The organism is Gulbenkiania mobilis (assembly GCA_004346645.1).
Lineage (GTDB): Bacteria > Pseudomonadota > Gammaproteobacteria > Burkholderiales > Chromobacteriaceae > Gulbenkiania > Gulbenkiania mobilis.
This window is the reverse complement of record SMDA01000003.1, coordinates 279,585-393,766: the sequence shown is the minus strand read 5'-3', so window position 1 is coordinate 393,766 and position 114,182 is coordinate 279,585. Positions and strand designations below refer to the sequence as shown.

The following is a 114,182-nucleotide window of genomic DNA, read 5'->3' as shown; positions in this document are numbered from 1 at the left end:
CGCTTCCACCCGCGTGACCACCTCGGCGGTGGACAACGAGGTCCAGCCCTTGCCTTCCTTGGCCGAAAGGCAGTCGGGGCGTGGAGCGGAAAGATGCTGCTGGAACAGGAAATCGAAAGCGCGAACGGGCTTCATTCGTACGGTCGTTTGAATGCGAAGGCCCGCACCATATCGGCAATGCCCGGCGCTGTAAAGTGGGTTTTTTTCCGTTTGTTGCCTGAAATCAAGCGTGCTAGCTGTGCCCATGCCACCAGGCGGACGCAGCCGGCAGCCCCGATGAAACCGACATGTCCGCGCGCGGCGCGGGCGTCAGGAGAGTATCGCAATGAAGTTTGCAACCCGCGCCATCCATGGTGGTTACGATCCCCATGATCACAACCGTTCGGTGATGCCACCGCTTTATCAGACTTCGGTGTTCGCCCACGATCATGTGGGGGAGGCTTTGCCCTATTCGTATGCCCGCACTGGTACACCGACCCGGGCGGCATTGGAGGCGTGCCTGGCCGGAATCGAGAACGCTCGGTACGGGCTGGCGTTCTCGAGCGGCATGGCGGCGATCGACGCTGTGATGCGTGCCACCCTCAAGCCCGGAGACGAGGTGATCGCGGTGGCGGATCTGTATGGCGGCGCCTACCGGCTGCTGACGCGGGTGCTGGCGCCGGCAGGCATCACAGTGCGGTTTGCCGATCTCTCGGACCCCGGCGCGCTGCCGGGCCTCCTTGGGGCGCAGACCCGGCTGCTCTGGCTGGAGTCGCCCACCAACCCGCTTCTGGGCATCGTGGACATTGCGGCACTGTCTGCTGCAGCCCGGGCCCGAGGCATCCCGGTGGCAGTGGATAACACCTTCGCCACGCCATATCTGCAGAACCCGATCGACTTGGGGGCCGACATTGTCGTGCATTCGGCCACCAAATATCTGGGCGGACATTCGGATGTGCTGCTGGGGCTGGTGGCCGTCAGCAACGAAGCCCTGTATCGCGAGATCCGCTTCATCCAGAACGCCAGCGGCGCCGTACCCGGCCCGCAGGACTGCGCCTTGGTGCTGCGCGGCATCAAGACGCTTCACCTGCGCATGGAGCGGCATTGCGACAACGCCGAGCGCGTGGCGGCCTTCCTCTGCGGCCACCCGGCCGTGGCCCAGGTATTCTTCCCGGGGCTACCCCAGCACCCGGGCCATGCACTGGCCGCCCGCCAGATGCGTCGCTTCGGCGGCATCGTCTCAATCTATCTGGCGGACGACAGCCGCGCCGCTGCCAGCCGGGTGGCCGAGCGGTTGCAGCTCTTTGCCTTGGCCGAATCGCTGGGGGGGGTGGAATCGCTCGTCAACCATTCGGCCACCATGTCGCACGGCTCACTGCCTGCGGAGGAAAAGCTCCGGCTCGGTATCCGCGAGGGCTTGCTGCGGCTTTCCATCGGGGTAGAAGACATCGACGACATTCTTGCCGACCTGGCGCAGGCGCTGCAGCCGTAGACGGCCTAGCGGGCGCTGCGTTTGCCTGTAGCGTAAAAAATGCTGGTAAGGCGCTGCATGCCGAACCTGTTAGCGTAGGGTTTAAGATTGCTGGGTATTGCTGCTGGGTTTGCTTGATGTCTTTAAAGTTAAGCCTGTCAACTGTTTTCATGTTTCGAGGGTAATGGGCACGGGGGTTGCTGAGTACAGGGTGTGCTGCCGTGAGGCTCGACAGTCAGGAAATCCCTGACCTTTCCTCCCCGGCAGCCAGGGCAACCGGCAGGGTTCCTGCCGCAACCGATACCGAAAGGAAACAGCGATGAACCGTACTGACAACAACCGCAACAACGACCAGAAGAGCAACCGTGGTTTTGCTTCGATGGATGAAGACAAGCAACGCGAGATTGCCAGCCAGGGCGGCCGCGCTGCCCACGAGAAAGGCACTGCTCACGAGTTCACCTCGGAAGAAGCACGCGAAGCCGGCCGCAAGGGCGGTGAAGCTGTAAGCCGTGACCGCGAGCACATGGCCGAAATCGGTCGCAAGGGTGGCCAAAACAGCCATGGCGGCCAGAGCGCCAGCGGCAACAACAATGACGACGACAACATGCGTGGCGGCAGCCGCGAGCAGCATGCTGAAGCCGGCCGTCAGAGCCACAAGAACCAGCACTAAGTCTGGTCAGGTCGTTCTTTGAAATACGGGGAGCCTTGGAGCTCCCCGTTTTCATGCCTGTCGTCCACCGGCCTGAGAGCGCCCTGTGCGATGATCAGGTTTTCGGACTGCCGGAGGCGTCATGTCTTCCTGTACGCATTCAAACCGCTGGAGCCGCATCCTCGACAGCCTGCGCCTGCCACTGGTACAAGCCCCGATGGCCGGGGGGGCCACGCCCCCGGCGCTGGTGGCTGCCGTGAGCGAAGCAGGAGGCTTGGGCAGCCTGGCCGGTGCACTGCTGTCCCCGGATCGGCTGGAGGCGGACGTGGCCGCCATCCGTAGCCGTACCCCTGCGCCGTTTGCCGTCAACCTGTTCATCCTGCCGTCCGTCTCCGAGGTAGACGATCAGGCGGTAGAGGTGGCCCTACGTCACTTGGCACCGTTGCATGTGGCGTTGGGCTTGCCCCCGCCCGCCGTGCCGTCCCGCTGGTGTGAGGATTTCGCTGCCCAGTTTGAGACCGTGCTGCGTCTGGCGCCGCCGGTGGCGAGCTTCACCTTCGGGGTGCTGACCCCAGCACAGGTGCACCTTTTGCACGAGGCAGATTGCTGCGTGGTGGGTACGGCCACGTCCTTGGAAGAGGGGGAGGCATGGGTAGCCGCGGGCGCCGATGCGGTCTGTGCGCAGGGCGTAGAGGCAGGGGGGCACCGTGGCGGGTTTCTCGGGGAAGATGCAAATCTGGGTACCTTGGCTCTGGCCCGCTTGCTTGTGCAGCGTCTGCCGGTGCCAGTGATTGCCTCCGGCGGCATCATGGACGGAGCGGGCATGGCAGCGGCCCTGGCGCTGAATGCGTCCGCCTGCCAGCTCGGTACCGCATTCCTGCGTTGCCCGGAGTGTGGCATCGCGCCTGCCTGGAAGGCCGCGCTGGCCACGGCCGATGCCAGCAGCACCCGCCTGACACGGGCCTTCTCCGGCCGCTGGGCACGTGGGCTGGAGAACGATTACATGCGACGCATGGCCCCGGTGCAGGCCGACCTACCGGCCTATCCGGTGATGAATGCGCTGACCGGCGCGCTGCGGGCCGAGGCTACCCGTCAAGGCAACACGGCCTGCATGTCCCTGTGGGCCGGGCAAGGCGTGGCCCTCGGGCGTGCCCTGCCGGTAGCCGAACTGGTGGCTACGTTGGCCGAAGAACTGGCGACGGCCGGCCAGGCGCTCGCCGGGGGCGGCAAGGGTAGGCTGAATCGGGTATTATCCGACTAAATTAGTCGGATAAATGCAAGGAGAGGGCATGGCCACCCCCGAGGACAAGTACACCACCGAAACCATTACTCATCTGCGCCGCTGGACAGAAACGCTGATCAGCTTTCGGCTTACGCGTCCGGCGGGCTTCCGTTTCACAGCCGGCCAGTTCGCGCGCCTGGGGCTGCAGACCGAGACCGGAGAGGCGGTGTGGCGTGCCTATTCGATGGTGTCGGCGGTGTGGGAAGAGTACTTGGAATTCTTCTCCATCGTGGTGCCGAATGGCGCTTTTACCTCCCGCCTGTGCCGCAAGACGGAGGGCGATACGCTGTGGCTGGACAAGACGGCCACCGGCTTCTTCACGCTCAACCGTTTCCCGGACGGGCGCGACCTGTGGCTGCTGGCCACCGGGACCGGGCTGGCCCCATATCTTTCCATCCTGCAGGATCCGGATGTCTGGAGCCGCTTCGAGCACATCGTGCTGGTGCACAGCGTGCGCCATACGGCCGAGCTGGCCTATCGGGAGGAGATTGCGGCTCTGCCGCAGCATCCGCTCTGGGCGGAGCAGGGCCACAAGTTCCGCTATTTGCCGGTGGTAACGCGCGAACCCGCTGCTGGGCGGCTGTCGGCGCGCATCCCCCAGCTTCTGGCCAGCCATGCTCTGGAGGAGGCTGCCGGGCTGGCACTCTCGCCGGCGCATTCGCGCCTTATGCTCTGCGGCAACCCGCAGATGGTAGAGGACACCCATCGCCAGCTCAAGGAGATGGGGTATCGCCTGTCACGGCTGTCCGCCCCGGCGCAGCTGGCGGTGGAGAATGGCTGGTAAGACGGGTGCCCGCCTTCAGGGTTGGCCGAAGCCGGCCATGAAAAAGGCCTCCCGTAAGAGGCCTTTTGCTTACAGCCCGGGCGGTCACGCCCTGACGCAGTCGACGCAGTACACCTTCTTGCCGTCGATGTCCTGTCCCACCAGACCATGTACATCGGTCTCGAAACCCGGCAGCTGTCGGTTAAAGTCCTGCGCAAAGCGCAGATAGTCGACAATGGTCCGGTTGAACACCTCGCCCGGGATCAGCAGCGGGATGCCCGGCGGATACGGCGTGAGCAGCACTGCGGTGACGCGACCTTCCAGCTGGTCCACCGGCACCCGCTCGATCTCGCGGTGCGCCATCTTGGCGAAGGCATCGGCCGGACGCATGGCCGGTTCCATCTCCGAGAGGTAGATCTCGGTGGTGAGGCGGGCGATGTCATGCTCGCGGTAGAGGTTGTGGATCTTCTGGCACAGGTCTTTCAGGCCGACACGCTCGTACACCGGATAGCGCGCCACGAACTCCGGCATCACGCGCCACAGCGGCTGGTTCTTGTCGTAGTCGTCCTTGAACTGCTGCAGGGCGGTGAGGAGGGTGTTCCAGCGGCCCTTGGTGATGCCAATGGTGAACATGATGAAAAAGCTGTAGAGGCCGGTCTTCTCCACCACCACGCCATGCTCGGCCAGATATTTGGTCACCATCGCCGCAGGGATGCCCATGTCCTCGAAGGTGCCGTCCACGTTCAGCCCAGGGGTGAGGACGGTGGACTTGATCGGGTCCAGCAGGTTGAAGCCTTCCTCAATGCCCTGAAAGCCATGCCAGGTGGCGTCCGGCTTCAGCTCCCAGTCGGCTGCATCGCACAGGCCGTCGTCCGACAGCTCGTCTGGACCCCAGACGCGGAACCACCAGTCCTCACCATATTCCTCATCCACCTTGCGCATTGAGCGGCGGAAGTCCAGCGCTTCGGCCAACGATTCTTCCACCAGAGCCGTGCCACCCGGCGGTTCCATCATCGCGGCAGCCACATCGCAACTGGCGATGATGGCGTACTGCGGGCTGGTGGAAGTGTGCATCAGGTAGGCTTCGTTGAAGCCATGGGTGTCCAGACGACGGCTTTCCGGGTCCTGCACCAGGATCTGCGAGGCTTGGCTCAGGCCGGCCAGCAGCTTGTGGGTGGACTGGGTGGAGAAAATCATCGATTCCTTGCACCGAGGGCGGCCTTCGCCGATGGCGTGGAAATCGCCATAGAAGTCGTGGAAAGCCGCGTGCGGCAGCCATGCCTCGTCAAAGTGCAGTGTGTCCACCTGACCGTCCAGCAACCCCTTGATCTCCTCAACGTTGTAAAGGATGCCATCGTAGGTGCTCTGCGTGATGGTGAGAATGCGCGGCTTGAGGTCCGGGTTCTTCTGCAGGGCCTCGCGGGCGAACGGGTTGGCCAGAATCTTCTGGCGGATGGTCTCCGGCTGGAATTCGGACTTGGGGATCGGGCCGATGATGCCGTAGTGGTTGCGCGTCGGGGTCAGGAACACCGGGATGGCCCCGGTCATCATGATCGCGTGCAGGTTGGACTTGTGGCAGTTGCGGTCCACCAGCACGATGTCGCCGGCCGCCACGGTGCTGTGCCACACGATCTTGTTGGAGGTGGAGGTGCCGTTGGTCACGAAGAACAGGTGATCGGCATGGAAGATGCGCGCGGCATTGCGCTCGCTGGCCGCCACCGGGCCGGTGTGGTCCAGCAGCTGGCCCAACTCGTCTACCGCGTTGCACACGTCCGCGCGCAGCAGGTTTTCCCCGAAGAACTGGTGGAACATCTGGCCGACCGGGCTTTTGAGAAACGCCACCCCGCCCGAATGCCCCGGGCAATGCCAGGAGTAGGAGCCGTCGTGCGCATAGTGCACCAGCGCGCGGAAGAACGGCGGCGCCAAGCCATCCAGATAGCTCTTGGATTCGCGGATGATGTGGCGGGCGACGAAGTCTGGCGTGTCCTCGTGCATATGGATGAAGCCGTGCAGTTCGCGCAGGATGTCATTGGGAATGTGGCGCGCGGTGCGGGTCTCGCCGTAGAGGTAAACCGGAATGTCCGGGTTGCGCCGGCGGATCTCGGCCACGAAGGCGTACAGGTCGCCCAGCGCTGCTGCCGTCGTGTCCTCGCTCTGGAACTCCTCGTCGTCGATCGACAGAATGAAGCCGGCAGCGCGGCTCTGCTGCTGGGCAAAGGAGGTCAGATCCCCATAACTGGTGTAGCCCACCACCTCCATGCCGTGGCTTTCGATGGCGGCGGCCAGCTCACGGATGCCGGAGCCGCTGGTGTTCTCGGAACGGAAGTCTTCGTCGATCACGACGAGGGGAAATTGAAAACGCATACCTGAGTCCTTGGTCTGAAAACTCGGACTTTCGGCAGGGCACGGCGGGGCGGCGGGCAGGGCGGGCACCTGTAACGCAGCTTCGGCCGGGGCAATGCCAAAGAGTCACTCGGTGCGCGTTGGGGCAGCAAACTGCCTTGAGGCGCGGTGGTTAACCTGCCCGGCAGACGGCGTGCCTGTCTGTGTGGCGGGCAGGGGGCGGGGGCGCTTTGCGCCGCGGTGCGCATCGGACGAAATACCCTCGTCCTGACGTCTGCCGGCCTGGAACTACCCGTCAAGAGCGCGCATTGTAGCGCGACTTTTTTGTGCTGGGCATGCACGATGCCGCATTGCGGTAAAAGCCGGTCGCCTGTGGCCGCGCCCGCAGCCGGGCAGGGTTGGCCGAAGCCCCTCAAGTGGCTGTTTTCATTCCGGATCGCCGGACACAGGCGGCCCGGGGGGAGCAGGAGGCGGGTGTTGCGTTTTTTTCCGCTCCAGATAGAGCCCCAGGGCCCGGAGCACCACTGCGCCGCCCGACAGCCCCAGGAAGAAGGCCAGGGGTATCGCAACCAGATACGGCACCAGCACTACTGCCACGGCCACTGCCAGTAACACCAGTCCGATCGCCAGGAAGGCCGAAGCCTCGCTCGCCTCCACGCCGCGGGTGCCCCGCACCACCGCTCCCAGCACGTCGCCAATGCGCACCGCCTGTCGCGCTGCGGCCGAGGCGCTGCGCACGGCCTGGCCCGGCCCTGGCGGGCGCAGGCTGAAATGATGCGTGCGCGGCCGGGTCAGCACCGGGCGTCGCCGCGCGCCTGTCAGCACCACTTCGGTGGCGTTTTCCAGGTCGCGCAGGAACTGCGCCTCCAGCGCTTCGGCCAACGGCCCGTCCTCCAGCACGATGTCCAGCTCGCGGTTGGCCAGCCAGCTGGAGAGGTTGAGGTTGGTTGAACCGATACGGGCCCAGCGCCCGTCCGCCACTGCCGATTTCGCATGGATCATCGGGCCGTTCCACTCAAACACCCGCACCCCGGCTTCCAGCAGCGGCCGGTACAGCGTGCGTGAGACCGTTGCGATCCAGCCGATGTCGCTCGAGCGCGGCACCAGAAGCCGCACGTCCACCCCATCGCGCGCCGCTTGCTTGAGCGCGGTCAGGTACATGCTGGTGCCCATGAAGTAGGCGTCGGTTAGCCAGAGTGTCTGCCGGGCGAAGCTGGCGATCAGCAGGTCCAGCCGCATCACGTGTGCCGTGGAGGGCGTGGTGGCAATCAGTCGTGCCGATACCTCGCCCGCGTCGCCCGCCGCTGCCGTCCCTTGGTCAAAGTCCGCCAGGCCGCCCGAGGCCATCCAGCTGTCGCCGAAGGCTGCCACCGCGTCGCGCACCAGCGGCCCGGAGAGCTGTACTCCGGTGTCGCGCCAGGGTGCAATGCCGTGAGCGGCATCGCCCTCCCAGCGGCTGCTGATGCAAAGGCCGGAGACGAAGGCTTCCCGCCGATCCACCACGATCAGCTTGCGATGGTTGCGGCCGAACAGACTGACGCCGCCGGTCAGGGTGGGGGGATTGAAGGCCTGCACCGACGCGCCCGCCTGCACCAGCGGGCGGAAGAATCCGCCCAGATGTTCCTTCCAGCAGCCCAGCCAGTCGTAAAGCAGGTACACCCGCACCCCGGCCCGGGCGCGCTCGGCCAGCAGGTCCCGGATGCGTCTGCCATAGGCATCGTTGCCGAACATGTACATCTCGATGAGTACGCTCTCCTGCGCCGAGGCGATCGCTGCTTCCCAGGCAGGGAAGTTTTCCTCGCTGTCGAACAGCAGGTGCACCCGGTTGCCGGCCACCAACGGCGCGCCAGCGGTGCGTGAAAAGGCCTGATCGGCCAGCTGGCGAATCAGGCCGGCAGGAGGGGAGGAATCCGGACGGTGTTGCTGCATTCGTATGTTGTCTAACAATATATTTTCTTAAACCAGGCAAAGTCCAAAAAAACCCAGCTGAAGAGGTCGTTTTTACGAATTTGCATGTCTCATAAACTGAAAAAAAATGCTTTTCCCGGGATATAAAAAACACGCTTTTTTTTTCATAAAAAAACATAAGTTTTTGTTTTTATTATACTAATGCACTGCACAAAAAGCGGTTGCAGGGTCAGCAATCTTGACCTTAGAATCAAAACATCCGTTACACATTATAAGCAGGCAAAGAGCATGGACAGACAGCAGTGGTTGGAGGGTACTCTGTACCGTCCGGATTTCGAGCAGGACAGCTGTGGCTTCGGTCTGATCGCGCAGTTGGACGACAGGCCCAGCCACTGGATCGCGCAGACCGCCATCTCCTCGCTGGCCCGGCTGACCCATCGTGGAGCGATGGCGGCAGACGGTAAGTCGGGCGATGGCTGTGGCCTGCTGTTCAAGAAGCCCGACGGCTTTTTGCGCGAGGTGGCCGCAGAGGCCGGCATCACCCTCAAGGGCACCTATGCGGCGGGTCTGGTGTTCCACCATCCGGACGAAGCCATCGGACAGCGCAGCTTGCGACGTCTGAAAGAATACCTCGAAACCCAGGAGCTCGAGGTCGCAGGCTTCCGGACCGTGCCCACCGATCCGTCCGCCTGTGGCGAAGCAGCGCTGGCCAGCCTGCCTGCCATCGTCCAGGTGTTCGTCAACTGTCCGTTCGGCATGGACGAGATGGCCTTCCAGCGCCGGCTGTACATGGGCCGCCGTCAGGCCGAAAAGGCCAACCGCGGTGACGACCCACACTTCTACCTGCCCACGCTTTCGCCGCATACCCTGTCGTACAAGGGGCTGGTAACGCCGGAAAACCTGCCGCGCTTCTTCCTCGATCTCAAAGACCCCCGCTTCGAGACCAGCCTGGCCGTCTTCCACCAGCGCTTCTCCACCAACACCTGGCCCCAGTGGAAGCTGGCCCAGCCGTTCCGTTTTCTCGCGCACAACGGCGAGATCAACACCGTCCAGGGCAACCGCAACTGGGCCCGTGCGCGCGAGCAGATCATGGAGTCCCCCCATCTGGACATGGATGCGGTACGGCCGATCGTGCAGACCGATGGGTCGGACTCGATGTCGCTCGACAACATGCTCGAAGGCCTGCTGATGGGCGGCATTCCGCTCTTTAGGGCTCTGCGTCTTCTGGTGCCGCCCGCCTGGCAGAACGTGGACAGTACCGACAAGGACCTGCGCGCCTTCTACGAATTCAACTCAATGCACATGGAGCCTTGGGATGGCCCCGCCGGCATCGTGCTGACCGATGGCCGCTACGCAGCCTGCATGCTTGATCGCAACGGACTTCGTCCGGCACGCTGGGTGCTCACCCGCGACAACGTGCTGACCATTGCTTCCGAGGTGGGGGTATGGGAATACCGGCCCGAGGACGTGATCCGGAAGGGGCGTGTCAAGCCCGGTCAGCTGTTTGCCGCCGATCTGGGGACCGGCGAGCTCATGATGCCGGAAGACATCGATGCGCAGCTCAAGTCAGCCAAGCCCTATCGCCAGTGGATCAAGGACAGCGCCAAGTACCTGGAGCTTTCGATCGAGGACGACAGTACCCTCGAGCCGATGCCGAAGGAGGCCCTGCTGCGTGCCCAGAAGCTGTTCAATGTCAGCTTCGAGGAGCGCGACCAGATCCTGCGGGTGTTGGCCGAAGATGGCCAGGAAGCCGTGGGCTCGATGGGCGATGACACGCCGATGGCCGTGCTCAGCCAGAAGATCCGTTCGCCGTTCGATTATCTGCGCCAGCAGTTCGCCCAAGTGACCAATCCGCCGATCGACCCCATCCGCGAAGCGGTGGTGATGTCGCTCAACAGCGTGTTCGGCCCCGAGCGCAACATGTTCGAGGAAAGCGCCGAGCACGCCAAGCGGTTGGAAGTGCGCAGCCCGGTGCTCAGCCACGAGAAGTTCGTCAAGATCATTACCCGGCCGGAGCCTTACCTGAAGGCCACCACTTTCGACCTGTGCTACGACCCCTCCGAATCCTCGCTCGAAGCCGCCCTCCGTCGCCTGGCCGAGCACGTGGTCGAGGCCGTGCGCGAGGGCACCGTGATCGTGGTGCTGTCGGACCGCAACCTGTGCCCGGACCGGCTGCCGATCCATGCCCTGTTCGCGACCGGTGCCGTGCACCACGCATTGATCGACGCCGGCCTGCGCTGCAAGTCCAACATCCTTGTCGAGACCGGCACGGTGCGCGATCCGCATCACATGGCCTGCCTGATCGGCTATGGCGCCACGGCGGTCTATCCCTACCTCGCCTATCAGACCATCTTGGATCTGGTGCAGTCCGGCGAAGTGCCGCTCCGCCACAACGAGGCACTGCAGAACTACCGCAAGGGCATCAACAAGGGGCTTCTGAAGGTGCTGTCCAAAATGGGCATCTCCACCATCGCCTCGTATCGCGGTGCCCAGCTTTTCGAAGCCATCGGTATTCACGACGAGGTGGTGGAACTGTGTCTGCGCGGCACGGTTTCCCGCATTGGCGGTGCCGGCTTCGAGGATTTCGAGACAGACCAGAAGAAACTGGCCCGGCTTGCCTACAATCCGATGCGTCCGCTGACGCAGGGGGGGCTGCTCAAGTACGTGCATGGTGAGGAATACCATGCCTACAACCCGGATGTGGTGATGACGCTGCAGAAGGCGGTGCAGACCGGTGACTACGCCACCTACCTGCAGTACGCCGAGCTGGTCAACCAGCGCCCGGTGGCCATGTTCCGCGACCTGATGCAACCGAGGCTGGCCACCAGCCCCGTTCCCCTTGAGGAAGTTGAACCGGTCGAATCCATCCTCAAGCGTTTCGATTCCGCTGGCATGTCGCTGGGCGCGCTCTCTCCAGAGGCCCATGAGGCGCTCGCCATCGCCATGAACAGGCTGGGCGGCCGTTCCAACTCGGGTGAAGGCGGTGAGGACCCGAGCCGTTACGGCACCGAGCGGATGTCCAAGATCAAGCAGGTGGCTTCCGGCCGGTTTGGCGTCACGCCGCACTACCTCGTCAATGCGGAGGTACTGCAGATCAAGATTGCCCAGGGCGCCAAGCCGGGCGAGGGCGGACAGCTGCCAGGCGACAAGGTCAGCCCGCTGATCGCCAAGCTACGCTGCTCTAAGCCGGGCATCAGCCTGATCTCGCCGCCGCCGCATCACGACATTTATTCCATTGAGGATCTGGCACAGCTGATCTTCGACCTGAAGCAGGTCAACCCTCAAGCGCTGGTCTCGGTCAAGCTGGTGGCCGAGCCGGGTGTGGGCACCATTGCCGCGGGCGTGGCCAAAGCCTATGCCGATCTGATCACCATCTCGGGTTACGACGGCGGTACGGGTGCCTCGCCGCTCACCTCGGTCAAGTACGCCGGTAGCCCGTGGGAGCTGGGCTTGTCCGAGGCCCAGCAGGTGCTGCGGGCCAACGGCCTGCGTGGCCGGGTGCGTGTGCAGACCGACGGCGGGCTGAAAACCGGCCTGGACGTGGTGAAGGCCGCCATGCTGGGGGCCGAATCCTTCGGCTTTGGTACCGGACCGATGGTGGCACTCGGATGCAAGTATTTGCGCATCTGCCACCTCAACAACTGTGCCACCGGGGTGGCGACGCAGGAAATCAAGTTGCGCTCCAAATACTTCACCGGCCTGCCGGAAATGGTGATGAACTACTTCCTGTTCGTGGCTCAGGAAACGCGTGAATGGATGGCGCGGCTGGGGGTGCGCACCATGGACGAGCTGATCGGCCGCATGGACCTTCTGGAACTGGGTGCTGCCCAGTCGGAGCGCCAAGAGAAGCTGAATCTGGCACCGCTGCTCAATCTAGGGAAGGTACCCGACAGCGAGCCGCGCTTCTGCGTGACCGAGGCCAATCCTTCGTTTGACAAGGGCGAGCTGGCCGAAGCGGTGCTGCAGGCGGCGCTGCCGGCCATCCAAAACCGGCAGATGCTACGGCTGGAGTATCCGATCGCCAACGTCAACCGTTCGATCGGCGCCCGCCTGTCGGGGGAGATTGCCCGCGTACATGGGGCTGCTGGCCTGCCGGACGGCTGCCTGACGGTCAAGTTCAATGGGGCGGCCGGGCAGAGCTTTGGTGTTTGGAATGCCCCCGGCCTGCACCTGGAGCTGGAAGGCGACGCCAACGACTATGTAGGCAAGGGCATGGCCGGTGGCCGCATCACCATCTATCCCCCCAAGTCGGCGGCCTACAAGTCCTCAGAGTCGATTATCGTCGGCAATACCTGCCTCTACGGGGCCACCGGTGGCCAGCTGTTCGCGGCCGGGATCGCCGGCGAGCGCTTCGGCGTGCGCAACTCCGGCGCGCTGGCCGTGATCGAAGGCGCCGGCGACCACTGCTGCGAATACATGACTGGCGGGTGTGTCATCGTCCTGGGTGAGACCGGCTATAACTTCGGTGCCGGCATGACCGGAGGTTTTGCCTTCGTCTACGACCCGAACGAGCGCTTTGCCTACCGCTATAACAACGAGCTGATCGACATCCACCTGATCAACGGTGAAGCCATGGGCATGTACCGCGCCTTCCTTCTGGAGAAGATCGCCAAGCATGCCGAACTGACTGGCTCCGAAACCGCCCAGGCGATGCTGCAGAACTTCGAGGACTATGTCGACTACTTCTGGCTGGTCAAGCCCAAGGCCGCCCGCCTGGACAGCCTGCTGAAGGACTGATGCCTCCGGTGGCCGCAATGCTTTCGGCCAACCTTCGTTAACTGACGCGCCGCCCGGATGGCGGCGCGTGGCAAGGAACACAGATCATGGGTGACGTATTCCAGTTCATGAAGCTCTCGCGCAACCCCGGGGATAAGGTGGAAGCCCAGGTGCGCAAGGTGGAGTTCAAGGAAATCTACCGACCGCTGCACAGCGTGGACGCGGCCGACCAGTCGGCACGCTGCCTCTCGTGTGGCAACCCCTACTGCGAGTGGGAGTGCCCGGTACACAACTACATCCCGAACTGGCTGAAGCTGGTGCGGGAAGGCCGGCTCTTCGAGGCGGCCGAACTGTCCCACAAGACCAACAGCCTGCCCGAGATCTGCGGACGGGTCTGTCCTCAAGACCGTCTGTGTGAGGGCGCCTGCACGCTGAACCAGGGCGGCTTTGGCGCCGTCACCATTGGCAGCATCGAGAAGTACATTACCGATGAAGCCTTCAAGGCGGGCTGGCGTCCGGACATGAGCAAGGTGGTGTGGAGCGACAGGAAGGTTGCTATCATCGGTGCTGGCCCCGCCGGGCTCGCCTGTGCCGATGTGCTGGTGCGTAATGGCGTACGGCCGGTGGTGTTCGACCGCTACGAGGAAATCGGCGGCCTGCTAACCTTCGGCATCCCCGAATTCAAGCTGGAAAAGGACGTTATCCGCCGTCGGCGCGAAATCATGGAAGGCATGGGTGTCGAGTTCCGCCTCAATACCGAGATCGGTCGGGATGTGCAGATCGAGGCCTTGCTGGAAGAGTACGACGCCGTCTTCATGGGGATGGGCGCCTACCGGTACATGAAGGGCGGCTTCGACGGCGAGGCCCTGCCCGGCGTACTGGAAGCCTTGCCCTTCCTTATCAACAATATCCGCCAGCGCATGGGCACCCTCCCGGCAGATGAGGCCCCCCTGTCCATGGCGGGCAAGCGTGTCGTGGTGCTGGGTGGTGGTGATACCGCGATGGACTGCAACCGCACTTCCATCCGCCAAGGTGCTCGTCGGGTGATCTGCGCTTATCGGCGCGACGAAGCCAACATGCCGGGCTCGAAGCGGGAAGTGACCAATGCACGGGAAGAGGGCGTGGAGTTCCTCTGGAACCGCCAGCCGGTCGGCATCGTTCAGCTCGACAATGGCAGTCTGGGGGTAAGGTTGGCCGAAACCCGGCTGGGCGAGCCCGATGCTCGGGGCCGGCGCAATGCCGAAGTGGTGCCGGGTAGCGAAGAAACCATCGAATGTGACCACGTCATCATCGCGTTCGGCTTCCAAGCCGAGCCTGCTACTTGGTTTGATCGCCAAGGCATTGCCACGGCCGGCAATGGCCGTACCACGGCTTCAGCCAACACGCCCTACAAGTATCAGACCAGCAACCCCAAGGTCTTTGCCGGCGGCGACCAGGTGCGGGGTGCGGATCTCGTGGTGCGCGCAGTGTTCGAAGGACGCCAGGCAGCGGAGGGAATGCTCAGTTATCTGCAGGTGTGGTAAGTGATGTGTTTGGCTAGACTAACTAGGTAGTACACAGATTTAGATGCGACCGAACCCGCCTGATGGCGGGTTTTTTCTAAAAAATGGAGCTGTGTTCATGATCCGGACATAAAAATGAGGAACGCCAATTAAGAAGCGGTATTCAGTTTCCTGACGGAGGGTAAGGATTCATTTTCGAGGCAGGTGACGTAGGCATCGCTGGTTCATCTGCTTCCTCTCGGCATCAAAGAACCAGCCCCATTTGAAAAAATATGAGCAGGCTGAACGAACGTGTATCAAAAGCAGTTTGACGCTTTTATAAGAAGCCTTTTGGAAATGGTGTGTAACTGTCGTGCTGGGAAGGTACAGGGCACTGCCATAGGTTGCTAGTCGTCGAGACAGGTCGGTATCTTCTAAGTATAGGAAAAACCGCTCGTCGAAACCACCCACGGCCTTCAGGGCCGTCGAGCGAACCAGCATGAAACATCCGGACAAATAAGGGGCGAAGAACTTGCGCGAGTAGTCCGCGTCGTGCAATTCATAGGTGGTATTTGTGGATTTTGAAATGCTGGGAAGAAAGCGACGGAAAAAAAGATCGAAAGGAGTGGGGAGTAGCTTACAGAGATGCTGCCTTTCCCCATTTGGGTACCGGATGTCTGGCATAAATAATGCGGCGTCTTCTTTTTCTGCGGCTAGGCAAAAAGCGTCTAGGTCCTCTGCGGAGACTTCAATGTCTGGGTTGACGATTAAGAAAAAGTCACTGTGTTCGGCAAAGCGGGAGATGGCAATATTGTGCCCTGCTCCAAAGCCAATATTATTTTTGGGTTTTATGTAAACTATCTTTTCGTTGTTCATGTTGGAAGCCCAGTTGCATCCGCCATTGTCAACAAGAATAAGTTTTTCTAACAGTGATGACGAAGTTATTTGTTCTATGAGTGGTTCAGTTTTGTTTTTAAAATTCTTAAAAAGAACAATTGATGCAATCAATCTCATGGCGTCATTTTTTTACAATAGAATTGGGTATGGCCCCGGTTTTTCCAATTAAACCATGATAAAGGGCTTGAGTAAGGGTTTTCAAGGTATTTAGTTTATGGTTACTTTTCCAAGTATAGAAAACTATGTATTTAGGAATTCTTAAGATGCTGATGCTTCTCCAGTTCCAGTCCAAATGGTTTTTTCTCAAAAGGAAGGCCAAATTTCTAACAATATAGTAATTTCTTGTTGTGCTGTGTAAGCTTATTTTCTTACCCAAGAAAAAAACTACTTCATCACCTATGCTGTGCTTCATGATGGTAGAAGGGGTTATGAAGCACGAATATCCCTTGCTCTTTGCCCTTAACCCCCATTCAACATCGACCCAATCTATAAAAAGTTCCTCCATCATCAGTCCTATTTCTGTGAGGGAGTCGACACTTATTAAGGAGCCTGAAGCGATTATATGATCAGTTTCCACGGCCTCCTTCATGTCTTTGAGTATGGGTATTTTTTCTACGTGTAGAAACTTGTGCCGTATTGCTGTGGCTGAGCTGCTGCCTTTTTGCTCAATAAATAGCGGTCCGACTGCTGCCACTTTTCTGCCTAGATTTTTTAATCGGGTCTCTTCCTGAATGAGTTTAAATACCATGTTTCTGGCAGGGCAGCTGTCCTGATCCAAAAGCAACACGTGAGTACAACCTTTTTTTATGGCTAGAGATATACCTTCATTTTGAGCCTTTGCTATTCCTTTGTTGTTTCCTAAACTCTTATAAATGCAAATTGGGCTGTAATTTTTGAAATAAGATTCGTTATATTGAATTTGCCCGAAAGGGGTATTGTCAATGAGGTAGATTGCCGCAACTTGATTTTTAAGGCTATCAAGCAGTGCTTTGAGGTTGGGCTCATCAGGATGGTAAAGGACAATAATGGCACCAACCACTTTATAATTTCCTTAGAGTTTTTAGTAGGTGGAGCACTTCGCTTTGGAATAAATTTTTTTCTTTTTTTATTGATTCTCGATAACTGTCGAATTTCTGGTGTTCGCAGGAGAAGTTTCTAAAGCATTTTTCTATTAGCAAAGTAATGATGTCAAAACTGCTTCGAGGGGAAGAGAATTTATATTCTTCAGGTATGGGAACATCTTCTTTGAAGGCTGCAGACCCTGCTCTATTTGTGATTATACAGCATCCACACATGGCAGCCTCTCGAGGAATTCTATCTTTTCCAGGGTGGGTTCCAAAATCGATATAAACTTTTGCCTTTAGAAGGGTCTTTTTTACCTCTATTGGGGTCATGTTCTCAAGAGCAACGAACTCTAGATTTGAGCCTGCCTTCTTAATGAATTCATCCGTAATTTCTTTGCCTTTTTTTGGGTTATAAGCGATGATATCTTTTTTGGTGCTCAAGTCTATTGAAGGCGCTTCTAGAAAATCGTCTCCTAGATAATCCGATAGATAGCTTAATTTTGCAATGCCTTTTTTTCTTAAAAAGTTAGCGGCATATTCTGATTGTGCGAGGTGGTAAAAATCTTCTTTGAAATCAAAAACTCGGTATCCTAGATAATACTTGAGGGTTTTTTTGAAGTGTGAAACTGATGTGTAGTAATTATCAACGCTCAGCCACCAGATAATTTTTTTGCATGGAACCGGAGTCCGCCAGTTATACAAAAACTGGGTCATCACTTCTGGAACTATCAAGAGGTCGTCTTGGCGTAAATTTTTTATTTCAAAAGTGTAGGGGGCTTTGTATTTTTTGAATCTCTCGGCTACAGGGTCTTTTCTGTGTGAGCTTCCGACGTAAAATATCTTAGCTTCTAAACCTAGACCGATAATAGTTGAGGCAAGTTGGTGTAGTAATTCTGTTCCGCCTGTCGCGGTGTGAGCAATGCAGCCAATATAAATCACTGTAATCCATCCTTGTGCTTTATCGGTAAATCTACTGAGTGCTGCCCATTTTGAAATGCATGGTAGGATCAAAAAATTGCATCTTTATGTTTTTCATGTGCTATTCAATGTGTGAAACCAATTGCGGTGCAAGTTTATGATGTTGATGCGGTGTGAATGGCAGTGGCCCATTAGAAGTAATGGTAAAGCATGTAAGGGTTATTTGATCTTAATTGAGTGACTTTAAGTGCTCTGTGTTGCTTTTCACTTGCGATTAAGGTGTTGGGAAGAAAGGTGTAATATGGGAATCTTTCTTTTATAAATTGCCCATCCCATACTACAGGTGACTAAACATTCTGTAAATAACACGGATATCGCCGCTCCTTTTGCCCCTAGGTGAGCGCTAAGAGGGAGTACGAAAATTATGCTGCATATACTTGATATAATCAGGATGCGACTAAAAAGATCACTCATCCCTAACGGGAGCATCGTTTGTATGCCGAAAACATTGCTAAGTCCGGTCAGTAAAGGCAGGGGGGCCAGTAGTTGCAGAACTAAAGTAGTTTCTTGATGGTTAGCCCCATAAGTCGTTTCAACAATTAAAGGCGCGTAAATAAATAAAAGAGTAGATAGTATAGCTGTGGCAATTCCTTGGCGCAGTAGCAATTTGCGGATTAATTTAAAAGCGGCAGTAAGATCTTGCTCTACAAGAGCATTTATTCTTGGGTAAAGGGCTTGGGAAATCGGGCTAATCAAACCTTGTACTGCCTGCCGGATCTTGTCTGCCGCCACAAAATGTCCTACTGCTGAACTATTGGTTAAAAAGCCTAGTATCACTGTAGTGCAGGTGGTGTACAAGCTGGTTGCTGCAGTAGAGAGAAAGACGTGCCATCCCTCGGTCAGTTGAGTTTTTATTTCCTTGAGGCTTGGGTATGCCCACTTTATCATTTTTTTGTGATAAATAAAGCCAATGGCAAATAATCCCGAGGATAAGGTTGTTATTCCTTGGAGAGCTGCTGCCAACTCTACATCTTCGGGTTTCTGAACGAAAAAAAATATAGTAGGAAGAATAAGAATTTTGGCTGCCAAAGAGCAGGCTGCGAACTTGTCTATTTTTTCCAAGCCTTGAAAAAACCAGATAGGGAGTAGGATGGTTCCCACGACTTGTATATACGCGAACTGTAGAATTCCTTGGTTTGATTTTAGTGTTGGGACTGTGTCAATAAGAGCTAGTAAAATGAGCGCTCCCAATAATCCAAGTATCGTCTTGCAGGCCATAATATTCCAGAAGGTGCTGCTTAGTTTTTCCTGATTTTGTTTTTGGCTCGCAAGAACGCGTGTTGCGCTTAAGTTAAAACCGTAATCAACTAATAGAACAAAATACTGGATAAAGGCCGAGCAAAAACCCAATCGACCAAAATTTTCCGTCCCTAACGTTCTTACCAAGTAGGGGAGGGTGAAAAGAGGAAGTAGGTAGTTGACGCCTTGTAAGAGAAATAACGACAGAATGTTGCGTACCAAAGAGCGGTTCACTGCTTTCTCATTCAAAAAATTCAGTGTCATCTAATGTGACCGCTAGACTGTCTTTTTCCGAGCACCGGATACGGCAGTCTAGCGCGGGCCAAGTGATTGCTAGGCCTGGATCGTTCCACAGTATCGACCGCTCATGCTGAGGAGCCCAGTAAGTAGTTGTCTTATAGAGCACGTCGGCCTCTTCAGAAAGGGTCAGGAACCCATGGGCAAAGCCTTCCGGAATCCAAAGTTGCCTTTTGTTGGTTGCCGTGAGATGGACGCCAACCCACTGCTTGAAGGTAGGGGAATGTCTGCGGATATCTACAGCAACATCGAAGATTTCGCCGGCTGCGCAGCGTACTAATTTCCCTTGAGCTTCTGGTGCCGTTTGGTAATGTAAACCGCGTAAAACTCCCTTGAAAGAGCGAGAATGATTGTCCTGCACAAAAAAAACGGAGCGACCAATAGCTTTCTCGAAAACAGCTTGGTTGAAGCTTTCAAAGAAAAAGCCGCGTTCATCATTAAAGATAACAGGGTCGATGATTTTTACATCTGGAATGTGAGTGCTTGTAATTTTCATTAGATTTTAGCCCGTCATTTCAGCAATCGAAGCAAGTACTTGCCGTAATTGTTTTTTCGGTAATTCCGGGCTAGCCGCGCCAGCTGTTCCGCATCAATCCATTTCTGAATGTAGGCGATTTCTTCCAGGCAAGCCACTTTCAAGCCTTGGCGGTTTTCGATCGTAGCGATGAACTGGCTGGCTTCCAACATGGATTCGTGGGTGCCAGTATCTAGCCAGGCGTAGCCGCGACCCATAGTTTCCACCTCCAGCTGCTCTTGCTGCAGGTAGACATTGTTGATGTCGGTGATTTCCAACTCTCCGCGTGCGGAAGGCTTGATGCTCTTGGCGATGTGCACTACTTGTGCATCGTAGAAGTACAGTCCGGTCACCGCGTAATTGGATTTGGGCTGTGCAGGCTTTTCTTCGATGGATAGTGCTTTGCCTTTGTCGTCGAAGGTCACCACGCCATAGCGCTCCGGATCGTTGACGTGATAGGCGAAAACGCTGGCGCCTTCAGTTTTTTGGTTGGCCGAACGTAGCAGGCGCGGGAAATCGTGGCCATAGAAGATGTTGTCGCCTAATACTAGTGCGCTGGGTGCGCTGGCCAAGAAGTGTTCGCCGATGAGGAATGCCTGTGCCAGGCCGTCCGGACTGGGCTGTACAGCATAGTGCAGGCTGACTCCCCATTGGCTGCCATCGCCCAGTAGCTGCGCGAAACGTGGTGTGTCCAGCGGAGTGGAAATGATCAGGATATCGCGAATGCCCGCCAGCATGAGGGTGCTGAGCGGGTAATAGATCATTGGTTTGTCATAAATCGGTAGCAGCTGCTTGCTGACCGCGAGCGTGGCGGGATAAAGACGGGTACCGCTGCCTCCGGCCAGAATAATACCCTTACGGTTCATAGACGACGTCTCGCTCGCTTATCAATACTGGCACAGCTGGGCGAATACCTGATGCACACCGTCCTGCCAGTCTCGTAAATGAATGTCAAACGTTGAGCGTAGTTTACTGCAATCCAACTGAGAGTTCAGAGGGCGTTTTGCCCGTGCCGGATAGGCATCGGAAGAGATCGGGTGAATATCGGCATGTGTCAGCTTCAGTGGTAGGCCCTGCTCTTCGGCCAACCTTATGACTAACCGGGCATACTCGTACCAACTTGTTTTCCCTGCGCTGGTAGTGTGGTAGAGCCCGCTCGGAAACATGCGAGGGGACTGACGATAGTGCTGGACGACCTTTGCTGTGACATCGGCCAGCAGAGCTGCCGGAGTAGGGGCGCCTATCTGGTCTGCGACAACATTGAGAGATTCTTTCTCATGGCCTAAGCGCAGTATGGTTTTCAGAAAGTTGCTACCGTGCACCCCGAACACCCAACTGGTGCGAAGGATGGCATGGCTGACGCCAGAGATGGTGATGGCTTGCTCGCCCGCAAGCTTGCTGGTGCCGTATACCGACTGTGGGTTGACAGGATCGGTTTCCACGTAAGGTCCATTTTTCTCGCCATCGAACACGTAGTCGGTAGAGTAGTGAATCAGTAATGCATCCCGCTTTAAGGCCCAGGTCGCCAGCGCGGCTGGGGCTTCAGCATTAACCTTATAAGCCGTATCGACATCGCCCTCTGCCTTGTCCACCGCTGTGTAGGCAGCGGCATTCACAATGATATCCGGCTGAAGATTCTGCAGCTGTGTGGCCAGGTTTTCGGTGTACCGCAGATCGAGCTGTGCCCTGTCACAGCACAGCAGCGTTCCCAAGGGGGCGAGGGTGCGTTTCAGTTCACGACCGACCTGTCCGTTTGCGCCAGTAATCAGGATGCGGGGCATGACGGTTCACCTTCACCATAGTGCTGTGTCACCCAATGGCGATAGGACCCGGAGGTTACGTCGTCCACCCATGCTTGATGCGCCAGATACCAGTTGACCGTCTTGCAAAGCCCACTTTCAAACGTTTCGGCCGGTTTCCATCCGAGCTCGCTTTCCAGTCGACTGGCATCGATAGCATAGCGTCGGTCATGTCCGGGCCGGTCCTTCACAAAGGTGATCTGTGCTGCATACGAGCCTCCTTCCGCGCGAGGACACAGCGTATCCAGCAGGGTGCACAAGGTCGTGGCCACTTGCAGATTGGTTCGCTCGCTACAGCCTCCAATATTGTAGGTTTCTCCAGGTGACCCCGCTTCAAGCACCCGACGCAGGGCTGCGCAGTGATCTTTCACGTACAGCCAGTCTCTGACCTGCTGGCCATCTCCATAGAGGGGCAGAGCCTTGCCGGACAGGGCATTTAAGATCATCAGCGGGATCAGCTTCTCGGGAAACTGATAGGGGCCGTAATTGTTGCTGCAGTGGGTGGTGAGTACCGGCAGACCATACGTATGATGCCAAGCGCGCACTAGATGGTCCGAGGCAGCCTTGGAAGCAGAGTAGGGGCTGTTGGGGCGATAGGGATGGACTTCAGTGAAGGCCGGTTCCGTCGGGTAGAGGGAGCCGAACACCTCATCAGTCGATACATGCAGGAAACGGAACGCCTGCTGTTCCTGGCGGGATAGTTCGCTCCAGTAGTCCCTCACCGACTCCAAGAGCTGAAAGGTACCGGTTACATTGGTGTCCACGAAGGCCTGAGGTCCATGAATGGAGCGATCTACGTGGCTTTCTGCAGCGAAGTTCAGGACCGCTCGTGGCCGGTGGCGGGAAAGAAGCTGGCGAACCAGCGAACGGTCGGCAATATCTCCTTTTACAAAGACGTGACGGGTGTCCCCCTGCAAGGCGGCCAGAGAGGAAAGATTGCCAGCATAGGTGAGCTTGTCCAGATTCAGGACGGGTTCATCGTACTGCGCCAGCCAGTCTTTTACAAAATTGGCACCGATGAAGCCGGCGCCTCCCGTGATCATCAGCATGTTGGTATACCGCTTATTGGTTTGGGTGAATTGTAAGAGGTACTCTGTCAGAATGCTTGCGTTCTTTATTCCGGACGGCATAACCAGGAGAGTACCGTGCTGCTAGCCATCCTGATCATCACCTTCGTGATCGCGTTGGTGGTGTGCATGTTCTGCATCCGGCTCGTCCGGCACGCTGGTCTTGATCCCGTCCAAAGGGGGCCCCAGAAATTCCATGTCCGTCCTACCGGACGCATTGGCGGAGTGGGCATCCTAAGCGGCCTGCTGGGCGCCGTCGGGTTGCTACATGTGGTTGAGGCTCCCATTGATGCAGCCCTTCTGTCACTTCTCATGCTGGCTGCGGTCCCGGTATTCCTTGCGGGCTTGGTGGAAGACCTCAGCCGCAAGGTCTCTCCCCGCTTCAGGCTGGCTGGAGCTTTTGCTTCAGCCTTGCTGGCCTCTTTGCTGATGGGGGCGGTGGTGCCTTCTTTCGGTCTGCCCGGGCTGGACCGGTTGTTGGCGGGCAGTCCCCTCCTAGCCTTAACGTGCACCATGTTCGCAGTGGGCGGGGTCTGTCATGCCTTCAACATCATTGATGGATATAACGGCGTCCTGGGCGGGAGTGCGCTGTTCGTGGCTGCAGCGCTGGCCTACGTAGCTTACAAGACCGGACAGCAGGGGGTGTTGGTGGCAAGTGTTGCCCTGATGGGCAGCCTGCTGGGGTTTCTGGTGTGGAATTTCCCCGCCGGTCTGCTGTTTGCCGGTGACGGAGGGGCCTACTTGGTGGGCTTTTTGCTGGCCGAAATGTCGGTGCTGCTGGTGGAGGGCGGTCGCGGGGCAGTATCGCCTTGGTTTCCGATGCTGTTGATGATCTACCCGGTGTTCGAAACCCTGTTTTCCATTTACCGCAAGAAGCATTTACGCAAGATGTCGCCCGGCGTTCCCGATGGCTTGCACTTTCACATGCTGGTCTACAAGCGGTTGGTTAGATGGATGGTCGGCTCCGACGATGTAGCCGCCAAGATCCGGCGCAACAGCCTGACTGCTCCCTACCTGTGGGCGGTGACTCTCTCCGCCGTACTGCCGGCCTTGTTGTTCTGGCAGAGCGAGCGGTTGCTTCAGGGGGCTTGCCTGGCCTTCGTCCTTTTCTATCTGTGGACCTACACGCGCATCGTGCGCTTCCGGGTGCCCCGGTGGTGGGTACTACGTAAACGCGGATAATAATCTATGGTTTGGCTTGGGTTGGTTTAAAAAATCAATCGAGCTGTGCCGCTTGAAATCCCTGCCACGTGTCCCTACCATTAGCACTCGCTAGGTCCGAGTGCTAATGCATCCGGCCTAAACCCTGAGTTGACTGTATTCACCTCTCAACAGCCAAATTGCTTACTAGGAGAGATCAATGGCAATCCGTCCTCTGCATGACCGTGTGGTAATCAAGCGCCTCGAAGCCGAAGAAAAAACTGCTTCCGGCATCGTTCTGCCGGGCGCTGCCGCCGAGAAGCCGGACATGGGCGAAGTGCTGGCCGTGGGCAACGGCAAACTGCTGGAAAACGGCGAGCGCCGTCCCCTCGAACTGAAGGTGGGTGACAAGGTGATCTTCGGCAAATACTCCGGCCAGACCGTCAAGGTAGACGGCAATGAAGTGCTGGTGATGCGCGAAGAAGACGTGATGGGTATCGTCGAGTAACTCCGGCCCACACATCCCGAAACCGATTTTGGAGAGAATGAACAATGGCAGCTAAAGACGTTAAATTCGGTGATTCCGCCCGCGCCAAGATGGTCGCTGGTGTCAATATCCTGGCTGACGCAGTCAAGGTGACCCTGGGCCCGAAAGGCCGCAACGTAGTGCTGGACCGCTCCTTCGGCGCGCCCACCATCACCAAGGATGGCGTTTCCGTCGCCAAGGAAATCGAGCTGAAGGACAAGTTCGAGAACATGGGCGCCCAGATGGTGAAGGAAGTTGCTTCCAAGACTTCCGACGTGGCCGGTGACGGCACCACCACCGCGACCGTGCTGGCCCAGGCCATCGTCCAGGAAGGCATGAAGTTCGTCGCTGCTGGCATGAACCCGATGGATCTGAAGCGTGGCATCGACAAGGCGGTGGCTGCGCTGGTGAGCGAAGTGGCCAAGATTGCCAAGCCGTGCGCCACCTCCAAGGAAATCGCTCAGGTGGGCTCGATTTCGGCCAACTCCGACACCGACATCGGTGAGATCATTGCCAGCGCCATGGAAAAAGTGGGCAAGGAAGGCGTGATCACCGTCGAGGACGGCAAGTCGCTCAACAACGAGCTGGATGTCGTGGAAGGCATGCAGTTTGATCGCGGCTACCTGTCCCCGTACTTCATCAATAACCCGGACAAGCAGATTGCCGCCCTGGACAATCCGTACGTCCTGCTCTTCGACAAGAAGATTTCCAACATCCGCGAGCTGCTGCCGGTACTGGAGCAAGTGGCCAAGTCGGGCCGCCCGCTGCTGATCATTGCCGAGGACGTTGAAGGCGAAGCTCTGGCCACCCTGGTGGTCAACACCATCCGTGGCATCCTGAAGGTCGTGGCCGTCAAGGCGCCGGGCTTCGGCGACCGTCGCAAGGCCATGCTGCAGGACATCGCCACCCTGACCGGTGGTACCGTGATTGCCGAGGAAGTGGGCCTGACGCTGGAGAAAGTCACCCTTGACATGCTGGGCCAGGCCAAGCGTGTGGAAGTGGGCAAGGAAAACACCACCATCATCGACGGCGCTGGCGAAGCCGCTGCGATCCAGGCCCGTGTTGCCGAGATCCGTCAGCAGATCGAGACCGCCACCTCCGATTACGACCGCGAGAAGCTGCAGGAGCGCGTAGCCAAGCTGGCCGGCGGCGTGGCCGTGATCAAGGTGGGTGCAGCCACCGAAGTGGAAATGAAAGAGAAGAAGGCGCGCGTGGAAGATGCGCTGCATGCGACCCGCGCTGCCGTGGAAGAAGGCGTGGTTCCGGGCGGTGGCGTGGCCCTGCTGCGTGCCCGTGCGACCCTGGATACCCTGAAGGCCGACAACGCCGATCAGGAAGCCGGCATCAAGATCGTGCTGAAGGCCATCGAAGCGCCGCTGCGCCAGATCGTCAAGAACGCCGGTGAGGAGCCGTCGGTCGTGGTGAACAAGGTACTGGAAGGCCAGGGCAACTTCGGCTACAACGCTGCCAGCGGCGAGTATGGCGACATGCTGGAAATGGGCGTTCTGGACCCGGCCAAGGTGACCCGCTCGGCCCTGCAGCATGCGGCTTCCGTTGCCAGCTTGCTCCTGACCACCGACTGCATGATCGCCGAGTTGCCGGAAGAGAAGCCGGCTGCTCCGATGGGCGGCATGGGCGGCATGGGCATGGACGGCATGATGTAAGCCGCTTCGGCCAACGTTGTCATTGCAAAACCCCGCTTCGGCGGGGTTTTGTTTTGGCCCTCTGGTGAGCGGAGCATTTCTGGCAGAATCGGTCGCAACGGATCAAAAAGGAGGATGCATGCAACTTGCCGAACTCGTGAAGGTGCTTGATACCTATCTGGAACCGTGGCGTTTCAAGGATTACGGGCCCAACGGCTTGCAGGTCGAGGGGCGCTCGGAAGTGCGCAGCGTCGTGGCCGGCGTCACGGCCTCGCAGGGGCTCATCGATGTAGCCATCGAACGTGGAGCCGATGCCATCCTCGTTCACCACGGCTACTTCTGGAAAAACGAGAACCCCTGCATCACCGGCATGAAGAAGGCGCGCTTGTCCCGTCTGCTCGCCCACGATATCAGCCTGATTGCCTATCACCTGCCGCTCGATGCACATCCGGTCGTCGGCAACAATGCCCGCCTTGCGGCAGTGCTGGGTCTTGCAGTGGACGGGCAGGCCGGAGACCAGGGTCTGCTGTGGCATGGCCATCTCGAAGCCCCCTTGCCGGCCCGAGGGTTGGCCGAAAGCGTGGCCACCGCATTGGGGCGGCCGCCGCTGCTGCTCGGGCCCGCTGACCGACTGGTGCGGCGTGTGGCTTGGTGCACCGGCGGTGCCCAAGGCTTCTTTGAAGAGGCGATTGCGCTGGGGGTGGATGCCTACATCACTGGTGAGGTGTCCGAGCAGCATCATCATATCGCCGAGGAGCTGGGCGTTGCCTTCCTGGCCGCTGGGCACCACGCCACCGAGCGCTACGGCGTGGCCGCGCTGGCGGGCTGGCTGACCCGGGAGCATGGGTTGGAGACCTGTTTTGTGGACCTGCCCAACCCTGTATGAGGTTGTCCTGAAGGGTGTTTGCACAATTTCTCCGGATAAGGCTTCAAGTCCCTACCGGGAATCGGGTAAAATCATGCAGTTTAAGTTTATAAGCTCGGTTTCCACGTTTGAGGATGACTGTAATGAGTGAACAACACGTCGATACGGGGCGCCGTCGGTTTCTGACGGTTGCAACCAGCGCGGTTGGGGGTGTTGCGGCAGCCGGGGTGGCCACGCCGTTTCTGATGAGCTTCTTCCCGTCCGAAAGGGCCAAGGCGGCTGGCGCACCGGTAGAGGTGGATATCAGCAAGCTGGAGCCGGGTCAGAAGATCAACGTCGAATGGCGCGGCAAGCCGGTGTGGGTACTCTCGCGCACGCCGGAGCAGCTGAAGAACCTGCCCAAGCTGGACGACAAGCTCGTCGATCCGAAGTCCGAAGTCGAACAGCAGCCGAAGTACTGCCAGAACACCAACCGCTCCATCAAGCCGGAGATCCTGGTGGCCGTCGGCATCTGTACCCACCTGGGCTGTTCGCCGACCCACCGCCCCGACATCGCCCCGGCCGACCTCGGCCCGGAGTGGCTGGGCGGCTTCTACTGTCCGTGCCACGGCTCCAAGTTCGACCTGGCCGCCCGCGTGTACAAGGGGGTGCCGGCACCGAAGAACATGGAGATTCCGCCGCACAAGTACCTCTCCGACACCCGCCTGTTGATCGGCGATGACAAGTAACCGAGGGCGTAAGATGAGCAAGGGACAATCCTTTATGAATTGGGTCGACGCACGCTTCCCGCTGTCGTCGATGATGAAAGAGCACGTAACCGAGTACTACGCGCCGAAGAACTTCAACTTCTGGTACTTCTTCGGTTCGCTCGCCCTGCTGGTGCTGGTCATCCAGATCGTGACCGGCATCTTCCTGACCATGAACTACAAGCCCGACGCCAACCTCGCGTTCCTGTCGGTCGAGTACATCATGCGCGACGTGCCCGGTGGCTGGATCATCCGCTACATGCACTCCACCGGGGCCTCGATGTTCTTCGTGGTGGTGTACCTGCACATGTTCCGCGGCCTGATCTATGGCTCGTACAAGCAACCGCGCGAGCTGGTATGGGTTTTCGGCACGCTGATCTTCCTGGTGCTGATGGCCGAAGCCTTCATGGGCTACCTGCTGCCGTGGGGTCAGATGTCGTTCTGGGGCGCACAGGTGATCGTGAACCTGTTCGGTTCCATTCCGGTGATCGGCCCGGACCTGTCCGTATGGATCCGGGGGGACTATGTGGTATCCGATGCCACCCTTAACCGTTTCTTTGCCCTCCACGTGATCGCAGTGCCGCTGGTGCTGCTGGCGCTGGTGGTTGCCCACCTGATCGCCCTGCATGAAGTAGGCTCCAACAACCCGGATGGCGTGGAAATCAAGCAGAACAAGGACCCCAACACCGGTCTGCCGGTGGATGGCATCCCCTTCCACCCGTATTACACGGTCAAGGACGTGCTCGGTGTCGCGGTGTTCCTGATCGTGTTCACCACCATCGTGTTCTTCCTGCCGGAGATGGGCGGTTACTTCCTCGAGCACCCGAACTTTGATCCGGCCGACCCGCTGAAAACCCCGCCGCATATTGCGCCGGTATGGTACTTCACGCCGTTCTACGCCATTCTGCGTGCCATTCCGTCTTTTGCCGGCACCCAGGTATGGGGGGTGATTGGCATGGGCGCGGCGGTGGTTCTGATCGCCTTCCTGCCGTGGCTGGACCGCTCGCCGGTGAAGTCGATCCGCTATCGTGGTCCCAAGTTCAAGATCGCGCTGACGCTGTTCGTGATTGCGTTCATCGGCCTGGGCATCCTCGGTGCCATGCCGTCGACCAACACCCGCACCATCATCGCGCAGATCCTGTCGTTCATCTATTTCGCCTTCTTCCTGGCCATGCCGTTCTACACCAAGAATGACGTGGGCAGCGAGCCGGTGCCGCAACGGCTGACCGAAAGCACGTTCAAGCGCAAGCTGCAGTTCCTGCTGCTGACTGCGCTGACCATCGTGCTGGCCACCGTCTTCGCGATGAACGTGTAACAGGAAGGAAGGCCAGAAAAATGAAAAAGACTCTCCGTCAACTGATCGCTGCGGCCGCGCTCTTCCTGCCTCTGGTGGGCGCCCACGCGTCCGAAGGCGAGATCAAGCTGGAAAAGGCGCCGATCGACATCCAGGACACCGAGTCGCTACAGCGCGGTGCCCAGCTGTTCGTCAACTACTGCCTGTCGTGTCATTCGGCCAACGCCATGCGCTTCAACCGTCTGATGGACATCGGCCTGAGCGAACAGCAGATCAAGGACTTCATCCTGCCGCCGGGTGCCAAGGTGGGTGACCCGATGCGTATCTCGATGCAGACGCCGGATGCCAAGGTCTGGCTGGGCAACACCCCGCCGGACCTGTCTGTGATCGCGCGCTCCCGTGGTGCCGATTACCTGTATGCCTACATGCGCAGCTTCTACCGCGACGACACCCGTCCGACTGGCTGGAACAACCTTGTCTTCGACAAGGTTGCGATGCCGCATGTATTCTGGGAGTGGCAGGGCGAGCAGGTGCTGAAGGTGCACAAGGGTGCCAACGGACACGAGGAAAAGTCGCTGGAACTGGTCAAGGCCGGCTCCATGACCAAGCTCGAGAACGGCAAGGCGATCACGCTGGATTACGACCGCCGCATGGCCGACCTGGTGAACTATATGGTGTACATGGCCGAGCCGGCCCAAGTGCGCCGCCATCAGATCGGCTATCTGGTACTGATGTTCCTCGGTCTGGTACTCCTGCCGCTGTCCTACTTCCTGAAAAAGGAATACTGGAAAGACGTGCACTGAGCCTGACGACAGGCCATCGCAGGGAAAAGGCGGGAAACCGCCTTTTCCCTTTTTCGTTCATGTACTTACGGGCTTTTTCTGGAAATGCGTCTTCCGACGATGCTAAACTAGCCCGGACCTTGACCAACCTTTGACAGGATGATCGTTACTGCCATGATGACCCTTTACTCCGGAATCACCTGCCCGTTCAGCCACCGCTGCCGCATCGTGCTGTACGAAAAGGGGATGGATTTCGAGATCATCGATGTGGACATCCACAACAAGCCCGAAGACCTGGCGGTGATGAACCCGTACAACGAAGTGCCCGTGCTGGTGGAGCGTGATCTCATCCTGCACGAGTCCAACATCATCAACGAGTATATCGACGAGCGCTTTCCCCATCCGCAGCTGATGCCGGCTGACCCGGTGATGCGTGCCCGCGCGCGGTTGTTCCTGTTCCGCTTCGAGCAAGAGCTTTTTGCCCATGTAAAGGCGCTTGAAGCCGGTGCTACCGGGAAAGAAGCAACCAAGGCCCGCGAGGCGATTCGCGAAGGCCTGACGATGATTGCCCCGATCTTTGCCAAGCAGAAGTTCATCCTTGGCGACGAGTTCTCGATGATCGATGTGGCCCTTGCCCCCCTGATGTGGCGCCTGGAACACTACGGCATCGATCTGGGCAAGAGCGCTGCGCCCATCCTGAAGTACGCCGAGCGTATCTTCCAGCGCCAGTCGTTCATCGATTCGCTGACGCCGTCCGAAAAGGCCATGCGCAAGTAAACGGAGTCTTCGCCATGAGCGCCACGAGTACCAAGCCTTACCTCCTGCGGGCCCTGCACGAATGGTGCACCGACAATGGACACACCCCCTACATGGTGGTGTGGGTGGACGAAAATACCGACGTGCCCCGCGAGTACGTGCAGAACAATGAGATCGTGCTCAACGTGGGCTATGGCGCTACCAAGGACTTCCGGATCGAAAACGACTGGGTTTCCTTCTCAGCCCGTTTCGGGGGGCAATCCCGTGAAATCTGGGTACCCGTGGGCAACGTGGTGTCGATCTTTGCCCGGGAAACCGGCGAGGGCATGGGCTTCGAGGTGGAAAAACAGCCCGTGGCCGCCCGTCCGGCACCCGTACCGGACGCGCCCCCGCCGACAGAGCCTGAGGATGAGCCCCCCCGTCCCGGTGGGCGCCCCCATCTGCGCGTGGTGAAGTAAGCGCTGCCTTAGCCGCCGTAGAAAGCAGCAAGGTTGGCCGAAGCGTAGTCTTCGGCCAACCTTTTTTGTGCTGGGGAGGTGCGAGGAAAAAAGCGGGCGCCGAAGCGCCCGTAAGTCCCTTACCACAACAAGAAAACCGTTTTATTCGACGCGCTCGCCGTGCAGCACCACGTCCAGCCCTTCGCGCTCTTCTTCCTCGCTGACCCGCAGACCCATCACCAGATCGATCAGCTTTAGCAGCACGAAGGTGACCACGCCGCAGTAGACCACTGTAGCGCCCACGCCAATGGCCTGGGTAAGCAGACTGCCATCAACGCCGCCGATGTCCTTGACCGCGAACACACCCGTCAGGAGCGCGCCGACGATGCCGCCTACGCCGTGGACCCCGAAGGCATCCAGCGAGTCGTCGTAACCCAGGGCATGTTTCAGTCCGGTCGCGCCCCAGTAGCACACCACGCCCGCCACAAGCCCGATCGCCAGTGCACCCTTTGCGTCTACGAAGCCGGCTGCGGGAGTGATGGCCACCAGCCCGGCAACCGCTCCCGAGGCAATCCCCAGCACCGAGGGCTTGCCCTTGGCGAGCCACTCCGCTGCCATCCAGGCGAGCGCCGCCATGCCGGTTGCGATCTGCGTCACCATCATCGCCATCCCGGCACGGCCGTCTGCGGCCACGGCGGAGCCGGCATTGAAGCCGAACCAACCCACCCACAGCATCGACGCACCGATCAGCGTCAGGATCAGGTTATGCGGCGGCATCGCTTCCCGGCCGAAGCCTACGCGCTTGCCCAGCACCAGGGCTGCCACCAGCCCGGCGATCCCGGCATTGATGTGCACAACCGTACCACCAGCGAAATCCAGCACGCCCTTGTCCGCCATCCAGCCGCCTGGTGCCCAGACCCAGTGCGCCACCGGGACATAGACCAGGAAAGACCACAGCGCCATGAACACCATCATCGACGAGAACTTCATGCGCTCGGCAAAAGCCCCGGTGATCAAGGCCGGTGTGATGATGGCGAAAGTCATCTGGAACATCATGAAGACCGACTCGGGAATCGTGCCCGCAAGCGGATGCACGGTCAGCTTGGCCGTATCCTTGAGGTAGGCGAGGCCTTCGAGCAGCAGACGATCGGTGCCGCCGATCCAGGCATTGCCCGGTGTGAACGCCAGGCTGTAGCCGGCCACCGTCCACAGCACCGTCATCAGCGCGCAGATGGCGAAGCTCTGCATCAACGTGGCCAGTACGTTCTTCTTTCGCACCATGCCCCCATAGAAGAGCGCCAGGCCGGGAATGGTCATGAATAGGACCAGTGCGGTGGAGGTGAGCATCCAGGCGGTGTCACCTGCACTGACGGCGGAGGCATCCACCAGCGTGGGTCCGGTCGGGCCGGCCGCTACAGCCGGCAGGGCCATCGATAGCGCCGCAGGCGCCAGGTAAGCCAGTTTCTTCATCTCTGTGTTCCCCTGATATCGTTCTTGTATCCGCTCAGACAGCGGCTGCGCCGGTTTCCCCGGTCCGAATGCGTACCACCTGCTCCAGGTCGTAGACAAAGATCTTGCCGTCCCCGATCTTGCCGGTGCGTGCCGAACGTTCAATGGCTTCTACTACCTGGTCGAGCAAGCTATCGTCGATGGCGATCTCCAGCTTTACCTTGGGCAGGAAGTCGACCACATACTCCGCCCCCCGGTAGAGTTCGGTGTGCCCCTTCTGGCGGCCGAAACCCTTGACCTCGGTGACGGTGACGCCCTGAACGCCTATTGCGGAGAGGGCCTCTCGGACTTCGTCAAGCTTGAAAGGCTTGATAATTGCGCTGACCAGTTTCATACCTGCTCCTTGTATGGCTGTGCCTGGGTTGATGGTTTCTGCTGTCGCGGCGGCCTTTTGCAGAAACCGTGCCAGCTTTAAAAGCCGGTTCATGCCCCCCGCAGGCTGCATTAGGGGGCAGGACAGGGGCGGCGGGCACCAAGGCGGTCCATACCGCGCCGGCCAGTGCACCAAGCTGGTGCGGCACGCCCGCGCTGCAGCGCACCAGCCGTTTTGCTACACTCATCGCATCGCGCGACCCAACTCCAGGAGGAACACCATGCTTAGCCAGAAACTGTTCGAGGAAATCAGCGCCAAGATCAGCGATACCATCGCAGCCAGCCCCGCCCGCGACATCGAAAAGAATGTGAAGGCCATGATGGCGTCCACCTTCTCCCGGCTGGATCTGGTCACCCGCGAGGAATTCGACGTCCAACAGGAGGTGCTGGCCCGTACGCGAGAACAGCTGATGCTGCTGGAAGTCCGTCTTGCCAAGCTGGAGGCCGAGCTCTCTCCGGCGCGCGCCGAAGAGCTGGTGGAAGCCCAGGCTAGCCAAGGCCATTCCTGATCCGGTCCTGTCATGGCGCTGGCGCGTATCCTGAGCCGTGGGTTGGCCGGAATGGCTGCCCCGGCGGTTACCGTGGAAGTCCATCTGGCCAACGGTCTACCCGCCTTCAATATCGTCGGCCTGGCCGATACCGAAGTGAAGGAAAGCCGCGATCGGGTACGCGCGGCCATCTCCACCTCGGGCTTCGAGTTTCCTGCCCGTAAGATCACGGTGAATCTGGCGCCGGCCGACCTACCCAAGGACTCTGGCCGTTTCGATCTGCCCATCGCCCTGGGCATCCTCGTAGCCAGCGGTCAGGTGCGTGGCGAGGGTCTGTCTGCCTACGAAATGGCCGGCGAGCTCGCTCTGGACGGCACGTTGCGTCCGGTGCGGGGCGCGCTGGCCATGGTATGGCAGGCTGCGCGGGACGGTCGTGCCTTTATCCTTCCTCCGACAAGTGCCGGAGAGGCCGCCCGCATGGCATCCGCCACCGTGTACGAGGCCACGGACCTGTGCGCCGTGGCGGCCCATCTGAACGGATTGCACGCCTTGGAGTATGCTGCCCCGCTCAAGGCGGACATGATTCAGTCCATGCCCGATCTGGCCGACGTGCGGGGCCAGCCTGGCGCACGCTTCGCTCTGGAAGTCGCGGCGGCTGGCGGACACAGCCTGTTGCTGATGGGGCCGCCTGGAACCGGCAAGTCGATGCTCGCCAGCCGACTGCCTGGCCTGCTGCCTCCCATGACCGAGGAGGAGGCGCTGGAGAGCGCTGCCTTGCGCTCGTTGGCCGGCCAGCCGGCAGAGCCCAGCCCTTGGGGCGTGCGTGCCTTCCGCTCGCCGCACCACACTGCTTCGGCCGTGGCCCTGGTCGGGGGTGGCAGTCCACCCCGTCCGGGCGAAATCAGCCTTGCGCATCATGGTGTCCTCTTCCTGGATGAACTGCCTGAATTCGACCGCAAGGTGCTGGAGGTGCTGCGCGAGCCGATCGAAAGCGGGGTGATCCATATCTCGCGTGCCACCCATCAGGCCAGCTTCCCAGCCCGGTTCCAGCTGGTGGCCGCAATGAACCCGTGCCCGTGTGGCTATCTTGGCCACCCTTCCGGCCGTTGCTGCTGTACGCCCGAGCAGGTTCAGCGATATCGCGGTAAAATCTCGGGCCCGCTTCTGGACCGTATCGACCTGCATGTCGAAGTCCCGTCGCTGACGGCCGCCGAACTGAAGGACAGCCGGCCGGGAGAGGGCAGCGAACAGGTGCGTGCCCGGGTCGCCCAAGCGCGGCAACGGCAGCTGGACCGTCAGGGAAAGCCGAACGCAGCCCTAAGCGGCGCAGAGGTAGAACATCATGGGTTGGCCGAAGAGGCCGCACTGTTCACGCTGGCGCAGGTGGTAGAACGGCTCAGCTTGTCTGCCCGCAGCTATCATCGTATCTTGCGGGTGGCCCGCACCCTGGCAGACCTTGCCGGGGCGACCACCATAGACCGGACCACCATTTTGCAGGCCGTCCAGTTGCGACGCGCCGGCCTGCCGGACAAATAGAACCCTGCTTACGGGGTCGTTAACCATCACACAGCATTCAGCGGTATTCACATATGGCAACACGAGATGTAAAAGGCAGCGCCCGTCCGGCCGCTGCCCGCAGCCGGACCGCCGGCAAGCCCAAGAGCAGGAGCGGGGGCAACCTGATGACCGGGCTGATGATCGGCCTCATCATCGGTGTGGCGGTGGCCGTAGGCATCGCCATGTACCTCAACCGCTCTGGCACCCCCTTCACCAACCTGCAGAAGCTGGAGCGTCGCGGGGCGGCCTCCGAGGCCCCACCGGAGGTGCTGCAGCCGGGGCCGCGCATCGAAGATGCCCCACCGGTCGCGGCCTTGCCGCCTTCTTCTGCCGCTTCGGCCAACCTGGATACGCCCGCTCCCCCTCCCGCCACCCCGGCGACCAAGCCTGTGACGCCCGCGCCCCAGAAAGAAGCCAGCGGGGCCGACGGGCAGCGCTTCGATTTCTACAAGATTCTGCCCGGCCAGATCGACGCCTCGCCGGAGCCTGCCAAGAAGGAACCTTCCCCCGCGCCGGCTGCCCAACGCTGGCTGCTGCAGCTGGGCGCGTTCCAGCATGAGGACGAGGCCGACAACCTGAAGGCCAAGCTGGCGCTGCTGGGGGTCGAGGCCCGCATCCAGTCGGTGGAACTGCCCGAGAAGGGGCTGATCCACAGGGTCCGCGTGGGCCCCTTCGGCTCCCAGGAAGACATGGAGCGCGTGCGCGCCCAGCTCAAGCAAAACGGCATCAGTGCCACTGTCGTCAAATAAGAAGCCGGGAGAGTCGATGAACTGGAATTTCAAGAAAGCCGCACTGGCGGCAGTGATGGTTGCAACGGCAGGCCTTGCGCAGGCCGCCATTGTGCTGAACAAGGATTACACCGTGCTGGCCAATCCCCAGCCCTCGGCCGCTAAAGGCAAGGTGGAGGTGATCGAGTTCTTCTCCTACACCTGCATTCATTGCTATCACCTGGAGCCCTTCCTCGCCTCCTGGGAAAAACGCCTCCCTGCCGACGTGAGCTTCCGCCGCGAGCAAATCGTGTGGGAGAAGCCGATGGAAGGCTTTGCCCGCCTGTTTGCCACCCTTAACACCACTGGCGCGCAGGCCACTCTGCATCGCCCGGTCTTCGATGCGGTCATGCAGCAGAAGATCAACCTCGGGGATGAAAAGGTGCTGACCGGCTGGCTGAAAGGCCGGCAGGGCATCGATGTGGCGCGCTTTATGCAGGTGTACCAGTCCTTTGGTACCAATGCGCAGGTGACGCGTGCCACCAAGATGACCCGTGATTACGGCATCGAGGGTACGCCGACCATCGTTGTGGCTGGCAAATACGCCACCATGGCTGCTGCGCCCGAGCGGCTGCTGCAGGTAGTTGACGAGCTGATCGTCAAAGCCCGTAAGGAGGGCTTGGCCAAGTAAGCGCCCGGATACGGGCATATACCGCAAAGGCAGCCCGGGCTGCCTTTGTTTTTGACATCAAAAAGAAAAAGGATGGGTTGTGGACGTATTGCTGCTGGCCAAGGCATTGTTGCTGGGGATCGTCGAAGGATTAACCGAGTTTTTTCCCATTTCCAGTACCGGGCATCTGATCGTCGTGGGGGACCTGATCGGGTTCAACAGTGATAGTGGAAAGGTGTTCGAGGTGGTGATCCAGCTCGGGGCTATCCTGGCTGTGCTGTGGGAGTACCGCGCGCGCTTTCTGTCAGCGGCCGCCGGCATCGGCCGCGATCCTCAGGCCAACCGGTTCGTGTTCAACCTGTTCGTGGCCTTTCTCCCTGCCGCCCTGTGCGGTTTCCTGTTCATCAAGGCGATCAAGGCCCATCTTTTCAATGCGCCGAGTGTGGCCATGGCGCTGATCGTCGGCGGGGTGATCCTGCTGATGGTGGAACGCAAGACCTGGGTGGCAAGGGTGCATTCCGTCGACGACATGACCTGGAAAGACGCATTAAAGGTCGGCATTGCCCAGATTGCGGCGCTGGTGCCCGGTACCTCCCGTTCGGGGGCGACCATCATCGGCGGCATGCTCTCAGGGCTGGACCGCAGGACAGCGGCCGAGTTTTCCTTCTTCCTTGCCGTACCGATGATGTTTGCCGCCACCGTCTACGATGTCTACAAGAACTGGGCGCTGTTCTCTTCGGCCGACCTGCCGGTGTTCGCCGTAGGCTTTGCTGCTGCCTTCGTCAGTGCCTTCTTCGCGGTACGCGGACTGATCCGTTACGTCTCCCAGCATACCTTTGAAGCCTTTGGCTGGTACCGCATCGTCTTTGGCGTGCTGATCCTTCTCACCGGCCATTTCGGATGGGTGACGTGGCAGTCGTGACACACCACCGGGTACGGGTGAGCGACCATTGCAAAAAAGATGAAACAAAGTGTTGACGACCCTAGGGGTCATCCGTATAATTCAAATCTCTGAAACGGACGCGGGGTGGAGCAGTCTGGTAGCTCGTCGGGCTCATAACCCGAAGGTCGTAGGTTCGAATCCTGCCCCCGCAACCAGTCCTCTCAGAGCGGTGCCTGGCACCACGAATACAAATCAAGGCCACGCTGATGCGTGGCCTTGATTTTTGCCTGTTTCAGCCTTCAAGTCATCCCGCCTGTCCAGCCTTTGTGCCGGACAGGCTTTTTTTTGCCTTCCTTGCTGGCAAGCCCTGCAACAGCCAATGAAAAACCCCGGCACGCCGGGGTTTCGTCTGAACGAACCGCACCTGCCCTTCAGATGCGGCGCGCCAGCTCTTCTGCCTTGCCCAGGTAGCTGTCAGGAGTCAGCTCGAGCAGGCGGGTCTTCTCCGTCTCCGGGATGTCGAGATTGCGGATGAACGCAGCCAGCGTCTCCCGGGTTACGCCGTCCTTGCCGCGGGTCAGCTCCTTGAGCTGTTCGTAGGGGTTGGGAACGCCGTAGCGGCGCATCACCGTCTGGATCGGTTCGGCCAGGAGTTCCCAAGTGGCATCCAGGTCGCCCAGCAGCGCGGCCGGGTTGGCTTCCAGCTTGTTCAGGCCCTTCAGACAGGCACGCAGCCCCAGCAGGGTGTAACCGAAGCCCACGCCCATGTTACGCAGCACGGTGGAGTCGGTCAGGTCACGCTGCCAGCGCGACACAGGGAGCTTTTCTGCCAGATGGCCGAGGATGGCATTGGCCAAGCCCAGATTGCCCTCAGCATTCTCGAAGTCGATCGGGTTGACCTTGTGGGGCATGGTGGAACTGCCCACCTCACCCGCCACCACGCGCTGCTTGAAGTAACCCAGCGAGATGTACCCCCACACGTCGCGGTTCAGGTCGATCAGGATGGTATTGATGCGCGCCATCGTCTGATAGAGCTCGGCCATGTAGTCGTGCGGTTCGATCTGGATGGTGTACGGGTTGAAGGTGAGTCCCAGTCCCGACACAAAGCGTCCGCACAGGCTCTCCCAGTCCACGGCGGGATAGGCGACGAGATGGGCGTTGTAGTTGCCGACCGCCCCATTGATCTTGCCCAGAATTTCCTGACGGACCAGCTGCTCGCGCTGGCGTTGCAGGCGGTAGACCACGTTGGCCAGCTCTTTGCCCAGCGTGCTGGGCGTGGCGGGTTGGCCGTGCGTGCGGCTCATCATCGGTTGGGCCGCCAGCTCGTGCGCCATGGTCGATAGCTTGCCGATCACCTCGTCGAGCACCGGGAGCAGTACGGTGTTGCGTGCGGTCTTGAGCATCAGCGCATGGCTGAGGTTGTTGATGTCTTCCGACGTGCAGGCGAAGTGGATGAACTCGCTGGCGGCCATCACCTCCGGGTTGCCCGACAGCCGCTCCTTCAACCAGTATTCGATCGCCTTGACGTCGTGGTTGGTGCGCGCTTCGATGGCCTTGACTTCTTCTGCGTGCTCGACGCCGAACTGGGCGACGACATCGTCGATCTCGCGCACGGTGGCGTCTGAGAACGGTTTCACTTCTTCGATGCCGGGCTCTGCGGCCAGCATCTTCAGCCACTCCAGTTCCACCTTGATACGGAATTTCATCAGGCCGTATTCGGAGAACAGCGCGCGCAGCGGCTCGACCTGGCCGGCGTAGCGGCCGTCAAGGGGGGAAAGGGCGGTCAGCGTGGTCAGATTCATCACTCGGTGCTTCCAGGTTGGGCCGGTTGCCCGGCCGGGCTTCTACGAAAAAACGAAAAGGGGGGTCAGTGCCGGGCCAGCCGGTGGGCCAGCCCGTGCGCCAGTCTGTCTGCCGCCTCCGGACAGAACCGGAAGAAGAGTTCGGGTTCGATCATTTCCAGTTCCATGATGGCCAGCTGGCCAGCGTTGTCGCGTACGAGATCCACACGCGCGTACAGCACGTCGAAGGGAACGGCTGCCACGGCGGCCTCGGCAAAACGCGCTTCCTCCGCGGAAGGCGTGTGTTGGTGCACACTGCCGCCGTGGTCGTCCTGCACGCGAAAGTCCCCCTTTTTCGGTGTCTTGCGGATGGCGTGGGTGACCTTGCCATCGATCACCATCAGCGACAATTCGCCGGCCTCCAGCACCTGCGCTTGGAAGGGTTGCAGCATCATTGCTTCCGCCTCGACCAGGTCGCCGAAGGTGCATTCCAGTGTTTCGGTCTCGGTGTGGGCAAAACGATAGGTGTGCCGGGCGGCTCCGGACACCGCCGGCTTGAGGATGAGATCTTCCCAGCCCAGCGCAGCCGTCACGTTCAGCAGCGAACGCGGGTCGCCGCGCTCGACGAAGTACGTGGGGACGGTGTTGATGCCAGACTCTGCCAGGGCGCCCAGATAATGCTTATCGATGTTCCAGCGGATCAGGGCGGCCTCATTGAAGAGCCGTATGCTTCGGCCAACCTTGTCCAGCCAGGGAGAGAACTCGGCGAAGCGGTCGAAGTAGTCCCAAGTGGTGCGGAAGAGGGCAGCGTGGGTGGTGTTCCAGTCGAAGTCCGGGTCGTCCCACGCGCGGCGCGCAGCGCGCAGGCCGGCCCGTTGCAGCGCCTCCAGCACTAGCCGGTCCTCGGTGTGCAGCTGCCGGCTGTACCAGTCGTTTTCGTCCTCGCGCACCCAGCGCCGGTCGGTCAGTACGGTCACATCGTAGGTCATGACATCATCTGCAAGAAAAACGGGCCCATGGCCCGTCTGGTGTCGATCACATTCCCGGCAGCATGCCCTTCATGCCGCGCATCAGCTTGGTGAGGCCGCCTTTGGAAAACTGCTTCATCATCTTCTGCGTCTGCTCGAACTGATTGAGGAGGCGGTTCACTTCCTGCACGGTGACGCCCGACCCCGCCGCGATCCGGCGCTTGCGGCTGGCCTTGATCAGTTCGGGCTTGCGCCGCTCCTCGGGCGTCATGGCATTGATGATGCCCTCAATGCGGCGCATGGCCTTCTCGGCCTCGGCGCCTTGCACCCCCTTGGCCAGCTGGCCGAGTTGACCGGGCATCTTCTCCATCAGGCTGGACATGCCGCCCATGTTCTTCATCTGCTGCATCTGGGCCTTGAAGTCCTCCAGGTCGAAGCCCTTGCCCGACTTGAGCTTCTTGGCCATCTTGGCCGCTTCGGCCTGGTCCAGCCCCTTCTGTACGTCCTCAATCAGCGACAGCACGTCGCCCATGCCAAGGATGCGGCTGGCGATCCGGTCCGGATAGAAGGGTTCCAGACCGGTCAGCTTTTCGCCCACCCCGATGAACTTGATCGGCTTGCCGGTGATGTGGCGCACCGACAGCGCTGCACCGCCGCGGGCGTCGCCGTCCATCTTGGTAAGGATGACGCCGGTCAGCGGCAGGGCCTCGTTGAAGGCCTGGGCGGTGTTCACCGCATCCTGGCCCTGCATCGCATCCACTACAAACAAGGTTTCCACCGGTTGTACCGCGGCATGCAGGGCCTTGATTTCCTCCATCATGGCCTCGTCGATCGCGAGGCGACCGGCGGTGTCCACCATCAGCACGTCAAAGTAATGCCGGCGTGCGTAGTCGATGGCGGCTCGTGCGATGTCCACGGGCTTTTGCTGGCCATCGGAGGGGAACCACTCCACCCCCACCTGCTCGGCCAGCAGGCGCAGCTGTTCGATGGCCGCCGGGCGGTAAACGTCGGCCGAAACCACCAGCACCTTCTTTTTCTGCGTCTCCTTGAGCAGCTTGGAGAGCTTGCCCACGGTCGTGGTCTTGCCCGCACCCTGCAGGCCAGCCATCAGCACTACAGCAGGCGGAACGGCCGACAGGTTGAGCGCGTCGTTCTTCTCGCCCATCAGGCGCGTCAGTTCGTCGTTCACCACGCCGATCAGTGCCTGCCCCGGCGTGAGGCTGCCCATGACTTCCTGGCCGAGGGCGCGCTCCTTCACCTGGCTGATGAATGCCTTCACCACCGGCAGGGCCACGTCGGCTTCGAGCAGCGCCATGCGCACCTCGCGCATGGCGTCCTGGATGTTGGTTTCGGTCAGCCGCGCCTGGCCGCGCAGCTCTTTGATCACGCCCGAGAGGCGTGAGGTCAGGTTGTCAAGCATGTAGGCACCTTTACTGTCTGCCAACGGAATACAGGTTGGTGTAGACTTTTAAGCCTCGCATTTTACACGACCCACCGGGTGCGCGCCCGGCGTTGACAGCAATTCATCCATGACTGCACCTCTTGTCGTTCTCTCCCTCGCCCTGATGCTGGTGTATGCCACGCTGTCGCTGCACTACGTCGGGCACTGGCGCGGTCGCGGCCTGCTGCCGCGTCACCCGCGGCGCGAACATACGCTGCTCGGCTTCGTGTTGCTGGTGCATGCCTTCGCGGTGCTTTCCCCCTTGGCCGAAGGGCCTTGGGTGTCGCTCGGCGTGGGGCGCACGCTGGCCGTGGTGGCGTGGCTGATGCTCCTCATCTACTGGACGTGCGGATTCTTTTATCGGGTGGAAGGGTTGCAGCTCTTCATGATGCCCTTCGCCATCGTGACCCTGGCCTTCGCCATGGTGTTCCCCGGTAGCCACGTGGTGCACGACCTGTCCAATCCGGCGTTTGCGCTGCACATCCTGGTATCGATGGTGGCCTACAGCCTGTTCGCGATCGCAGCCATGGTCGCCATCCTGATGCTGATCCTGGACAAGGCGCTGCATCGCAAGCAGACGCTGGCATTGGCGCGTCACCTGCCGCCGCTGCTCTCGCTGGAGCGGATGATGTTCCAGATCCTCATGGTGGGCTTTCTCCTGCTGACGGTGTCTCTGCTGTCGGGCGTGGTGTTCTCCGAAGAGGTCTTCGGCCAACCTGCGGCGCTGACACACAAGACCGTGTTCGCCGTGGTGTCGTGGCTGATTTTCGGTGCGCTGCTGGCGGGGCGGCAATTCAAAGGCTGGCGCGGCAAGCTCGCGGTGCGCTGGGCACTCTCGGGATTTGGCTTCTTGTTGCTTGCCTACATCGGCAGCAAGGTAGTGCTGGAGTTGGTCTTGCAAAAATAATAATTAAACGTCATATTTTCGTGGCCACCCTTTCTTTCACTCTTGAAATGGAGGTCACATGATCAAGACCCTGCTCGCGTCGATGGCCGCCGGCCTGCTCCTGGCCACGTCCGCCTTCGCCGCCGTCAATCTCAACACCGCCAGCCAGGCGGAGTTGGAAACCCTCAACGGCATCGGCCCGGTCAAGGCCAAGGCCATTCTCGAATACCGCACCAAGCACGGCGCCTTCAAGTCGGTGGACGACCTGAAGAATGTGTCGGGCTTCGGTGACAAGACCGTGGAGAAGTTGCGCAAGGAAGTGGTAGTAGGGAGTGCAGCCAAGCCGGCCGCACAGAAGCCCGCCCCGGCCGCTGCCAAGCCTGCTGCAGCGGTCAAACCCTGAGCCGCTTACCTTCATCAAATTGAAAGCCCTGTCCGGTGTCGCCGGCCAGGGCTTTCTTGTTTCAGGGGGCCGGGCGACCGAAGAGCGCCAATGCCCGGGTACGCTGCTCGGCGTGATCCACGATCGGCCGGGGATAGTGCTGGCCCAGCCGGAAGCCGGCAGGCAGGGCGCGTGCCAACCAAGGGGCGTGGATGGCCTGATCGTCCAGCCCGGCCAGCTCCGGCACATAGCGACGGATGAATCGTCCGGTGGGGTCGAAGGTCCGTGACTGGGTTACCGGGTTGAAAATCCGGAAATAGGGCTGGGCATCGCAACCGGTCGAGGCCGCCCACTGCCAGCCACCATTGTTGGCCGCCAGGTCGTAATCGAGCAGATGTGCAGCAAAGTAGCGTTCACCCCAGCGCCAATCGACCAGCAAGTCCTTGACGAGAAAGCTCGCCGCCACCATCCGCAGCCGGTTGTGCATGTAGCCGGTCTGGTTCAGTTGGCGCATGGCCGCATCCACCAGCGGATAGCCTGTGCGCCCCTCGCGCCAGGCCGCAAACCATTCAGGGTTGTTTTCAAACGAGAGGGCACGGTACTCCGGCCGGAAGCTTTCTTCCGCCACCTGCGGGAAATGCCACAGCAACTGCTGGTAGAACTCCCGCCAGATCAGTTCCGACAGCCAGGTGGCTGCACCTTCCGAGCCATTCTCCCAGGCAAGACGTGCCAATTCGCGTACGGAAACGGTGCCAAAACGCAAATGAGGAGAGAGATAGGACGGCCCCTTGATGGCGGGATAATCCCGCTGCGTCTTGTAACGGTCCATACGGAGCAGGAAATCGGCCACCAGGGCTTCGGCGCCCGCTGCGCCTGTCTTCACGTGCAGCGTCTCCCAGTCCACACGGGCGAACCCCAGGCTTTCCAGCGAGGGGAGCGGCAAAGGGGGCAAAGGCTGCAGACGCGCCCGGGCAAGATCGACCGCATGCGGGCTCAGGTCTCCTGCCGTCAGCCGTGCCAGCCAAGCCTTCTTGTAAGGGGTGAACACGGTGAAGGGCTTGCCGGTGCGCGTTAGGATCTCATCTGTTTCAAACACCACCTGATCCTTGACCAGAGTGAGGGTGCAGCCGGCTTCGGCCAAGCGCGCGCCCACCAGCGCATCGCGGCTGCGTGCCCCCGGCTCATAGTCTCGCGCTGCCACCACTTCCTGAGCGCCAAGACGCCTTGCCAAGGCGGGCAGGGCCTCCTCAGCATGGCCACTGACGCTGACAAGCTCGCTGCCGCAAGCACGCAGCGCACTCTGGATCTCTTCCAGAGCCCGGTAGAAGAAGTCCACGCGCCGGTCTGTTTCCGGCAGGCCGTGCAGGATGGCCTCATCAAAAAGAAAGACGCACACGACCGGACGGTTCGTCTTGAGAGCGTGCGCCAGGGCGTGATGGTCGTGCAGGCGCAGGTCACGTCGCAACCAGCACAGGGTGGTCGGCGTAGAAAGGCAAGGAAGGTGTTCCATGCTGGGGGTTATCTTCTCGAAGCAGGGCGTGGATTGTGGCACTGAACAAGGAAAAGGCGGGCGGTTTGCTGGGCTTGTTCAAGGGCTGTTTTGACTTTTATGCAACACTTTTACCCTTCTGAAGCGTATGTGTTGCAAACAGACAACAAAACCGACGTTTTCATATCTCTTTATATAACAAAGACTTAGCTTTTTTTGTTGCAAAAACTCTTCAGGCGGCCGCAAGGCGCTGCCGCCCGGTTTTGTATTTCCACAACGTCGGATTTATAGTCCGCTCAGAATCGTCAGACCACATGGCGATCCCAGATGCCCGGCCCGTTCGGCTTCAATCGGTCGGAATCGGGCTCTCACTTGAATGACTTGAAAGGATATAGCGATGAACAAGAAGCTGATCGCTCTGGCTGTAGCTGCTGCTGCTATCCCGACTCTGTCGCTGGCAGACGTTGTAATCTACGGCAAGATCAAAGCCGGTGTTGAAAACACCAAAGTTGGCGAAGCTGGTTCCAACAACCTGGTTGAAGACTACGGTTCCCGTATCGGCTTCAAGGGCACCGAAGACCTGGGCAACGGCCTGAAGGCCCTGTGGCAGGTTGAGTCCAAGATCGCTGTGGACAGCGGCGAAGGCACCTCGTTCGGCACCCGTCAGTCGTTCCTGGGTATGGAAGGTAGCTTCGGTAAGGTCCGTCTGGGTTACATCAACAACTCCCTGAACGACCTGGGCCTGATCGACCTGTGGGAATACAACTCCGACGCTCAAGGTCTGAGCCTGTTCACCCGTACTGGTTACCGTCTGGCTAACTCCGTTCGCTACGACAGCCCGGACTTCGGCGGCGTGAAGTTCAACGTTGGTCACGGTGTTGACGAAGAGCGCAACGACGGCAACAACCGTCACACCACCTACGCTGGCATCGACTACAACGCCAACGGTATCTTCGCTTCGTACGCCTACCAGCGCAACGCTGACCAGTACGGCGACAACAAAACTGGCCAAGTACACCGCGTAGAAGCCGGCTACGATGCCAACAACCTGTTCGTGGGCCTGGGCTACCAGCAAACCAAGGGTGACTTCGGCTGGCTGGGTGCTGATGAAGTTAAGACCCGCGAAGCGGCTCTGACCGTTGGTTACACCATGGGTGCCTTCACGCCGAAGTTCTCCCTGGCCAAAGGCTGGAACATGAAGGAAATTGGTGGCGACACCATCGACAACAGCGACTACAAACAGTACGTGGTTGGTGTTGACTACGCCTTCTCCAAGCGTACCGTTGGTCAGCTGTCCTACGGCAAGCTGAACTTCGACGGCAAAGACGACGACGTTCGTACCGTTGGCTTCAACGTAGTACACTCCTTCTAATCAGTTTCCGGACTGATCTGAATGAAAGCCGCCGCAAGGCGGCTTTTTCATTTTCTAGGGGCCTCTTCTCGCCTCATGCAAGAGGGCACAAAGGCATATGGGCCAGCGCCCTGTTCGGCCGTATAATGGCTGCGGCATGACGTACGCAAGCGGTGACGTTCGCCTTTCCTCTTACATCTTTCGGAGTTGTCGTTCCTCGCATGGATACCTTGTCGGCGGTCTCCGGGTTGGGCCGGGCCCTGGTCCAGAACAATGCCTTGCTGCTGCCGGATGCAGAGGCCATTCAGCGGCAGGCTCAGGCAGCCAATCTGAGTTTTGTCGAGCAACTGGTGCTGAGCAAGAAGATGACGGCACTGGAAGTGGCGCTGTTTGCGTCACGCCTGTTCGGTTTCCCCTTGCTGGATCTGAATGCGATCGACCCCGAGCAACTACCCAAGGGTCTGATCGACGAGGAACTGGTCAGCAGTCGACGCCTGATTCCGCTCTTCAAACGCAGTAATCGCTTGTTTATCGGCACCTCCGACCCCACGCAGACTTCGGCGTTTCATGCCATCACCTTCAAGACGGGGCTGTCGATCGAAGTCGTGATCGTAGAGGATGACAAACTCTCCAAGGTGGTGGAGCGGTATCGGCAGGAGGCTACCTCGGCCATCCGGGAGCTGGACAACGAAGACTTCGGTGAGCTGGAGTTTGCCAATCCTGACGAGGAGCCGGCTGGCGAAACGCTGCAGAGCGAGGTGGAAGATGCGCCCGTCGTCAAGTTCATCCACAAGGTGCTGCTGGATGCGGTGAACGGCGGCGCTTCCGATATCCATTTTGAGCCCTACGAGAAGTTCTACCGCATCCGTTATCGGGTGGACGGAGAACTCAAGGAAGTGGCCCAGCCGCCGCTCCTGCTGAAGGACAAGATCGCTTCACGTATCAAGGTCATCTCCCGGCTGGACATCTCGGAAAAGCGGGTACCACAGGACGGTCGCCTGAAGCTGGTGTTGTCCAAACATCGCGCTATCGATTTCCGGGTGAGCACGCTGCCGACGCTGTACGGCGAGAAGATCGTGATGCGGATTCTGGATCAGTCCGCTGCCACGCTGGACATCGACCAACTTGGCTTTGAGCCCGAACAGAAGACCCTGCTGATGGAGGCGATCCAGCGCCCCTATGGCATGGTGCTGGTTACCGGCCCGACGGGTAGCGGCAAGACGGTGTCGCTCTATACCTGTCTTAACATCCTCAACAAGCCCAACATCAATATCTCGACGGCGGAAGATCCGGTGGAAATCAACCTGCCGGGCATCAACCAGGTCAACGTGAACGAACGGGCTGGGCTGACCTTCGCCTCGGCATTGAAGGCGTTTCTGCGACAGGATCCTGATGTGATCATGGTGGGGGAAATCCGGGACTTCGAGACGGCGGACATCTCCATCAAGGCGGCCCAGACGGGGCATATGGTGTTTTCCACCCTGCACACCAATAACGCCCCGGCCACACTGACACGTCTGCTCAACATGGGGGTCGCGCCATTCAACGTGGCCAGTTCGGTTTTGTTGATCATGGCCCAACGCCTGGCCCGCAAACTGTGCAACCATTGCAAGGCACCAGTGGACATCCCGCGGGAGGCGCTGCTGCGCGCAGGCTTTTCAGAGGCGCAGCTCGATGGCAGCTGGCAGCCCTATGGACCCGTGGGCTGCGGTGAATGCCGTGATACCGGTTACCGAGGACGGGTGGGGTTGTACGAGGTGATGCCCATCACGGAAGCCATGACTCGCCTGATCATGCAGAACGGAACGGCAGTGGACATCCAAGACCTGGCACTGCGCGAAGGCATGATCGATCTGCGTCATGCCGGTCTCATCAAGGTGCGACATGGCATCACTTCGCTGGCTGAGGTGGTGGCCGTCACCAATGACTGACAGGGCAGGCAACCCCGAACAGGGCGAAGAAAGACGGTTGGAACAACATGGCGACGTCGAACAAGAAAAATGAGCGGGCTCCCGGCTATATCTGGGAGTGGGAAGGCAAGGACCGCGCAGGCAAGGTGATCCGGGGCGAAATGCGTGCGGAAACCGAGGCTGTGGCCAAGACCCAGCTGCGCCGTCAGGGCATCACTGTCGTCAAGGTCAAGCGCCGCAGGGGGTTTGGGCGACGGATCACTGAGAAGGACATCACCCTGTTCACGCGACAGCTTTCCACCATGATGCGTGCAGGTGTTCCCTTGCTGCAGGCTTTCGACATCGCCGCCAAGGGGCATGGCAATCCGGCGGTGACGCGGATGCTGCTGGAAGTGCGGGCGGACGTGGAGGCGGGCTCCAGCCTTGCCGAGGCCTTCAGCAAGCGCCCGGTCTATTTCGACAAGCTGTTCGTCAACATCATCGCGGCCGGCGAAACCGGGGGCGTGCTCGATTCCCTGCTGGACAAGCTGGCCACCTACAAGGAAAAGGTGATGGCGGTGAAGGGAAAGATTAAATCCGCCATGATCTACCCCACTGCCATCATCGCCACGGCCTTCATCATTACGGCGGTGATCATGATTTACGTGATTCCCGCCTTCAAGGAGCTTTTTTCCAGCTTCGGCGCAGACCTGCCGGCCCCAACGCTGGTAGTGATCTGGCTGTCGGACCTGTTCGTGAACTACTGGTGGCTGATCTTCGGCGGGCTGATCGGGGGCATCGTGGCCATCGTTACCCTGTTCAAACGTAGCCCGGCGCTGCGTGAAAAAATGGATGCCCTGATACTGCGGCTGCCGGTGCTGGGCGACATCGTGCGCAAGGCGACCATTGCCCGCTGGGCCCGGACCCTGTCCACGCTGTTCACGGCCGGCGTGCCCTTGGTGGAAGCGCTCGACTCGGTCGGCGGGGCCTCGGGCAACCAGGTGTATGCCGAGGCTACCAAGCAGGTGCAGAGTGATGTCAGCGCCGGCTCCAGTCTCAGCTTCTCGATGCAGCGTACCGACCTGTTCCCCAACATGGTGCTGCAGATGACGTCGATTGGCGAGGAGTCGGGCTCGCTCGACAGCATGCTCGACAAGGTGGCCGACTTTTATGAGGAAGAAGTCGACAACGCGGTGGCTGCCCTGTCCAGTCTGCTCGAGCCCCTGATCATGATTATCTTGGGTGTGCTGATCGGCGGGCTGGTGATCGCCATGTACATGCCAATCTTCAAGATGGGGCAGGTGGTGGGCTGATGGCGGAACTGCTTGCGCTCCTTTCGGCCAACCCCTCCGTTTTCGTGGTGCTGGCCCTGATGCTGGGGTTGGTGATCGGCAGCTTTCTGAATGTGGTCATCCACCGGGTGCCCAGGATGCTGGAAGCGCACTGGCGCATGGAATGTGCCGCCTATGGCATGGGAGACGCCCCTGCCTCGGGGGCTGCCTACTCCTTGTGGACGCCCAGATCGGCCTGCCCAGCTTGCGGTAGCGCCATCCGTCCCTGGCACAACATCCCTCTGGCTGGCTTTGCAGTGTTGCGTGGCCGGTGTGCTGCATGTCGGGCACCCATTAGCTGGCGCTACCCCATGGTGGAGGCCCTCACGGGTGGCCTGTTTGCCTTGCTGGCTTACCATTACGGGGCCGGAATCGCTTTTGTCGGTTATGCCGCTTTCACCGCCTTCCTGATTGCGCTGGCTTTCATTGATGCCGACACCCACCTTCTCCCAGATAACCTGACGCTGCCGCTCCTCTGGCTGGGGCTGGCCTTCAACCTCTACACCGGGCGCGTTCCACTGGAAGATGCCGTGCTGGGCGCCATGCTGGGCTACGGCCTCCTGTGGAGCGTGTACTGGGCCTTCCGTCTGGCCACCGGCAAGGAGGGCATGGGTTACGGGGATTTCAAACTGCTGGCGGCATTGGGGGCCTGGCTGGGCTGGGTGCAGGTGCCCCTTATCATTCTCTTGTCTTCGGTGGTGGGGGCAGTATTTGGGGTCGCGCTGATCCTCATGGCGCGGCACGGTCGTGGACAGCCGCTGCCGTTCGGCCCCTATCTGGCCGTGGCCGGTTGGGTGGCCCTGCTGTGGGGGTCGCCGTTTCTTGCATGGTATCTGCATGGCTAAACCAGACATTCCCGTGATCGGGCTCACCGGTGGTATCGGTTCGGGCAAGAGCGCGGTGGCAGACCGCTTTGCCGCGCATGGGATACCGGTGGTGGATACCGATCAGATTGCCCATGACTTGACCGGGCCGGACGGTGCGGCGATGCCGGCCATCCTCCAGGCCTTCGGCCCCGGGGTGCAGTCCGCCAATGGGGCACTGGACCGAACCGTCATGCGCCAGCGGGTGTTTGCGGATCCCGCGGTCCGTAAGGTCCTGGAAGCCATTTTGCATCCAATGATTCGTCAGGCAAGTTTCGAAGCGCTCTCACAGTCCGGAGGACCCTACCGCGTGCTGGTAGTGCCCCTCCTGTTCGAAACCGGTCATTATCAGCCTTGGCTGGCGCGCACGCTGGTGGTCGATTGCGACGAGGCTCTGCAGAAGGAGCGAGTGATGCGGCGCAACGGATTGAGCCAAGAAGCTGTCGCAGCCATCATGGCGGCACAACTGCCGAGAGCGGAGCGCCTGGCGCGGGCGGACGATGTCATCGTCAATAACGGCGCGCTGGAGGAACTCATGCTTCAAGTGGACGACAAACACCATTATTATCTAGCGAACTTCGCCAAGACCCCGCAATAAGGCTGGTCAACCAGCCACCAGACAGGGCAGATCTGCTGTGATCAGTTTCGAATTTCCCGTCACCGAGCGCACCCGCAGTTTGCTGCGGCTCGAGCAGCTGTATGCCCGGCTTGATTTCTTCATTGCCCGTGATCACCCCTTCGAACACCATGCGGCTCTGCTCGTGCTGTTCGAGCTGATGGAAACGGCCTCGCGTGCCGACCTCAAGGCGGATCTCCTGCAGGAGCTGGAGCGCCAAAAGCAGGTGCTGGAGGGTTGGCGCAACAATCCGGAAGTAGCCGAGGACACGCTCGAAGGCGTGCTGGAAGACATTGAGCGCACTACCCTGGGTCTGCTGGACCTGACGGGCAAGTTCGGTCAGCACCTGCGGGAAAACGAATGGCTGATGGCGATCAAGCAGCGCGCAGGCATTCCCGGGGGTACCTGCCAGTTTGACCTGCCCTCCTACTATCTATGGCAGCAGAAACCTGCGGAGGCGCGCCGGTGCGATCTGACACGCTGGGTGGCCCCATTGCGCCCCACGGCCGAAGCGTCCCGCATCCTGCTCAAGCTGCTGCGTGACAGTGGCAAGACACATAGTTATGTGGCGCGCCATGGCAGCTTCCAGCAGATGTCAGGTGGGAAGCTGGTACAGCTGATCCGCGTAGGCTACGACGAGACCTTGGGCGTGTTGCCTGAGCTTTCGGCCAACAAGTACGCGCTCAACATCCGTTTCATCAGCGCCGTGACCGGCGAAACCCGGCCCCGCCAGACCGAGCTGGATGTCGAGTTTGCCCTGACCAGTTGCAAGTTCTGAGGCCTGGCCTCCTTTACTCCGACATGACATCCTCCTCTCCTGCCGCAACCGTTGTCGCCTGCCCGATCTGCCGCACGCCGGTCGAATGGGGGGCGCACAGTCCTTACCGCCCCTTCTGCAGCGAGCGGTGCAAGCTGATCGACCTTGGCCAGTGGGCCGAGGAGCGCTACCGTGTGGCGGCTTCGGGTGACGAGCCCCCCAGCGAAGGGCCGGGTACGCACTAGTCCTTGCACTTGCAAGAGGCAGTAAAAACGCCCCGCTCATGCGGGGCGTTCTGGCTGTATGGGAGGTCGCTCAGATACGCGCGATAGCTGCCCCTTGGGCAAAGTAGCTGCGCACCCCGCCCAAGATCGCCTTGGCCACATCCTGCTGGAACCCACTATCGACCAGGCGCCTTTCTTCCTCCGGATTGCTGATGAAGGCCGTTTCCACCAGGATGGAGGGGATGTCCGGCGCCTTCAGCACTGCAAATCCTGCCTGCTCCACCCGCTCCTTGTGCAGTTTGTTGAGGTCGCCCAGCTGTCCCAGCACGGCTTTGCCCAGCTTCAGGCTGTCGTTGATGGTAGCCGTCTGTGTCAGGTCCAGCAGGGTGTGGGCTAGGTAGCGGTCCTTGGTGTCGATCTTGACCCCGCCGATCAGGTCGGCCGCGTTCTGTGTCTGCGCCAGATATTTGGCTGCCGTGCTGGTGGCCCCCTTTTCGGACAGTGCGAAAACCGAAGATCCGCGGGCCGTAGGGGTGATGAAGGCATCGGCATGCAGCGAGATGAACAGGTCGGCATTGAGCTTGCGTGCCTTGGCTACGCGCACGCCCAGCGGGATAAACACGTCTTCCTCCCGCGTCATGAAGGCACGCATGTTGCGCTCGCCGTCGATCAGACGCTTGAGCTGCTTGCCGATGCGCAGTACCACATCCTTCTCCTGTACGCCGGACGGACCGATGGCGCCCGGGTCCTCGCCGCCGTGCCCCGGGTCTAGCATGATGACCAGCGGCCGCTGCTGTCCGGGGCGGCCGCGCGGACGGGCAGGGGGCTCGGGCAGACGGTCGATGGTGCCCTTGTTGTAGTCTTCGAGCAGGCTGAGCAAGGGGTCGTTCTGGGGCGCTGCGGGGAAGAGGTCGACCACCAGCCGATGCCGGTATTCAGCCACCGGAGGCAGGGTGAAGACCTGGGGCTTGATGTCGGACTTGAGATCCAGTACCACGCGGACCGTGTCGCTATTGAACTGGCCAGCGCGGGCCGAACGGATGAAGGGGTCAGCCTGCTGGATCTGGCTGCCGATATCCTTCAGGATGCCATTGATCTGTACGCCCTCGATGTCCACCACCAGGCGTGAGGGGTCACTCATGAGGAAGTGCCTGAACTTCAGGCTGTCGCTGGCCTCGAGTGTCAGGCGGGTATAGGTGGATGAAGGCCAGACGCGCAGCGCCACTACCTGGTTGGCCGCAGCAAACCCGGCCCGGCTCACCGACAGGAGAATGGTGGCGGCGGCCGCGCCGATCAGCCGACGGCGGGAGGGGTCGAAATCGTGCGAAGACATGCTGTTCCTGTGGGCGTGCCGGCGGTCAGGCAATAATGACGGCCTGTGCCTTCTACGGTCAATTGCAAAGTCAGGTCTGCCGGAGGCAGTGCGCCGGCGGCCTTCTCCGGCCATTCCACGATGCAGAGGGTGTCCGGGCCGAAGTAGTCGCGAAACCCGGCGTCCTCCCACTCCATCGGGTCACCGAAACGGTAGAGGTCGAAATGATGGAGCGTCAGCACCGGGGTCGGCGTGTAAGTTTCGACAAGAGTATAGGTCGGGCTCTTCACACGGCCAATATGTCCCAGACCATTGAGCAGCCCACGGGTGAAGGTGGTCTTGCCCGCCCCCAGGTCCCCCAGAAGATAGATTACTCCGCCTGACGGCAGGTGTCGGGCCACTGTTGCACCCAAGGCAAGCGTGGCCTGCTCGTCCTTCAGGTAACCGTCCACAACGCTGTTATCATCGCCCCCCATGACCCTACCTCGTTCCGAAAACGCGAATTATCGCGAATTGGCCCGGCAAATCAAAGACTGGGCGCGGGAAGACGGCTTCGCCGATGCCCGGATCAGCCGGGCTGCCCTGCCGCCCGAGGCCGAACAGCGCCTGGCGCGCTGGCTGGAGAAGGGCTATCACGGCGAAATGGACTACATGGCCCGGCATGGGGCGCTGCGGTTGCGCCCGGCAGAATTGGTGCCAGGCACCCTGTCGGTGATTTCAGTGCGTATGAACTACTGGCCCGCAGAGGCGGCACCGGCCGAAGCGGTGCTGGCGGACGGCAGCCGGGCCTATATCTCGCGGTATGCCTTGGGGCGGGACTATCACAAGGTCTTGCGCAACCGGTTACAGAGGTTGGCCGAAAAGGTGACGCAGGCGGTGGGCCAGCATGGTTATCGGGTGTTCACCGACAGTGCGCCGGTGGCGGAAGTGGCGCTGGCCGCCCAGGCCGGAATGGGGTGGCGGGGCAAGCACACGCTGCTGCTCAACCGCTCCGAAGGGTCGCTGTTTTTCCTGGGAGAAATTCTCACCGACCTGCCGTTGCCGGAAGACGCCTCCGAGGCGGGTCACTGTGGCCGTTGCACCCGCTGCATCGAGGTTTGCCCTACCGGAGCGATTGTCGCGCCCTACGAGGTGGATGCACGGCGTTGTATCTCGTATCTCACCATAGAGCTGAAGGGCCCGATCCCGGAGCCCTTGCGGCCCTTGATCGGCAACAGAGTGTACGGATGCGACGACTGCCAGCTGGTATGCCCGTGGAACCGGTTTGCCGTGCCGACCAGGGAGGGAGACTTCGCGGTCAGACATGGGCTGGACAACAGCACCTTGGCCGAACTTTTCACTTGGACTGAGGAAACCTTCCGCCTGCGGATGGCGGGCAGCCCCATCTGGCGCATCGGCTACGAGAAATGGCTGTCCAACCTCGCCATCGGGCTGGGAAATGCACCCTCCACCCCGGAAGTATTGGCCGCCCTAGCCTTGCGACGCAACCATCCGTCCGCGCTGGTACGGGAGCACGTGGCCTGGGCACTTGCCCGGCATGACCGAAGGGGAAAAGAAGGCGCAGCCGGCTGAACAGCCGCGCCTACCCATCAAGCGTCCAGGAGCGGCTTGGTGAAGTGAAACGAACTGATGGTGAAGCCCTGACGGAAGTAGAGCTTGTGCGCCTGCGTGCGCCAGGTTCCCGAGTCGAGGACCAGATAGCGGCATCCGTTCACACGCGCTAGCGTCTCGCACTGCTCCAGAAGCTGGCTGCCCACCCCCATGGAGCGCTGTGCCTCATCGGTGACGAGGTCGTCGATGTAAAGGCGCAGGTCCTCGTAGGTGTTTTCATACACGCGGTAGAGCGCCAGGCCTGCCACCTTCCCATCGGGCAGGCAGGCCACCACCATCCGTGCCCCGTAGCCGAAAATGCGTTGCATTTTTTCGACATAGGCGGCCTCGGTAGCAGGCAGGCCCGGGCGCAGCTGCCGATGGACCGGCAGGGCTGCAGCCAGGAGATCCGGCCTGGCCACCTGACCAGCGGCATCGGTCACGGCGCAAAGGGTCAGCGCACTCATGCCGAAGCAGGACGCGAGGGGGCGATTACCAGCGACTCGCCTTCGAGCACCACCTTGCCGGCTACCAGACACTCGGTGGCGAACTTCACACGCTTCTTGTCGGCGTCCATTTCGATGACGCGGGCGCGGGCCGTGACGGTGTCGCCGATGCGCACCGGTGCCTTGAAACGGGTGGACTGCGAAAGGTAGATGGTGCCTTCGCCCGGCAGGCGAGTGCCCACCACGGTGGAGATCAGCCCCGCCGTCAGCATGCCGTGAGCGATACGGGTTTTGAAGGGGGTGCCCTCGGCATACTCCTGGTTCAGGTGGACCGGGTTGTTGTCCCCGGTAACCGCCGAGAACAGCAGAATGTCTGCTTCCGTAATGGTTTTGGCGTATTCGGCGCTGTCGCCGATCTGGATATCTTCGAAATAGACAGTCAAGGCTTTCTCCTTCGTATGACGGCGAAATGCTGCAGTGCATTGTGTCACGCTTTACCCCAAATGCAAATTGTAGGGAAATGCCGTACTATTGCCGACAGGCGTTGCATTTGAGCGACGCGGCACACGCCGGTTTCCAACCAAACGCTCGTTTGAAAACGAGCTTGCGGCATAATCGGAAAGCACTTCCTAGCCGCCGAATTTCGACCAACCAGAGAGCGCTTTCGCTGGAGGAATATGAAAGTTCTAGTCGCTGTGAAACGCGTTGTGGATTACAACGTGAAGGTTCGCGTTAAGGCCGATGGTAGCGATGTCGATATCGCCAACGTGAAGATGTCGATGAACCCGTTCGACGAGATCGCTGTGGAAGAGGCTGTCCGCCTGAAGGAAGCCGGCAAGGCCACCGAGATTGTCGCCGTATCCATGGGCGTGAAGCAGTGCGAGGAAACCCTGCGCACCGCGCTGGCCATGGGGGCCGACCGGGCCATCCTGGTGGAAACCGACGCCGAGCTCCAGCCGCTGGCCGTGGCCAAGCTGCTCAAGGAAGTGGTGGCCAAGGAACAGCCGCAACTGGTGATCGTGGGCAAGCAGGCCATTGATGACGATTCCAACCAGACTGGCCAGATGCTGTCCGCTTTGCTGGGCTGGGCGCAAGGCACCTTCGCCTCCAAGGTGGACTTGGCTGACGCTAGCGTTGACGTGACCCGCGAAGTGGATGGCGGCCTGGAGACGGTCAAACTCAAGCTGCCGGCCGTGGTAACCACTGACCTGCGCCTGAACGAGCCCCGCTATGTAAAGCTGCCCAACATCATGGCGGCCAAGAAGAAACCGCTGGACAAGACCACGCCTGCCGATCTGGGTGTGGACGTGACGCCGCGTCTGAAGACGCTGAAGGTCGCCGAGCCCGCCAAGCGCTCGGCAGGCGTAAAGGTGGCAAGCGCTGCCGAACTCGTGGCCAAACTGAAGAACGAAGCAAAGGTGCTGTGACATGGCAATTCTCGTTATCGCTGAACACGACAACCAGAGCCTGAAGGCAGGCACCCTGAATACCGTGAGCGCCGCCCAGAAGATTGGTGGCGACATCCATGTGCTCGTGGCGGGGCAGAATGCCGGTGCCGCAGCCGAGGCGGCCAAGGGCATCGCAGGTGTGGCCAAGGTACTGGTGGCGGATGCCGCAGAATATGCGCACGGCCTTGCCGAAAACCTCGCCGCCCTGATCGTGGGGCTGGCCCGCAGCTACAGCCATGTGCTGGCGCCGGCCTCCACCTACGGCAAAAACGTGCTGCCGCGCGTGGCGGCACTGCTGGATGTAGCGCAGATCTCCGAGATTACCGCCATCGAGTCGGCCGACACATTCGTGCGGCCGATTTATGCCGGTAACGTGATGGCTACCGTGCAGTCCTCCGACTCGGTGAAAGTGATTACCGTGCGGACCACTGCCTTCGAAGCCGCCGCGACCGGTGGGTCTGCCGTGATCGAGAATGTGGACGCTGCCGGCGACGCCGGACTCTCCACTTTCGTCGGACAGGAGCTGACCAAGTCTGACCGTCCGGAGCTGGGTGCCGCCAAGATCATCGTTTCTGGTGGCCGAGCCCTCGGCTCGGAAGAGCAGTTCAAGGCCGTCATCGAGCCTTTGGCCGACAAGCTGGGCGCCGCCGTAGGGGCCTCGCGCGCTGCAGTGGATGCCGGTTACGCTCCCAACGACTACCAGGTCGGCCAGACCGGCAAGGTGGTGGCCCCGCAGTTGTACCTGGCGGTGGGCATCTCGGGTGCGATCCAGCACCTGGCCGGCATGAAGGATTCCAAGGTGATCGTTGCCATCAACAAGGACGAAGAAGCCCCCATCTTCCAGGTGGCGGATTACGGCCTGGTGGGCGACCTCTTTACCGTGGTGCCCGAACTGATGGCCGAACTGTCGAAGTAAGTCTTCGTCAGCCAGAACGATAACGATCAGAAAGCCGGCCACGACCGGCTCGTCGGGAGGAGTGCAGCATGCGCCGCGGTGCATGCTGCCGGCCTGCTGGCGGGCGCGTGGCCGGTTTTTTCATGAACGCGATATACACGACACAAAGGAAGAGGTTAAGCATGATCTACAACGCACCGGTCAAGGACATCCGCTTCGCGTTGAATGCCCTGGCCGACCTGCCGGCCATCTGCGCCCTGCCGGGCAACGAGGACTGCACGGTCGAGCTGGTGGATGCCATCCTGGAAGAGGCGGCCAAGTTCGCCGAAGGCGTGCTGGCGCCCACCAACCGGGCGGGCGACGCAGGCGCCAAATGGTCCCCGGATTTCTCGGTCCGGTCTCCGGAAGGATTCAAGGAGGCTTGGCAGCAGTATGTGGAGGCCGGCTGGGCTGGGCTGCGCGCACCGGCGGAGTTCGGCGGCCAAGGGCTACCGGCGCTGGTGTCGACCGCGGCCGAGGAAATGTGGTGTTCGGCCAACCTGGCTTTCTCCCTGGCGCCGCTGCTGACGCTGGGTGCAGTGGAAGCGATCCATCACCACGCCAGTGAGGCGCTCAAGGCGATTTACCTGCCGCGGATGTCCACGGGCGAGTGGACCGGCACGATGAATCTGACCGAGCCGCAGGCCGGTTCCGACCTGGCACAGGTGCGCTCGCGCGCGGTTCCGGCCGAGGACGGCAGCTACCGCATCACCGGGCAGAAGATCTTCATCACCTGGGGCGAGCATGACCTTGCCGACAACATCGTTCACCTGGTGCTGGCCCGCCTGCCGGATGCACCGGCCGGGGTGAAGGGCATCTCGCTCTTCATCGTGCCCAAGTTCCTGGTAAACGCGGATGGCAGCCTCGGCGCCCGCAATGACGTACGCTGCGTTTCGCTCGAGCACAAACTGGGCATCCATGGCAGCCCCACCGCAGTGATGAGCTTCGGCGACGAAGGCGGCGCGGTGGGCTATCTCGTCGGCGAGCCCAACAAAGGGCTCAACTATATGTTCACGATGATGAACCATGCCCGTCTGGGCGTAGGCATCGAGGGCATGGCCGTGTCGGAGCGCGCCTACCAGAAGGCTGTGGAATATGCTCGCGAGCGCGTGCAGAGCCGTGCGGTCGGTTCGCCGGAAGCCACCGGCGTTGCCATCATCCAGCACCCGGACATCCGCCGCATGCTGATGACGATGAAAGCGCAGATCGAGGCGCAGCGTGCGCTGGCGCTGTATACGGCGGCGGCGCTGGACCGCGCCGCCCGCCATCCGCTGCCGGAAGAAAAGGCCCGCAATCAGGCGCTGGTGAACTTCCTGATCCCGATCGTCAAGGGATGGAACACTGAGCAGGCCAACGAGATCACCAGTATGGCAGTGCAGGTGCATGGCGGGATGGGCTATGTGGAAGAGACCGGCGTGGCCCAGTACTATCGCGATGCGCGCATCACGGCCATCTATGAGGGTACGACCGGCATTCAGGCGCTGGACCTCATCGGTCGCAAGACCGCCAGCGAAAACGGCGTGACGGCCCGGGCGCTGCTGGCCGAGGCCCGCGCTACGGCAGACCGGCTGGCCGCCGCCGGCGAGGCCAGCCTTTCGGCCAACCTCTCCGGGGCCGTGGTGGAGGCCGAACGCTGCGTGGCCTTCATCCTGGAGAGCTTCGCCTCCAATCCGCGTCTGGCCGCAGCCGGCTCGGTGCCCTTCCTGAAGCTGATGGGGATCGTTCTTGGAGGCTGGCAGATGGGGCGTGCCGGGCTGGCAGCACTGTCGCAGCAGGGCCAGGAAGACGCGGATGCCGACTTCCTCAACGCCAAGCTGATCACCGCCCGCTTCTACGGCGAGCATCTGCTGCCGCAGGTGAGCGGACTTGCCGCCGCCATCGTCGAAGGGGCGGAGAGCGCGCTGGCGCTGCCCGAAAGCGCCTTCTGAGGTCGTGACGATTTGACGCGTGCTGAAAACCCGGGCTTGCCCGGGTTTTCTTTTGGCTGCGGGGCATGGCGCTTGCCATCCCCGGCGGTGTCCCACCGTTAACAAGAGGCGTTCTGCGATGCGTCCCCTGCTGCTTGTTCCCCTCCTTGCCGCCTGTCTTCAAGGCACGCCTGCGTCGGCAGCCCCCGAAGAGGCCGGCCTTCTGGCCGCGCGCGAGATGCGCCATCTGGCTGCCACCTTTCCCGGCCGAAGCGTGGGCACCCAGCGTGCCGGTGCCGCTGCCGAGTATCTTGCACGACGCCTGACCCAGATGGGCTATGTAGTCGAACGCCAGGCTTTTGACAGCAGCTACACGGTCGAGAAGCCGGGTGCCGAAAAGCTGAGTCAGCCCGCAGAGGGGATCAACCTCATAGCCAGGCGCCCGGGCGGCTCGGGTCCGGTGGTGCTGGTGGGGGCGCATTACGATTCGCGTCCGGTGCGCAAGGCGGATGATGCACGCCAGCACATCGGCGGGGCTGCCCTCGCCGGGCTGGACGACAATGCGTCGGGTGTTGGGGTGGCACTTGCTCTGGCCGAGCGCCTCGCTGCGAAGCCGCTTCAACACGAAGTACGATTCGTCCTCTTCAGCGGGGAGGAGGTGGGCCTCAAGGGTTCACGTGCCTATGTCGACAGCCTGGCAGCCGAAGAGCGCGCCCGGGTGCGGCTGATGATCAATCTGGACAGCCTGATCACCGGCGACCGTCTCTATTTTCATGCCGGGCCCAAGACCGTTTCGGCCAACCCTGCTGCAGGCTTTGCCCGGGATATGGCGTTGGAGATCGCTCGCGCCCGGCACATCAAGGCCGAGACCAATCCGGGGCTCAACCCCAAGTATCCGGCCGGTACCGGCTGCTGCTCCGATCTTGAACCTTTCGACGAGGCTGGCATTCCGGTGCTGGCGGTGGAGGCGACCAACTGGACGTTGGGCGAGCGGGACGGTTACACCCAGACCGACCGGCCGGGCATCCCCGGAGGCATGTCCTGGCACAAGACCGACGTCGACAAGGCCGAGGTGGTCGACCGTGTCCTGCCGGGCCGGGTGGAGCAACGGGCCCGGGAGGTCACGGAGGTGCTAGGGACGCTGCTCGAACGCCTGGCGCGCCCGGCGAAAGGGCAGGGCGCGCCAGACTTCTGAAGGAGGGCGGGGGTGGCAAGTTGTGCGTAGGCGACACTTTTTTCGTTGCGCGCGACAACCTGTTGAGGCATAATAGAAAAGTTTAACCAAACGGGACATGCGCATCGCGCTTTGTCCCGTTCTTCGCATCTACAGTCCGCAAATAAAGCGTTAAAAGCAACAGGAGCCAGCCCGTGTCAACCGTACCAGCGATTCTTGTCTTGGCTGACGGTAGCCTCTTCAGGGGCAGTGCCATCGGTGCCTCCGGCCATACGGTCGGAGAAGTGGTATTCAATACCGCCATCACCGGGTATCAGGAGATACTGACCGATCCCTCCTATACCAAACAGATCGTTACCCTGACTTACCCTCATATCGGCAACGTCGGCGCGAATTCGGAAGACACCGAATCCCGCGCCGTTTTTGCATCCGGCCTCATCATCCGTGACCTGCCGCTCCTGCACAGCAACTTCCGGGCGGCCTGCTCGCTGTCCGACTACCTCAAGGACAACAACGTCGTTGCCATCGCCGACATCGACACCCGCAAGCTGACCCGCCTCCTGCGAGAAAAGGGCGCGCAGGCCGGCTGCATCATGGCCGGAGACATCGATGAGGCGCGCGCGCTGGAGCTGGCGCGCGGCTTCGGCAGCATGGCCGGCCAGGACCTGGCCCAGGTCGTCAGCTGCGATACCCCATACACGTGGGACACGCGCGAGTGGCGGCTCGGCGCCGGGTACACTGCCCAGTCCGAAGCGCCTTACCATGTGGTGGCCTATGATTACGGCGTCAAGCACAACATCCTGCGCATGTTGGCCGAACGCGGCTGTCGCTTGACGGTGGTGCCGGCCAAGACGCCCGCGGTCGAAGTGTTGGCGATGCAGCCCGATGGCGTGTTCCTCTCCAACGGCCCTGGCGACCCGGAGCCTTGCGACTATGCCATCTCGGCCATCCGTGAGGTGCTGGAGACGCGCCTGCCGGTCTTTGGCATCTGCTTGGGTCATCAGCTGCTCGGCCTGGCCACCGGCGGCAAGACCAGCAAGATGAAGTTCGGCCACCACGGCGCCAACCATCCGGTGCAGGACCTCGACACCGGACGGGTGATGATCACCAGCCAGAACCATGGCTTCCAGGTGGACGAGACCAGCCTGCCGGCCAACGTACGTGTTACGCACCGCAGCCTGTTCGACGGCACGGTGCAGGGTATTGCGCTGACCGACCGGCCCGCCTTCTCGTTCCAGGGACATCCGGAAGCCAGCCCGGGACCCAACGACGTGGCCTATCTTTTCGACCGCTTCATCTCGGCCATGGCCGAGCGCCGCGCGTAGACACGGCAGGACAACACGAACCGGGGGACGTTTACATGCTGGGCATCACCGATCTGACCACTTACCTGGTAGGCACCATCATCATCGTGCTCCTGCCGGGGCCGAACTCGCTGTATGTGCTTTCGGTGGCAGCCCAGCGGGGTGTGCGTGCGGGCTTTGCCGGCGCATGCGGTATTTTCTTGGGCGATGCCATCCTGATGTTCCTCGCAGCGACGGGCGCCGCCGGCATCCTCAAGGCCAACCCGGCCCTGTTCGCGGTGATCAAGTATCTCGGCGGCGGCTACCTAGCCTGGCTGGGCATCCAGATGCTGCGCGGAGCGCTCAGGGGCTGGTTCCGCCCCTCGTCGATGCCGGCCGTGCCCAACCGGGTGGACGCCAGCCGGCCGTTCGTGAAGGCCCTGGCCATCAGCCTGATGAACCCCAAGGCCATCCTCTTCTTCGTGTCGTTCTTCGTACAGTTCGTCGACCCGGCCTATCCGTATCCGGCCCTGACCTTCGTGGCACTGGGCGTGATCGTCCAGTGCTGCAGTGCTCTCTACCTCACTACCGTGATCCTCGCCGGATCGCGGTTGGCCGAAGCCTTCCGCCGGCGCCGCCGGCTGTCCGCTGCTGTCAGCGGCGGGGTAGGGGCCTTGTTCCTCGGCTTCGGGGCCAAGCTGGCGGCAGCCAGCCTGTAATCCCGCAGGCTGGCCAAGGGCCTGCCTGCAAACACAATTGAATTGACTGAGCGAAAAGATGCCGAAACGTACCGATATCCAGAGCATTCTCATCATTGGCGCCGGCCCGATCGTCATCGGCCAGGCGTGCGAATTTGACTACTCGGGTGCCCAGGCCTGCAAGGCCCTGCGCGAGGAAGGCTTCCGCGTCATCCTGGTGAACTCCAATCCGGCCACCATCATGACCGACCCGGAGATGGCCGATGTCACCTACATCGAGCCGATCAACTGGCAGGTGCTGGAAAAAATCATCGCCAAGGAGCGCCCGGACGCGATCCTGCCGACCATGGGCGGGCAGACCGCGCTCAACTGCGCACTGGACTTGGCGCGCAACGGCGTGCTGGAAAAGTACAAGGTGGAGCTGATCGGTGCCACCGAAGACGCCATCGACAAGGCCGAAGACCGCGGCCGCTTCAAGGAGGCGATGGCCAAGATCGGCCTCTCCTGCCCGCTGTCCTTCGTCTGCCACACCATGGAAGAATCGCTCGAGGCGCAGGCCAAGGTCGGCTTCCCGACGCTGATCCGCCCCTCTTTCACCATGGGCGGCTCTGGCGGCGGCATCGCCTACAACAAGGAAGAATTCCTCGCCATTTGCGAGCGCGGCTTCGAAGCTTCGCCCACCCATGAGCTGCTGATCGAACAGTCCGTGCTCGGCTGGAAAGAGTACGAGATGGAGGTGGTGCGCGACCGCAACGACAACTGCATCATCATCTGCTCGATCGAAAACTTCGACCCGATGGGCGTGCACACCGGCGACTCCATCACCGTCGCTCCGGCGCAGACGCTGACGGACAAGGAATACCAGATCATGCGCAACGCCTCGCTTGCGGTGCTGCGTGAGATCGGAGTGGATACGGGCGGCTCCAACGTACAGTTCGCCGTGAACCCGGCCAACGGCGAGATGATCGTCATCGAGATGAACCCGCGGGTATCGCGTTCCTCGGCGCTGGCCTCCAAGGCTACCGGCTTCCCGATCGCCAAGGTCGCCGCCAAGCTGGCCGTGGGTTATACCCTGGACGAACTGAAGAACGACATCACAGGCGGGGCAACCCCGGCCTCGTTCGAGCCTTCGATCGACTACGTCGTCACCAAGATTCCGCGCTTCGCCTTCGAGAAATTCCCGCAGGCCGATAACCGTCTGACCACCCAGATGAAGTCGGTGGGCGAGGTGATGGCCATGGGGCGCACCCTGCAGGAGTCGATGCAGAAGGCGTTGCGTGGCCTTGAGACCGGCCTCTCCGGCTTTGACGAGCGCACCACCGATCAGGAGGTGATCCGTCACGAACTCGGGACGCCTGGCCCAGAGCGCATCCTGTATGTGGCCGATGCCTTCCGTTCCGGCATGAGTCTGGAGGACGTCCACGGCATCAGCAGCATTGACCCGTGGTTCCTGGCGCAGATCGAGGACATCGTTGCCAGCGAGCGTGCCCTGGCCGGTTGCAAGCTCGAGGCGCTTGATTATGCAGCGCTGCGTACACTCAAACGCAAGGGCTTCTCCGACCGCCGTCTGGCTGCCCTGCTGGGTGTGGACCAAGGTGCGGTGCGCAGCCGCCGTTGGGCGCTCGGGCTGCATCCGGTGTACAAGCGGGTGGATACCTGCGCGGCCGAGTTCGCGACCAACACCGCCTACATGTACTCCAGCTACGAAGAAGAATGCGAGGCAGCGCCTTCCGACCGCAAGAAGATCATGGTGCTGGGCGGTGGCCCGAACCGGATCGGTCAGGGGATCGAGTTCGATTACTGCTGCGTGCACGCCGCGCTGGCACTGCGTGAGTCCGGTTTCGAGACCATCATGGTCAACTGCAACCCGGAGACCGTCTCCACCGATTACGACACCTCCGACCGCCTGTACTTCGAGCCGCTGACCCTGGAGGACGTGCTGGAGATCTGCCGCGTCGAGAAACCTTTCGGTGTGATTGTGCAGTATGGCGGTCAGACGCCGCTGAAGCTGGCGCGCGCGCTGGAGGCCAATGGCGTGCCGATCATCGGTACCTCGCCCGACATGATCGACGCGGCCGAAGACCGCGAGCGGTTCCAGAAGCTGCTGAACGAGCTGGGCCTCAAGCAGCCCCCCAACCGCACCGCACGCACCGCCGCCGATGCGATGCGCCTTGCCGAGGAGATCGGCTATCCGCTGGTGGTGCGTCCGTCCTACGTGCTGGGGGGGCGCGCGATGGAGATCGTGCACGAGCCTGCCGACCTGGAGCGCTACATGCGCGAGGCGGTAAAGGTGTCGAACGATAGCCCGGTGCTGCTGGACCGCTTCCTCAACAATGCCATCGAGGTGGACGTGGACTGCGTCTCCGACGGGCAGACCGTGGTCATCGGCGGCATCATGCAGCACATCGAACAGGCCGGGGTGCACTCGGGTGACTCGGCCTGCTCTCTGCCCCCGTACAGCCTGTTCCCGGCTGTGCAGGACGAAATCCGCCGCCAGACGGTGGCCATGGCGCGCGCGCTCAATGTGGTGGGCCTGATGAACGTGCAGTTCGCCATCCAGGGCGAGGACATCTATGTCTTGGAAGTGAACCCGCGCGCTTCGCGTACCGTGCCCTTCGTCTCCAAGGTGACGAGTGCGCCGCTGGCAAAGATCGCCGCCCGCGCCATGGCAGGTATCCCCTTGGCCGAACAGGGCTTCACGCAGGAAGTGATTCCGCCTTACTACGCGGTGAAGGAAGCGGTATTCCCCTTTATCAAGTTCCCGGGGGTGGATACCATCCTGGGGCCGGAGATGAAATCCACCGGCGAGGTGATGGGCGTGGGCAAAACCTTTGCCGAGGCCTACGTCAAGAGCCAGCTGGCTGCAGGCGACCGACTGCCCAAGACCGGCAAGGTATTCCTGTCGGTGCGTCACGGCGACAAAAACGGCGCCATCGAGGTGGCCCGTGAGCTGCAGCGCCTGGGCTTTGGCGTGTGTGCCACCCGCGGTACCGCCAAGACCCTGCAGGAAGCAGGCATGACGGTACAGGTGGTGAACAAAGTCACCGAAGGCCGGCCCCACATCGTCGACATGATCAAGAACGGGGAGATCGCCCTCGTGATCAATACGGTGGACGAGAAGCGTCAGGCTATCCAGGACAGCCACTCCATCCGTCGCAGTGCGCTGCAGCAGCGGGTGCCGCAGTACACCACGCTGTTTGGAGCCAAGGCACTGTGTGTGGGCATGGCACATGCCGAAGACTTCGATGTGTACAGCGTTCAGGCGCTGCACGCCTCGATCAAGCACTGATGGAGCGGACTGTTCGGCCAACCTTTGAACTGGGGCCGAATTCTCGCTACAATCCGCGCTAACCCAAGCAACAGCCAAGCCGCCGTTCTAGAACGGCGGCTTGTGTTTTTGATGATGGCGGGCCGAACCGCCGTGGAGAGAATGCATGAACAAAGTGCCGCTGACCGTGCGGGGCGCCGAGCTGCTCAAGGAAGAGCTGCAGCGCCTGAAGAGCATCGAGCGCCCGAAAGTGATCGAGGCGATTGCCGAGGCCCGCTCGCATGGTGACCTGTCGGAGAACGCCGAGTACGATGCCGCCAAAGAGCGCCAGGCCTTCGTCGAAGGACGCATCGCCGAACTCGAGGGCAAGCTAAGCAATGCCCAGATCATTGATCCGTCTACGCTGGATGCCGATGGGCGCATCGTTTTTGGCGCCACCGTGGAGCTGATGGATCTGGAAACCGAAGACGAGGTCACCTACCAGATCGTCGGGGACGACGAGGCCGACATCAAGTTCGGCAAGGTGTCCGTCAACTCGCCCATCGCCCGCGCGCTGATCGGCAAGGAAGCGGGCGACGTGGCCGAGGTGGTGGCGCCGGGCGGCATCCGCGAGTACGAAGTCCTGGACGTCAAGTACCTCTGAGCGTTACCCGCGCAGCCTGCGCCCAACGGAGCACGACATGGACAGCCTGAAAGCAATTGCCCGCACGTTCTGGATCGGTGGCATGTGGGTCATCGGTCTGCTGGTGGCCCCGGTGCTATTTGCGGCCTTGGACAAAGTCACGGCCGGCATGGTGGCCGGTCGGCTCTTCTCGGCCATTGCCTGGGTGGGACTGGTGTGCGGGGTGTTCCTGATGGTGGAGCACATCTGGCAGCAGGGTGCCCGCGGCGTGAAGGAAGCGCCGTTCTGGCTGCTGGTGGCGATGCTGGCCTGTACCGTCATCAACCATTTTGCGGTCACGCCAATCATCGCCCAGCTCAAGCTGCAGATGAACCAGGCCGCCGAGGGGCTGTTTGGTGGCGGCTTTGCCACTTGGCATGCGATCTCGAGCCTGATCTATCTCGTGCAGAGCCTACTGGCGCTGGTGTACCTGCTCAAGACGGAGCGTTGAGTGCGCTAGCGGCCCGGGCAAGAAAAAAGCGGTGGCAGGCGCCACCGCTTTTCGCATGACTGCCGTGGATCACGGCTGGGCCTTGAGCGCTTTCTTGCTCTTGGGAGGCACAATGCGCTGCTTGTCCGACGGACGCCACACCACCAGCAGCTTACCAATGTGCTGCACCGGCGCGGCATCCAGATCATCGCAGATCTGCTCATACATCGCGATGCGGGCATCGCGGTCATCGCTCTGGACGCGGATCTTGATCAGCTCGTGCGCATCCAGACTGATGGCGATCTCGCGCATCACCGCATCGGTCAGGCCGTTGTTCCCGATCATCACGACAGGGTTCAGCGTGTGGGCAAGCCCCTTGAGGTACTGGCGTTCCACCGGGGACAATTCGATCTTCATGTGACAAAGCTTCCTGATTAAAAGTCGATTTTACTCGACTTTGACGGTTAGCCCAAAATCCGGCAACAGCGGCACGGGGCCGCGGTTGCAGAACCCCACTCTTTACATAGACGAATCCGGCACAAAGATCATGGCAAGAAGCAAGACTAGCAATGCCTGGCTGCAGGAACACGTGAACGATCCCTACGTGCTCCAGGCCCAGAGGGACGGCTATCGTGCCCGGGCAGCCTACAAGCTCCTGGAAATCAACGAGAAAGACAAGCTTATCCGCCAGGGTACCGTGCTGGCCGATCTGGGTTCTGCACCGGGAAGCTGGTCGCAGGTGGCCGCACGGCTGGTAGGACCGACAGGCAAAGTGTTTGCTCTGGATATTCTGTCGATGGATCCCGTCCCGGGCGTGCATTTCATCCAAGGCGACTTCCGCGAGGAAAGCGTGCTGGAGGATTTCCTGGCGCTGCTGGAAGGACGTCAGCTGGACCTTGTAATTTCCGACATGGCGCCCAATATTTCAGGCATGAGCGCCATCGACCAGGCCCGTAGCTTCCACCTGTGCGAGCTGGCGCTCGAATTTGCGCGCGAGCAGTTGAAACCCGGCGGCCACTTTCTCGTCAAAGTGTTCCAGGGCAGCGACTTCCAAGCTTACATGGCCGCCATGCGCGAAACCTTTCAGGAGGTCGTCAGTCGCAAGCCCAAGGCGTCGCGTGACCGATCCAGCGAGATTTACCTGCTGGGCCGGGGGCGACGCTGACTTTCCTCCTCGTGAGGATTACAATCGATTCAAAAGACCACGCGCCTTCCTTCCAAGTCAGGGCACATTAGGAGTCCGCTCTAGTGAACAACATTGGTAAAAACATCGCCATCTGGGTCATCATCGGCCTCGTGCTGATGACGGTGTTCAATCAATTCAACAAGCGACAGGACACCCAGAACCAGATCGAATACTCGCAGTTTGTTAGCGATGTTGAGTCGGGCAAGGTGCAGTCGCTGACGATCGAAGGCCATCCGCTGCGTGGGCAGTGGCTGAAGGGCAAGCGCAGTGACGGCTCTGCCTTCACCACTTACGCCCCGTACGATCCGCAGTTGGTCGACGACCTGATCAAGAACAACGTTCGCTTTTCGGCCAAGCCGGAAGAGGAACCCAGCCTGCTGATGAATATCTTCATCAGCTGGTTCCCGATGCTGCTCCTGATCGGCGTGTGGGTATTCTTCATGCGCCAAATGCAGGGTGGCGGGAAGGGCGGTGCCTTCTCGTTCGGTAAAAGCAAGGCCCGCATGCTCGACCAAGAAGCCAATACCATCACCTTTGCCGACGTGGCCGGCTGTGACGAAGCCAAGGAGGAGGTGAAGGAGATCGTAGACTACCTGCGCGATCCGACCCGCTACCAGAGCCTGGGTGGGCGCATTCCCCGCGGCATACTGCTGGCCGGCTCGCCGGGTACCGGTAAGACGCTGCTGGCCAAGGCAATCGCCGGAGAAGCCAAGGTGCCGTTCTTCAGTATCTCCGGGTCCGACTTCGTGGAGATGTTCGTTGGCGTGGGCGCAGCCCGGGTTCGCGACATGTTCGAGCAGGCCAAGAAGAACTCCCCTTGCATCATCTTCATCGACGAGATCGACGCCGTAGGCCGCCAGCGTGGTGCAGGGCTCGGCGGTGGCAACGATGAACGCGAGCAGACGCTGAACCAGCTGCTGGTGGAGATGGATGGCTTCGAGACCAATACCACTGTGATCGTCATCGCCGCCACCAACCGTCCGGACGTGCTCGACCCCGCGCTCCAGCGCCCGGGCCGCTTCGACCGCCAGGTGGTGGTGCCGCTGCCCGACATCCGTGGCCGTGAGCAGATCCTGACCGTGCACATGCGCAAGGTGCCGATTTCGGCCGACGTCGAAGCCGGCATCATCGCCCGTGGTACTCCGGGCTTTTCCGGGGCCGACCTCGCCAACCTGGTCAACGAGGCCGCTCTGTTCGCCGCACGCCGCAACAAGCGCCTGGTGGACATGGAGGACTTCGAGTCGGCCAAGGACAAGATCATGATGGGCGCGGAGCGCAAGTCCATGGTGATGACCGACGAGGAGAAGCGGAACACCGCCTATCACGAATCGGGTCACGCCGTGATCGCCAAGCTCCTGCCCAAGTCCGATCCCGTGCACAAGGTCACCATCATTCCGCGTGGCCGCGCCTTGGGTGTGACGATGCAGCTGCCGGAGCAGGACCGCTACGCCTACGACCGGCAGTATCTGCTGGACCGTATCGCCATTCTCTTCGGGGGCCGTATTGCCGAAGAGCTGTTCATGAACCAGATGACCACCGGCGCTTCGAATGACTTCGAGCGTGCCACGCAGATGGCCCGGGACATGGTGACCCGTTATGGCATGAGCGATAAGCTCGGTCCTATGGTGTATGGCGAGAACGAGGGTGAGGTATTCCTCGGCCGCTCGGTCACCACACACAAGAACCTGTCGGAAGCCACCATGCAGCAGGTGGACAGCGAGATCCGCCGCATCATCGACGAGCAGTACGGGTTAGCCCGTCGCATGCTGGAAGAGAACCGCGACAAGGTAGAGGCCATGACGGCTGCCCTCCTAGAGTGGGAAACGATCGATGCCGAGCAGATCGACGACATTATGGCCGGCCGCCCGCCACGCCCCCCGCGTCCGGCGCCGAGCATGAATCCGCGTCCAGATGACAAGCCCAGTGGCCCAACGCCTGAGCCGTCCACTTCGCCGGCGCAGGAACTGTAACTTGTCGAGGGCAGGGCGGTAGCGTAGGCTGCCGCCCTGTTTTGTTTTCTTTTCCGGTTTTCCCGATGACTGTGCTGCAGTGTGGTCGCTTTAGCCTGGCCCTTGATCGTCCGAGGGTGATGGGCATCCTGAATATCACCCCCGATTCTTTTTCCGATGGCGGCCGCTTCCTGGTGCCGGACGAAGCCGTGCGTCAGGCCGAGCGGCTGATTGGCGAGGGTGCGGACATTCTCGATGTCGGTGGCGAATCTACCCGTCCCAATGCCCCGTATGTATCGCCGCAGGAAGAGATGGACCGTGTGCTGCCGGTGCTGGAAAGGTTGGCCGAAGCCGGGATTCCCCTGTCGCTGGACACCCGTCGCACCCAGGTGATGCGGGCGGCGCTTGCCACGGGCGCGGTAGATCTCATCAACGATGTGTCTGCCCTGGAGGATGAAGGCGCGGTGGCGCTCGTCGCGGCCAGCCCAGTGGCGGTGTGTCTGATGCACAAGCAGGGCAACCCCGATACCATGCAGCAGCAGCCCCATTACACGGATGTGGTGGAGGATGTCGGCGCTTATCTGGCCTCGCGCGTTTCGGTGTGCAGGAACGCCGGCATCGCGTCCGCTCGCCTGCTAGGGGACCCCGGCTTTGGGTTTGGCAAGACACTGGCGCACAATCTGGCGCTGCTCAGGGCGCTGCCACGACTGGCTCAACAGTGTGGCGTTCCGCTGCTGGTCGGTCTGTCGCGCAAGTCGATGCTGGGCGCTCTGACAGGCGAAACGGTCCCGGCCGAGCGGCTGGGAGCCAGTGTGGCGGCGGCACTGGAATCCGTGCGTCGCGGCGCGCGTATCGTGCGTGTCCATGACGTGAAGGCAACCCGCCAGGCACTGACCATCTGGCAGGCGCTGGCGGACAATGAACAAAAATAAGGATGGGGCACCTGGCCCCTCAGGACGGTAAGTGATGAAAAGAAAATACTTCGGCACCGACGGGGTGCGTGGGGAAGTTGGGCAGTTTCCCATTACGCCGGATTTCGTTCTCAAGCTTGGCTATGCAGCAGGCCGCGTGCTGGTGGACCACGACAAAGGCCATCGCCCGACCGTGCTGATCGGCAAGGACACCCGCATTTCTGGCTACATGCTTGAGGCCGCGCTGCAGGCCGGGTTTACTGCGGCGGGCGTAAACGTGCTACTGACAGGGCCGTTGCCCACGCCGGGGATTGCCTATCTCACTCGGGCACTGCGTCTGGAAGCGGGCGTGATGATCTCGGCCTCGCACAACCCCTACCACGATAACGGCATCAAGTTCTTTGCCGAGGGCGGCAGGAAGCTGGACGACACGCTGGAACTCGAGATCGAGGCCATGCTCGACGAGCCGATGCAGACGCTGTCTTCGGCCAACCTTGGTCGCGCGCGACGCATCGAAGGCGCGGCCGACCGTTACATCGAATTCTGCAAGAGCACCTTTCCTAACGACCGCGACCTGCGCGGCCTCAAATTGGTGGTTGACTGCGCCAATGGGGCGACCTACCACATCGCGCCCAAGGTGTTCCACGAACTGGGCGCCGAAGTGATTGTCATCGGTGGGGATCCGAATGGCTTCAACATCAACGACAAGGTGGGCGCAACACATACCAATGCGGTGCGGGCGGCCGTACTGGAGCACGAGGCGGATTACGGCATCGCCCTGGACGGTGACGGCGACCGCCTGATGATGGTAGACCGCGAAGGGCGTCTGTACGACGGTGACCAGTTGGTCTACATCATTGCCAAGGCACGTCGTGCCCAAGGTGAGCTCAAGGGGGGCGTGGTGGGCACGCTGATGACGAACATGGGTCTGGAAGCCGCCTTGGCCGCGCAGGGCGTCCCCTTTGGCCGCGCCAAGGTTGGCGACCGCTACGTATTGGAGATGCTGCATGCCAACGGCTGGCAGCTCGGTGGCGAGGCATCCGGCCATATTCTCTGCCTGGACAAGCACACCACGGGCGATGGCATCGTTTCCTGCTTGCAGGTGCTGGAGGCGCTCATCACGCTGGACACCGACCTTGCCACGGCCGCGGCCGACTGGAAGCCCTATCCGCAGAAGCTGATCAACGTGCGGTTGTCGGGCCAGGACTGGAAGTCCGCCTCCGCCGACATGCTGCAGCAGGCCGAGCGCGCCCTCGCGGGGCACGGTCGCGTGGTGCTGCGTCCGTCGGGCACAGAACCAGTCGTGCGCGTCATGGTCGAAGCGGACGAAGCGGGGTTGGCCGAACAGTGGGCCGAGGCCATCGCCGGGGCCATCCGGCAGGCTGGCTGATCGCCCGCTTGCTAAGGCAGGTCAACAAAACTTGAAAGGGGGGCGTGCTATGATGGGCGCCACCCGCTGCGACTGACGAGGAATAGTGGCTGCCCACGGGCCGGCCAGCTGCTCTCTTTATGGATACCCTCCAGCTACTCATCGACTTCTTCACCGGCTACGGCTATTTCGCAGTGTTTTCCGTGCTGCTGGTGTGCGGCTTCGGTGTACCGATTCCGGAAGACATCACCCTCGTGGCCGGCGGCATCATATCGGGCCTGGGCTATGCCAACGTGCACGTCATGTTCTTCGTGGGCATGGCCGGCGTGCTCCTGGGGGATGGCATCATGTTCCTGCTGGGACGGCTGTTCGGCAACCGGGTGCTGCGTTTCCGTCCGATTGCCCGCATCCTGACGCAGGAGCGCTTTGAAGCGGTGCAGGAAAAGTTTTCCCGCTATGGCAACTGGGTGCTGTTCGTGGCCCGCTTCCTGCCCGGGCTGCGATCTCCAATCTTCCTCACGGCCGGCATGACGCGTCGCATCCCCTACTGGCGTTTCCTTCTTCTGGATGGGCTTGCAGCACTGATTTCTGTACCGGTCTGGGTCTACCTCGGCTATCTGGGTGCTGCTAACCGCGACTGGCTGATGATGTGGGTGCACCGTGGCCAGACCGGCCTGTTGTTCGTCATCGGATTGGCGGCGCTGGTGCTTACCGCGCTTTATTTCAAGCGCCGCAAGGCACGCGAAGGCATGGTGCCGGTCAAGAAATAGGCCAAGCCTCCCTTGATGCAGAAAACGGGCCGCACAGGCCCGTTTTTCATGTGGGTTGTCCCGGCTCAGCCGACTTGCAGCAGCTCCACCTCGAATACCAGCGTGGCATTGGGCGGAATCACGCCGCCTGCGCCCCGGGCGCCATAGCCCATCTCCGGCGGAATGGTGAGCTTGCGCACACCGCCCACCTTCATGCCGGCTACGCCAGCATCCCAGCCCTTGATCACATACCCTTCGCCCAGCGGAAAGCTGAATGGCTGATAGCGGTCCTTGCTGGAATCGAACTTGGTGCCGTCGGTCAGCCAGCCCGTGTAGTGTACGGTCACTTCCTGGCCGGTCACTGCCTCGGCGCCTTCGCCGACCTTTACATCTTCGATGATGAGTTCGTTGCTCATAGAGGGTCTCCCGTAGTGAAGCGCCGATTGTACACGTCCACCCCGTCCCGTGCTGTCGGGCCCGGTTTGTGTTTTCGGATCAGTGGCTTATAAAGACTTAAAGAGGCTTTGCCCACCACACACATGCAGAAGGGGACTACCATGGACATCACCCACCAACCCAGCCAGATTCGTCCTGTTGCCAGGCACGTTGCGCCGGCTGCCGTGTTCGAATGGCTGCGCCTCGGATGGCGCGACCTGCGCAAGGCACCGGGCGACAGCCTGTTCTACGGCGCTGCGTTCGTACTGATGGGTTATCTGCTCACGCTGTACTTCTCGCTTGCCCCCGAGTTCGTCATCACGCTCTCCACCCTGTTTCTGCTGGCCGGGCCCTTCCTCGCCATCGGTCTCTACGATATCGCGCGACAACTGGAATACTATCGGGGCAGCCGCATCGACCTGGCAAAGAGCATGACAGCCTGGCGGCACAACCTGCCTAGCTTCACACTGTATGCAGCACTGCTGGCAGTGCTAGTGTTCGGATGGTTCCGCGTGTCGCTGTTGATGTTTGCGCTCTTCTACGAAACGGCGGTGCCCACCTTCGATGCCCTGCTTGCCGACCTGTTTAATCCGGCCAACCTCTCCTTTCTGGTTGCGTACTTCGGCACCGGCTTTCTGTTTGCCGCCCTGGTATTTGCACTCAGTGCCGTATCCATTCCCATGATGCTGGACCGCGAGGTGGATGCCATCACCGCCATGATTGCCAGCCTGCAGGCGGTCTATCGCAATCTGCTGACGATGCTGGTCTGGGCCGGTATGATCGTTCTTCTGACTGCGATCGGCTTTGCCACCTATTTCATCGGTCTGATGATCACGGTTCCCCTCATCGGCCTTGCAACTTGGCATGCCTATCGCGCCCTGATCGCTTACGAACGCTGATGCCTGCATGACTTCCATCGTTTTCCTCGACCGGGACAGCCTGCCTGTCCCGGTTCCTGCTTTTGGCCCCGGTTGCCAGTACACCGAATATCCTTCCTCCGCTCCCGAACAGGTGCCCGAGCGCGGTGCTCACGCAGAGGTGCTGATCACCAATAAGGTCCCGCTCGACCGTAATCTCCTGCTGTCACTGCCTGCCCTTAAGATGGTGGCCGTGGCCGCCACCGGCGTGAACCATGTGGATCTGGCCACCTGCCGGGAGCGTGGCATCGTGGTGAGCAATATCCGCCATTACGGCGATGATACGGTTGCCGAACATGCCTTCATGCTGATGCTGGCCCTGATGAAGAACCTGCCGGCCTATCAGCGCGATGTGGCGGCGGGGCTCTGGTCGAACGCTTCCCAGTTCTGCCATTTCGGGGCGCCGATACGCGATCTGGCAGGTGCCACGCTGGGGATTGTGGGCGCTGGTGGTATCGGCCAATCGCTGGCAGCCAAGGCGCGTGCGTTCGGCATGCACGTGCAGTTTGCCGAGCGCAAGGGGGCAAGCGTGGTGCGGCCGGGCCACGTGGCCTTTGATGCCTTCCTGGCCACGTCCGACGTGATATCCCTGCATTGCCCGCTGAATCCGCAGACGCGCGGCATGATCGGGGAGCGGGAGCTGATGGCGATGAAACCGGGTGCGATCCTCGTCAACACGGCGCGTGGCGGGTTGGTCGACGAGACCGCACTGATTGCCGCCCTCAAGTATGGTCAGTTGGGGGGCGCGGGTTTTGACGTGCTGTCCACGGAGCCGCCCCCCGCAGATCATCCGCTGCTCAAGGCGCGCCTGCCACACCTGATCGTGACACCGCACATCGGCTGGGCCAGCCGGGAAGCGATGGCCCGGCTGGCCGAACAACTGGTGAACAACATCGAAGCCTACCGTTGTGGCAGCCCGGTCAATTGCATGACCTGAGCCAGAAATGAAAAACCGCCCCATCGGGCGGTTTTTCATTTCACGGGCCCCATTAGGAGGCGCGGTCAGGCGTGTCCGTGATCTCATTGGGGTTGATGCGCCGTGAATCTTCCTCCCCCATGCCTAGGCGTCCCCGAATGCAGGTGATGTAGCGGTTGACGTCCGGTCCCCCCCCATAGCGCTGTGCATGCCAGATCATCTCCCCTAGGCACTCCATCAGGTCGTGGCGCGCAGCATGTTCTTCTCCGTGTCGGGTACAGAGGGCATCGTACAGAGCGCGGATGCCCGGCGGCTGGTCGATGGAGAGCTGTTCCTCGATGGCCAGATGTAGGCTCAGATGCAGAAAGGGGTTGGTACTACCTTCTTCCGGAGTCCATTCCTGTTCGAGATACCGTTCTGGCTGGTCGAGGAGAGGGTGATACTCGCTGTGGCCGGCGATGATCGCCCACGTCTGGGCTTCCAGAGGCGTCAGCATTGCGCCTTGTTTCTGTTTTGCCCAGACATCGAAGAAAAAGCGTCGGGCATCCTGGCGGCTGGGGGTAAACATGGTCTAAACCTGAGTAAATAACTCGGATAATGAATTGTACCCGAAGGAGCGCTGCCATGACCACGCTGTACCCTTTCTCGGCCATGCGGATCGATGGCACACCGTTCAGCATGGAGGCCCTGCGCGGGCAGGTCGTGCTGATCGTCAACACGGCCAGCGCCTGCGGGTATACCGGGCAGTATGCCGGTCTTCAGGCACTGCACGAGCGCTTCCATGTGCATGGGCTGGAGATCCTGGCCTTTCCCTGCAATCAGTTCGGCAATCAGGAGCCCCACGGCAATGCGGAGGTGGCGGACTTCTGCACCAGGCGTTTTGGCGTCACCTTTGGCCTGTTCGCAAAAACGGACGTGAACGGCGATCAGGCCCTGCCGCTCTGGCGCTGGCTGACCGGGGCGGAAGGCTCGCGGCCGCAGCCGGTGAAATGGAACTTCACCAAATTCCTCATCGACCGTAAAGGCCGACTGGTGCGGCGGTACGAACCCTCACTCACGCCTGCGGAGATCGAAGACGATCTCCGCAGCGTGCTCGGGCTGGAAAAGGCTAGCCTGCGCGGCGAAAGATGATATCCCAGACACCATGTCCGAGACGGATACCGCGCTGCTCGAACTTGGTCAGCGGGCGGTAGGCCGGCCGGGCAGCAAAGCCTTCGGCAGTGTTTTCCAGTCCGGGGTTGGCCGAAAACACTTCCAGGATCTGCTGCGCATACTCTTCCCAATCGGTGGCCGCATGCAGGTACCCTCCCGGCTTGAGGCGGCTGACCAGCTTTTCCACCAGTGGTGCCTGAATCAGGCGGCGCTTGTGATGGCGCTTCTTCGGCCAAGGGTCCGGGAAGAAAATGTGCACGCCGTCCAGCACATCCGGCGCCAGCATCATATCCAGCACCTCCACTGCATCGTGACGGATGATGCGCAGGTTGGTCAGCTGCTTCTCATCGATCAGCTTCAAGAGGTTACCCACACCTGGTGAATGCACTTCGATGCCCAGATAGTCCACGTCCGGGTTGGCCGCTGCAATCTCGGCAGTGGCGCCGCCCATGCCGAACCCGATTTCCAGGATCTTGGGGGCCGTCCGGCCGAAGGCAGCGTTCAGGTCCAGCCGGGCAGGGGCATACTCGATGCCGAAGCGCGGCATGCCTTGATCGATGGCCCGTTGCTGGCCGGCAGAAAGATGGCCCTGGCGCAGCACGAAGCTGCGGATCGAGCGTTGGAAGGCGGGGTTGTCCATGTTCGGCGGGGAAGAAAAGAAAAAACCGCGATGTTACATAAACTTGCCTAAGGTGACGAGCCCAACCCCCTCGCGGGCTAGCCAGCGCTGTGTCCGCCCGATGGGAAATGGTGGTTCAGAAAGTCGTCCACGGTGGGGTAGCGCAACTGCACCCCCAGCACGTCCCGCAGTCGCTGGTTGGAAACCCGCCGCGACTCCGCCAAGAAGGACCAGAGCATGGGTGAAACCTGCGCCTGCACCGTCTGGCGTGGCAGACGCGGAGCGCGCGCCAGCCCTGTGGCATCCGCGAGCTTGTCGAACCACTCCCCCATCTTCAGCGGCGCGCTGTCGCAGGCATTGAACAGTTCGAAGCCCGCTCGTGTCTGTGCCAGCGCCACGCTGCAGCTCAAAGCCAGGTCGTCGGCATGGATGTGGTTGCTCCAGCTGTCCTCCTCAGCCAGGAAGAGCGGGGTGCCGTTGGTCAGGCGTTCCAGCGGTAGCCTGTCTTCGGCGTAGATGCCCGGCGCACGCAACACGGTGACTGCGGAGCCGGTGTCCCTGTAGAGCGTGGCCAGCGCCATCTCGGCATCCACCCGTCTCTGGGCGCGAGCACTGTGCGGTCTCACGGGCGTGTTCTCGTCCACCCACGCCCCGCCAGCATCGCCGTACACCCCGGTAGTGCTGATATATACCCAGTGCTGTGGTATCCTTTTGCCTTTTGTCAATGCGGACAAGCACTTGCGTAGCCTGGGATCGGTAGTGCCGAACGCGGGCGGTGGCGCAGTATAGAGAACGGCTTCGGCCAACCCTGCAAGCGGCGCCAGCGTTTCGGGGCTGTCCAGATCCCCTTCCACGGCTTCGGCGCCTGCAGCTCTGACGGCTTCGGCGGTTTCGGGACGGCGGCACAGGGCCACCACCTGCCATTGGAGCAGGAGCTGGGGCAGGGCACGGCGGGCCACATCGCCCGGGCCAATCAGCAGTAAAGTACGCATGCACCGCATTCTAGCGAGCTTTGAGGGTAACAAACGAGATGACGTCACAGGTGAAGGTGCTCCCGAGCGGGCACGCGTTCAGCGTCGAAGCACACGAAACCATTCTGGAAGCCGCGCTGCGTCAGGGCGTGGGTCTGCCCTACGGCTGCCGAGATGGTGCCTGCGGGGCGTGCAAGGGCAAGGTGCTGGAAGGAGAGGTGGCCTTGGACGGCTATCAGGAACGCACGCTCACCGCACAGGAGCGTGCCGAAGGCCTGGCACTGTTCTGCTGTGCCCGCCCGCAAGGAGACGTTACGATCGAAGTGCGTGAGGTATCCGGCATCGGGGACATCCAGATCAAGACGCTTCCGTGTCGTGTGGAGAAGATCGACAAGGTACACGACGTCGCCATCCTGCGCCTTAAGCTGCCGGTATCGGAGCGGCTGCAGTTCCTGGCTGGGCAGTACATCGACATCCTGATGAAGGACGGCAAAAAGCGCAGCTTCTCCATTGCCAACGCTCCGCATGACGATGCTTATCTCGAACTGCACATCCGCCATCAGCCCGGCGGCAGCTTCTCCGACTACGTGTTCAACCAGATGAAGGAGCGCGAGATCCTGCGCTTCAAGGGCCCGATGGGCGCCTTCTTCCTGCGTGAAGACTCTGACAAGCCCGCCATCTTCGTGGCCAGCGGCACGGGCTTCGCACCGGTGAAGGGCATCATCGAGCATGCCATCCATCAGGGAATCGACCGCCAGCTAATCATCTATTGGGGCGCGCGCACCCGCGCCGATCTCTACATGGCGGAGATGGCCGAGGGTTGGCAGGCCAGCCATCCCAACATCACCTTCGTGCCGGTGCTGTCCGAAGCCTTGCCCGAGGACGTTTGGACCGGACGGACCGGTTTTGTCCATCAGGCAGTGCTGGAGGATTTCGCCGACCTGTCGGGCTATCAGGTGTATGCCTGTGGTGCTCCGGTGATGGTGGAAGCGGCCCACAGCGCTTTCACCCGCGAGCGCGGACTGCCGGAGACCGAATTCTTCTCCGACGCTTTCTTCCTTTCCAAGGATGTGGGCGCACCCACGAAGTGATATCGGCAGCCTTGCCCGACAGAACGGCCTTCCTTGCGAAGGCCGTTCTGCTTTAAGCCAGTGATATGACAACGAACTCAATGTTGATTTGCGTCAATATCCCTCCTCTGTGTAAGGCTATGATGCTGCAAGACAAATGACTTGCAGCGGCAGACCCGCGCTATAGAGGAGTTGGAAAATGGAACTCTGGAAACAACTGCTGTCGGACGATGTGGGCGTGCTGAGCCTGATCACCATCGTCGTGGCCTCCCTGGTCGTGAGTGTCTGTGTGGGTCTCTTCATCAAGAAGACACACGACGCTCCGAAAAAGTGAACGGACCAGCCTGACCGGCTTCCTTTCATGTGATTTCCTCTTGATGTGTGTGTTGAGTGGGTACGGTGGTGGGCCGTATCCACTTTTTTTCTTTGCACGCCAAAAGCCGTCCTGAAAACAGGGCGGCTTTTGTTTTGGGTCATAGCAGCGCAGTGGCAGGAGGCCAACATTGGCGCTGTCAGAAAATGGCAGTGCGGGGGCCGGTTGCAGGCTTGTCCACGCTTGGCAAAACATGGCGTCTAATTTGCTTCACGGGCGCTTTTTACAGCCGGCATTGCTGTACGGTTTGCCCATCCGGGCTCGTCGGGACGCATGTAAAGATCATAGAGCCGCATCCGGCATGCCGTAGCGCACGTTGCGAACAATTCGCAACATCGGGAACGGGCCTTGCTTAGAAGTAGCTAAAAGCCTCGGCAGGGAAATAGTTATATGCAATTAGGTAGTAGCGTCAGAAGCGTCTATATCTTAAACAGACCCGCAAAGCTGACCCTGCTCCGGCCCGTTTGATCTGTATCAAGTAAGCCCGTTTCCTTGCTGGTCAGGCCCGGTAGAGTCTCATATCATTACATCAACAAATAAGAATTCAATAATATTAAGAAAGAATCCAAGTTCAATTACTGAATGGAGAACTGAAATGTCCACAGAAACCGAGGTTCAAGGTGGTGGCGCTCCCAAACTCAAACTAGGGGCACTTACCGCACTCGTAGTCGGCTCGATGATCGGGGGCGGCATCTTTTCCCTGCCGCAAAACATGGCAGCCGGGGCGGGAGCCGGCGCAATCCTGATCGGCTGGGCCATCACCTTCGTCGGCATGCTGATGCTGGCCTTCGTCTTCCAGATGCTGGCCAACCGGAAGCCGGAGGTGGAAGGTGGGGTATATGGGTATGCACGGGCGGGCTTCGGCCAGTACATGGGCTTCAACTCGGCCTGGGGTTACTGGATCTCTGCCTGGATCGGCAACGTTTCTTACTTCGTGGTGATGTTCTCGGCGCTTAGCCTATTTGTCCCGGCCTTCGGGGAAGGCAATACGCCAGTGGCCATCATCTGCGCCTCGGTCCTACTCTGGGCACTGCATTTCCTGGTGCTGCGCGGGGTGCATGGTGCGGCATTCATCAACACGGTAACGACAGTGGCCAAGCTGGTGCCGCTGGCCCTCTTCATCGTGCTGATCGTGTTCGCGTTCAACATCGACACCTTCAACCTCGACTTCTGGGGTTCGGCCAACCTGGGCTCGGTGATCGATCAAGTGAAGAGCACGATGCTGGTAACGGTGTGGGTGTTTATCGGTATTGAAGGTGCTTCGGTCTTCTCCAGCCGTGCCTCGAGCATGCAGGAAGTGGGCAAGGCTACCGTACTGGGCTTCCTGCTGACGATTGCTCTGCTGGTCGCCGTGTCGGTCCTGTCGCTGGGTGTGATGACCCAACCCGAACTGGCTGCACTGAAGAACCCGTCCACCGCATATGTACTTGAAAAGGCTGTTGGTCCGTGGGGCGCCAAGCTGATGAACATCGGTCTGGTGATCTCGGTAGGCGGTGCACTGCTCGCCTGGACCCTGCTGGCTGCCGAGGTTCCGTATCTGGCCGGCAAAGACGGCACCATGCCTGCGATCTTTGGCAAAACGAACGAAAACGGCGCTCCGACCTTCGCGCTGTGGCTGACCAACGGTCTGATCCAGCTCTTCCTGATCATCACCCTGTTCAGCTCGGCCGGTTACCTCGCACTGCTGTCGCTGGCTACGTCGATGATTCTTATCCCGTACCTGCTGTGTGCCGGTTACGCCCTGCTGGTGGCCCAGCGTGGTGAGGGCTACGCCCAAGGTGAAAGCAAGGCTCGCGACCTGATCGTTGCGGTAGTGGCTACCGTATACGGTGCCTGGCTGATCTACGCAGCCGGTCCGAAATACCTCTACCTGTCGATGGTGCTGTATGCCCCGGGCGTGCTGTTCTACCTGTGGGCCCGCAAGGAACGCGGCGAGAAGATGTTCAAGGGTATCGAGGCCGCTCTGGCTGCTGTAGTGGTCGTACTGGGTGCCATCGCTGCCTGGCAGCTTGCTACCGGGGCTCTGAGCCTCTGATCCAGAAAAACAACTAAAGCGGGGGTGCCGCAGGGTGCCCCCACCAAGAAATCACTTATCAAGGAGTCTGATCATGTCCAAATTCGGCGTTCATTCTGAGTGCGGCAAACTGCGCAGTGTTCTGGTATGCCGCCCCGGTCTGGCCCACAAGCGCCTGACCCCGGCCAACTGCGACGGCCTGCTGTTCGACGACGTCATCTGGGTGGAACGTGCACAGAAAGACCATGCCTACTTCGTGGAGCAGATGCGTGGCCGCGGTATCGAAGTGATCGAACTGCATGACGCGCTGGCCCAAACCATGGACGACAAGGCCGCACGTGCCTGGGTTCTGGACCAGAAAGTCAAGGCTGACAACGTCGGTATCGGCATGCTGAGCGACCTGCGCAGCTGGCTGGAAGAAATGCCCTCGGCCCAACTGGCCGAACACCTGATCGGCGGTATTGCCAAGTTCGAACTGCCGTTCGACCCGAAAGGCCTCTTCGGTGGCTACCTGGACCGCTCGGAATTCGTGCTGCCCCCGGTACCGAACAGCCTGTTCCAGCGTGACCCGAGCTGCTGGATCTATGAAGGTGTCACCCTGAACCCGATGTACTGGCCCGCCCGCCGCGCCGAAACCCTGATCCTTGAAACCGTTTACAAGTTCCACCCGTACTTTGCCGGCAAGGTGAACGTATGGTGGGGCGGCTCCGAGCAGAACCATGGCCCGGCCACCCTGGAAGGCGGCGACGTGATGCCGATCGGCAACGGCGTGGTCCTGATCGGCATGGGCGAACGTACCAGCCCGCAGGCCGTGGTGCAGGTTGCCAAGAACGTGCTGGGCAAGGAAGGTGGTGCTACCCGCGTCATCGCCTGCCAGATGCCGAAGTCGCGTGCCGCCATGCATCTGGACACCGTCTTCAGCTTCCTGGACATCGACCTGCTGTCGGTCTTCCCGGATGTGGTGGACGACATCGTGTGCACCAGCATGTATGCCACTGACCGTCCGGGCGAAGTGCGCTTCGAGCGTCACGAAGGCCGCCACCTGGTGGATATCGTCCGCGAAGCACTGAACCTGCCGGAAATCCGCGTGATCCAGACCGGTGGCGATGCTTACCAACGCGAACGCGAACAGTGGGACGACGGCAACAACGTGGTGGCTCTGGATCGTCGCGTGGTAGTGGCTTACGACCGCAACACCTACACCAACCGCCTGATGCGCGAGCACGGCGTGGAAGTGATCGAGATTCCGGCCTCCGAACTGGGCCGTGGTCGTGGCGGTGGTCACTGCATGACCTGCCCGGTCATCCGTGACGAAGTGAAACTCTAATGTGAAACCGGCTTCGGCCAACCCAAGGGTTGGCCGAAGCAAGAAAACCGATCAACCGATTACGAAACTTATCGCGGCCCTGCTGCCGGACGGACCCACACATCCTCCTTCCGCGGTAGACCGGACCTCAATCTAGGAGCACACATCATGGCTTTCAACCTGCGCAACCGTAACTTCCTCAAGATGCTGGACTTCACCCCGCGCGAAATCCGCTATCTCCTGGACCTGGCCCGCGACCTGAAGCGCGCCAAATACGCAGGCACCGAACAGCAGCACCTCAAAGGCAAGAACGTTGCCCTGATCTTTGAAAAAACCTCGACCCGTACCCGCTGCGCCTTCGAAGTGGCGTGCTATGACCAAGGCGCCAACGTGACCTACCTCGGCCCGTCCGGCTCGCAGATCGGTCACAAGGAATCGATGAAAGACACCGCCCGCGTGCTGGGTCGCATGTACGACGCGATCGAATACCGTGGCTTTGACCAAGACATGGTCGAGAACGAACTGGCCAAGTACGCTGGCGTACCGGTCTACAACGGCCTGACCGACGAATTCCACCCGACCCAGATGCTGGCCGACGTACTGACCATGATGGAGAACAGCGACAAGCCGCTGTCCCAGATCAGCTACACCTACCTTGGTGACGCCCGCAACAACATGGGCAACTCGCTGCTGGTAATCGGCTCCAAGCTGGGCATGGACGTACGCATCGGCGCACCGAAACACCTGTGGCCGACCGATGAACTGGTGGCAGAGTGCCGCCGTATCGCCGAAACCACCGGCGCACGCATCACCCTGACCGAAGATGCCCGCGAAGCCGTCAAGGGCACCGACTTCATCCACACCGACGTATGGGTGTCGATGGGTGAGCCGGCCGAAGTGTGGGCCGAGCGCATCAAACTGCTGATGCCGTTCCAGGTAAACGCCGAAACGATGAAAGCTTCGGGCAACCCGTGCGTGAAGTTCATGCACTGCCTGCCGGCCTTCCACAACAGCGAAACCAAAGTGGGCAAGGATATCTCCGCACAGTATCCGGAACTGGCCAATGGCATCGAAGTGACCGAAGACGTGTTCGAGAGCGAAGCCAACATTGCCTTCGAGCAGGCTGAAAACCGGATGCACACCATCAAGGCTATCCTCGTCGCCACACTGGCCGACTAAGCGCAGCGGGCCGGATTGCCGGCCCTGCGCCAGCCCGGCCGAACGCGTCCTCACAGGCAGCGCGGCCGGGCTTTTCAATTACGAATATCCCCGGGTTGGCCGAAGCAACGGCCCCCATCAAGAGAGGAAGACATCATGCGAGTCGTCGTAGCCCTGGGTGGCAACGCCCTCCAACGTCGTGGCGAGCCCATGACCGCCGAAAACCAGCGCAATAACGTGAAGATCGCTGCCCGTCAGCTGGCCGCCGTGACCCGTCTGGGCCACAACCTGGTGATGTGCCATGGTAACGGTCCGCAAGTAGGCCTGCTGGGCCTGCAGAATGACGCTTATTCCCGTCACGTCGATGCCAAGGTAACGCCGTATCCGCTGGACGTGCTGGGTGCGCAGACCGAAGGCATGATCGGCTACATGATTGAGCAGGAAATGGGTAACGAACTGCCGTTCGAAGTGCCCATGGCCACCATCCTCACCCAGACCGAAGTGGACGCTAACGACCCTGCCTTCAAGAACCCGACCAAGTTCGTCGGCCCGGTCTACTCCAAGGAAGAGGCTGAGAAACTGGCGGCCGAGAAGGGCTGGACGGTGAAAGCCGATGGTGACTACTACCGCCGTGTAGTGCCGAGCCCGAAACCGAAGCGCATCTTCGAAATGCGCCCGATCAAGTGGCTGATCGAAAAAGGCGTGGTCGTGATCGCAGCCGGCGGTGGCGGTATTCCTACCATGTACGACGAGAGCGGCAAGCGCCTGGTAGGTGTGGAAGCCGTGATCGACAAGGATCTGGCCTCGTCCCTGCTGGCCCGCGAAGTGGGGGCTGATTACTTCGTGATCGCCACCGACGTGTCCACCGTGTTCGTGGACTGGGGCACGCCCAATGCCCGCGCCATCAAGCAGGCCCATCCGGACGAGATGGAAAAGCTCGGCTTTGCCGCCGGCTCCATGGGCCCGAAGGTGGAAGCTGCCTGCGAGTTCGCCCGTCTGACCGGCAAGCGTGCCGTGATCGGTGCCCTGGAAGACATCGAGAAGATCGTGAAGGGCGAAGCCGGCACCATCGTTTCCACCGAGAAGCCTGGGATCGAATGGTACTGAGCCGTTATGGCTGACGGGGGCCTTGCCACCGTTCTTCAAAGGGCCGCCGCGAGGCGGCCCTTTTTCTTGCGCCCTCAGGCTTTCGGCCAACCATGAAAAAGCGGACCCGAAGGCCCGCTGTCGCCGTGTCCTGCTCCTTCGCGGTCAGTGGCCGTCGTAGGAGCACACGGTGAAGAGCGGCAACTGGGTATCCCGCACCAGATCTCCCCCGCCGAGTTCCGGCAGCTCAATGATCGCTGCCGCCTCCACCACTTCCGCGCCCAGCTTCTTCAGCAGCTTGTAGCCCGCCATCATCGTTCCACCGGTGGCAACCAGGTCGTCGATCAACACCACCCGGTCTCCCGGCTTGCAGGCGTCAGTATGCATCTCGACCGTGGCATTGCCATACTCGAGTTCGTACTCCTCGGCGACGGTGGTGAACGGTAGCTTGCCTTTCTTGCGGATGGGCACGAAGCCCACGTTGAGCTCGTAGGCCAGTACCGAGCCGATGATGAAGCCGCGCGCATCCAGACCGGCGATCACATCGATATTCTCGCCCATGTAACGGTGGACAAAGATGTCGATCAGCATGCGGAAGGTTTTGGGGTTCTGCAGTAGTGGCGTGATGTCACGGAACATCACCCCCTGCTGGGGCCAGTTGGGCACGGTACGTATCCAGCCCTTGAGATAGCTGGCGTAATCGAGATTGCTGAGGTTTTCCATGGGCGCATTTTACGACCAAAACGGCTGGTGCGCGCGGGGCATGAAAAAAGGGCGCCCTCGGGCACCCCTTTTTCGGCAAGGCCGAGCCTTGCTGCCACAGCTCAGGCAAACAGCGCCAGCTTTACGATCCACAGTGCGGCAATCACGATCACGGCCGGCTTCAGGTCGGAGAAGCGGCCGGCCAGCAGCTTGATGATGGCATAGCTGATGAAACCGAAGGCAATGCCGTCCGCGATGGAGAAGGTGAACGGCATGGCTACCGCGGTCATCACCGCTGGGGCCGACTCTGTCAGGTCGTTCCACTCGATTTCAGCCAGGCCACGTGCCATAAGTACCGCGACGTAGCACAGGGCCGGCGCCGTGGCGTAGGCGGGCACGGTCTTGGCCAGCGGCGACAGCCACAGGCACGCCAGGAAGAGCAGGGCCACCACTACAGCGGTCAGGCCGGTGCGGCCACCCACGGCGGTCCCGGCAGCAGACTCGATGTAGGCGGTGGTGGACGAGGTTCCCATCACGGCACCGGCGGTGATGGCTACCGAGTCAGCCAACAGCGCGCGCTTCAGGCGCGGCAGTTTGCCGTCCTTGTCCAAAAGGCCTGCGCGATGCGATACACCGACCAGCGTGCCCGTGGTGTCGAAGAGATCCACGAAGAAGAACACGAAGATCACGCCCACTAGACCGGCATTGAGCGCGGCGGCCACGTCCATCTGCATGAAGGTCGGTGCCATGCTCGGCACCGGCGCGAAGATGCCCTCGAACTTCGACAGGCCCATCACGATCGATAGGGCGGTTACGGTCAGGATGCCGATGATGATCGAACCGTGCACACGACGGTATTCCAGCGCCACGATGATGAAGAAGCCCAGGATGGCCAGCAGCACCTTCGGGTCGTGCAGGTTGCCCAGGGTGACCAGCGTGGCCGGGTGGTCTACCACCACGCCGGCATTCTTCAGGGCGATCAGCGCCAGGAAGAGGCCGACACCGGCGGAGATAGCGAACTTCAGTGACTGCGGAATCGCATTCACGATGGCTTCGCGCACCTTGAACAGGCTGACGGCAAGAAACACCAGGCCCGAGATGAATACCGCGCCCAGCGCCGCCTGCCAGGGCACACCCATGCCTTTAACCACGGTGAAGGTGAAGTAGGCGTTCAGGCCCATGCCCGGCGCCAGCGCGATCGGATAGTTGGCCACAAGACCCATGATGGCGGTGCCAAGCGCTGCCGCAAGACAGGTGGCAACGAACACGGCATTGAGGTCCATCCCGGTGTCCTGCAGGATCAGCGGGTTGACCAGGACGATGTAGGCCATCGTCAGGAACGTGGTGAAACCGGCAATCACCTCGGTCTTGACCGATGTGCCGTGTTCACGGATCTTGAACAGGCTTTCCAGTAACTGCATTGCGAAGCTCCCTCGAGACTGCTTTTTATGGGGTTGGGGTGAGAAAAACGCGCCATTCTACCCACCGCCCTCCGCATACACCTAAATCTTGATTTGAAGATAATTTGCCGATTCGACCACCTGCTCTTTTGTGGTATTCTGAAAAATTACACTTCGGATACAGGTAGGATGCGGACCATGAATCAGCCCGCAGGCAACGTCTACATCGTGGTTGCCCCCTCCGGGGCCGGCAAGACTTCACTGGTCGCGGCCCTGCTGGCTGCCGAACCCCTGGTGGAGCTGTCTGTCTCGTATACCACCCGTGCCCCGCGCGTCGGGGAAGTGGACGGACGCAACTACCATTTTGTTGACCGGGCCACCTTCGAGTTGATGATTGCCCGGGGCGATTTTCTCGAGCATGCCGAGGTCTACGGCAACTACTACGGAACCAGCGCCGCCTGGATCCGCTCGCGCTTGGCCGAAGGGCGCGACATTCTGCTCGAAATCGACTGGCAAGGTGCACGCCAGGTGCGTGAGCTGTTCCCGCAGGCGGTAGGCATCTTCATCATGCCGCCTTCGATCGAGGAGCTGGAGCGTCGCCTGCGCGGCCGTGGCACCGATGCCGAAGAAGTGATCGCACGCCGTCTGGCGGCTGCGCGTTCGGAGATCGACAAGGTGGCCGAGTACGATTACCTCGTGGTCAACGACAACTTTGATCGCGCCAAGCTGGACCTGATTAGCATCATCCGCGCGCAGCGCCTGCGCTGCGACGTGCAGCGTGCCCGGTTGGCCGAACGTCTGGCGCACATGGGCACTGCCCGCTCCGATTGGTCCGCCTCCTGAAATCCGATATAGTTTTTGAACCTCTGCTACAGCTGGGAGAACCGTATGGCTCGCATCACCGTTGACGACTGCCTCGACCGTATCCAGAACCGCTTCGACCTGACGCTGGCGGCGGCCTACCGCGCCCGCCAGGTGGCTTCCGGCGCCACCACCTTTGTCGAGACGGGCCGCAACAAGCCCACCGTAGTGGCACTGCGCGAGATCGCCGCAGGCCATGTGGGCAAGGAAGTGCTCAACCGCGGCAAGGCGTAAGCCAGGAGCCCGAGGACGCGGATGACTACCGAACAGGCTACGTCGCCCGACTACGCGGCCCAGGTCGAGGCCGATGCGCGGTCCTTCTATGAGGCGGCATCGGCCTACCTGCGTCCCGAAGATGTACAGCTCCTGCGGCAGGCCTTCGAGCTGAGCCGCGAAGCCCATGAGGGCCAGACCCGCAAGAGTGGCGAACCTTACATCACTCATCCGCTGGCTGTGGCATCCATGCTGGCCGAATGGCGCCTGGATGCACAGGGGCTGGCCGCTGCCCTTTTGCACGATGTGCTTGAGGACACGGGCGTGTCCAAGCCCACACTGGTGGACCGCTTTGGTCGCACCATCGCGGACCTGGTCGACGGCCTTTCCAAGCTCGAGCGTCTGGAATACCAGACCAAGGAAACAGCGCAGGCCGAGAACTTCCGCAAGATGGTGCTGGCGATGGCGCGCGACATCCGTGTCATCATCGTCAAGCTGGCTGACCGCCTGCACAACATGCGCACGCTGGATGCGATGCGCGAGGACAAGCGCCAGCGCATTGCCCGAGAGACCTTGGAGATCTACGCGCCGATCGCTAACCGCATCGGCCTGAACAAGGTCTATCGCGAATTGCAGGATCTGGCCTTCAAGCACCTGCACCCCCATCGCTACAGCGTACTCTCCAAGGCGGTGCGTGCGGCACGCGGCAACCGGCGGGAGGTGGTCAACAAGATCCTGCAGGCTGTCGGTCAGAAGCTGGTGGAGTCCAACATCGAGGCCACCATCAAGGGGCGCGAAAAGAACCTCTACAGCATCTACAAGAAGATGCAGGAAAAGCAGCTGTCGTTCTCGGAAGTGCTGGATATCTACGGCTTTCGCATCATCGTGAACGACATCCCCAGCTGCTATCTGGCGCTGGGGGCGCTGCACAGCCTCTACAAACCCATTCCGGGGAAGTTCAAGGATTACATCGCCATTCCCAAGGGTAATGGCTACCAGAGCCTGCACACCACCCTGTTCGGCCCCTACGGGACCCCGGTGGAAATGCAGATCCGAACCCGGGAGATGAATAGCGTGGCGGAGGCTGGCGTGGCCTCCCACTGGATGTACAAAAGTGGCGATGCCAGCATCGACGCGGCCCAGCAGCGCACCCACCAGTGGCTGCAGAGCATCCTGGACATTCAGGCGGAGAGCGACGATGCGGTCGAATTCCTGGAACACATCAAGATCGACCTCTTTCCTGACGAGGTCTACGTCTTCACCCCCAAGGGCAAGATCATGGTGCTGCCGCAGGGCTCCACTACGGTGGACTTTGCCTATGCGGTGCACACCGACGTGGGGCACCGCTGCATCGCAGCCCGTGTCAACCACACGCTGGTGCCGCTGCGTACCGTGCTGCGCAACGGCGATACGGTCGAGATCATCACCTCCACGCAGGCCAAGCCCAACCCATCCTGGCTAAGTTTCGTGCAGAGCGGCCGCGCACGTTCGTGCATCCGCAGCTACCTCAAGAGCTTGCGCCAGGAAGAGGCAGTACAGTTGGGGGAGCGTCTGCTCAAGCAGGCGCTGAGCGCACTGGTCACCACGCCGCTGGGTCTGACGGACGAGTTGCGCGCCGAATACCTGGCGGAGCAGGGCGAGAAGGCAGGCAGCTTCGTCGACGTGCTGGCGGACATTGGCGCCGGCAAGCTGCTGCCCATCGTTGTGGCGCGGCGCCTGGTTGAGCTGGCTGGCGAGCGGTTGGGTGAGGAAGTGCGCCTGGGCCCGGTCACCATCCGTGGCAATGAGGGGGGGGCGGTGCAACTGTCGCCATGCTGCCATCCAATCCCTGGCGACCGTATCGTCGGCGTTCTTACCAAGGGACAGGGCTTGGTCATCCACCGTGGCGAATGCGCCAACCTCAAACGGGTGGACCCGGACAAGCTGCTGGATGTGTCCTGGGAGGCACAGCGTGACCGCATGTTCGGCGTGCGCATCAGCGTTCTGGCGCGTAGCGAGCGCGGTGCCCTGGCAGACATCGCCTCGGCCATTTCCGAAGCTTCGGCCAACATTGAGCGCGTAGACACGCAGGACACGCATGTGGGCGACGGCTTCATCCATATCGACTTCCGCCTGCAGGTGGAAAGCCTGTCGCATCTAGAGCAGGTGCTGGCACAAATCAGGCTGGTCGGAGTCGTGCTCACCGCCGAACGCAAGTGAGGGAGGTATGAATAGCCTGGAAATCCTGCTCAACGGCGCGCCACGAACCTTTCCGCAGGGCTGCAGCGTGGCTGCGATGGTGGAGGCGCTGGGTCTGGCCGGACGCCGGGTGGCCGTGGAGCGGAATGGCATGATCGTGCCGCGCAGCCGCCACGCCGAAACTGCCCTGGCTGAGGGTGATCGTATCGAAATCGTTGTGGCTGTCGGAGGAGGCTGAGAATGACGCATGCCCTGCAGGACGATGCATTGATGATTGCCGGTCGCGCCTATCGCTCCCGTCTGCTGGTGGGGACAGGGAAATACCGGGACTTTGCCGAAACCGCCGAAGCGCTCGAAGCATCGGGGGCTGAAATCGTCACCGTCGCCGTGCGCCGCGTCAATCTGGGACAGGACCCCTCCATCCCCAGTCTGCTTGATGCCCTGCCGCCCAACCGCTACACGCTGCTGCCCAATACCGCTGGTTGCTACACTGCCGACGAGGCCGTCCGTACCTTGCGCCTGGCCCGTGAGCTGCTTGACGACCATCGCCTGGTGAAGCTGGAGGTGTTGGGGGATGCGGAGACACTGTTCCCCAACATGCGGGAGACCTTCAAGGCCGCAGAGGTGCTGGTGAAGGAAGGCTTCGACGTCATGGTGTATTGTGCCGACGACCCGATTGCGGCACGCGAACTGGAGGCCATCGGCTGCTGCGCCATCATGCCACTGGCCAGTCTGATCGGTTCGGGCATGGGCATCCTTAATCCTTGGAACCTCAGGCTGATCATCGAGCAAGCCAAGGTGCCCGTGCTGGTGGACGCCGGCGTCGGAACGGCTTCCGACGCGGCAATAGCCATGGAAATGGGCTGTGACGGCGTGCTGATGAACACCGCCATCGCCAAGGCCCAGCGGCCGGTGCTGATGGCTCACGCGATGAAGTATGCGGTGGAGGCCGGCCGCGCTGCCTTCCTGGCCGGACGCATGCCCCGCCGTTTCTACAGCGGAACGCCCAGTTCGCCCGGCGAGGGCCTGCTGACGCCGCTAAAGGCATGATGCATAAAGCGCACAGCTGGGCGAGAAACCTGCTCGCAGGGTTTTACAAACCCGATAAGGTTGCTAGAATGCAGGTTTTTACAAGCGCCTCGCTTCATAAGTTAAGGACCTCCACGTAATGCCGAACATTCGCGTTAAAGAGAATGAACCGTTTGAAGTGGCCATGCGCCGTTTCAAGCGCGCCGTTGAAAAGACCGGCCTGCTGACCGAACTGCGCGCCCGCGAGTTCTACGAGAAGCCGACCGCAGAGCGCAAGCGCAAGCACGCCGCTGCCGTAAAGCGCCACTACAAGCGCATCCGCAGCCAGATGCTGCCGCCCAAGCTGTACTGATACCTTCAACGGTCAGTCTGGACGCTTAAGACCGCAGGCCCGCCCTGCGGTCTTGCCTTTTGTACGCTCCCGTTTCCCATGACACGATCGGATTGCCATGACGCTCAAGACCCGTATCCAGGAAGACATGAAAACCGCCATGAAGGCCCGCGAGACCGACCGGCTGGCTGCCATCCGGCTCCTGATCGCAGCCATCAAGCAAAAGGAAGTGGACGAACAGACCGAACTGGACGACGGTGCCGTGGTGGCCGTGATCGAGAAGATGCTCAAGCAACGGCGTGATTCGGTCAGCCAGTATGAGGCTGCCGGGCGTCAGGATCTGGCTGACCGGGAAAAAAGCGAGATGGCAGTGCTCTCCGCCTACATGCCGCAGCCGCTGAGCGAAGTCGAGGTGGATACCTTGATTGCCGAGGCGGTAGGCGCCACCGGTGCCGCTTCCATGCAGGACATGGGCAAGGTCATGGCCTGGCTCAAGCCCCGTCTGGCCGGGCGCGCCGACATGGGCCAGGTTTCGGGCCGTATCAAAGCGAAACTGGCAGGCTGACGATTTCCCTTTTTGCCGCTTTCCTCGCCTGTGACGGTAGACGATGATTCCCCAGGATTTCGTCGACCAGCTCCTCTCCCGTGTCGACATCGTCGACGTGGTGGACCGGTACGTGCCGCTGAAGAAGGCAGGCCAGAACTACCTGGCCTGCTGTCCCTTCCACAAGGAAAAGTCACCGTCCTTCACCGTCAGCCCCACCAAGCAGTTCTACCATTGCTTTGGCTGTGGCGCACACGGTTCGGCCATCGGGTTCGTGATGGAATACCAGGGGCTGGGCTTTGTCGATGCGGTGCGCCTGCTGGCGGAGGGGATTGGTTTGCCGGTGCCGGAAGTGCGTTCGGCCAACCCTCAGGCCAGTCGGCAGGCGCGCGAACGTCAGACCTCACTCGAAGACCTGATGGAGCAGGCCGCCCGCCATTACAAGCAGATGCTCAAGCAGGCCCCGGAGGCGGTGGCTTATCTCAAGGGTCGGGGCCTGACGGGCGAAGTTGCTGCCCGTTTTGGCCTGGGCTATGCCCCCGACGACTGGCAGGGCCTGCAGACCATCTTTCCGAATTATCTGGATGACCGGCTGGTGGAAGCCGGGCTGGTGATCGAGAACGAGGAAAAGCGTCGCTACGATCGCTTCCGTGGCCGTGTGATGTTTCCCATCCGCAATCAGCGCGGCGCTGTGATCGCATTTGGTGGGCGCGTGCTGGGTAAGGGCGAACCCAAATATCTCAACTCGCCGGAAACCCCGCTCTTCGAGAAGGGGCGCGAGTTGTACGGCCTGTACGAAGCGCGACAGGCGATCCGTGAGCGCAACCGCGTGCTGGTGGTGGAAGGCTACATGGACGTGGTGGCCCTCGCGCAGTATGGCGTGGGCTATGCCGTGGCTACGCTGGGGACCGCCACCACCGGCGAGCATGTGCGCAAGCTGATGCGTCACGCGGATGCCATCTACTTCTGCTTCGACGGGGACGCTGCCGGGCGCAAGGCCGCCTGGCGGGCCTTGGAAAACAGCCTGCCGCAGCTAGCCGACGGCAAGGCCTTGTATTTCCTGTTTTTGCCCTCAGAACATGATCCTGACAGTTTTGTCAGGGCGTTGGGCCCGGAAGCCTTCGAGCGCAGTTTGGACGACGAGGCCCTGCCGCTCTCGAGCTACTTCGTCCGCGAGCTGGTTAGCCGGGTCGATATCGAGGCGGCGGAGGGCAAGGCTGATCTGGTGCGCATGGCGGCCCCTTTGCTGGCCCAGGTTCAGGCGCCAGCGCTGGGGTTCATGCTGCGCAAGCGTCTGGCCGAGATCGTCGGTGTGGAAGTGGACGAGTTGGACCAGATGATGGGCGCGCCACGACCGCAGCGTTCCGGCCGACGCAGCTACCGGCTGCCGGAGCATTCGGAGCGACTGGCCGTGACTCCCATCGCCAAGCGCCAGCTGCGCTGGCTGCTGATGAACCCGCAGTGGGCCGTCGATGTCAATCTGCCCGAAAGTGCGCCGCTGACGGACGACATGGCCTGTCTGGCCACGTTGGCCGAAAAGGCGCGTGAAAGTGAGACCCCCCCTACACCGGCGCAGCTGGTCGAAAGCCTGCGGGGCACACCGTACGAAGGCCTCGTGGCCACCGTGCTGCAGAATGCAATGCAGGACCCGGAAGAATTCAATTCACCCACAGACGAAGCACGACAACAGTTTAGCGAAGGCAACCGCAAACTTCTGGACCTGTTGCGCACGGCGCAACTGGAGGAACTCAAGCGTAAGGAGCGACACGAAGGGCTCTCCGCGCTGACTCCGGAAGAAAGGCGCTTGTTGCTGGCACTGCTCAGCCGCGATGGTGGCTGATCGGCCGGCAAAGAACGGCCTTTTGTGATATACTTAACTGTTTTTTCGGCTTTAATTTACAGCAGGAAGCGAAATGGCGGCCTCTCCCGAAAATCAAAAGGATGTGCAGGACAATTCCCAAGCGCCGATGAGCCTGGAAGAGCAGCGTAAGCGGCTGCGCCAGCTCATCGCGCTGGGCAAAGAGCGGGGTTATCTCACCTACGCCGAGATTAATGACCACCTGCCCGAAGACGTCTCCGACGCCGAGCAGATCGAGAACATCGTCACGATGATCCAGGGTCTCGGCATACAGGTCTACGACGAAGCGCCTGACGCCGAAACGCTGCTGATGTCCGATGCGACGCCGGCTGTGGCCGACGAGGATGCGGTGGAGGAAGCCGAAGCAGCCCTGTCTTCGGTAGATTCCGAATTCGGCCGCACCACCGACCCGGTGCGTATGTATATGCGTGAGATGGGCTCGGTGGAACTCCTTACCCGCGAAGGCGAGATCGAAATCGCCAAGCGCATTGAGGACGGCCTCAAGTACATGATCCAGGCGATCTCGGCCTGCCCAGGCACGATCGCCGAGGTGCTGGCGCTGTACGAGCGCGTGGAAAAGGAAGAACTTCGCATCGATGAGGTGGTGGACGGCTTCATCGACCCCGAGGCCGAAGCCGCCGAGGAAGAGGTGCCCTTTGCCGAGCCGGCCGAGGAGGGCGAGGACGCCCTGCTGGAGGACGAGGAAGAAGGCGAAGAGGCCGATCCGAGCGCCGTCAACAGTGCCAACCTGGAGGAGCTCAAGCGCCAGGCGGCCGAGCACTTCACGCGGGTGCGCGCACTCTTCGAGAAGATGATCAAGGCCCTCAAGAAGGAAGGCCACAAGGGCGAGAACTACCTGGCCCTGCAAGAAGCGATCACCGAAGAGTTCATGAAGATCCGCTTCTCCACCCGCCAGATCGAAAGCCTGTGCGATTCGCTTCGCAGCAGTGTGAACGAGATCCGCAGCTACGAGCGTGACATTCAGGACATCTGTGTGTCGCGGGTGCGGATGGGTCGGGAGCATTTCATCCAGACTTTTCCGGGCAACGAGACCAATCTGGAGTGGGTGGAGGGCGAAATCGACTCCGGCAAGCCATGGTCCGAAGCGCTGCAGCGCTTTCAGTATGCGATCATCGAAAAGCAGAGCAAGCTTGCCGCGTTGCAGGAGCGCACGATGCTGCCGATCAAGGCGCTCAAGGAAATCAACCGTCAGATGTCGACGGGCGAATCCAAGGCGCGCCGTGCCAAGAAGGAAATGATCGAGGCCAACCTGCGCCTGGTGATCTCGATTGCCAAGAAGTACACCAACCGCGGCCTGCAGTTCCTCGATCTGATCCAGGAAGGCAACATCGGCCTGATGAAGGCAGTGGACAAGTTCGAATACCGTCGCGGCTACAAGTTCTCCACCTATGCCACTTGGTGGATCCGTCAGGCCATCACCCGTTCGATTGCCGATCAGGCGCGCACCATCCGCATTCCGGTGCACATGATCGAAACGATCAACAAGATGAACCGGATCAGCCGGCAGATCCTGCAGGAGACTGGCCGCGAGCCGGACCCGGCAGAACTGGCCGAGAAGATGGAGATGCCCGAGGAGAAGATCCGCAAGATCATGAAGATCTCCAAGGAGCCGATCTCCATGGAAACGCCGATCGGGGACGACGACGACTCGCATCTTGGCGACTTCATCGAGGATTCGGTCACCATGGCCCCTTCCGAGGCCGCAATGTATTCCAGCCTCAAGGACGCGACCAAGGAGGTGCTGGATACGCTGACGCCGCGCGAAGCCAAAGTGCTGCGGATGCGCTTCGGCATCGACATGAACACCGACCACACGCTGGAAGAGGTGGGCAAGCAGTTCGACGTGACCCGCGAGCGGATCCGCCAGATCGAGGCCAAGGCCCTGCGCAAGCTGCGTCATCCGACCCGCTCGGAACGCCTGCGCAGCTTCCTGGACAACGAACCGGGCAATCAGTAAGCCGCTTTATTTGCTATAATGCGCGCCCATCGGGCCTTTAGCTCAGTCGGTTAGAGCAGAGGACTCATAATTCTTCTGCATCAGGGAAGCGCATAAGAAGTTTTGCTTTAGTTTCAAACGGTTCAGGTGGTTTCACCCCCACCTGAACCAGCAGTAAAACCGTTGTCTGGTGCATGTCTGGTCCAGAGAACGGCAAACCGGAAGGTCGCCAGTTCAGGGCTTTTCGGCGTTGTAGTTTCGGGCCTGTAGCTCAGTCGGTCAGAGCAGAGGACTCATAGCGTTAAGTTGTGCCATACGTTTGGAAACTGCGTATGGGATGGTGTCAAATTCGGCGAACCCTAAGTGCGGTAACGCATACGGCAACGCCGAGCCAAGCTTCGATGCGAAAACATCGTTGAAGGTGTAGAGACTAGACGGCACCCACCTAAGGCGAAAGCTACGGTGAAGGCATAGTCCAGGGAGTGGCGAAAGTCACACAAACCCGAATCCTTTGGTCCAGGGTTCAAGTCCCTGCGGGCCCACCAAAGTCAGAGCCCCAACCGGAAACGGTTGGGGCTTTTGTCTTTTTGCCTGACAAATGGAAACAGTTCGCTCACACCGAGGACGGCAATTCGGCCAAAGCGGACAAGTAGCACTCTCTTAGCGCTACCCGGCGACCGCTTGAAAAAAACAAGAAACCAAGCCTCCCTTGCCTCAGGTCAGAGCGACCGTCCTGAAAGCGTCGCCGAAGGCGGCGAACGGTATGCGCACTGACTGCCACAACCCCATGCCTCCGTCCGTTGGAGCGTGCTCTCTCACCTCGCCGGGGTCCAAAACGGCGAGACGCGGCGTGTCGCTCGAAACGTCCCAAAGATGAAAGGCGTGGAATAAGGCATCTTCGGCCACCTCCCATTCGTTGCGCGAAACGTAAAAATATCCGGCCAGTCCCTGAGTGCTCGTCTTCACCTCGATCACCAGCCTGCGGGAGTCACCCATGTCGAGCCTCGAAAGGACGTCGTAACCGTCCGAGTTGCTGTCCAAGGCGACCCATTTCGGGTCGGCGCCCGTTCTGCGCTTCTCGTATTCCAGAGTCAGGCGCTCGCCGGTCCTTCCGATTTCCGTCAGTGCTTCGTCTCTGATGCCACGTGCCCGGCTCGCCAAGGCATCCCAGAAGGCCACGGTCTCCGCGTCCCCGTCATAGGCGAGCCCCGCTTCGACGAATATTTGTCTTAGCTCCTTTGGAGCGTGCATCAGCACCTCGCGGCGCCCCGAGGAGGCCAATTGAAGCCAAGGAGGATCTCGCGCGTCGATGTGGTCCAGCACCAGAACACGCAGCTTGGCGCGACTGCTTGGGGCGGCTAGGGCTCGCTCGCCTCGCGGAGTAGGCTTGAGGAAGCCGTCAGTACCCACCGACAGCCAGCGAATGTCCAGCGCAGCGTCCAGTATGTCCTGCGACGGAACGGCTCCCAAGGACAGCGAGTGGACTCCGCCGGGAAGCAGAGGGTAGCTTTCCACCACAGAGAGCAGTTCTATGCAGCCGAAAGCCACACTCGGGGACATGGGTCTCATATTCCGCCTCCGAGAGAGGCTAGAAGAGCTCTGACATCCCCTTCGTCGAGCCCGGTCCCGCCAAAGTCCTCGTCCTCCTCGTCGGGGTCCATAGGCACCGGGGCGATTTTCAGGCCCGAGTCGTTCAAGGCGTCCGCCATCTGAGCGACCTTGAACTCCAGCCTCTGGCGGACCGTCTCGTCCACAGTGCCCGCGCATTCGACGATTTCGATGGTGGTCTGCTGATTTTGCGAGAGGCCAAGTCGATGGATGCGATCCTCGGACTGAAGATACTGCGCGGCGTTGAAGTTTCGATCGAGATAGATGGCGTGGTGGCAGACCGTATGGAGACTTATGCCTTCCCCTGCGGCGGCGGGGTTGGCGACCATCACCATGACTCCCGGATCGTCGTGGAAGAGACGAATCTTCCCCTCGCGCGTCTCGTCGTCATCCTCGTCCCCGGCATCCACGCCGCCGTGGATGAAAACGGCCCCCAAGTCCTGAAGTTTCTCGGCCAGAAATTCGACGTTCTTCACGAACGACGACCAGATCAGCACCTTCTTGCCTTCTCGCGCCAAGGAACGAGCGCGCTTCATGACGTATCTCAACTTCGGGCCGCGTCCTTCGGAGATTGCTTGCGCTAGCTCCTTCGAGTGCGCGAAGGTTATCTCCTCGGCCAGCAGGGCCGTGTTGGACACGAACTGAAGGATTCTGGCAACGGAGCGACCGAGATGCCTGAAACGCTGCTTGCCCGTCTGGCTCAGGGCATTGGCGGCCTCTCGTGCCACCTCGCTCTTCATGAGTTCGTATAGACGAGCCTGAAGCGGGTCCATTGTCAGCGTCTTTCGAAGCCTGGTTACCGGCGGCAAGCCGAGCTCGGTCTTGTTCGTCCGCACATAGATCGGCTTGACCAAGTCGATGACGTTCTCTTCCGCAGCCTTGATTTCCGGAAAGAGGAAGTTGAACTGAGGAAGCAGATCGGACGGAGCCTGAGGCATCGGCGTGCCGGACATGACCAGCTTGCTGACGGGCAGATGGGAGAAGCCGAGAACGGCGTCGGTGGAGATGTTGTTCCTGCCCTTGATCCGGTGGCTCTCGTCGAGGAATACGTGGACGCGACGCCCTGCGAGATGCTCGGATATCGCCTCCCTCACTCTGGCGAGTTGCTGATAGCCAATAATCATGAAGCGCGGGTCCGCTCGCAACTGACCGGGAATCTTGTCGCCCTTTCTCAGGCGCACGAACGCTCCCATGCCGGGCAGACACGAATCCAACTGTTCGTCCCAGGCGGCGAAGGCGTTCTTCGGCGCGATGACCAGCAGGCGGTCCTCCGGCTGAGCTCGACAGGCAAAAGTCGCCAGCGCCTCGGTCGTCTTGCCCGCCCCAGGAACGGAGAAGGTGGCTCCTGCCGGCAGCGCGCCGAGGAGCTTCACGTTTCGAGTCTGCTGCGGCGTGAGATTTCTGACGAACCCGGCGGCTTTCAGTTTTTCCGCGAGTTCCTCGTCCGAGAGACGAACGGCATTGGTCGCCTGATCGTATCCGATGGCTCGCTGATGCGCGGCGCCGAGATGGGCGGTCGCCGCCTCGGTGATTTGGAAGTGCTCGTTGCTCTTGAGTCTGAATCCCTTGATTAGGTCAAGAATCTCCGGGCGCAGCGCCAGAAAGCTCCACCACGGAACGCTCACGGCGGTCGCGCCCTCCGCGCTGGACTCCTTGGTGGACGAGATAAGCATGTCCTTGGCTATTCCGACCCAGGCCGATTTCGCGTCAGCCTCGTCCCAGTAGACGACGGCCCTGCGGTCGCGCTCTCGATAGTCGAAGACCAGCACGCTCTCACCCTTCCTTTTCGGACAGCCAGGTTTCGATCGCCTCGACCCCAGAGCGGATCTGTTCCAGTTGGGCCTTCACGCCCGCGATGGAGGTCTCGGGTCTGAGTCCGTGCCCGACGGCGTTCTGGATGAGCGTATTGGCCTTCTTCAGCGTCTTGGCTAGGAAGTCGGCGGCCTCGCGCTCTTTGCCTTGTTCGTCCTGAGAGCGAATCACCTCAATCACAACGTCGCGCGCCTTCTTCAGCGACTCCTCGTCCTTGCGCATCTCCGCCACCAAAGCGATGGCCGGTGGCGGTGCGGTGACCGCGCTTTTCTCAGGTTTCCCACTGCCGAAGGCCATCTCGGCGGCCTCGTCTACTTCCGGGGCGGGGAGGGGGAAGGCTTCGGCGAGGCCCGTCTTGACGGCCTCCAAATGCACCTTCACCTTCGGAATGACCGCGTAGAGACGCTCGCCCGCGCCGCCTGAGTCGTCGATCAGGGAGAACGCGGCGTGCTTGATTATTTCCCTGTCGCTGGCGGAGTCCGTCGCACTCAGGGCTTTCAGAAGTTCCTGGAAGGCATACTTGTCGCCGCTGACCTCGCTCCAAGTGTTCGCCTTGCCGCGTGTCTCCAAGTATTCGGCAGCGAGGTTCCGCATCGCGAGCAGGTCCTCGATTTCGCTCTTCTTCTTTCCGTAGAGTTGGCACAGTTGAGCGGTGCTGAACCCGTGAAGCTTCTGTTTCTGAAGCATCATGGCCGCCTCGGCGTCCCATGTGTAGTCGCTACGAATGTCCTTCTCGATTTGCAGCCTAGCCTCCAGCCTGTCGAGCTCCTGTTCGTCGCAGTGAGGCAGGACAACGACGTCCACGTGGCTGAAATGCCCGTATTCCTTTGTGTCGTTTTGATACAGCAGTCGCCAGCAGCACAGACGACGGTTTCCGTTGAGCACGAATCCGTTCTCGTCCAGAAGCAGAGGCTCGACCTGCTTGTTGGCCGACACCTCGAACTTGCGAAGGAGGCCTTCATCCTTGACCATGCTTTGGAGGATTTGGTGCTGGGACTGCTGGATGTCTTCCAGTTCCGGATCTCCGTTGTCGAAGAAGTCCGGTTGATAGCTGTGGAGTGCGGCGAACTCCTGCTGAGCCGATGCCGTTCTTCCGTTGGCGATGCGGTATTTTGGGAGATTGATGGGCACGCGCAGGATGGGCAGGGATACGGTCCCTCCCTTGAAGTTCTCGATTCGATGCGTTTCGGCGTGAGGCTGAGCGAGGAGCTTCTTGAACTCCTCGCGCCGATCGATCAGCGGCCATCCGAGGAAGGACTGCTTGGGCGGAGGGGGAATGACGGACGCGACGGACATTGGGACTCCTATTCGAATGCGAAGACGGCTATGGGCATGTGGATAACCTTCTGGAATATGTGGAGCTCGGCTATCAGGCGGTCCGCGTTGGCTATGTTCAGTCCGAGAACTCTTGCTGCCGGCGCTGCCGGGAGGATGAAGGCCGCCGCCTTGATCGAGTTCTCCATGTAGAGTTTCTGAAGCTTCAGGAGGTCCGCATACATGCGCGACATGTTTCCTCCCGTCTGGATACAGAGCCCGACCGCGTTCTTTTTCGAGGCGATGGTTATCTTCGATGGCGGCTCGACCTGCACCTCACCGGACCATCCCGCGTTACCGAGCAACCGAACGAGCTCCTTTCGTATCTTCGCCGCCGAGCCCTTCTTGACGATGACGTTGCAGGCGGAGATCGCGTCCTCGATTTCTTGACGTTCCTTAGCCGGCAGAAGCGTGTCGGCGCTTTGGTGGGAGAAGGATGTGAACTTCAATGGTTTTCCTCGTGCTCGGCTTCCGAATATTCGTGGGCAACGACACTGGACTAGGACGAATGCATGGAACGCCTAGCCAATGTCATTTAGGCCAATTTTCGCCGGAAAAGTCCTTATTCGTCGACTACGGGCTTGGAGAGACTGCTGCGGGTGTGGTCGTAAAGCGGCTGATCGTGCGGACGGAAGCGAACAGAGCCTTCGTCGGTCTGACGCAGTCGCTCGAATCCAGTAGCGGCGAATCCCTCGTCGAGCTCGCATCCCCAGAAGCGCCGTCCGTGCAGAAGCGAGGCCACGCCGGCCGATGCGACGCCAGCAAATGGGTCGAACACCAAGTCGCCCTCGCGACTCATCGAGAGAACGAGGCGCTCGATGAGGCCCACGGGGAACTGGCAGGGATGCTCGGTCTTCTCGACGTGGTTGCTCTTCACGTTCGGAATGTTCCACACGTCCTCGGGATTCTTTCCCAGAGGATTACCGGAGACCTGGCCCTTCTTCGGGCCCTTGAAGTGCCGCTTGCCGGGGTATTTCGAGGGAACACGGACGGGGTCGAGGTCGAAGAAGTAGTCGTCGCTCTTCGTGTACCACATGACCGTCTCGTATCGTCCCGAGAACCGGCGACGGCTGTGCAGCCCATGCCCGAAGTGCCAGATGATGCGATTGCGAAGTTGCAGGCGATGCTTCTTGAAAATCGGTGCGAACTCTATGTCGAGCGGCGATATCTGTCCGTTGTCTACGAAGTTGCCTACCTGCCAGCAGATCGATCCCGTCGTCTTCAGACGAGGAATGATCAGGTCGATGATTCGCTCCTGCCATTCGAGGTAGCGTGATAGGTCGTCCTTGGTCTCGTAGGACTTGCCGATGTTGTAGGGTGGGGAGGTGACTACGAGATCGAAGAGCGGCACCTCGGGCAGTCCCGAAAGAAATGCCTCGGAGTCGCCTCTCCACATGGCCGCTCTCTCGTCGAGGACGTCCTCCGGAGCGCCCCTCTTGGCGTCCAGCAGAACCGCCTTCGTGTCCTTCGTATCATTCGGCCCTCGTCTCTGGGTCATGCAGGCCCTCGCGTCCTCTGCGTCTATGTTTTTTGTGATTTGAAGCATCTTCTGTTTTAACCCCTGCCGGCGCCCCCTTCGCGCCGGCTCGTCTGCCGCAGAATGAAGGAGAAACACGCCGTCGGATGGCTGTTTACGTCGAAAAAACCCTGCTAGATCGCCTTTCGAAGAGCGGGGACTACTGCCATCATTTTCGCAGGTAAGCAAGTCTCGACACAACCTGACAGAGGGAGGCTTGTCCCGAATTTCGTGTAGAGCCGCCGTTCGATCACCACGCGCACGATAGTCAGCAATAGCCGAGACGCTGCCAATGGTTAGAGGTGGGGTGCGCATTTCACTCATGAAAAATCCCGGGAGTTGCCCCCCGGGATTTTCTCGACATCAATCACTCAACCGCACAGTAGGCAATCCCATCCTCAGCGCTGAGATCAAAGCAATGTCCTGCTTCGACCGTGTTCAGGAAGCTATCAACGATCATGAACCCGCCGAGATTGGCGATACTGCCAATACCCTTGCGAGACTTGATCGCTGAAAAGCCAACGCTCTTTACCTTACGGCGCGCGCGCTGTTCCAAAGCCTTCTCTGCACGTTCTTGTTGATTCGACATCATGGTGACCTCCATCTTTCAAAGATTTGAAAAATGAAGAGCGGACTGGAGGCGCCCAGGGTATCCATCCCTACTTCACATCGGCGTAGACGGAATTGTCCAAACCGCTGGTGAATCACCTTGCCACAATCAGTACCGACAAGCCGGCACAGCCCAAGCGTTCCGCAAAGAATACGCTCGGCTCGAAAAGCGCTCAAGGCTGCAATGCGTAAGAGCCTGCGTGCTCAACCAGATTTCATTCTCCTGACCCCTGTCGCCGCAAGGTGCCCGGGGTTTTCCATTTCTGACCAGGAGAATCCCATGCTTTCCCCTCCCCCTATCCGGACGATGTCGACGTCCGCTTTGCTTGCGTTGCTGCTCGGTGAAGAGGCCGCCCAGCGCCTCGCCGGTCGATCCTTGATCGACGTCTTCGCACTCCACGCCGGCCGCACTCTGCTCAACGAAGTTCATGCCGGTTATGGTCCTGAGCGCACGCTGGAAGCCTGTAAGGAGTTGATGGCGCGGGCGCTCGCCGAGACCATGCGCTTGGGCGACTGTCTGAGCGATCCAGCCACCATCCGTGATTATCTGCGCCTAATTGCCGGCGGTCTGCCCCATGAGGTTTTCATGGTCCTGCTGCTGGATGCCCAGAACCGCCTGATCGATTGCGTCGAGATGTTCCGCGGCACGCTGACGCAAACGTCGGTCTATCCGCGTGAAGTCGTCAAGCTGGCGCTGGAGCGAAATGCTGCTGCTGTCGTATTCGCCCACAACCACCCGTCCGGCGTTCCTGAACCGAGTTCTGCCGATGAGGCGCTGACGCGTTCGCTCAAAAGCGCGCTTGCCTTGGTCGATGTACGCGTCCTGGATCATTTCATCGTTGCTGGCACGGCCACACCCGTGTCGTTCGCCGAACGCGGATTGCTCTGACGGCAACCGCTGCCATTCCCTTTTGTCACCCCTGAATCAGGAGCCCATCATGCTTCCAGCTTTACTCATCGCACCGGTAGTAGAGGCCATCGTTATTGCCGCGGCAAACGCTGTCGTCAAGCAACTGCTCGATGACGATTCGCGCCGCAAATAGCTCGCTTTACCCCAAGGCGGACTCACCGCCAGCTGTACTTCCCCTATCACGCCGATGCCCTGCTCTGGGCATCGGCGTTTTGCTTTTCTGAACCGTATTCCCTACCCGGAGACAACCATGACCACCGAAACCACGCAGTACCTGAAACTCAAATCCGCCGAAGCACAAAAGCTCGGTCGAAATGGCGGCGCAATCAGCTACCTGATCCTGACCGATACGGACCGCCAGCAGTTGTACGTGAGCATCACCGCTAACGACAGCGGCGGCTATTTCAGCAACGAGATCGCCCGCTTCGACGGGATCGAAGCCTGTATGCCGGCCGATCACACCCAGCCGTTCCCAGCCAAGGCCTTGATCCCGGCCTTTGTCAGCCGCAGCGCGAATCAACCTTCCTTCTGCGCAGCGCTGCTGCGTGCCGAAGGGCTGACGGCCGCCGCTGAAGGCAAACCACACCTGCACCAAGTCGTCGGTGACTGGGCGGACTGGAAACGCTCCATGCTCGCCTTGCCGGGCGAGCCCTATGCTCCACCGACAAAGGAGGCTCAAGCGGACCGTCAAACGTCCGGTCCCGGGCCGGGGTTTTCGGCGGGTTTTCGCAGCGAATGGGGGCGGTTTTTGCCATCACTTCTCCGTTAGATCAAGAAGGTTGTTTCACCCTCGTACGGCACCACCATACTTAGACTTTGCTGTGGTATACGCGAGCAAGGGTAGACGGTATACTTTCCTGTTCGGTAGGCCCAAAGGACCAAAAACAGGGGTCTCACTACCCCTCATAATCCTTTGGTCGCGGGTTCGAGCCCCGCAGGGCCCACCAGGCATCAAGGACTTGCAGCCAGCGCTGCAAGTCCTTTTTCCATTTCCTTTAACGGCTGACCGAGGTTGGCCGAAGCGGACAGACGCGGGTGCAAGATACGCTTTCCAGCAGGCTGGTCGACCGGCCTGCGCTCGAATGGTTGCAGGCTCTGCGCGGGCTGGCGGCATTTCTGGTGGTGTTGGTGCATGCCCGGGGGGCGCTCACGGGCTCGCCCTGGGCAGAGGCTGTGCAGGAGGTGCTGTACCACGGGGCGATGGGGGTAGACCTGTTCTTCATCCTTAGCGGTTTCCTGATGGTCTACACCACGCGAACGCTGCCGGGTGGTGTGGCGGATGCCCGCGTGTTCCTGCTCAAGCGCATCGTGCGCATCTGGCCGGCCTATGCGGTGCTGACGGTGCTGACCTTCCTGACCTTGCAGGGGGTGCACGGGCTGGTGGAGCCGGCAGGGCGCGAGGCCCTGCTCAAGACGCTGCTTTTCGTCCCGGTCGACCCCTACAACCCGCTGTACTTCAGCATGGCACTGCCGGTGGGCTGGACGCTGACCTTCGAGATGTACTTCTACTTGGTGTTTGCGGCGGCCTTGCTGCTGGGACGGTGGCGCTGGCTCGGCATGGCGGCCTGGTTCGGGTTGACCTTGCTGGCGGTACCCATGGCACTTGGCCATTTCGATTGGGGCGTGTTCGACCAAGCGGTGATCGGGCAATGGGCGTATGCCAACCTTGCCATCAACCCGATGGTTTGGGATTTCCTCTTCGGCATGGTGGCCGCCTGGCTCTACTTCCACCTGCCCGGGCCGCCCACCCCTCGTGGAGCGGCGCTGTTGGTGCTGCTGCCTCTGGCGGCGCTGGTGGCGCTGGCGGTGGCGGATGTGTGTTCCACGCATGGGCCCACCCAGTGGGGCGGTCCCTTGGCGCTGGTGTTCATCGGGCTGGCGCAGTCCAGCAAGACCCAGCGTCTGCCCACGCCCAGGGCGCTGCTGTGGCTGGGGGAAATCTCCTACGCGCTGTATCTGGCGCACCCGCTCGCCCAGCATTTCCTGGGTCTGGCGGTGGGCCGCTTGGCAGGGACCCAAGCCACGCACGGGCCCGTCTACCTGCTGCTCGCCACGGGGATGTCGCTGGTGGTGGGAGCCTGGGTGTGGCGGCATGTGGAGGTGCCGGGCAGCCGGCTGGCCCGGCGTTGGCTGTTGCCACAAAGGTTGGCCGAAGCGCCGCCCGCGATCGGCCCCGTATCCTCATGAAAAACGGCCCGTATGGGCCGTTTCCTGTTGCGTCAGCGTTGGCTCATTCCGGCTTCAGCACCTTGGGATTGGAGTTGCCCCAGACGGTGTAGAGGTCGGCCAGCAGGGCACCGTTGATGTCCTCCACCTCTGCCTGGGTGATCTCGGCCTTGCCCTGCTTGCCGAACAGCACCACTTCCGCGCCGGGCTTTACGCCCGGGATGTCGGTCACGTCCACCATCGTGGTATTCATGGACACTTTGCCCACCACCGGAGCGCGCTGGCCATTGATCAGCACGAAGCCTTTGTTGGTGAACACACGGCGGTAGCCGTCGGAGTAGCCCATGGGGATGTTGGCCAGCACCGAGTCACGCTTGAGCGTGAAGGTGCGGTCATAGCCCACGGTGTTGCCGGCCGGGTAGCGGTTGACCGACGCCACGCGCGATTTGAAGGCCATCACGCGCTTGTACTCGGTGTAGCTGGGTACGGTGTCGCCATAGAGCGCGCCACCGGGACGTACCATATCCAGCCGGGCTTCCGGTACCTCCAGCGTGGCGAACGAGTTGGCGCAGTGCAGCGTCAGCTTGTTGCGATCCAGGCGGGCGGTCTTGATCAGCCAGTCGGTTTCCTTGTTGAACACTGCCAGGCCTCGGCGGACGTCGTCCTTGTCCTCCACGGGGAAGTGTGTCATCAGCCCTACTAGGTTAAGGCCGGGCAAGCGCACCAGCGCCAGTGCCTCACGGCGCCCCTGCTCGGTGGAAAGCTCCAGTCCGTTGCGGCTCATGCCGGCGGAGTTGAGGCCCAGATGCACCGACAGCGTCTTGCCGTGGCGACGGGCGATCTCGCCCGCCTGCCGAGCAAAGTCCAGGTTGCCCACCAGCTCTTCCATGTTGTACGGCAGCGCGCCTTCCAGTTCGCCCAGCGTCGGGGTGCGCACCCGCATCAGACGGCCGGTGAAGCCTTTCTCGCGCACAATGCGTGCTTCTTCGTTGCTGGCCACGCCGATGCAGGGCACGCCCGTGGCGATCACGGAGGGCACCAGCAGGCCGATGCCGTGGCCATAGGCGTCCGCCTTCATGATGGCGCAGATCTTGGTCTTGTCGCCCACGGTGGCCTGCAGTGTGCGGATGTTGTGCTCGAAGGCGGCGCGGTCGACCTCGATCCAGGCATTGCTGGTGGCCGTAAGACTGCTGGTCTTGTCGTAGCTGGAAAGCGGCAGCTCCGGCGCAGCCAGCGCTGCGCCCGATACAAAGCACGCGGCCAGGGAGGCGGCCAGAAGGGTACGGGCAAATTGCATCGTTGTGTTCCTTGCAGAGGGATGAAGGGGACAGCGCGCCTTGGCGCGGAGCCTTTATAAAATCCTGCTGGTTTTTAACAGCTTTGTCATATTACGTGTGGGTGCCGGGGCTGTCGCTAGCAAAGGGCGACATGAATGGTCGTGTCTCGCACCGGGCGCGGCTGGGGCGCCGCCCGGCTGCCTTGCGATGCCGGTGCGATAGGGCGAGAATCGCTGACTCCCGCAGGGGTTGCCAGGTCCCGGAATTGCTCCCGTAGAGGGCGGCCGGGCCGGCAGCCCTGGCCGAACGACGCCGTTACCGATCGCATGCCACCATCGATGAACATCAAACTACTGCTTTGCCTGCCTCTGCTGCTCTGGCTGGGGGCCTGTTCCACGCTGCCCCCCGCCCCCACGGTGCCGGGGCCGTCCACCACCGGCGCGCGCTATACCCCGGTTCCGGTCGACAGCCTGCCCGGCTGGACGGCTGAATCCCACGCGGCCTCGCTCCAGGCCCTGCAGCACAGCTGCCGCGCACTGGCCAGGAAGCCCAAAGACTGGGGGGCCTGGCAGGCGGCCTGCCTGGCTTCGGCCAACGTCGACGTGCAGCAACCGGCGGGCGTGCGCCGTTACTTCGAACAGTATTTCAATGCCTGGTCCGTTTCGGATGGCAGCCGCGTGCAGGGGCTGATCACCGGCTACTACGAGCCCTTGCTCAACGGCAGCCGCGTACGCACCGAGCGCACCCCGTGGCCGGTATACGGGGTGCCCTCCGACCTCTACACCTTCGAGCCGGGCCCGGCAGAGCGGCAGCGGGGTGAGGGCATTGTGCGCGTGGTCGGTGCCAACCGGCTGGCGAGCGTGCCGGGCGCCACGCAACCGGCATCAGGTCAGTACCGGGTGCGGCTGGCCGACTTCGTTACCGACGGCAAGACCACGCGCCTGAAGGGTCGTCTGGAAGGCGACCGCTTCGTGCCGTACTACACACGGGCCGAGATCGAGCAGGGCAGGGGCGTGAGCAGCGCGCCGGTATTGGCATGGGTGGAAGACCCGACCGAGCTGTTTTTCCTTCAGGTGCAAGGCTCCGGCCGCATCCAGTTGGAGGACGGCACGCTGCTGCGCGTGGGCTATGCCGACCAGAACGGCTACGGCTACCAGTCCATTGGCAAGACCCTGGTAGACAGCGGTGAGATGACCCTGGCCGACGCATCGATGCAGGGCATCCAGGCGTGGGTGCGGGCGCATCCGGACCGGCGTCAGGCGTTGTTCAACAGCAACCCGAGCTATGTGTTCTTCCGGGTGCTGGGACACGCCGAGGGTGGCCCGATCGGCTCGCTGGGTGTGCCCCTGACCGACGGCTACAGCATTGCAGTGGACCCCCGCTATATCCCGCTGGGGGCGCCGGTGTTCCTGGAAACCACCTGGCCCTTGAGCAGTACGCCGCTGCGCCGGCTGGTGCATGCACAGGACACCGGCGGTGCCATCAAGGGCGCGGTGCGGGCCGACTTTTTCTGGGGCTTCGGCACTGAAGCCGGCATGTACGCAGGACGCATGAAACAGCAGGGCCGCCTGTGGCTGCTGCTGCCCAAGGGGATGGACCCGGCCGCCAGCGCCGGACGATAAGGCTGACACCATGAGACAAACCACAGCAATCCTTGCCTGCCTGGCCATGCTGGCCCTGGCCGGCTGCAACCGTGGCCAGAAGGCGGAAGAAGCCGAGACCGCCAAGCCCGCTGCGCCGCCGGTGCGTATGCTTGCGGCGCTGGATATCGTCACCGCCAAGGTGGGGACGGTTTCGGAAGCGGTGCCGTTCACCGGCACGCTCAACCCCGAGAAGAGCAGCCAGGTGGCGGCCCGTGCGGAGGGAACGGTGCAGTCGGTATCGGTTCGCGAGGGACAGACGGTGCGCCGGGGCGAAGTGCTCGCGGTCATCGACAGCGAGACGCTGCGTCAGAGCGTGATCCAGCAGGAAGCGCAACTGGCCAACAACCGGGCACGCCTGCGCCTGTCCCAGCAGAAGCTGCAGCGTCAGCGGGAGCTGGTAGAGCGCGGCTTTATCTCGCGCTTGGCCTTTGAAGAGCTGCAGAGCGATTACGCCGTCAGCGAGGGCGAGGTCCGCGCTCAGGCCGCGGAGCTGGCTCGCGCCCGCCAGGATCTGGCCGAGGCCGTGGTGAAGGCCCCGCTCGACGGCGTGGTGTACCAGAAGAAGATCAATGTAGGGGACGTGGCCGCCCGCAACACGGTGCTGTTTGCCGTGGCCGACCTGTCGGTGCTCGAGGTGGAAGCCACGCTGCCGGCGCAGCGGGCCGCCAGCGTGAACGTCGGTCAGACGGCGCGCTTCAAGGTTGAGGGTGGCTCCACGGTGTTCCAGGGGCGGGTAACCCGCCTCAATCCGGTCGCAGCGCCGGGCACTCGCAGCTTCACCGCCTATGTGCGCGTGGACAACCGGGACGCGCGCCTGAAAGCCGGGCAGTTCGTGCAGGGGGACATCGTGCTGCGCGAGCTGCCGGAGGCCGTCAGCCTGCCCCAAGCGGCGGTGCGCGAGGCCGACAAGAGTCCGTGGGTGATGGTGGTGCGCAACGGCCGCTTGGAAAAACGGCCGGTGGAGATCCTGCTGACGGCCGACACCACCCGCACCGTGGCGGTCAAGGGGCTGAATGCCGGCGAGGTGGTGCTTTCGGCCAACCTGATCGGCATGAAGCCGGGCGACGCCGTGCGCTTGCCGAGCGCGGGCTGAGGAACACACCATGTGGCTCACCCGCATCAGCATCCACAACCCGTATTTCGCCACCGTGCTGATGCTCGCACTGGTGGTACTGGGCTTCTTTTCCTGGGCGCGTCTGCCGGTGGAGGAGTTTCCGGACATTCGCTTCCCGGTAGCGGTGATCTCCACCCAGTATACCGGCGCCTCTCCGACAGTGGTGGAGAGCGAAGTCAGCCGGCCTATCGAGGAAGCCGTCAACACTATCAACGGCATCAAGCACATCCGCTCCTATTCTTTTGAAGGCAGCTCGGTGGTGATCGTCGAGTTCGAGCTGTCGGTGGACCCGAACGTCGCCGTGCAAGACGTGCGCGACCGCGTCGGCTCGGTGCAGGGCAGCTTCCGGCGCGAGATCTCCACGCCCACCGTGTCCCAGTTCAATCCCAACGACCAGCCCCTGCTGTCGATCACGCTCAGCTCCCCCTCGGTGGACGAGCGTACCCTTACCACCTGGGTGGACAATGTACTGAAGAAGCGCCTGCAGACGGTAGGCGGCGTGGGCGAGGCGCAAGTGATCGGCGGTCTGCAGCGCGAGATCCGCATCCAGATGGACCCCCTGCGCATGGAAGGCCTTGGGCTGTCCGTTTCCGAGGTGGCCGACGTGGTGCGCAATGCCAACCGCGACTACCCGGCCGGCACGGTGGAGAGCACGCAGAACGAACTGGCAGTACGGGTAGCCGGCAAGCTGCGTACGCCGGAAGACTTCGCCAATCTGATCGTGGCCGAGCGTGAGGGCGTGCCCATCCGGCTGGCAGAAGTGGCGGACGTGCGCGATGCCGAGGCCGAGCGCAACAGCATCTCGCTCATCGACGGCAGGCCGGCGGTAGGGATCGATATCCGGGCTGCCCGCGGTTCCAACGTGGTGCAGGTAGCCGACGGCGTCAAGCGCGCCATCGACAGCCTGAAAGGCCAGATGCCGGCTGGCACGCAGGTGGTTTACACCTACGACAAGTCGCAGGATGTGCGCAACTCGCTGTCCGAAGTGCAGTCCACGCTGATCGAGGGTGCTGTGCTGACAGTACTGATCGTGTTTCTGTTCCTCGGCAGCTGGCGCAGCACGGTCATTACCGGGCTGACACTGCCGGTGGCGCTGATCGGCACACTGTTCGCGGTACAGGCGCTGGGCTTTACCCTCAACCTGATGACCCTGATGGCCCTGTCGCTGTCGATCGGCCTGCTGATCGACGATGCGATCGTGGTGCGCGAGAACATCGTGCGCCATGCCAACATGGGCCGCAGCCACTACCACGCCGCGCTGGAAGGCACTCAGGAGATCGGCCTGGCAGTGCTGGCTACCACCCTTACCATCGTGGCGGTGTTTCTGCCGGTAGGGTTCATGAGCGGCATCATCGGCAAGTTCTTTCACCAGTTCGGCCTGACGGTAACGGTGGCGGTGCTGATCTCATTGTTCGTCAGCTTCACGCTCGATCCGATGTTGTCCTCGATCTGGTACGACCCGCACCGGCACGGTGACGCGCACCGCGGGCCGCTCGGGCGCTTCCTGGATTGGTTCGAGCGCTCGCTGGACCGGCTGGGCGAGCGCTACGTGGGGGCCATCCGCTGGGTGCTGGGACACCGCAAGACCACCATGCTGGTTGCGCTGGCCATCACCGTGGGCAGCTTCGCGCTGGTGCCGCTGGTAGGGGGTGAATTCCTGCCGCGTGAGGACAAGGGCTCGTTCCAGGTCAGCATCAAGACCGCACCCGGCTCCTCGCTGGATTACACCCGCGCCAAGTCGGTGGAGCTGGACGGCGAACTGCGACGCGCCATGCCGGAAGTGCATCGCATCAGCATCTCGGTGGGCGCGGGCAGCTTCGGTGCCGGCAAGACCGAGGCACGGCTGGTGGTGGATGTGGGCAGCAAGGACACCCGCGAGCGTGGTCTGTTCCAGCTGATGGCCGAAGCGCGCAAGGCGGCGCAGAAGGTGGCCGGCATTGAGATCCAGTCGATCGAGGAGCTGGGCAAGGCGGGCGGCGGCGGCAAGCCGGTGAACCTCGGCCTGCGCGGTACCGACGTGGCCGAACTGGAGCGCACTGCGCGCGCGCTGACCGAGCGTCTGAAAAAGATTCCGGGTGTGACCGATGTGGAGTCCAGCCTGGCCGATGCCGACCCTGCGCTCAATGTGGTGCTCAACCGCGAGGCGGCTTCGTCGCTTGGGGTGGACTTGGCCCGCGTGGGCGATAGCCTTTCCATCTTGCTGGCGGGCAACGTGGTCACTACCTGGGAGGCGCCGGACGGGGAAAACTACGACGTGCGGATGCGTGTGCCGCGCGAGATGCGTCAGAGCGAGCTGCTGGACGTAATGACGGTGGCCGGCAAGCGCAGCGATAGCGGCGAGGCCTACATGGTGCCGCTGTCAGCCGTCACCCGCATGGAAGAGACAGTGACGCCGCGCCAGATCAACCGGGTGGACATGCAGCGCGAGATCGCGCTGACGGCCAACATCAGCGGCCGCGACAACACTGCGGTGTTTGCCGACATCAACACCCTGACGCAGGGCTTCGACCTGCCGCCGGGGGTGACGATCGCGCAGGAAGGCGAACGTCAGGACATGCAGGAGTCGCTGGGCTACGCGCTACAGGCGCTGGCGATGGGGGTAATTTTCATCTACATGATCCTGGCCGCACAGTTCCGCAGCTTCACCTTGCCGGTGGCGATCATGATGGCGCTGCCCCTGGCCTTCGTCGGGGTGTTCGTGGCCCTGCTCCTGTGGGGCAGCACGCTCAACATGTTCTCGGTGATCGGCATCGTGATGCTGATGGGCCTGGCCGCCAAGAACGGCATCCTTCTCGTGGACTTCATCAACCAGGCGCGCCGAGAGGGCATGACACGCGAGGAGGCAATCGTGGAGGCGGGCCGGGTGCGGCTGCGGCCGATCCTGATGACCAGCCTGGCCATGATCTTCGGCATGCTGCCCTTGGCACTGGGCACCGGCGAGGGTTCCGAGACGCGGGCACCAATGGCGCATGCGATCATCGGGGGGCTGGTCACCTCCACCCTGCTTACGCTGCTGGTGGTGCCGGTGGTCTATACCTACATGGACGGCCTGCGGCAACGCCTGCTGCGTCTTTTCAAGGTGCCGCCAAGCCCCGAGGAGGGCGGACCACAGGGTACGCCCTGAGTCCGTCCGGTTCCAGTCAAAAGGGTTGGCCGAAGCAAAGGCTTCGGCCAACCCTTTTCGATGTCTGCGGCAGGGGGCCGTTCAGTCGGCCAGGGCCACCACCACGCGCTTGTTGCGCGCCCCTTTGCTCTCGATCTTTTTCACCAGCACACGGCCGATCTCGCCGGTACGGGCCACATGCGTGCCGCCACAGGGCTGCAGGTCGACTCCGTCCACCTCGATCAGCCGGATCTCGGGCAGATGCAGCGGCGGCGTGACCGACATCGTCTTGATCAGCTCGGGCTGGGCCTGCAAGGCCGCGCCCGAGGTCATGCGCACGTTTACCGGATGGTTGGCGGCGATCAGTTGGTTCAGCGCCGTCTCGATCGCCTCGCGCTCCAGTTCCATGCCTTCGGGCAGGTCGAAGTCCAGTCGTCCGCTCTGGTCGTTGAGGTTGCCGCCGGTCACGCCGGCCCGTATCACCACCGAAAGCAGATGCAGGCAGGTGTGGATGCGCATGTGGCGGTGGCGCCGGTCCCAGTCGAGTGTCAGGCGCACCGGCGTGCCTTCCGCGAGCAGGGGGCCGCCATCCTCGACGAGATGGAGGATCTCGCGTGTTTCACGGTCACGGCGGGTATCGCTGATGCGCAGCACCCGGCCATCGTCGAACGTCAGCACGCCCGTATCGCCGGGCTGACCACCGCCCAGCGGATAACAGAGGGTCTCAGCCAGAACGAGGCCGCGGGCGTCGTGGCGCTGAACGTACGTGTCCAGCTCGGTCGCATACGGGTCGAGATAAAAGCGTTCCTGCATGGTTTCTCCTTGTTGGTCTACCACACAGGGTGCACCGGTAGGCACCGGTTTTCAAGCAGCCGGCAAACTCAGAAACCGATGCCCAGCCCGAAGCCGAAGCGGCCGCGAGGGCCTTCGGCCACGCCGACACCCATCCGCCCGCCCGGCCAGAAATCCTCAGGGTAATCCTGACGGTACTCCCAGTACGCCGGCCAGTAGCGGCGCAGGAAGCCCGGCTCCAGATTGGCCGGACATACCCCTTCGTAGCGCTCGCCCCGTTCACCTACGCGCTGGCCATTTTCCGGGGTGCAGTAGGACTGCAGACCTTCGGCGCGGCCCGCAAGGTAGGCCTGACGGTCCAGGGTAATGCCGTAGCGGCCGCACGCTTCGATGTGCTTGTCTAGCCGCCACAGGCCATAGCCTTGGTGACCATCGTCACGGCCCAGGCTGGTGGCATCACGTGTACGACAGCTGTTTTCGTCCAGTGTGGCGCAGCCGGCCAGCAGCGAGGCCAGCAGCAGGAATGGCATCAGACGCATGTCGGTCTCCGTGCAAGGAAGAGGGCAGCCCCCACAGGGGCATGCAGCAGCCTGCATGCCTTCCGCCCTACTGGCGCGCGGTACGGGTGTTGTCGGGGTGAAGGTTGGCCGAAGGGTCGTTGGTGCGCAAGGGGTTGATATCCAATCCCCCGCGTCGGGTGTAGCGGGCGTATACCGTCAGCCGCTCGGGCTGGCAGGTGCGCATCAGGTCGACGAAGATGCGCTCCACGCATTGCTCGTGGAATTCATTGTGCTGGCGAAAGCCGATCAGGTAGCGCAGCAGGCTCTCGCGGTCGATGCGCGGTCCGGTGTAGGCAATCTGCACGCTTCCCCAGTCCGGCTGGCCGGTGACGAGGCAGTTGGACTTGAGCAGGTTGGAGCTGAGCACTTCGGTGACGATGTGCCTCGGGTCGGCCGACAGCCGTTCGGGACAGGGCGCATAGCTGTCCACCTCGATGTCCAGATCATCGATGGATTCACCCGGCAGCTCCGCCAGCCTCTGGGCGGGGAAATCGCGCGGCAGCAAGAGCGCCACCTCAACCGCCGCGCCAGCCGCGGAAGACAGATCCAGCGC

106 protein-coding genes and 1 tRNA gene (2 of these 107 cut by a window edge) are annotated in these 114,182 nt (G+C 61.2%); 69 read left to right on the top strand and 38 right to left on the bottom strand.

The genetic code is table 11. The features are described from left to right. Positions 1 to 135 carry the start of an AMP-dependent synthetase/ligase gene (locus tag EV669_RS06810; RefSeq protein ID WP_132098222.1) on the bottom strand. 1,623 nt of this gene lie to the left of the window's left edge, so only the first 135 of its 1,758 coding nucleotides appear in the window; its start codon is at positions 133 to 135; the stop codon falls past the left edge of the window. Between the two features lie 190 nt (positions 136 to 325). On the opposite strand from EV669_RS06810, the gene EV669_RS06805 reads away from it, so the two are divergent. The 4 genes from EV669_RS06805 to EV669_RS06790 all read left to right on the top strand — a co-directional run bounded on the left by EV669_RS06805 (position 326) and on the right by EV669_RS06790 (position 4,165). Continuing rightward, positions 326 to 1,471, top strand: coding sequence for a trans-sulfuration enzyme family protein (locus tag EV669_RS06805; RefSeq protein ID WP_132098221.1), 1,146 nt, complete (start codon positions 326 to 328; stop codon positions 1,469 to 1,471). A gap of 298 nt (positions 1,472 to 1,769) precedes the next feature. Continuing rightward, positions 1,770 to 2,120 carry a KGG domain-containing protein gene (locus tag EV669_RS06800; protein WP_054286740.1) on the top strand — a complete coding sequence of 117 codons (351 nt, stop codon included), beginning with the start codon at positions 1,770 to 1,772 and terminating at the stop codon, positions 2,118 to 2,120. A 121-nt stretch (positions 2,121 to 2,241) separates the two neighbouring features. Beyond that, positions 2,242 to 3,360 carry an NAD(P)H-dependent flavin oxidoreductase gene (locus EV669_RS06795; protein ID WP_132098220.1) on the top strand — a complete coding sequence of 373 codons (1,119 nt, stop codon included), beginning with the start codon at positions 2,242 to 2,244 and terminating at the stop codon, positions 3,358 to 3,360. 28 nt (positions 3,361 to 3,388) lie between these two features. Further along, complete coding sequence (locus tag EV669_RS06790; RefSeq protein ID WP_132098219.1) at positions 3,389 to 4,165, top strand: ferredoxin--NADP reductase; 777 nt, start codon at positions 3,389 to 3,391, stop codon at positions 4,163 to 4,165. 84 nt (positions 4,166 to 4,249) lie between these two features. On the opposite strand, the gene EV669_RS06785 is transcribed toward EV669_RS06790, so the two are convergent. Then, a complete protein-coding gene (locus tag EV669_RS06785; RefSeq protein ID WP_132098218.1) occupies positions 4,250 to 6,508 on the bottom strand; it encodes an arginine/lysine/ornithine decarboxylase in 2,259 nt (752 codons plus the stop codon). 405 nt (positions 6,509 to 6,913) lie between these two features. Next, entirely contained in the window at positions 6,914 to 8,416 is a 1,503-nt protein-coding gene (locus EV669_RS06780) for a phospholipase D-like domain-containing protein (RefSeq protein ID WP_132098217.1), read from the bottom strand. 267 nt (positions 8,417 to 8,683) lie between these two features. On the opposite strand from EV669_RS06780, the gene gltB reads away from it, so the two are divergent. Together gltB and EV669_RS06770 are read left to right on the top strand one after the other, a co-directional pair. Further along, on the top strand, positions 8,684 to 13,132 hold the full coding sequence (gene gltB / locus EV669_RS06775) for a glutamate synthase large subunit (protein WP_132098216.1): 4,449 nt from the start codon (positions 8,684 to 8,686) through the stop codon (positions 13,130 to 13,132). 86 nt (positions 13,133 to 13,218) lie between these two features. Further along, positions 13,219 to 14,634 carry an FAD-dependent oxidoreductase gene (locus EV669_RS06770; RefSeq protein ID WP_054286735.1) on the top strand — a complete coding sequence of 472 codons (1,416 nt, stop codon included), beginning with the start codon at positions 13,219 to 13,221 and terminating at the stop codon, positions 14,632 to 14,634. A 168-nt stretch (positions 14,635 to 14,802) separates the two neighbouring features. Here EV669_RS06770 and EV669_RS06765 read toward each other — a convergent pair whose 3' ends face one another. From EV669_RS06765 to rfbB, 8 genes are all read right to left on the bottom strand, one after another. Beyond that, on the bottom strand, positions 14,803 to 15,606 hold the full coding sequence (locus tag EV669_RS06765; RefSeq protein WP_132098215.1) for a glycosyltransferase family protein: 804 nt from the start codon (positions 15,604 to 15,606) through the stop codon (positions 14,803 to 14,805). Positions 15,607 to 15,610: 4 nt separating this feature from the next. Further along, positions 15,611 to 16,528, bottom strand: a complete 918-nt coding sequence (locus EV669_RS06760) for a glycosyltransferase family 2 protein (protein WP_132098214.1) — start codon at positions 16,526 to 16,528, stop codon at positions 15,611 to 15,613. A gap of 1 nt (position 16,529) precedes the next feature. Further along, complete coding sequence (locus tag EV669_RS06755) at positions 16,530 to 17,492, bottom strand: hypothetical protein (RefSeq protein ID WP_132098213.1); 963 nt, start codon at positions 17,490 to 17,492, stop codon at positions 16,530 to 16,532. 243 nt (positions 17,493 to 17,735) lie between these two features. Beyond that, a complete protein-coding gene (locus tag EV669_RS06750) occupies positions 17,736 to 19,034 on the bottom strand; it encodes an oligosaccharide flippase family protein (protein ID WP_072242785.1) in 1,299 nt (432 codons plus the stop codon). Then, entirely contained in the window at positions 19,012 to 19,563 is a 552-nt protein-coding gene (gene rfbC / locus EV669_RS06745) for a dTDP-4-dehydrorhamnose 3,5-epimerase (RefSeq protein ID WP_132098212.1), read from the bottom strand. The genes EV669_RS06750 and rfbC overlap by 23 nt, the downstream gene beginning before the upstream one ends. Before the next feature lie 14 nt (positions 19,564 to 19,577). Next, positions 19,578 to 20,447, bottom strand: coding sequence for a glucose-1-phosphate thymidylyltransferase RfbA (gene rfbA / locus EV669_RS06740; RefSeq protein ID WP_132098211.1), 870 nt, complete (start codon positions 20,445 to 20,447; stop codon positions 19,578 to 19,580). Positions 20,448 to 20,468: 21 nt separating this feature from the next. Further along, on the bottom strand, positions 20,469 to 21,362 hold the full coding sequence (gene rfbD, locus EV669_RS06735) for a dTDP-4-dehydrorhamnose reductase (protein ID WP_132098210.1): 894 nt from the start codon (positions 21,360 to 21,362) through the stop codon (positions 20,469 to 20,471). Further along, entirely contained in the window at positions 21,347 to 22,429 is a 1,083-nt protein-coding gene (gene rfbB, locus EV669_RS06730; protein WP_132098209.1) for a dTDP-glucose 4,6-dehydratase, read from the bottom strand. Before rfbB ends, rfbD begins: the two co-directional genes overlap by 16 nt. 96 nt (positions 22,430 to 22,525) lie before the next feature. Between rfbB and EV669_RS06725 the strand changes: the two genes are divergently transcribed. From EV669_RS06725 to EV669_RS06685, 9 genes are all read left to right on the top strand, one after another. Beyond that, a complete protein-coding gene (locus tag EV669_RS06725; protein WP_318271348.1) occupies positions 22,526 to 23,629 on the top strand; it encodes an MraY family glycosyltransferase in 1,104 nt (367 codons plus the stop codon). A 178-nt stretch (positions 23,630 to 23,807) separates the two neighbouring features. Then, positions 23,808 to 24,095 carry a co-chaperone GroES gene (gene groES / locus EV669_RS06720; protein WP_054284446.1) on the top strand — a complete coding sequence of 96 codons (288 nt, stop codon included), beginning with the start codon at positions 23,808 to 23,810 and terminating at the stop codon, positions 24,093 to 24,095. A 44-nt stretch (positions 24,096 to 24,139) separates the two neighbouring features. After that, positions 24,140 to 25,777 carry a chaperonin GroEL gene (groL, locus tag EV669_RS06715; RefSeq protein WP_132098208.1) on the top strand — a complete coding sequence of 546 codons (1,638 nt, stop codon included), beginning with the start codon at positions 24,140 to 24,142 and terminating at the stop codon, positions 25,775 to 25,777. A gap of 118 nt (positions 25,778 to 25,895) precedes the next feature. Continuing rightward, positions 25,896 to 26,642 (top strand): Nif3-like dinuclear metal center hexameric protein, encoded by a 747-nt coding sequence (locus tag EV669_RS06710; RefSeq protein ID WP_054284448.1) that lies wholly within the window; start codon positions 25,896 to 25,898, stop codon positions 26,640 to 26,642. 122 nt (positions 26,643 to 26,764) lie between these two features. After that, positions 26,765 to 27,349, top strand: coding sequence for a ubiquinol-cytochrome c reductase iron-sulfur subunit (petA, locus tag EV669_RS06705; RefSeq protein WP_054284449.1), 585 nt, complete (start codon positions 26,765 to 26,767; stop codon positions 27,347 to 27,349). A gap of 13 nt (positions 27,350 to 27,362) precedes the next feature. Then, positions 27,363 to 28,682, top strand: a complete 1,320-nt coding sequence (locus EV669_RS06700; protein ID WP_054284450.1) for a cytochrome b — start codon at positions 27,363 to 27,365, stop codon at positions 28,680 to 28,682. A 20-nt stretch (positions 28,683 to 28,702) separates the two neighbouring features. Beyond that, a complete protein-coding gene (locus EV669_RS06695; protein ID WP_054284451.1) occupies positions 28,703 to 29,464 on the top strand; it encodes a cytochrome c1 in 762 nt (253 codons plus the stop codon). Positions 29,465 to 29,617: 153 nt separating this feature from the next. Then, on the top strand, positions 29,618 to 30,220 hold the full coding sequence (locus EV669_RS06690) for a glutathione S-transferase N-terminal domain-containing protein (protein ID WP_054284452.1): 603 nt from the start codon (positions 29,618 to 29,620) through the stop codon (positions 30,218 to 30,220). Between the two features lie 14 nt (positions 30,221 to 30,234). After that, complete coding sequence (locus EV669_RS06685) at positions 30,235 to 30,657, top strand: ClpXP protease specificity-enhancing factor (protein WP_054284453.1); 423 nt, start codon at positions 30,235 to 30,237, stop codon at positions 30,655 to 30,657. Positions 30,658 to 30,798: 141 nt separating this feature from the next. Here EV669_RS06685 and EV669_RS06680 read toward each other — a convergent pair whose 3' ends face one another. Next, complete coding sequence (locus tag EV669_RS06680; protein ID WP_404810847.1) at positions 30,799 to 32,067, bottom strand: ammonium transporter; 1,269 nt, start codon at positions 32,065 to 32,067, stop codon at positions 30,799 to 30,801. A 73-nt stretch (positions 32,068 to 32,140) separates the two neighbouring features. After that, entirely contained in the window at positions 32,141 to 32,479 is a 339-nt protein-coding gene (glnK, locus tag EV669_RS06675; RefSeq protein WP_054284757.1) for a P-II family nitrogen regulator, read from the bottom strand. A gap of 259 nt (positions 32,480 to 32,738) precedes the next feature. Here glnK and EV669_RS06670 point away from each other — a divergent pair, with 259 nt between their 5' ends. The 6 genes from EV669_RS06670 (at position 32,739) to EV669_RS06645 (ending at position 37,037) form a co-directional block, all read left to right on the top strand. Next, entirely contained in the window at positions 32,739 to 33,026 is a 288-nt protein-coding gene (locus tag EV669_RS06670) for an accessory factor UbiK family protein (protein ID WP_132098207.1), read from the top strand. A 12-nt stretch (positions 33,027 to 33,038) separates the two neighbouring features. Further along, positions 33,039 to 34,541, top strand: coding sequence for a YifB family Mg chelatase-like AAA ATPase (locus EV669_RS06665; protein ID WP_132098206.1), 1,503 nt, complete (start codon positions 33,039 to 33,041; stop codon positions 34,539 to 34,541). A 53-nt stretch (positions 34,542 to 34,594) separates the two neighbouring features. Next, entirely contained in the window at positions 34,595 to 35,311 is a 717-nt protein-coding gene (locus tag EV669_RS06660; protein WP_054284457.1) for an SPOR domain-containing protein, read from the top strand. A gap of 16 nt (positions 35,312 to 35,327) precedes the next feature. Continuing rightward, complete coding sequence (locus EV669_RS06655) at positions 35,328 to 35,960, top strand: thiol:disulfide interchange protein DsbA/DsbL (protein WP_054284458.1); 633 nt, start codon at positions 35,328 to 35,330, stop codon at positions 35,958 to 35,960. 79 nt (positions 35,961 to 36,039) lie between these two features. Continuing rightward, positions 36,040 to 36,861 carry an undecaprenyl-diphosphate phosphatase gene (locus EV669_RS06650; RefSeq protein ID WP_054284459.1) on the top strand — a complete coding sequence of 274 codons (822 nt, stop codon included), beginning with the start codon at positions 36,040 to 36,042 and terminating at the stop codon, positions 36,859 to 36,861. 99 nt (positions 36,862 to 36,960) lie between these two features. After that, positions 36,961 to 37,037: transfer RNA gene (locus EV669_RS06645), tRNA-Met, on the top strand. 216 nt (positions 37,038 to 37,253) lie between these two features. On the opposite strand, the gene purB is transcribed toward EV669_RS06645, so the two are convergent. The 3 genes from purB to ffh all read right to left on the bottom strand — a co-directional run bounded on the left by purB (position 37,254) and on the right by ffh (position 40,991). Continuing rightward, positions 37,254 to 38,624 carry an adenylosuccinate lyase gene (purB, locus tag EV669_RS06640; RefSeq protein ID WP_055433210.1) on the bottom strand — a complete coding sequence of 457 codons (1,371 nt, stop codon included), beginning with the start codon at positions 38,622 to 38,624 and terminating at the stop codon, positions 37,254 to 37,256. A 65-nt stretch (positions 38,625 to 38,689) separates the two neighbouring features. Beyond that, complete coding sequence (locus EV669_RS06635) at positions 38,690 to 39,592, bottom strand: ATP-grasp domain-containing protein (protein ID WP_132098205.1); 903 nt, start codon at positions 39,590 to 39,592, stop codon at positions 38,690 to 38,692. Positions 39,593 to 39,638: 46 nt separating this feature from the next. Continuing rightward, positions 39,639 to 40,991 carry a signal recognition particle protein gene (ffh, locus tag EV669_RS06630; RefSeq protein WP_132098204.1) on the bottom strand — a complete coding sequence of 451 codons (1,353 nt, stop codon included), beginning with the start codon at positions 40,989 to 40,991 and terminating at the stop codon, positions 39,639 to 39,641. 109 nt (positions 40,992 to 41,100) lie between these two features. On the opposite strand from ffh, the gene EV669_RS06625 reads away from it, so the two are divergent. After that, on the top strand, positions 41,101 to 41,919 hold the full coding sequence (locus EV669_RS06625; protein WP_132098203.1) for a cytochrome C assembly family protein: 819 nt from the start codon (positions 41,101 to 41,103) through the stop codon (positions 41,917 to 41,919). Between the two features lie 58 nt (positions 41,920 to 41,977). Beyond that, entirely contained in the window at positions 41,978 to 42,301 is a 324-nt protein-coding gene (locus tag EV669_RS06620; RefSeq protein ID WP_054284464.1) for a ComEA family DNA-binding protein, read from the top strand. Between the two features lie 61 nt (positions 42,302 to 42,362). Here the strand turns inward: EV669_RS06620 and EV669_RS06615 are convergent, their stop codons facing one another. Next, entirely contained in the window at positions 42,363 to 43,790 is a 1,428-nt protein-coding gene (locus EV669_RS06615) for a cryptochrome/photolyase family protein (RefSeq protein ID WP_132098202.1), read from the bottom strand. Positions 43,791 to 44,166: 376 nt separating this feature from the next. On the opposite strand from EV669_RS06615, the gene EV669_RS06610 reads away from it, so the two are divergent. The 7 genes from EV669_RS06610 (at position 44,167) to yacG (ending at position 50,821) form a co-directional block, all read left to right on the top strand. After that, on the top strand, positions 44,167 to 45,141 hold the full coding sequence (locus EV669_RS06610; RefSeq protein WP_132098201.1) for a porin: 975 nt from the start codon (positions 44,167 to 44,169) through the stop codon (positions 45,139 to 45,141). Positions 45,142 to 45,341: 200 nt separating this feature from the next. Beyond that, the gene (gene pilB, locus EV669_RS06605) at positions 45,342 to 47,051 is read left to right on the top strand and encodes a type IV-A pilus assembly ATPase PilB (RefSeq protein ID WP_055433204.1); all 1,710 of its coding nucleotides are present in this window, start codon (positions 45,342 to 45,344) and stop codon (positions 47,049 to 47,051) included. A 47-nt stretch (positions 47,052 to 47,098) separates the two neighbouring features. Further along, a complete protein-coding gene (locus EV669_RS06600; protein WP_054284468.1) occupies positions 47,099 to 48,322 on the top strand; it encodes a type II secretion system F family protein in 1,224 nt (407 codons plus the stop codon). Beyond that, entirely contained in the window at positions 48,322 to 49,185 is an 864-nt protein-coding gene (locus EV669_RS06595; protein WP_055433203.1) for a prepilin peptidase, read from the top strand. The genes EV669_RS06600 and EV669_RS06595 overlap by 1 nt, the downstream gene beginning before the upstream one ends. Then, positions 49,178 to 49,801: a dephospho-CoA kinase gene (coaE, locus tag EV669_RS06590; RefSeq protein WP_132098200.1), complete on the top strand. Its 624-nt coding sequence runs from the start codon at positions 49,178 to 49,180 to the stop codon at positions 49,799 to 49,801. The genes EV669_RS06595 and coaE overlap by 8 nt, the downstream gene beginning before the upstream one ends. 37 nt (positions 49,802 to 49,838) lie before the next feature. After that, positions 49,839 to 50,597, top strand: coding sequence for a cell division protein ZapD (zapD, locus tag EV669_RS06585; RefSeq protein ID WP_054284471.1), 759 nt, complete (start codon positions 49,839 to 49,841; stop codon positions 50,595 to 50,597). A 23-nt stretch (positions 50,598 to 50,620) separates the two neighbouring features. Further along, positions 50,621 to 50,821 (top strand): DNA gyrase inhibitor YacG, encoded by a 201-nt coding sequence (yacG, locus tag EV669_RS06580; RefSeq protein WP_132098199.1) that lies wholly within the window; start codon positions 50,621 to 50,623, stop codon positions 50,819 to 50,821. Between the two features lie 70 nt (positions 50,822 to 50,891). On the opposite strand, the gene EV669_RS06575 is transcribed toward yacG, so the two are convergent. Together EV669_RS06575 and tsaE are read right to left on the bottom strand one after the other, a co-directional pair. Then, a complete protein-coding gene (locus EV669_RS06575) occupies positions 50,892 to 52,133 on the bottom strand; it encodes an N-acetylmuramoyl-L-alanine amidase (protein ID WP_132098198.1) in 1,242 nt (413 codons plus the stop codon). Further along, a complete protein-coding gene (gene tsaE, locus EV669_RS06570) occupies positions 52,094 to 52,588 on the bottom strand; it encodes a tRNA (adenosine(37)-N6)-threonylcarbamoyltransferase complex ATPase subunit type 1 TsaE (protein ID WP_132098197.1) in 495 nt (164 codons plus the stop codon). Before tsaE ends, EV669_RS06575 begins: the two co-directional genes overlap by 40 nt. Between tsaE and queG the strand changes: the two genes are divergently transcribed. Further along, entirely contained in the window at positions 52,587 to 53,684 is a 1,098-nt protein-coding gene (gene queG, locus EV669_RS06565) for a tRNA epoxyqueuosine(34) reductase QueG (protein ID WP_132098196.1), read from the top strand. The genes tsaE and queG overlap by 2 nt on opposite strands. A 17-nt stretch (positions 53,685 to 53,701) precedes the next feature. Here the strand turns inward: queG and EV669_RS06560 are convergent, their stop codons facing one another. Together EV669_RS06560 and EV669_RS06555 are read right to left on the bottom strand one after the other, a co-directional pair. Further along, complete coding sequence (locus EV669_RS06560; protein ID WP_207913795.1) at positions 53,702 to 54,169, bottom strand: GNAT family N-acetyltransferase; 468 nt, start codon at positions 54,167 to 54,169, stop codon at positions 53,702 to 53,704. Next, complete coding sequence (locus EV669_RS06555; protein ID WP_054284475.1) at positions 54,166 to 54,591, bottom strand: MaoC family dehydratase; 426 nt, start codon at positions 54,589 to 54,591, stop codon at positions 54,166 to 54,168. Before EV669_RS06555 ends, EV669_RS06560 begins: the two co-directional genes overlap by 4 nt. Positions 54,592 to 54,825: 234 nt before the next feature. On the opposite strand from EV669_RS06555, the gene EV669_RS06550 reads away from it, so the two are divergent. The 9 genes from EV669_RS06550 to EV669_RS06510 all read left to right on the top strand — a co-directional run bounded on the left by EV669_RS06550 (position 54,826) and on the right by EV669_RS06510 (position 65,972). Beyond that, positions 54,826 to 55,575: an electron transfer flavoprotein subunit beta/FixA family protein gene (locus EV669_RS06550; protein ID WP_054284476.1), complete on the top strand. Its 750-nt coding sequence runs from the start codon at positions 54,826 to 54,828 to the stop codon at positions 55,573 to 55,575. Position 55,576: 1 nt separating this feature from the next. After that, on the top strand, positions 55,577 to 56,512 hold the full coding sequence (locus EV669_RS06545) for an electron transfer flavoprotein subunit alpha/FixB family protein (RefSeq protein WP_055433198.1): 936 nt from the start codon (positions 55,577 to 55,579) through the stop codon (positions 56,510 to 56,512). Positions 56,513 to 56,673: 161 nt separating this feature from the next. Further along, positions 56,674 to 58,458, top strand: coding sequence for an acyl-CoA dehydrogenase (locus EV669_RS06540; protein WP_055433197.1), 1,785 nt, complete (start codon positions 56,674 to 56,676; stop codon positions 58,456 to 58,458). Positions 58,459 to 58,576: 118 nt separating this feature from the next. Further along, complete coding sequence (locus EV669_RS06535) at positions 58,577 to 59,632, top strand: aminopeptidase (RefSeq protein WP_132098195.1); 1,056 nt, start codon at positions 58,577 to 58,579, stop codon at positions 59,630 to 59,632. 173 nt (positions 59,633 to 59,805) lie between these two features. After that, the gene (carA, locus tag EV669_RS06530) at positions 59,806 to 60,936 is read left to right on the top strand and encodes a glutamine-hydrolyzing carbamoyl-phosphate synthase small subunit (protein ID WP_132098194.1); all 1,131 of its coding nucleotides are present in this window, start codon (positions 59,806 to 59,808) and stop codon (positions 60,934 to 60,936) included. A gap of 35 nt (positions 60,937 to 60,971) precedes the next feature. Then, positions 60,972 to 61,613, top strand: a complete 642-nt coding sequence (gene leuE / locus EV669_RS06525; RefSeq protein WP_054284481.1) for a leucine efflux protein LeuE — start codon at positions 60,972 to 60,974, stop codon at positions 61,611 to 61,613. Between the two features lie 58 nt (positions 61,614 to 61,671). Further along, the gene (gene carB, locus EV669_RS06520) at positions 61,672 to 64,881 is read left to right on the top strand and encodes a carbamoyl-phosphate synthase large subunit (protein WP_132098193.1); all 3,210 of its coding nucleotides are present in this window, start codon (positions 61,672 to 61,674) and stop codon (positions 64,879 to 64,881) included. A gap of 145 nt (positions 64,882 to 65,026) precedes the next feature. Beyond that, positions 65,027 to 65,503 carry a transcription elongation factor GreA gene (gene greA, locus EV669_RS06515; protein ID WP_054284483.1) on the top strand — a complete coding sequence of 159 codons (477 nt, stop codon included), beginning with the start codon at positions 65,027 to 65,029 and terminating at the stop codon, positions 65,501 to 65,503. Between the two features lie 37 nt (positions 65,504 to 65,540). Continuing rightward, positions 65,541 to 65,972 (top strand): DUF4149 domain-containing protein, encoded by a 432-nt coding sequence (locus EV669_RS06510; protein ID WP_054284484.1) that lies wholly within the window; start codon positions 65,541 to 65,543, stop codon positions 65,970 to 65,972. A 69-nt stretch (positions 65,973 to 66,041) separates the two neighbouring features. Here EV669_RS06510 and yhbY read toward each other — a convergent pair whose 3' ends face one another. Beyond that, on the bottom strand, positions 66,042 to 66,368 hold the full coding sequence (gene yhbY / locus EV669_RS06505; RefSeq protein WP_132098192.1) for a ribosome assembly RNA-binding protein YhbY: 327 nt from the start codon (positions 66,366 to 66,368) through the stop codon (positions 66,042 to 66,044). Between the two features lie 130 nt (positions 66,369 to 66,498). Here yhbY and EV669_RS06500 point away from each other — a divergent pair, with 130 nt between their 5' ends. The 5 genes from EV669_RS06500 to EV669_RS06480 all read left to right on the top strand — a co-directional run bounded on the left by EV669_RS06500 (position 66,499) and on the right by EV669_RS06480 (position 72,136). Continuing rightward, positions 66,499 to 67,116: an RlmE family RNA methyltransferase gene (locus EV669_RS06500; protein WP_055433193.1), complete on the top strand. Its 618-nt coding sequence runs from the start codon at positions 66,499 to 66,501 to the stop codon at positions 67,114 to 67,116. An 83-nt stretch (positions 67,117 to 67,199) separates the two neighbouring features. After that, positions 67,200 to 69,107 (top strand): ATP-dependent zinc metalloprotease FtsH, encoded by a 1,908-nt coding sequence (gene ftsH / locus EV669_RS06495; RefSeq protein WP_055433192.1) that lies wholly within the window; start codon positions 67,200 to 67,202, stop codon positions 69,105 to 69,107. Positions 69,108 to 69,172: 65 nt separating this feature from the next. Then, on the top strand, positions 69,173 to 70,018 hold the full coding sequence (gene folP, locus EV669_RS06490) for a dihydropteroate synthase (RefSeq protein ID WP_132098191.1): 846 nt from the start codon (positions 69,173 to 69,175) through the stop codon (positions 70,016 to 70,018). 34 nt (positions 70,019 to 70,052) lie between these two features. Then, positions 70,053 to 71,387: a phosphoglucosamine mutase gene (gene glmM / locus EV669_RS06485; RefSeq protein ID WP_054284489.1), complete on the top strand. Its 1,335-nt coding sequence runs from the start codon at positions 70,053 to 70,055 to the stop codon at positions 71,385 to 71,387. 119 nt (positions 71,388 to 71,506) lie between these two features. Then, positions 71,507 to 72,136, top strand: coding sequence for a DedA family protein (locus EV669_RS06480; protein WP_054284490.1), 630 nt, complete (start codon positions 71,507 to 71,509; stop codon positions 72,134 to 72,136). A gap of 65 nt (positions 72,137 to 72,201) precedes the next feature. Here EV669_RS06480 and EV669_RS06475 read toward each other — a convergent pair whose 3' ends face one another. Beyond that, positions 72,202 to 72,531 carry an FKBP-type peptidyl-prolyl cis-trans isomerase gene (locus EV669_RS06475; RefSeq protein ID WP_054284491.1) on the bottom strand — a complete coding sequence of 110 codons (330 nt, stop codon included), beginning with the start codon at positions 72,529 to 72,531 and terminating at the stop codon, positions 72,202 to 72,204. A 141-nt stretch (positions 72,532 to 72,672) separates the two neighbouring features. On the opposite strand from EV669_RS06475, the gene EV669_RS06470 reads away from it, so the two are divergent. After that, entirely contained in the window at positions 72,673 to 73,449 is a 777-nt protein-coding gene (locus tag EV669_RS06470) for a DUF2189 domain-containing protein (protein ID WP_054284759.1), read from the top strand. Between the two features lie 7 nt (positions 73,450 to 73,456). Then, positions 73,457 to 74,404, top strand: coding sequence for a D-2-hydroxyacid dehydrogenase (locus EV669_RS06465; RefSeq protein ID WP_054284492.1), 948 nt, complete (start codon positions 73,457 to 73,459; stop codon positions 74,402 to 74,404). Between the two features lie 52 nt (positions 74,405 to 74,456). Here the strand turns inward: EV669_RS06465 and EV669_RS06460 are convergent, their stop codons facing one another. Beyond that, the gene (locus EV669_RS06460) at positions 74,457 to 74,951 is read right to left on the bottom strand and encodes a DUF1841 family protein (protein WP_054284493.1); all 495 of its coding nucleotides are present in this window, start codon (positions 74,949 to 74,951) and stop codon (positions 74,457 to 74,459) included. Between the two features lie 56 nt (positions 74,952 to 75,007). On the opposite strand from EV669_RS06460, the gene EV669_RS06455 reads away from it, so the two are divergent. Further along, positions 75,008 to 75,514, top strand: coding sequence for a glutathione peroxidase (locus tag EV669_RS06455; RefSeq protein ID WP_054284494.1), 507 nt, complete (start codon positions 75,008 to 75,010; stop codon positions 75,512 to 75,514). On the opposite strand, the gene trmB is transcribed toward EV669_RS06455, so the two are convergent. Beyond that, complete coding sequence (gene trmB, locus EV669_RS06450) at positions 75,492 to 76,175, bottom strand: tRNA (guanosine(46)-N7)-methyltransferase TrmB (protein WP_054284495.1); 684 nt, start codon at positions 76,173 to 76,175, stop codon at positions 75,492 to 75,494. The two genes, EV669_RS06455 and trmB, sit on opposite strands and share 23 nt — an antisense overlap. 77 nt (positions 76,176 to 76,252) lie before the next feature. After that, complete coding sequence (locus EV669_RS06445) at positions 76,253 to 77,146, bottom strand: SDR family oxidoreductase (protein WP_132098190.1); 894 nt, start codon at positions 77,144 to 77,146, stop codon at positions 76,253 to 76,255. A gap of 38 nt (positions 77,147 to 77,184) precedes the next feature. Here EV669_RS06445 and EV669_RS06440 point away from each other — a divergent pair, with 38 nt between their 5' ends. The 6 genes from EV669_RS06440 (at position 77,185) to arcC (ending at position 84,153) form a co-directional block, all read left to right on the top strand. Next, on the top strand, positions 77,185 to 78,216 hold the full coding sequence (locus tag EV669_RS06440; RefSeq protein ID WP_054284497.1) for a CDP-6-deoxy-delta-3,4-glucoseen reductase: 1,032 nt from the start codon (positions 77,185 to 77,187) through the stop codon (positions 78,214 to 78,216). Between the two features lie 178 nt (positions 78,217 to 78,394). After that, positions 78,395 to 78,529, top strand: a complete 135-nt coding sequence (locus tag EV669_RS06435; RefSeq protein ID WP_072242782.1) for a DUF3149 domain-containing protein — start codon at positions 78,395 to 78,397, stop codon at positions 78,527 to 78,529. Positions 78,530 to 79,163: 634 nt separating this feature from the next. Further along, complete coding sequence (gene arcD / locus EV669_RS06430; protein ID WP_054284498.1) at positions 79,164 to 80,603, top strand: arginine-ornithine antiporter; 1,440 nt, start codon at positions 79,164 to 79,166, stop codon at positions 80,601 to 80,603. Between the two features lie 73 nt (positions 80,604 to 80,676). Continuing rightward, the gene (locus EV669_RS06425) at positions 80,677 to 81,909 is read left to right on the top strand and encodes an arginine deiminase (protein ID WP_055433184.1); all 1,233 of its coding nucleotides are present in this window, start codon (positions 80,677 to 80,679) and stop codon (positions 81,907 to 81,909) included. Positions 81,910 to 82,056: 147 nt separating this feature from the next. Continuing rightward, a complete protein-coding gene (locus tag EV669_RS06420; protein WP_055433183.1) occupies positions 82,057 to 83,067 on the top strand; it encodes an ornithine carbamoyltransferase in 1,011 nt (336 codons plus the stop codon). Between the two features lie 135 nt (positions 83,068 to 83,202). Beyond that, positions 83,203 to 84,153 (top strand): carbamate kinase, encoded by a 951-nt coding sequence (gene arcC / locus EV669_RS06415; protein WP_055433182.1) that lies wholly within the window; start codon positions 83,203 to 83,205, stop codon positions 84,151 to 84,153. Positions 84,154 to 84,297: 144 nt separating this feature from the next. On the opposite strand, the gene EV669_RS06410 is transcribed toward arcC, so the two are convergent. Beyond that, positions 84,298 to 84,855: an adenine phosphoribosyltransferase gene (locus EV669_RS06410; protein WP_132098189.1), complete on the bottom strand. Its 558-nt coding sequence runs from the start codon at positions 84,853 to 84,855 to the stop codon at positions 84,298 to 84,300. A gap of 101 nt (positions 84,856 to 84,956) precedes the next feature. Continuing rightward, on the bottom strand, positions 84,957 to 86,255 hold the full coding sequence (locus EV669_RS06405; RefSeq protein WP_054284503.1) for an NCS2 family permease: 1,299 nt from the start codon (positions 86,253 to 86,255) through the stop codon (positions 84,957 to 84,959). A gap of 177 nt (positions 86,256 to 86,432) precedes the next feature. Here EV669_RS06405 and gmk point away from each other — a divergent pair, with 177 nt between their 5' ends. The 9 genes from gmk (at position 86,433) to rpoD (ending at position 95,226) form a co-directional block, all read left to right on the top strand. Beyond that, positions 86,433 to 87,077, top strand: a complete 645-nt coding sequence (gene gmk / locus EV669_RS06400; protein WP_055433417.1) for a guanylate kinase — start codon at positions 86,433 to 86,435, stop codon at positions 87,075 to 87,077. Positions 87,078 to 87,122: 45 nt separating this feature from the next. Beyond that, positions 87,123 to 87,329 (top strand): DNA-directed RNA polymerase subunit omega, encoded by a 207-nt coding sequence (gene rpoZ, locus EV669_RS06395; protein ID WP_054284505.1) that lies wholly within the window; start codon positions 87,123 to 87,125, stop codon positions 87,327 to 87,329. Positions 87,330 to 87,350: 21 nt separating this feature from the next. Beyond that, a complete protein-coding gene (locus EV669_RS06390; RefSeq protein WP_054284506.1) occupies positions 87,351 to 89,507 on the top strand; it encodes a RelA/SpoT family protein in 2,157 nt (718 codons plus the stop codon). A 7-nt stretch (positions 89,508 to 89,514) separates the two neighbouring features. Beyond that, a complete protein-coding gene (gene thiS / locus EV669_RS06385; RefSeq protein ID WP_132098188.1) occupies positions 89,515 to 89,724 on the top strand; it encodes a sulfur carrier protein ThiS in 210 nt (69 codons plus the stop codon). A gap of 2 nt (positions 89,725 to 89,726) precedes the next feature. Further along, positions 89,727 to 90,536 (top strand): thiazole synthase, encoded by an 810-nt coding sequence (locus EV669_RS06380; protein ID WP_165922717.1) that lies wholly within the window; start codon positions 89,727 to 89,729, stop codon positions 90,534 to 90,536. 118 nt (positions 90,537 to 90,654) lie between these two features. Then, positions 90,655 to 90,867: a 30S ribosomal protein S21 gene (rpsU, locus tag EV669_RS06375; protein ID WP_039756346.1), complete on the top strand. Its 213-nt coding sequence runs from the start codon at positions 90,655 to 90,657 to the stop codon at positions 90,865 to 90,867. A 97-nt stretch (positions 90,868 to 90,964) separates the two neighbouring features. Beyond that, positions 90,965 to 91,411 (top strand): GatB/YqeY domain-containing protein, encoded by a 447-nt coding sequence (locus EV669_RS06370; RefSeq protein ID WP_054284509.1) that lies wholly within the window; start codon positions 90,965 to 90,967, stop codon positions 91,409 to 91,411. Positions 91,412 to 91,454: 43 nt separating this feature from the next. Beyond that, a complete protein-coding gene (gene dnaG, locus EV669_RS06365) occupies positions 91,455 to 93,230 on the top strand; it encodes a DNA primase (RefSeq protein ID WP_132098187.1) in 1,776 nt (591 codons plus the stop codon). 73 nt (positions 93,231 to 93,303) lie between these two features. After that, positions 93,304 to 95,226, top strand: a complete 1,923-nt coding sequence (gene rpoD, locus EV669_RS06360; RefSeq protein ID WP_132098186.1) for an RNA polymerase sigma factor RpoD — start codon at positions 93,304 to 93,306, stop codon at positions 95,224 to 95,226. A 693-nt stretch (positions 95,227 to 95,919) separates the two neighbouring features. Here rpoD and EV669_RS06355 read toward each other — a convergent pair. From EV669_RS06355 to EV669_RS06330, 6 genes are all read right to left on the bottom strand, one after another. Then, a complete protein-coding gene (locus EV669_RS06355) occupies positions 95,920 to 96,774 on the bottom strand; it encodes a DUF3883 domain-containing protein (RefSeq protein ID WP_132098185.1) in 855 nt (284 codons plus the stop codon). Further along, a complete protein-coding gene (locus tag EV669_RS06350) occupies positions 96,771 to 98,582 on the bottom strand; it encodes a DEAD/DEAH box helicase (RefSeq protein ID WP_207913793.1) in 1,812 nt (603 codons plus the stop codon). Before EV669_RS06350 ends, EV669_RS06355 begins: the two co-directional genes overlap by 4 nt. Before the next feature lie 4 nt (positions 98,583 to 98,586). After that, a complete protein-coding gene (locus tag EV669_RS06345) occupies positions 98,587 to 99,921 on the bottom strand; it encodes a hypothetical protein (RefSeq protein ID WP_132098184.1) in 1,335 nt (444 codons plus the stop codon). Positions 99,922 to 99,929: 8 nt separating this feature from the next. After that, positions 99,930 to 100,388 (bottom strand): hypothetical protein, encoded by a 459-nt coding sequence (locus tag EV669_RS06340; RefSeq protein WP_165922716.1) that lies wholly within the window; start codon positions 100,386 to 100,388, stop codon positions 99,930 to 99,932. A 113-nt stretch (positions 100,389 to 100,501) separates the two neighbouring features. Next, entirely contained in the window at positions 100,502 to 101,437 is a 936-nt protein-coding gene (locus EV669_RS06335) for a DNA-methyltransferase (protein ID WP_132098182.1), read from the bottom strand. Between the two features lie 385 nt (positions 101,438 to 101,822). After that, positions 101,823 to 102,047 (bottom strand): hypothetical protein, encoded by a 225-nt coding sequence (locus EV669_RS06330; RefSeq protein ID WP_207913791.1) that lies wholly within the window; start codon positions 102,045 to 102,047, stop codon positions 101,823 to 101,825. A gap of 297 nt (positions 102,048 to 102,344) precedes the next feature. On the opposite strand from EV669_RS06330, the gene radC reads away from it, so the two are divergent. The 3 genes from radC to EV669_RS06315 all read left to right on the top strand — a co-directional run bounded on the left by radC (position 102,345) and on the right by EV669_RS06315 (position 105,161). Further along, a complete protein-coding gene (radC, locus tag EV669_RS06325; RefSeq protein ID WP_132098181.1) occupies positions 102,345 to 102,953 on the top strand; it encodes a RadC family protein in 609 nt (202 codons plus the stop codon). Between the two features lie 271 nt (positions 102,954 to 103,224). Continuing rightward, on the top strand, positions 103,225 to 103,743 hold the full coding sequence (locus tag EV669_RS06320) for a hypothetical protein (RefSeq protein WP_132098180.1): 519 nt from the start codon (positions 103,225 to 103,227) through the stop codon (positions 103,741 to 103,743). A 266-nt stretch (positions 103,744 to 104,009) separates the two neighbouring features. After that, positions 104,010 to 105,161 carry an acyltransferase family protein gene (locus EV669_RS06315; RefSeq protein ID WP_165922715.1) on the top strand — a complete coding sequence of 384 codons (1,152 nt, stop codon included), beginning with the start codon at positions 104,010 to 104,012 and terminating at the stop codon, positions 105,159 to 105,161. A 43-nt stretch (positions 105,162 to 105,204) separates the two neighbouring features. Here EV669_RS06315 and alr read toward each other — a convergent pair whose 3' ends face one another. Then, positions 105,205 to 106,437, bottom strand: a complete 1,233-nt coding sequence (gene alr / locus EV669_RS06310; RefSeq protein WP_054284513.1) for an alanine racemase — start codon at positions 106,435 to 106,437, stop codon at positions 105,205 to 105,207. A gap of 318 nt (positions 106,438 to 106,755) precedes the next feature. Between alr and mltA the strand changes: the two genes are divergently transcribed. From mltA to EV669_RS06295, 3 genes are read left to right on the top strand one after another with little or no spacing between them, the layout of a single operon-like run. Then, positions 106,756 to 108,039, top strand: a complete 1,284-nt coding sequence (gene mltA / locus EV669_RS06305; protein ID WP_055433176.1) for a murein transglycosylase A — start codon at positions 106,756 to 106,758, stop codon at positions 108,037 to 108,039. A 10-nt stretch (positions 108,040 to 108,049) separates the two neighbouring features. After that, positions 108,050 to 109,153 carry an efflux RND transporter periplasmic adaptor subunit gene (locus EV669_RS06300; protein ID WP_132098178.1) on the top strand — a complete coding sequence of 368 codons (1,104 nt, stop codon included), beginning with the start codon at positions 108,050 to 108,052 and terminating at the stop codon, positions 109,151 to 109,153. A 10-nt stretch (positions 109,154 to 109,163) separates the two neighbouring features. Further along, a complete protein-coding gene (locus EV669_RS06295) occupies positions 109,164 to 112,298 on the top strand; it encodes an efflux RND transporter permease subunit (RefSeq protein WP_054284516.1) in 3,135 nt (1,044 codons plus the stop codon). 81 nt (positions 112,299 to 112,379) lie between these two features. Here the strand turns inward: EV669_RS06295 and EV669_RS06290 are convergent, their stop codons facing one another. The 3 genes from EV669_RS06290 to queF all read right to left on the bottom strand — a co-directional run. Then, on the bottom strand, positions 112,380 to 113,090 hold the full coding sequence (locus EV669_RS06290; protein WP_054284517.1) for an alanyl-tRNA editing protein: 711 nt from the start codon (positions 113,088 to 113,090) through the stop codon (positions 112,380 to 112,382). 68 nt (positions 113,091 to 113,158) lie between these two features. Then, complete coding sequence (locus tag EV669_RS06285) at positions 113,159 to 113,608, bottom strand: DUF2799 domain-containing protein (RefSeq protein WP_318271345.1); 450 nt, start codon at positions 113,606 to 113,608, stop codon at positions 113,159 to 113,161. Positions 113,609 to 113,675: 67 nt separating this feature from the next. Then, positions 113,676 to 114,182, bottom strand: partial view of an NADPH-dependent 7-cyano-7-deazaguanine reductase QueF gene (queF, locus tag EV669_RS06280; RefSeq protein WP_132098177.1) — the 3' portion only. 333 nt of this gene lie beyond the right edge of the window; the window shows 507 of its 840 coding nt (coding positions 334-840); its start codon lies beyond the right edge, outside the window; the stop codon is at positions 113,676 to 113,678.

Coding starts and splice junctions, on each gene's coding strand:
- EV669_RS06295 (WP_054284516.1), top strand. CDS start 109,164: ATGTGGCTCACCCGCATCAGCATCCACAACCCGTATTTCGCCACCGTG.
- alr (WP_054284513.1), bottom strand. CDS start 106,437: ATGCAATTTGCCCGTACCCTTCTGGCCGCCTCCCTGGCCGCGTGCTTT.
- EV669_RS06410 (WP_132098189.1), bottom strand. CDS start 84,855: ATGGAAAACCTCAGCAATCTCGATTACGCCAGCTATCTCAAGGGCTGG.
- EV669_RS06600 (WP_054284468.1), top strand. CDS start 47,099: ATGGCGACGTCGAACAAGAAAAATGAGCGGGCTCCCGGCTATATCTGG.
- EV669_RS06790 (WP_132098219.1), top strand. CDS start 3,389: ATGGCCACCCCCGAGGACAAGTACACCACCGAAACCATTACTCATCTG.
- gmk (WP_055433417.1), top strand. CDS start 86,433: ATGAATCAGCCCGCAGGCAACGTCTACATCGTGGTTGCCCCCTCCGGG.
- petA (WP_054284449.1), top strand. CDS start 26,765: ATGAGTGAACAACACGTCGATACGGGGCGCCGTCGGTTTCTGACGGTT.
- EV669_RS06695 (WP_054284451.1), top strand. CDS start 28,703: ATGAAAAAGACTCTCCGTCAACTGATCGCTGCGGCCGCGCTCTTCCTG.
- EV669_RS06355 (WP_132098185.1), bottom strand. CDS start 96,774: ATGAGACCCATGTCCCCGAGTGTGGCTTTCGGCTGCATAGAACTGCTC.
- arcC (WP_055433182.1), top strand. CDS start 83,203: ATGCGAGTCGTCGTAGCCCTGGGTGGCAACGCCCTCCAACGTCGTGGC.
- rfbB (WP_132098209.1), bottom strand. CDS start 22,429: ATGCTGATGATCACGGGAGGCGCCGGCTTCATCGGTGCCAATTTTGTA.
- EV669_RS06595 (WP_055433203.1), top strand. CDS start 48,322: ATGGCGGAACTGCTTGCGCTCCTTTCGGCCAACCCCTCCGTTTTCGTG.
- queG (WP_132098196.1), top strand. CDS start 52,587: ATGACCCTACCTCGTTCCGAAAACGCGAATTATCGCGAATTGGCCCGG.
- EV669_RS06800 (WP_054286740.1), top strand. CDS start 1,770: ATGAACCGTACTGACAACAACCGCAACAACGACCAGAAGAGCAACCGT.
- EV669_RS06535 (WP_132098195.1), top strand. CDS start 58,577: ATGCGTCCCCTGCTGCTTGTTCCCCTCCTTGCCGCCTGTCTTCAAGGC.
- leuE (WP_054284481.1), top strand. CDS start 60,972: ATGCTGGGCATCACCGATCTGACCACTTACCTGGTAGGCACCATCATC.
- dnaG (WP_132098187.1), top strand. CDS start 91,455: ATGATTCCCCAGGATTTCGTCGACCAGCTCCTCTCCCGTGTCGACATC.
- EV669_RS06805 (WP_132098221.1), top strand. CDS start 326: ATGAAGTTTGCAACCCGCGCCATCCATGGTGGTTACGATCCCCATGAT.
- EV669_RS06625 (WP_132098203.1), top strand. CDS start 41,101: ATGACTGCACCTCTTGTCGTTCTCTCCCTCGCCCTGATGCTGGTGTAT.
- EV669_RS06680 (WP_404810847.1), bottom strand. CDS start 32,067: ATGGCCCTGCCGGCTGTAGCGGCCGGCCCGACCGGACCCACGCTGGTG.
- EV669_RS06780 (WP_132098217.1), bottom strand. CDS start 8,416: ATGCAGCAACACCGTCCGGATTCCTCCCCTCCTGCCGGCCTGATTCGC.
- EV669_RS06330 (WP_207913791.1), bottom strand. CDS start 102,047: ATGATGTCGAATCAACAAGAACGTGCAGAGAAGGCTTTGGAACAGCGC.
- EV669_RS06300 (WP_132098178.1), top strand. CDS start 108,050: ATGAGACAAACCACAGCAATCCTTGCCTGCCTGGCCATGCTGGCCCTG.
- thiS (WP_132098188.1), top strand. CDS start 89,515: ATGAATAGCCTGGAAATCCTGCTCAACGGCGCGCCACGAACCTTTCCG.
- EV669_RS06500 (WP_055433193.1), top strand. CDS start 66,499: ATGGCAAGAAGCAAGACTAGCAATGCCTGGCTGCAGGAACACGTGAAC.
- EV669_RS06480 (WP_054284490.1), top strand. CDS start 71,507: ATGGATACCCTCCAGCTACTCATCGACTTCTTCACCGGCTACGGCTAT.
- greA (WP_054284483.1), top strand. CDS start 65,027: ATGAACAAAGTGCCGCTGACCGTGCGGGGCGCCGAGCTGCTCAAGGAA.
- EV669_RS06420 (WP_055433183.1), top strand. CDS start 82,057: ATGGCTTTCAACCTGCGCAACCGTAACTTCCTCAAGATGCTGGACTTC.
- EV669_RS06710 (WP_054284448.1), top strand. CDS start 25,896: ATGCAACTTGCCGAACTCGTGAAGGTGCTTGATACCTATCTGGAACCG.
- EV669_RS06560 (WP_207913795.1), bottom strand. CDS start 54,169: ATGAGTGCGCTGACCCTTTGCGCCGTGACCGATGCCGCTGGTCAGGTG.
- rfbD (WP_132098210.1), bottom strand. CDS start 21,362: ATGCCCCGCATCCTGATTACTGGCGCAAACGGACAGGTCGGTCGTGAA.
- EV669_RS06635 (WP_132098205.1), bottom strand. CDS start 39,592: ATGACCTACGATGTGACCGTACTGACCGACCGGCGCTGGGTGCGCGAG.
- rpoZ (WP_054284505.1), top strand. CDS start 87,123: ATGGCTCGCATCACCGTTGACGACTGCCTCGACCGTATCCAGAACCGC.
- tsaE (WP_132098197.1), bottom strand. CDS start 52,588: ATGGGGGGCGATGATAACAGCGTTGTGGACGGTTACCTGAAGGACGAG.
- ffh (WP_132098204.1), bottom strand. CDS start 40,991: ATGCTTGACAACCTGACCTCACGCCTCTCGGGCGTGATCAAAGAGCTG.
- EV669_RS06470 (WP_054284759.1), top strand. CDS start 72,673: ATGGACATCACCCACCAACCCAGCCAGATTCGTCCTGTTGCCAGGCAC.
- EV669_RS06750 (WP_072242785.1), bottom strand. CDS start 19,034: ATGACACTGAATTTTTTGAATGAGAAAGCAGTGAACCGCTCTTTGGTA.
- EV669_RS06765 (WP_132098215.1), bottom strand. CDS start 15,606: ATGAGATTGATTGCATCAATTGTTCTTTTTAAGAATTTTAAAAACAAA.
- EV669_RS06550 (WP_054284476.1), top strand. CDS start 54,826: ATGAAAGTTCTAGTCGCTGTGAAACGCGTTGTGGATTACAACGTGAAG.
- gltB (WP_132098216.1), top strand. CDS start 8,684: ATGGACAGACAGCAGTGGTTGGAGGGTACTCTGTACCGTCCGGATTTC.
- EV669_RS06620 (WP_054284464.1), top strand. CDS start 41,978: ATGATCAAGACCCTGCTCGCGTCGATGGCCGCCGGCCTGCTCCTGGCC.
- EV669_RS06290 (WP_054284517.1), bottom strand. CDS start 113,090: ATGCAGGAACGCTTTTATCTCGACCCGTATGCGACCGAGCTGGACACG.
- EV669_RS06615 (WP_132098202.1), bottom strand. CDS start 43,790: ATGGAACACCTTCCTTGCCTTTCTACGCCGACCACCCTGTGCTGGTTG.
- pilB (WP_055433204.1), top strand. CDS start 45,342: ATGGATACCTTGTCGGCGGTCTCCGGGTTGGGCCGGGCCCTGGTCCAG.
- EV669_RS06770 (WP_054286735.1), top strand. CDS start 13,219: ATGGGTGACGTATTCCAGTTCATGAAGCTCTCGCGCAACCCCGGGGAT.
- rfbA (WP_132098211.1), bottom strand. CDS start 20,447: ATGAACCGTAAGGGTATTATTCTGGCCGGAGGCAGCGGTACCCGTCTT.
- EV669_RS06475 (WP_054284491.1), bottom strand. CDS start 72,531: ATGAGCAACGAACTCATCATCGAAGATGTAAAGGTCGGCGAAGGCGCC.
- EV669_RS06510 (WP_054284484.1), top strand. CDS start 65,541: ATGGACAGCCTGAAAGCAATTGCCCGCACGTTCTGGATCGGTGGCATG.
- EV669_RS06785 (WP_132098218.1), bottom strand. CDS start 6,508: ATGCGTTTTCAATTTCCCCTCGTCGTGATCGACGAAGACTTCCGTTCC.
- yacG (WP_132098199.1), top strand. CDS start 50,621: ATGACATCCTCCTCTCCTGCCGCAACCGTTGTCGCCTGCCCGATCTGC.
- EV669_RS06405 (WP_054284503.1), bottom strand. CDS start 86,255: ATGCAGTTACTGGAAAGCCTGTTCAAGATCCGTGAACACGGCACATCG.
- EV669_RS06425 (WP_055433184.1), top strand. CDS start 80,677: ATGTCCAAATTCGGCGTTCATTCTGAGTGCGGCAAACTGCGCAGTGTT.
- EV669_RS06660 (WP_054284457.1), top strand. CDS start 34,595: ATGGCAACACGAGATGTAAAAGGCAGCGCCCGTCCGGCCGCTGCCCGC.
- folP (WP_132098191.1), top strand. CDS start 69,173: ATGACTGTGCTGCAGTGTGGTCGCTTTAGCCTGGCCCTTGATCGTCCG.
- yhbY (WP_132098192.1), bottom strand. CDS start 66,368: ATGAAGATCGAATTGTCCCCGGTGGAACGCCAGTACCTCAAGGGGCTT.
- groES (WP_054284446.1), top strand. CDS start 23,808: ATGGCAATCCGTCCTCTGCATGACCGTGTGGTAATCAAGCGCCTCGAA.
- groL (WP_132098208.1), top strand. CDS start 24,140: ATGGCAGCTAAAGACGTTAAATTCGGTGATTCCGCCCGCGCCAAGATG.
- rpsU (WP_039756346.1), top strand. CDS start 90,655: ATGCCGAACATTCGCGTTAAAGAGAATGAACCGTTTGAAGTGGCCATG.
- EV669_RS06575 (WP_132098198.1), bottom strand. CDS start 52,133: ATGTCTTCGCACGATTTCGACCCCTCCCGCCGTCGGCTGATCGGCGCG.
- EV669_RS06540 (WP_055433197.1), top strand. CDS start 56,674: ATGATCTACAACGCACCGGTCAAGGACATCCGCTTCGCGTTGAATGCC.
- EV669_RS06460 (WP_054284493.1), bottom strand. CDS start 74,951: ATGTTTACCCCCAGCCGCCAGGATGCCCGACGCTTTTTCTTCGATGTC.
- EV669_RS06685 (WP_054284453.1), top strand. CDS start 30,235: ATGAGCGCCACGAGTACCAAGCCTTACCTCCTGCGGGCCCTGCACGAA.
- EV669_RS06380 (WP_165922717.1), top strand. CDS start 89,727: ATGACGCATGCCCTGCAGGACGATGCATTGATGATTGCCGGTCGCGCC.
- EV669_RS06665 (WP_132098206.1), top strand. CDS start 33,039: ATGGCGCTGGCGCGTATCCTGAGCCGTGGGTTGGCCGGAATGGCTGCC.
- EV669_RS06670 (WP_132098207.1), top strand. CDS start 32,739: ATGCTTAGCCAGAAACTGTTCGAGGAAATCAGCGCCAAGATCAGCGAT.
- EV669_RS06440 (WP_054284497.1), top strand. CDS start 77,185: ATGACGTCACAGGTGAAGGTGCTCCCGAGCGGGCACGCGTTCAGCGTC.
- EV669_RS06335 (WP_132098182.1), bottom strand. CDS start 101,437: ATGACCCAGAGACGAGGGCCGAATGATACGAAGGACACGAAGGCGGTT.
- rfbC (WP_132098212.1), bottom strand. CDS start 19,563: ATGAAAATTACAAGCACTCACATTCCAGATGTAAAAATCATCGACCCT.
- glmM (WP_054284489.1), top strand. CDS start 70,053: ATGAAAAGAAAATACTTCGGCACCGACGGGGTGCGTGGGGAAGTTGGG.
- EV669_RS06795 (WP_132098220.1), top strand. CDS start 2,242: ATGTCTTCCTGTACGCATTCAAACCGCTGGAGCCGCATCCTCGACAGC.
- EV669_RS06610 (WP_132098201.1), top strand. CDS start 44,167: ATGAACAAGAAGCTGATCGCTCTGGCTGTAGCTGCTGCTGCTATCCCG.
- carB (WP_132098193.1), top strand. CDS start 61,672: ATGCCGAAACGTACCGATATCCAGAGCATTCTCATCATTGGCGCCGGC.
- radC (WP_132098181.1), top strand. CDS start 102,345: ATGCTTTCCCCTCCCCCTATCCGGACGATGTCGACGTCCGCTTTGCTT.
- arcD (WP_054284498.1), top strand. CDS start 79,164: ATGTCCACAGAAACCGAGGTTCAAGGTGGTGGCGCTCCCAAACTCAAA.
- trmB (WP_054284495.1), bottom strand. CDS start 76,175: ATGGACAACCCCGCCTTCCAACGCTCGATCCGCAGCTTCGTGCTGCGC.
- coaE (WP_132098200.1), top strand. CDS start 49,178: ATGGCTAAACCAGACATTCCCGTGATCGGGCTCACCGGTGGTATCGGT.
- EV669_RS06320 (WP_132098180.1), top strand. CDS start 103,225: ATGACCACCGAAACCACGCAGTACCTGAAACTCAAATCCGCCGAAGCA.
- EV669_RS06390 (WP_054284506.1), top strand. CDS start 87,351: ATGACTACCGAACAGGCTACGTCGCCCGACTACGCGGCCCAGGTCGAG.
- EV669_RS06690 (WP_054284452.1), top strand. CDS start 29,618: ATGATGACCCTTTACTCCGGAATCACCTGCCCGTTCAGCCACCGCTGC.
- EV669_RS06370 (WP_054284509.1), top strand. CDS start 90,965: ATGACGCTCAAGACCCGTATCCAGGAAGACATGAAAACCGCCATGAAG.
- mltA (WP_055433176.1), top strand. CDS start 106,756: ATGAACATCAAACTACTGCTTTGCCTGCCTCTGCTGCTCTGGCTGGGG.
- EV669_RS06655 (WP_054284458.1), top strand. CDS start 35,328: ATGAACTGGAATTTCAAGAAAGCCGCACTGGCGGCAGTGATGGTTGCA.
- EV669_RS06545 (WP_055433198.1), top strand. CDS start 55,577: ATGGCAATTCTCGTTATCGCTGAACACGACAACCAGAGCCTGAAGGCA.
- glnK (WP_054284757.1), bottom strand. CDS start 32,479: ATGAAACTGGTCAGCGCAATTATCAAGCCTTTCAAGCTTGACGAAGTC.
- EV669_RS06455 (WP_054284494.1), top strand. CDS start 75,008: ATGACCACGCTGTACCCTTTCTCGGCCATGCGGATCGATGGCACACCG.
- EV669_RS06445 (WP_132098190.1), bottom strand. CDS start 77,146: ATGCGTACTTTACTGCTGATTGGCCCGGGCGATGTGGCCCGCCGTGCC.
- EV669_RS06465 (WP_054284492.1), top strand. CDS start 73,457: ATGACTTCCATCGTTTTCCTCGACCGGGACAGCCTGCCTGTCCCGGTT.
- EV669_RS06435 (WP_072242782.1), top strand. CDS start 78,395: ATGGAACTCTGGAAACAACTGCTGTCGGACGATGTGGGCGTGCTGAGC.
- EV669_RS06285 (WP_318271345.1), bottom strand. CDS start 113,608: ATGCGTCTGATGCCATTCCTGCTGCTGGCCTCGCTGCTGGCCGGCTGC.
- EV669_RS06345 (WP_132098184.1), bottom strand. CDS start 99,921: ATGTCCGTCGCGTCCGTCATTCCCCCTCCGCCCAAGCAGTCCTTCCTC.
- rpoD (WP_132098186.1), top strand. CDS start 93,304: ATGGCGGCCTCTCCCGAAAATCAAAAGGATGTGCAGGACAATTCCCAA.
- purB (WP_055433210.1), bottom strand. CDS start 38,624: ATGAATCTGACCACGCTGACCGCCCTTTCCCCCCTTGACGGCCGCTAC.
- EV669_RS06700 (WP_054284450.1), top strand. CDS start 27,363: ATGAGCAAGGGACAATCCTTTATGAATTGGGTCGACGCACGCTTCCCG.